The organism is Glycomyces arizonensis DSM 44726, from assembly GCF_000482705.1.
GTDB lineage: Bacteria > Actinomycetota > Actinomycetes > Mycobacteriales > Micromonosporaceae > Glycomyces > Glycomyces arizonensis.
The window spans coordinates 1-113,105 of sequence record NZ_AXWO01000002.1 but is presented as its reverse complement, the minus strand read 5'-3'; the positions used below and the strand labels follow the sequence as shown (position 1 = coordinate 113,105).

The 113,105-nt window shown below is 70.5% G+C and carries 106 protein-coding genes and 3 pseudogenes (1 of these 109 running past the window's edge); 55 read left to right on the top strand and 54 right to left on the bottom strand.

The window, feature by feature from the left end; genetic code table 11:
* Positions 1–145: the beginning of an N-acetyl-1-D-myo-inositol-2-amino-2-deoxy-alpha-D-glucopyranoside deacetylase gene (gene mshB, locus H613_RS0103245; RefSeq protein WP_026922675.1), read on the bottom strand. Its footprint begins 737 nt before the window's first position; 145 of the gene's 882 nt are visible here — the first part of the coding sequence; the start codon lies at positions 143–145; its stop codon lies off the left edge, out of view.
* A 205-nt stretch (positions 146–350) separates the two neighbouring features.
* Here mshB and sdhC point away from each other — a divergent pair, with 205 nt between their 5' ends.
* The 3 genes and pseudogenes from sdhC to H613_RS0103230 form a co-directional block, all read left to right on the top strand.
* Entirely contained in the window at positions 351–1,157 is an 807-nt protein-coding gene (sdhC, locus tag H613_RS0103240) for a succinate dehydrogenase subunit SdhC (protein ID WP_026922674.1), read from the top strand.
* Between the two features lie 15 nt (positions 1,158–1,172).
* Complete coding sequence (locus H613_RS0103235) at positions 1,173–3,095, top strand: fumarate reductase/succinate dehydrogenase flavoprotein subunit (RefSeq protein WP_026922673.1); 1,923 nt, start codon at positions 1,173–1,175, stop codon at positions 3,093–3,095.
* Positions 3,092–3,835 (top strand): annotated as a pseudogene (locus H613_RS0103230) (succinate dehydrogenase/fumarate reductase iron-sulfur subunit); the annotation flags it as partial. The gene H613_RS0103235 and the pseudogene H613_RS0103230, both read left to right, overlap by 4 nt.
* 35 nt (positions 3,836–3,870) lie before the next feature.
* Here the strand turns inward: H613_RS0103230 and H613_RS0103225 are convergent.
* Both H613_RS0103225 and H613_RS0103220 read right to left on the bottom strand, forming a co-directional pair.
* On the bottom strand, positions 3,871–4,299 hold the full coding sequence (locus tag H613_RS0103225) for an organic hydroperoxide resistance protein (protein WP_026922671.1): 429 nt from the start codon (positions 4,297–4,299) through the stop codon (positions 3,871–3,873).
* Between the two features lie 92 nt (positions 4,300–4,391).
* Positions 4,392–4,955 (bottom strand): TetR/AcrR family transcriptional regulator, encoded by a 564-nt coding sequence (locus H613_RS0103220; RefSeq protein WP_035735917.1) that lies wholly within the window; start codon positions 4,953–4,955, stop codon positions 4,392–4,394.
* Positions 4,956–5,040: 85 nt separating this feature from the next.
* On the opposite strand from H613_RS0103220, the gene H613_RS0103215 reads away from it, so the two are divergent.
* The gene (locus H613_RS0103215; RefSeq protein ID WP_026922669.1) at positions 5,041–5,451 is read left to right on the top strand and encodes a hypothetical protein; all 411 of its coding nucleotides are present in this window, start codon (positions 5,041–5,043) and stop codon (positions 5,449–5,451) included.
* 47 nt (positions 5,452–5,498) lie between these two features.
* Positions 5,499–6,572 carry a redox-regulated ATPase YchF gene (gene ychF / locus H613_RS0103210; RefSeq protein ID WP_026922668.1) on the top strand — a complete coding sequence of 358 codons (1,074 nt, stop codon included), beginning with the start codon at positions 5,499–5,501 and terminating at the stop codon, positions 6,570–6,572.
* An 82-nt stretch (positions 6,573–6,654) separates the two neighbouring features.
* Here the strand turns inward: ychF and H613_RS0103205 are convergent, their stop codons facing one another.
* Both H613_RS0103205 and H613_RS0103200 read right to left on the bottom strand, forming a co-directional pair.
* Entirely contained in the window at positions 6,655–7,050 is a 396-nt protein-coding gene (locus H613_RS0103205) for a hypothetical protein (protein WP_245598449.1), read from the bottom strand.
* Entirely contained in the window at positions 7,050–7,295 is a 246-nt protein-coding gene (locus H613_RS0103200; protein ID WP_156925799.1) for a hypothetical protein, read from the bottom strand. The genes H613_RS0103205 and H613_RS0103200 overlap by 1 nt, the downstream gene beginning before the upstream one ends.
* A 188-nt stretch (positions 7,296–7,483) precedes the next feature.
* Between H613_RS0103200 and H613_RS0103195 the strand changes: the two genes are divergently transcribed.
* Together H613_RS0103195 and H613_RS0103190 are read left to right on the top strand one after the other, a co-directional pair.
* Positions 7,484–8,470: an RNA polymerase subunit sigma-70 gene (locus tag H613_RS0103195; protein ID WP_026922665.1), complete on the top strand. Its 987-nt coding sequence runs from the start codon at positions 7,484–7,486 to the stop codon at positions 8,468–8,470.
* Positions 8,471–8,636: 166 nt separating this feature from the next.
* A complete protein-coding gene (locus tag H613_RS0103190; protein WP_026922664.1) occupies positions 8,637–9,239 on the top strand; it encodes a maleylpyruvate isomerase family mycothiol-dependent enzyme in 603 nt (200 codons plus the stop codon).
* A 270-nt stretch (positions 9,240–9,509) separates the two neighbouring features.
* Here H613_RS0103190 and H613_RS24085 read toward each other — a convergent pair whose 3' ends face one another.
* Positions 9,510–9,836 (bottom strand): hypothetical protein, encoded by a 327-nt coding sequence (locus H613_RS24085; protein ID WP_211234684.1) that lies wholly within the window; start codon positions 9,834–9,836, stop codon positions 9,510–9,512.
* Positions 9,837–10,615: 779 nt separating this feature from the next.
* Between H613_RS24085 and H613_RS0103180 the strand changes: the two genes are divergently transcribed.
* Positions 10,616–11,017 (top strand): (deoxy)nucleoside triphosphate pyrophosphohydrolase, encoded by a 402-nt coding sequence (locus H613_RS0103180; protein WP_035735914.1) that lies wholly within the window; start codon positions 10,616–10,618, stop codon positions 11,015–11,017.
* A gap of 181 nt (positions 11,018–11,198) precedes the next feature.
* Here the strand turns inward: H613_RS0103180 and H613_RS0103175 are convergent, their stop codons facing one another.
* On the bottom strand, positions 11,199–12,398 hold the full coding sequence (locus H613_RS0103175) for a type III PLP-dependent enzyme domain-containing protein (protein WP_051392883.1): 1,200 nt from the start codon (positions 12,396–12,398) through the stop codon (positions 11,199–11,201).
* 36 nt (positions 12,399–12,434) lie between these two features.
* Between H613_RS0103175 and H613_RS0103170 the strand changes: the two genes are divergently transcribed.
* Positions 12,435–12,842, top strand: a complete 408-nt coding sequence (locus H613_RS0103170) for a RidA family protein (RefSeq protein WP_026922661.1) — start codon at positions 12,435–12,437, stop codon at positions 12,840–12,842.
* A 91-nt stretch (positions 12,843–12,933) separates the two neighbouring features.
* Complete coding sequence (locus tag H613_RS0103165) at positions 12,934–14,532, top strand: amidohydrolase family protein (protein ID WP_026922660.1); 1,599 nt, start codon at positions 12,934–12,936, stop codon at positions 14,530–14,532.
* A gap of 382 nt (positions 14,533–14,914) precedes the next feature.
* Here the strand turns inward: H613_RS0103165 and H613_RS24080 are convergent, their stop codons facing one another.
* Together H613_RS24080 and H613_RS0103155 are read right to left on the bottom strand one after the other, a co-directional pair.
* On the bottom strand, positions 14,915–18,253 hold the full coding sequence (locus tag H613_RS24080; protein ID WP_156925798.1) for a S8 family serine peptidase: 3,339 nt from the start codon (positions 18,251–18,253) through the stop codon (positions 14,915–14,917).
* 650 nt (positions 18,254–18,903) lie between these two features.
* Positions 18,904–19,665, bottom strand: a complete 762-nt coding sequence (locus H613_RS0103155) for a hypothetical protein (protein ID WP_026922659.1) — start codon at positions 19,663–19,665, stop codon at positions 18,904–18,906.
* A 41-nt stretch (positions 19,666–19,706) separates the two neighbouring features.
* On the opposite strand from H613_RS0103155, the gene H613_RS24075 reads away from it, so the two are divergent.
* Positions 19,707–20,861 (top strand): DNA recombination protein RmuC, encoded by a 1,155-nt coding sequence (locus H613_RS24075; RefSeq protein WP_051392881.1) that lies wholly within the window; start codon positions 19,707–19,709, stop codon positions 20,859–20,861.
* Between the two features lie 35 nt (positions 20,862–20,896).
* On the opposite strand, the gene H613_RS0103145 is transcribed toward H613_RS24075, so the two are convergent.
* On the bottom strand, positions 20,897–21,862 hold the full coding sequence (locus tag H613_RS0103145) for a 4-hydroxy-3-methylbut-2-enyl diphosphate reductase (protein ID WP_026922658.1): 966 nt from the start codon (positions 21,860–21,862) through the stop codon (positions 20,897–20,899).
* A gap of 113 nt (positions 21,863–21,975) precedes the next feature.
* Between H613_RS0103145 and xseA the strand changes: the two genes are divergently transcribed.
* Positions 21,976–23,178 (top strand): exodeoxyribonuclease VII large subunit, encoded by a 1,203-nt coding sequence (gene xseA / locus H613_RS0103140; protein WP_026922657.1) that lies wholly within the window; start codon positions 21,976–21,978, stop codon positions 23,176–23,178.
* Complete coding sequence (locus tag H613_RS0103135) at positions 23,175–23,393, top strand: exodeoxyribonuclease VII small subunit (protein ID WP_026922656.1); 219 nt, start codon at positions 23,175–23,177, stop codon at positions 23,391–23,393. The genes xseA and H613_RS0103135 overlap by 4 nt, the downstream gene beginning before the upstream one ends.
* A gap of 284 nt (positions 23,394–23,677) precedes the next feature.
* Here the strand turns inward: H613_RS0103135 and H613_RS0103130 are convergent, their stop codons facing one another.
* On the bottom strand, positions 23,678–24,397 hold the full coding sequence (locus H613_RS0103130) for a DUF4245 family protein (RefSeq protein ID WP_026922655.1): 720 nt from the start codon (positions 24,395–24,397) through the stop codon (positions 23,678–23,680).
* 200 nt (positions 24,398–24,597) lie between these two features.
* Between H613_RS0103130 and H613_RS24070 the strand changes: the two genes are divergently transcribed.
* The 5 genes from H613_RS24070 to H613_RS24065 all read left to right on the top strand — a co-directional run bounded on the left by H613_RS24070 (position 24,598) and on the right by H613_RS24065 (position 28,349).
* Positions 24,598–25,485, top strand: coding sequence for a carbohydrate kinase family protein (locus tag H613_RS24070; RefSeq protein WP_245598461.1), 888 nt, complete (start codon positions 24,598–24,600; stop codon positions 25,483–25,485).
* Positions 25,486–25,538: 53 nt separating this feature from the next.
* Positions 25,539–26,555, top strand: coding sequence for an L-histidine N(alpha)-methyltransferase (gene egtD, locus H613_RS0103120; RefSeq protein ID WP_026922654.1), 1,017 nt, complete (start codon positions 25,539–25,541; stop codon positions 26,553–26,555).
* Positions 26,556–26,603: 48 nt separating this feature from the next.
* Positions 26,604–27,197 carry a histidine phosphatase family protein gene (locus H613_RS0103115; RefSeq protein WP_026922653.1) on the top strand — a complete coding sequence of 198 codons (594 nt, stop codon included), beginning with the start codon at positions 26,604–26,606 and terminating at the stop codon, positions 27,195–27,197.
* Positions 27,198–27,285: 88 nt separating this feature from the next.
* Complete coding sequence (locus H613_RS0103110) at positions 27,286–27,624, top strand: hypothetical protein (RefSeq protein ID WP_026922652.1); 339 nt, start codon at positions 27,286–27,288, stop codon at positions 27,622–27,624.
* A 38-nt stretch (positions 27,625–27,662) separates the two neighbouring features.
* Positions 27,663–28,349: a lysoplasmalogenase gene (locus tag H613_RS24065; protein ID WP_084546284.1), complete on the top strand. Its 687-nt coding sequence runs from the start codon at positions 27,663–27,665 to the stop codon at positions 28,347–28,349.
* Here H613_RS24065 and H613_RS0103100 read toward each other — a convergent pair.
* A complete protein-coding gene (locus H613_RS0103100) occupies positions 28,346–29,245 on the bottom strand; it encodes a hypothetical protein (RefSeq protein WP_026922651.1) in 900 nt (299 codons plus the stop codon). The two genes, H613_RS24065 and H613_RS0103100, sit on opposite strands and share 4 nt — an antisense overlap.
* A gap of 53 nt (positions 29,246–29,298) precedes the next feature.
* Here H613_RS0103100 and H613_RS0103095 point away from each other — a divergent pair, with 53 nt between their 5' ends.
* Positions 29,299–29,544, top strand: a complete 246-nt coding sequence (locus H613_RS0103095; protein ID WP_211234683.1) for a hypothetical protein — start codon at positions 29,299–29,301, stop codon at positions 29,542–29,544.
* Positions 29,545–29,563: 19 nt separating this feature from the next.
* The gene (locus H613_RS0103090; protein WP_156925797.1) at positions 29,564–30,190 is read left to right on the top strand and encodes a hypothetical protein; all 627 of its coding nucleotides are present in this window, start codon (positions 29,564–29,566) and stop codon (positions 30,188–30,190) included.
* On the opposite strand, the gene H613_RS0103085 is transcribed toward H613_RS0103090, so the two are convergent.
* From H613_RS0103085 to H613_RS24060, 3 genes are all read right to left on the bottom strand, one after another.
* Positions 30,183–32,222, bottom strand: a complete 2,040-nt coding sequence (locus H613_RS0103085; RefSeq protein ID WP_026922648.1) for a UvrD-helicase domain-containing protein — start codon at positions 32,220–32,222, stop codon at positions 30,183–30,185. The two genes, H613_RS0103090 and H613_RS0103085, sit on opposite strands and share 8 nt — an antisense overlap.
* 174 nt (positions 32,223–32,396) lie before the next feature.
* The gene (locus H613_RS0103080; protein ID WP_026922647.1) at positions 32,397–32,831 is read right to left on the bottom strand and encodes a GNAT family N-acetyltransferase; all 435 of its coding nucleotides are present in this window, start codon (positions 32,829–32,831) and stop codon (positions 32,397–32,399) included.
* Positions 32,832–32,866: 35 nt separating this feature from the next.
* Entirely contained in the window at positions 32,867–33,577 is a 711-nt protein-coding gene (locus H613_RS24060) for a DUF2306 domain-containing protein (protein ID WP_051392878.1), read from the bottom strand.
* 99 nt (positions 33,578–33,676) lie between these two features.
* On the opposite strand from H613_RS24060, the gene H613_RS0103070 reads away from it, so the two are divergent.
* On the top strand, positions 33,677–34,333 hold the full coding sequence (locus H613_RS0103070; protein WP_026922646.1) for a MerR family transcriptional regulator: 657 nt from the start codon (positions 33,677–33,679) through the stop codon (positions 34,331–34,333).
* Positions 34,334–34,843: 510 nt separating this feature from the next.
* Here the strand turns inward: H613_RS0103070 and H613_RS0103065 are convergent.
* On the bottom strand, positions 34,844–35,554 hold the full coding sequence (locus H613_RS0103065) for a hypothetical protein (protein ID WP_026922645.1): 711 nt from the start codon (positions 35,552–35,554) through the stop codon (positions 34,844–34,846).
* A 150-nt stretch (positions 35,555–35,704) separates the two neighbouring features.
* On the opposite strand from H613_RS0103065, the gene H613_RS0103060 reads away from it, so the two are divergent.
* Positions 35,705–36,247 (top strand): thioredoxin family protein, encoded by a 543-nt coding sequence (locus tag H613_RS0103060; protein WP_026922644.1) that lies wholly within the window; start codon positions 35,705–35,707, stop codon positions 36,245–36,247.
* Between the two features lie 91 nt (positions 36,248–36,338).
* Here the strand turns inward: H613_RS0103060 and H613_RS0103055 are convergent, their stop codons facing one another.
* The 4 genes from H613_RS0103055 to H613_RS0103040 form a co-directional block, all read right to left on the bottom strand.
* Positions 36,339–36,971, bottom strand: a complete 633-nt coding sequence (locus H613_RS0103055; protein ID WP_245598446.1) for a Maf family protein — start codon at positions 36,969–36,971, stop codon at positions 36,339–36,341.
* On the bottom strand, positions 36,968–37,180 hold the full coding sequence (locus H613_RS24055; protein ID WP_035735911.1) for an acyl-CoA carboxylase subunit epsilon: 213 nt from the start codon (positions 37,178–37,180) through the stop codon (positions 36,968–36,970). The genes H613_RS0103055 and H613_RS24055 overlap by 4 nt, the downstream gene beginning before the upstream one ends.
* A gap of 8 nt (positions 37,181–37,188) precedes the next feature.
* Positions 37,189–38,199 (bottom strand): NYN domain-containing protein, encoded by a 1,011-nt coding sequence (locus tag H613_RS0103045; protein ID WP_051392877.1) that lies wholly within the window; start codon positions 38,197–38,199, stop codon positions 37,189–37,191.
* 175 nt (positions 38,200–38,374) lie between these two features.
* Complete coding sequence (locus H613_RS0103040) at positions 38,375–39,949, bottom strand: acyl-CoA carboxylase subunit beta (RefSeq protein WP_026922641.1); 1,575 nt, start codon at positions 39,947–39,949, stop codon at positions 38,375–38,377.
* A 42-nt stretch (positions 39,950–39,991) separates the two neighbouring features.
* On the opposite strand from H613_RS0103040, the gene H613_RS29780 reads away from it, so the two are divergent.
* From H613_RS29780 to H613_RS24045, 3 genes are all read left to right on the top strand, one after another.
* Entirely contained in the window at positions 39,992–40,843 is an 852-nt protein-coding gene (locus H613_RS29780; protein WP_035736043.1) for a biotin--[acetyl-CoA-carboxylase] ligase, read from the top strand.
* Positions 40,840–41,826 carry a hypothetical protein gene (locus tag H613_RS0103030; protein WP_026922640.1) on the top strand — a complete coding sequence of 329 codons (987 nt, stop codon included), beginning with the start codon at positions 40,840–40,842 and terminating at the stop codon, positions 41,824–41,826. The genes H613_RS29780 and H613_RS0103030 overlap by 4 nt, the downstream gene beginning before the upstream one ends.
* Before the next feature lie 229 nt (positions 41,827–42,055).
* Positions 42,056–42,580 (top strand): PH domain-containing protein, encoded by a 525-nt coding sequence (locus H613_RS24045; RefSeq protein ID WP_051392875.1) that lies wholly within the window; start codon positions 42,056–42,058, stop codon positions 42,578–42,580.
* Positions 42,581–42,925: 345 nt separating this feature from the next.
* Here the strand turns inward: H613_RS24045 and H613_RS31280 are convergent, their stop codons facing one another.
* Together H613_RS31280 and H613_RS28845 are read right to left on the bottom strand one after the other, a co-directional pair.
* The gene (locus H613_RS31280; RefSeq protein ID WP_169731942.1) at positions 42,926–43,441 is read right to left on the bottom strand and encodes a GtrA family protein; all 516 of its coding nucleotides are present in this window, start codon (positions 43,439–43,441) and stop codon (positions 42,926–42,928) included.
* Positions 43,442–43,467: 26 nt separating this feature from the next.
* Positions 43,468–45,987: a sigma-70 family RNA polymerase sigma factor gene (locus tag H613_RS28845; protein WP_051392873.1), complete on the bottom strand. Its 2,520-nt coding sequence runs from the start codon at positions 45,985–45,987 to the stop codon at positions 43,468–43,470.
* Positions 45,988–46,353: 366 nt separating this feature from the next.
* Here H613_RS28845 and H613_RS24025 point away from each other — a divergent pair, with 366 nt between their 5' ends.
* The 5 genes from H613_RS24025 (at position 46,354) to H613_RS0102985 (ending at position 49,936) form a co-directional block, all read left to right on the top strand.
* A complete protein-coding gene (locus tag H613_RS24025) occupies positions 46,354–47,175 on the top strand; it encodes a SepX/GlpR family protein (RefSeq protein WP_051392872.1) in 822 nt (273 codons plus the stop codon).
* Positions 47,142–47,828, top strand: coding sequence for a tRNA (guanosine(46)-N7)-methyltransferase TrmB (trmB, locus tag H613_RS0103000; RefSeq protein ID WP_026922639.1), 687 nt, complete (start codon positions 47,142–47,144; stop codon positions 47,826–47,828). The genes H613_RS24025 and trmB overlap by 34 nt, the downstream gene beginning before the upstream one ends.
* A gap of 76 nt (positions 47,829–47,904) precedes the next feature.
* Complete coding sequence (locus H613_RS0102995; RefSeq protein WP_026922638.1) at positions 47,905–48,144, top strand: type II toxin-antitoxin system VapB family antitoxin; 240 nt, start codon at positions 47,905–47,907, stop codon at positions 48,142–48,144.
* Positions 48,137–48,550: a PIN domain-containing protein gene (locus tag H613_RS0102990; RefSeq protein ID WP_035736036.1), complete on the top strand. Its 414-nt coding sequence runs from the start codon at positions 48,137–48,139 to the stop codon at positions 48,548–48,550. Before H613_RS0102995 ends, H613_RS0102990 begins: the two co-directional genes overlap by 8 nt.
* Positions 48,551–48,682: 132 nt before the next feature.
* Complete coding sequence (locus H613_RS0102985; RefSeq protein ID WP_211234682.1) at positions 48,683–49,936, top strand: PP2C family protein-serine/threonine phosphatase; 1,254 nt, start codon at positions 48,683–48,685, stop codon at positions 49,934–49,936.
* A gap of 5 nt (positions 49,937–49,941) precedes the next feature.
* Here H613_RS0102985 and H613_RS0102980 read toward each other — a convergent pair whose 3' ends face one another.
* The 9 genes from H613_RS0102980 to H613_RS24015 all read right to left on the bottom strand — a co-directional run bounded on the left by H613_RS0102980 (position 49,942) and on the right by H613_RS24015 (position 58,419).
* Positions 49,942–51,147: a deoxyguanosinetriphosphate triphosphohydrolase gene (locus H613_RS0102980; RefSeq protein ID WP_026922635.1), complete on the bottom strand. Its 1,206-nt coding sequence runs from the start codon at positions 51,145–51,147 to the stop codon at positions 49,942–49,944.
* Between the two features lie 87 nt (positions 51,148–51,234).
* Positions 51,235–53,007: a hypothetical protein gene (locus H613_RS0102975; protein WP_026922634.1), complete on the bottom strand. Its 1,773-nt coding sequence runs from the start codon at positions 53,005–53,007 to the stop codon at positions 51,235–51,237.
* A gap of 58 nt (positions 53,008–53,065) precedes the next feature.
* Positions 53,066–53,824: an MBL fold metallo-hydrolase gene (locus H613_RS0102970; protein ID WP_026922633.1), complete on the bottom strand. Its 759-nt coding sequence runs from the start codon at positions 53,822–53,824 to the stop codon at positions 53,066–53,068.
* A 6-nt stretch (positions 53,825–53,830) separates the two neighbouring features.
* Positions 53,831–54,634 (bottom strand): glutamate racemase, encoded by an 804-nt coding sequence (gene murI, locus H613_RS0102965; RefSeq protein ID WP_026922632.1) that lies wholly within the window; start codon positions 54,632–54,634, stop codon positions 53,831–53,833.
* A gap of 139 nt (positions 54,635–54,773) precedes the next feature.
* Positions 54,774–55,169 (bottom strand): hypothetical protein, encoded by a 396-nt coding sequence (locus tag H613_RS0102960; protein WP_156925796.1) that lies wholly within the window; start codon positions 55,167–55,169, stop codon positions 54,774–54,776.
* A 25-nt stretch (positions 55,170–55,194) separates the two neighbouring features.
* Positions 55,195–56,145 carry a PLP-dependent cysteine synthase family protein gene (locus H613_RS0102955; RefSeq protein WP_026922630.1) on the bottom strand — a complete coding sequence of 317 codons (951 nt, stop codon included), beginning with the start codon at positions 56,143–56,145 and terminating at the stop codon, positions 55,195–55,197.
* 135 nt (positions 56,146–56,280) lie between these two features.
* Positions 56,281–56,559 (bottom strand): MoaD/ThiS family protein, encoded by a 279-nt coding sequence (locus H613_RS24020; RefSeq protein ID WP_035736029.1) that lies wholly within the window; start codon positions 56,557–56,559, stop codon positions 56,281–56,283.
* 67 nt (positions 56,560–56,626) lie between these two features.
* Positions 56,627–57,109 (bottom strand): M67 family metallopeptidase, encoded by a 483-nt coding sequence (locus H613_RS0102945; protein ID WP_026922629.1) that lies wholly within the window; start codon positions 57,107–57,109, stop codon positions 56,627–56,629.
* 44 nt (positions 57,110–57,153) lie between these two features.
* Entirely contained in the window at positions 57,154–58,419 is a 1,266-nt protein-coding gene (locus tag H613_RS24015; protein WP_051392871.1) for an MFS transporter, read from the bottom strand.
* 180 nt (positions 58,420–58,599) lie between these two features.
* Here H613_RS24015 and H613_RS0102935 point away from each other — a divergent pair, with 180 nt between their 5' ends.
* From H613_RS0102935 to H613_RS0102915, 5 genes are all read left to right on the top strand, one after another.
* Complete coding sequence (locus tag H613_RS0102935; protein ID WP_026922628.1) at positions 58,600–59,892, top strand: nicotinate phosphoribosyltransferase; 1,293 nt, start codon at positions 58,600–58,602, stop codon at positions 59,890–59,892.
* Between the two features lie 67 nt (positions 59,893–59,959).
* Positions 59,960–60,727 carry a sporulation protein gene (locus H613_RS0102930; RefSeq protein ID WP_026922627.1) on the top strand — a complete coding sequence of 256 codons (768 nt, stop codon included), beginning with the start codon at positions 59,960–59,962 and terminating at the stop codon, positions 60,725–60,727.
* A gap of 202 nt (positions 60,728–60,929) precedes the next feature.
* Positions 60,930–61,448: an EXLDI protein gene (locus H613_RS0102925; RefSeq protein ID WP_026922626.1), complete on the top strand. Its 519-nt coding sequence runs from the start codon at positions 60,930–60,932 to the stop codon at positions 61,446–61,448.
* A 227-nt stretch (positions 61,449–61,675) separates the two neighbouring features.
* A complete protein-coding gene (locus H613_RS0102920) occupies positions 61,676–62,632 on the top strand; it encodes a daunorubicin resistance protein DrrA family ABC transporter ATP-binding protein (RefSeq protein WP_026922625.1) in 957 nt (318 codons plus the stop codon).
* Positions 62,629–63,414 (top strand): ABC transporter permease, encoded by a 786-nt coding sequence (locus tag H613_RS0102915; RefSeq protein WP_026922624.1) that lies wholly within the window; start codon positions 62,629–62,631, stop codon positions 63,412–63,414. The genes H613_RS0102920 and H613_RS0102915 overlap by 4 nt, the downstream gene beginning before the upstream one ends.
* Positions 63,415–63,508: 94 nt before the next feature.
* On the opposite strand, the gene H613_RS0102910 is transcribed toward H613_RS0102915, so the two are convergent.
* Complete coding sequence (locus H613_RS0102910; protein ID WP_156925794.1) at positions 63,509–64,300, bottom strand: FHA domain-containing protein; 792 nt, start codon at positions 64,298–64,300, stop codon at positions 63,509–63,511.
* 117 nt (positions 64,301–64,417) lie between these two features.
* Between H613_RS0102910 and H613_RS24010 the strand changes: the two genes are divergently transcribed.
* Positions 64,418–64,921, top strand: coding sequence for a hypothetical protein (locus tag H613_RS24010; protein WP_035735900.1), 504 nt, complete (start codon positions 64,418–64,420; stop codon positions 64,919–64,921).
* Here H613_RS24010 and H613_RS0102900 read toward each other — a convergent pair.
* From H613_RS0102900 to H613_RS0102890, 3 genes are all read right to left on the bottom strand, one after another.
* Positions 64,918–66,750, bottom strand: a complete 1,833-nt coding sequence (locus H613_RS0102900) for a serine/threonine-protein kinase (protein WP_084546275.1) — start codon at positions 66,748–66,750, stop codon at positions 64,918–64,920. The two genes, H613_RS24010 and H613_RS0102900, sit on opposite strands and share 4 nt — an antisense overlap.
* A gap of 185 nt (positions 66,751–66,935) precedes the next feature.
* Positions 66,936–67,460: a YcxB family protein gene (locus H613_RS0102895; RefSeq protein ID WP_026922621.1), complete on the bottom strand. Its 525-nt coding sequence runs from the start codon at positions 67,458–67,460 to the stop codon at positions 66,936–66,938.
* Positions 67,461–67,526: 66 nt separating this feature from the next.
* Positions 67,527–68,384, bottom strand: coding sequence for an NAD-dependent epimerase/dehydratase family protein (locus tag H613_RS0102890; protein ID WP_026922620.1), 858 nt, complete (start codon positions 68,382–68,384; stop codon positions 67,527–67,529).
* Between the two features lie 197 nt (positions 68,385–68,581).
* Here H613_RS0102890 and H613_RS0102885 point away from each other — a divergent pair, with 197 nt between their 5' ends.
* From H613_RS0102885 to H613_RS24005, 3 genes are all read left to right on the top strand, one after another.
* Positions 68,582–69,394, top strand: coding sequence for an MBL fold metallo-hydrolase (locus H613_RS0102885; RefSeq protein WP_026922619.1), 813 nt, complete (start codon positions 68,582–68,584; stop codon positions 69,392–69,394).
* Positions 69,395–69,507: 113 nt separating this feature from the next.
* A complete protein-coding gene (locus H613_RS0102880) occupies positions 69,508–70,527 on the top strand; it encodes a LacI family DNA-binding transcriptional regulator (RefSeq protein ID WP_051392870.1) in 1,020 nt (339 codons plus the stop codon).
* 220 nt (positions 70,528–70,747) lie between these two features.
* On the top strand, positions 70,748–71,839 hold the full coding sequence (locus tag H613_RS24005; protein ID WP_035735896.1) for a polysaccharide deacetylase family protein: 1,092 nt from the start codon (positions 70,748–70,750) through the stop codon (positions 71,837–71,839).
* Between the two features lie 56 nt (positions 71,840–71,895).
* On the opposite strand, the gene H613_RS0102870 is transcribed toward H613_RS24005, so the two are convergent.
* Positions 71,896–73,092, bottom strand: coding sequence for a M20 metallopeptidase family protein (locus H613_RS0102870; protein ID WP_026922617.1), 1,197 nt, complete (start codon positions 73,090–73,092; stop codon positions 71,896–71,898).
* Positions 73,093–73,261: 169 nt separating this feature from the next.
* Between H613_RS0102870 and H613_RS0102865 the strand changes: the two genes are divergently transcribed.
* Positions 73,262–73,936 (top strand): dihydrofolate reductase family protein, encoded by a 675-nt coding sequence (locus H613_RS0102865; protein ID WP_026922616.1) that lies wholly within the window; start codon positions 73,262–73,264, stop codon positions 73,934–73,936.
* On the opposite strand, the gene H613_RS24000 is transcribed toward H613_RS0102865, so the two are convergent.
* Together H613_RS24000 and H613_RS0102855 are read right to left on the bottom strand one after the other, a co-directional pair.
* Complete coding sequence (locus H613_RS24000) at positions 73,923–75,236, bottom strand: MFS transporter (protein WP_084546274.1); 1,314 nt, start codon at positions 75,234–75,236, stop codon at positions 73,923–73,925. The two genes, H613_RS0102865 and H613_RS24000, sit on opposite strands and share 14 nt — an antisense overlap.
* Positions 75,237–75,271: 35 nt before the next feature.
* Positions 75,272–76,462, bottom strand: coding sequence for an MFS transporter (locus H613_RS0102855; protein ID WP_026922615.1), 1,191 nt, complete (start codon positions 76,460–76,462; stop codon positions 75,272–75,274).
* A gap of 137 nt (positions 76,463–76,599) precedes the next feature.
* Here H613_RS0102855 and H613_RS0102850 point away from each other — a divergent pair, with 137 nt between their 5' ends.
* The 4 genes from H613_RS0102850 to narI are packed head-to-tail and all read left to right on the top strand — an operon-like array spanning position 76,600 to position 83,358.
* Positions 76,600–80,268, top strand: coding sequence for a nitrate reductase subunit alpha (locus H613_RS0102850; RefSeq protein ID WP_026922614.1), 3,669 nt, complete (start codon positions 76,600–76,602; stop codon positions 80,266–80,268).
* Positions 80,268–81,956 (top strand): nitrate reductase subunit beta, encoded by a 1,689-nt coding sequence (narH, locus tag H613_RS0102845; protein WP_026922613.1) that lies wholly within the window; start codon positions 80,268–80,270, stop codon positions 81,954–81,956. Before H613_RS0102850 ends, narH begins: the two co-directional genes overlap by 1 nt.
* Complete coding sequence (gene narJ / locus H613_RS0102840) at positions 81,953–82,618, top strand: nitrate reductase molybdenum cofactor assembly chaperone (protein WP_026922612.1); 666 nt, start codon at positions 81,953–81,955, stop codon at positions 82,616–82,618. Before narH ends, narJ begins: the two co-directional genes overlap by 4 nt.
* A complete protein-coding gene (narI, locus tag H613_RS0102835; RefSeq protein ID WP_026922611.1) occupies positions 82,615–83,358 on the top strand; it encodes a respiratory nitrate reductase subunit gamma in 744 nt (247 codons plus the stop codon). Before narJ ends, narI begins: the two co-directional genes overlap by 4 nt.
* Here narI and H613_RS0102830 read toward each other — a convergent pair.
* A complete protein-coding gene (locus H613_RS0102830; protein WP_051392868.1) occupies positions 83,355–83,825 on the bottom strand; it encodes a MarR family winged helix-turn-helix transcriptional regulator in 471 nt (156 codons plus the stop codon). The genes narI and H613_RS0102830 overlap by 4 nt on opposite strands.
* Positions 83,826–83,979: 154 nt before the next feature.
* Between H613_RS0102830 and H613_RS0102825 the strand changes: the two genes are divergently transcribed.
* Both H613_RS0102825 and H613_RS0102820 read left to right on the top strand, forming a co-directional pair.
* The gene (locus H613_RS0102825) at positions 83,980–84,999 is read left to right on the top strand and encodes an NADH:flavin oxidoreductase/NADH oxidase (protein WP_342673004.1); all 1,020 of its coding nucleotides are present in this window, start codon (positions 83,980–83,982) and stop codon (positions 84,997–84,999) included.
* A gap of 51 nt (positions 85,000–85,050) precedes the next feature.
* Positions 85,051–85,860 (top strand): siderophore-interacting protein, encoded by an 810-nt coding sequence (locus H613_RS0102820; RefSeq protein WP_026922608.1) that lies wholly within the window; start codon positions 85,051–85,053, stop codon positions 85,858–85,860.
* A 12-nt stretch (positions 85,861–85,872) separates the two neighbouring features.
* Here the strand turns inward: H613_RS0102820 and H613_RS0102815 are convergent, their stop codons facing one another.
* Positions 85,873–86,505 (bottom strand): hypothetical protein, encoded by a 633-nt coding sequence (locus H613_RS0102815; RefSeq protein ID WP_211234681.1) that lies wholly within the window; start codon positions 86,503–86,505, stop codon positions 85,873–85,875.
* A gap of 1,238 nt (positions 86,506–87,743) precedes the next feature.
* On the opposite strand from H613_RS0102815, the gene H613_RS0102810 reads away from it, so the two are divergent.
* Both H613_RS0102810 and H613_RS0102805 read left to right on the top strand, forming a co-directional pair.
* Positions 87,744–89,432 carry an HNH endonuclease gene (locus tag H613_RS0102810; RefSeq protein WP_026922606.1) on the top strand — a complete coding sequence of 563 codons (1,689 nt, stop codon included), beginning with the start codon at positions 87,744–87,746 and terminating at the stop codon, positions 89,430–89,432.
* Between the two features lie 939 nt (positions 89,433–90,371).
* Positions 90,372–90,704: pseudogene (locus tag H613_RS0102805) on the top strand (Scr1 family TA system antitoxin-like transcriptional regulator); the annotation flags it as partial.
* A gap of 12 nt (positions 90,705–90,716) precedes the next feature.
* Here H613_RS0102805 and H613_RS0102800 read toward each other — a convergent pair.
* The 3 genes from H613_RS0102800 to H613_RS0102785 form a co-directional block, all read right to left on the bottom strand.
* Entirely contained in the window at positions 90,717–90,917 is a 201-nt protein-coding gene (locus H613_RS0102800) for a hypothetical protein (protein WP_026922604.1), read from the bottom strand.
* Between the two features lie 7 nt (positions 90,918–90,924).
* Positions 90,925–91,296, bottom strand: coding sequence for a hypothetical protein (locus H613_RS23995; RefSeq protein WP_051392867.1), 372 nt, complete (start codon positions 91,294–91,296; stop codon positions 90,925–90,927).
* A 253-nt stretch (positions 91,297–91,549) separates the two neighbouring features.
* Entirely contained in the window at positions 91,550–92,017 is a 468-nt protein-coding gene (locus H613_RS0102785; protein ID WP_026922603.1) for an NUDIX hydrolase, read from the bottom strand.
* Positions 92,018–92,588: 571 nt separating this feature from the next.
* Between H613_RS0102785 and H613_RS0102780 the strand changes: the two genes are divergently transcribed.
* Together H613_RS0102780 and H613_RS0102775 are read left to right on the top strand one after the other, a co-directional pair.
* Positions 92,589–92,870, top strand: coding sequence for a hypothetical protein (locus H613_RS0102780; RefSeq protein ID WP_026922602.1), 282 nt, complete (start codon positions 92,589–92,591; stop codon positions 92,868–92,870).
* Complete coding sequence (locus tag H613_RS0102775; RefSeq protein ID WP_026922601.1) at positions 92,867–93,163, top strand: hypothetical protein; 297 nt, start codon at positions 92,867–92,869, stop codon at positions 93,161–93,163. The genes H613_RS0102780 and H613_RS0102775 overlap by 4 nt, the downstream gene beginning before the upstream one ends.
* Positions 93,164–93,217: 54 nt before the next feature.
* On the opposite strand, the gene H613_RS0102770 is transcribed toward H613_RS0102775, so the two are convergent.
* Both H613_RS0102770 and H613_RS0102765 read right to left on the bottom strand, forming a co-directional pair.
* Positions 93,218–93,598 carry a VOC family protein gene (locus tag H613_RS0102770; RefSeq protein WP_026922600.1) on the bottom strand — a complete coding sequence of 127 codons (381 nt, stop codon included), beginning with the start codon at positions 93,596–93,598 and terminating at the stop codon, positions 93,218–93,220.
* 126 nt (positions 93,599–93,724) lie between these two features.
* On the bottom strand, positions 93,725–94,543 hold the full coding sequence (locus tag H613_RS0102765; protein ID WP_026922599.1) for a class I SAM-dependent methyltransferase: 819 nt from the start codon (positions 94,541–94,543) through the stop codon (positions 93,725–93,727).
* Between the two features lie 76 nt (positions 94,544–94,619).
* Between H613_RS0102765 and H613_RS0102760 the strand changes: the two genes are divergently transcribed.
* On the top strand, positions 94,620–95,210 hold the full coding sequence (locus H613_RS0102760; protein ID WP_026922598.1) for a TetR/AcrR family transcriptional regulator: 591 nt from the start codon (positions 94,620–94,622) through the stop codon (positions 95,208–95,210).
* Positions 95,211–95,239: 29 nt separating this feature from the next.
* Here the strand turns inward: H613_RS0102760 and H613_RS0102755 are convergent, their stop codons facing one another.
* From H613_RS0102755 to H613_RS0102745, 3 genes are read right to left on the bottom strand one after another with little or no spacing between them, the layout of a single operon-like run.
* A complete protein-coding gene (locus H613_RS0102755) occupies positions 95,240–96,181 on the bottom strand; it encodes a carbohydrate ABC transporter permease (RefSeq protein WP_156925793.1) in 942 nt (313 codons plus the stop codon).
* Positions 96,169–97,158, bottom strand: coding sequence for an ABC transporter permease (locus H613_RS0102750; RefSeq protein ID WP_026922596.1), 990 nt, complete (start codon positions 97,156–97,158; stop codon positions 96,169–96,171). The genes H613_RS0102755 and H613_RS0102750 overlap by 13 nt, the downstream gene beginning before the upstream one ends.
* On the bottom strand, positions 97,155–98,813 hold the full coding sequence (locus H613_RS0102745) for an extracellular solute-binding protein (RefSeq protein WP_026922595.1): 1,659 nt from the start codon (positions 98,811–98,813) through the stop codon (positions 97,155–97,157). The genes H613_RS0102750 and H613_RS0102745 overlap by 4 nt, the downstream gene beginning before the upstream one ends.
* Before the next feature lie 294 nt (positions 98,814–99,107).
* Between H613_RS0102745 and H613_RS0102740 the strand changes: the two genes are divergently transcribed.
* Complete coding sequence (locus H613_RS0102740) at positions 99,108–100,127, top strand: LacI family DNA-binding transcriptional regulator (RefSeq protein ID WP_156925792.1); 1,020 nt, start codon at positions 99,108–99,110, stop codon at positions 100,125–100,127.
* Positions 100,128–100,165: 38 nt separating this feature from the next.
* Here the strand turns inward: H613_RS0102740 and H613_RS23990 are convergent, their stop codons facing one another.
* The 5 genes from H613_RS23990 to H613_RS31605 form a co-directional block, all read right to left on the bottom strand.
* Positions 100,166–101,434 carry an alginate lyase family protein gene (locus H613_RS23990; RefSeq protein WP_051392866.1) on the bottom strand — a complete coding sequence of 423 codons (1,269 nt, stop codon included), beginning with the start codon at positions 101,432–101,434 and terminating at the stop codon, positions 100,166–100,168.
* A 146-nt stretch (positions 101,435–101,580) separates the two neighbouring features.
* Entirely contained in the window at positions 101,581–105,876 is a 4,296-nt protein-coding gene (locus H613_RS23985; protein WP_051392865.1) for a putative Ig domain-containing protein, read from the bottom strand.
* A 181-nt stretch (positions 105,877–106,057) separates the two neighbouring features.
* Entirely contained in the window at positions 106,058–108,208 is a 2,151-nt protein-coding gene (locus H613_RS23980; RefSeq protein ID WP_051392864.1) for a glycoside hydrolase family 36 protein, read from the bottom strand.
* A gap of 41 nt (positions 108,209–108,249) precedes the next feature.
* The gene (locus tag H613_RS0102720) at positions 108,250–108,900 is read right to left on the bottom strand and encodes a response regulator (protein ID WP_026922593.1); all 651 of its coding nucleotides are present in this window, start codon (positions 108,898–108,900) and stop codon (positions 108,250–108,252) included.
* Entirely contained in the window at positions 108,897–110,063 is a 1,167-nt protein-coding gene (locus H613_RS31605; RefSeq protein WP_211234679.1) for a sensor histidine kinase, read from the bottom strand. Before H613_RS31605 ends, H613_RS0102720 begins: the two co-directional genes overlap by 4 nt.
* Before the next feature lie 129 nt (positions 110,064–110,192).
* Between H613_RS31605 and H613_RS28840 the strand changes: the two genes are divergently transcribed.
* The 3 genes from H613_RS28840 to H613_RS0102700 are packed head-to-tail and all read left to right on the top strand — an operon-like array spanning position 110,193 to position 112,833.
* A complete protein-coding gene (locus H613_RS28840) occupies positions 110,193–111,257 on the top strand; it encodes a hypothetical protein (RefSeq protein WP_051392862.1) in 1,065 nt (354 codons plus the stop codon).
* Between the two features lie 45 nt (positions 111,258–111,302).
* On the top strand, positions 111,303–112,235 hold the full coding sequence (locus tag H613_RS0102705; RefSeq protein WP_026922592.1) for an aldo/keto reductase: 933 nt from the start codon (positions 111,303–111,305) through the stop codon (positions 112,233–112,235).
* A 49-nt stretch (positions 112,236–112,284) separates the two neighbouring features.
* A complete protein-coding gene (locus H613_RS0102700; RefSeq protein ID WP_026922591.1) occupies positions 112,285–112,833 on the top strand; it encodes a GNAT family N-acetyltransferase in 549 nt (182 codons plus the stop codon).
* 11 nt (positions 112,834–112,844) lie between these two features.
* On the opposite strand, the pseudogene H613_RS31275 reads toward H613_RS0102700, so the two are convergent.
* Positions 112,845–113,105, bottom strand: a pseudogene (locus H613_RS31275) (IS982 family transposase); the annotation flags it as partial.

Below are 113,105 nucleotides of genomic sequence, written 5' to 3'. Positions count from 1 at the left end.
GGACCTCGCCCTCCTCGCCGAGGGTGCAGGTGACGACGGTGACGCGGACGTCGGGCCGGGCCGCGTAGTGGGCGAGGGTGCCGCCGGTGCCGACGGTCTCGTCGTCGGGGTGGGCGTGGACGAACAGGATGCCGCGTTCGGTCATGCGCCAAGGGTAACCGCGGGCGGACACCACGAGAGGACAGACGCCTCATGAGCTGCTTTTAAACCCATGAACAATACCGATTCATTCTGAGACATGCTCGTCATTGTGATCAACCCCATGTCTTGTGCGCCTTGCGATGGCGCTATCCTGCGCTGAGCGAGCAGTCAGCCCGCATTGTCCGGCTTTCTCGCGCGAAGGGGCGCTGATGACCACCACCGACGACACGTCCGTCTCCGCACCGCCGCGCGCCGCGATCGCGGCGCGCACCTTCAGGACCGACAACTGGATGCGTCTGCCGGTGCTCACCGTCATCGGCCTCACCGCGTGGGTGGCGTACGCGACCTTCCGCGTGTTCTACCAGGGCGACTACTGGGTGGCCGACTACCACTACCTGACGCCGTTCTACTCCCCGTGCGTCTCGGAGGGCTGCGTCCCCGAATCCGCCCACTTCGGACGGTTCCTGCCGGACCACCCGCTCCTCCCCTACGCGGCGCTGAGCCTGCCGTTCCTGCTGGTGTTCCGGCTCACCTGCTACTACTACCGCAAGGCCTACTACCGCTCGTTCTGGCTCTCCCCGCCCGCCTGCGCCGTCCCCGACGGGCACGCGAAGTACACCGGCGAGACCCGCTTCCCCCTCATCGGCCAGAACCTGCACCGCTACTTCTTCTACGCCGCCTTCCTCATCTCGGTCATCAACACCTACGACGCGATCCTGGCCTTCCACTCCCCCGAGGGCTTCGGCTTCGGGCTGGGGAACCTGGTGCTGCTGGCCAACGTGGTCTTCCTGTGGTGCTACACGTTCGGGTGCCACTCGTGCCGCCACATCATGGGCGGGCGGCTGCGGCACTTCTCGAAGCACCCGGTGCGCTACCGGCTGTGGACGATCTCGAGCACGCTGAACAACCGCCACATGATGTGGGCCTGGATCACCCTCGCCTCGCTGGCGCTGACCGACTTCTACGTCATGGCGGTCGCGGCCGGCTGGTTCCCCGACCTCCGCTTCATCAACTAGAAGGACAGGCAAGCAATGAGCGAAACCGCCAACGAGGTCGAACGGCTGTCCTGCGACGTCCTCATCATCGGCGCGGGCGGCGCGGGCCTGCGGGCCGCCGTCGAGGCCCGGCTCGCCGGCAAGCGCGTCATCGTCATCTCCAAGTCGCTGTTCGGCAAGGCCCACACGGTGATGGCCGAGGGCGGCGCGGCGGCGGCGATGGGCAACGTCAACTCCCGCGACAACTGGCAGGTGCACTTCCGCGACACGCTGCGCGGCGGCAAGTTCCTCAACAACTACCGGATGGCCGAGCTGCACGCCAAGGAGGCGCCCGAGCGGGTCTGGGAGCTGGAGACCTACGGCGCGCTGTTCGACCGCACCCCCGAGGGGAAGATCAGCCAGCGCAACTTCGGCGGGCACGAGTACCCGCGCCTGGCGCACGTGGGCGACCGGACCGGCCTGGAGCTCATCCGCACCCTCCAGCAGAAGCTCGTCTCGCTCCAGCAGGACGACGCCGCCGAGACCGGCGAGTTCGAGGAGCGGCTGCGCGTCATCGACGAGACGACGATCACCGAACTGTTCACTTCGGATGGCGCGGTCCGCGGCGCCTTCGGCTACCGGCGGAACACCGGGCGGTTCCTCGCGATCGCCGCGCCAGCGATCGTCCTGGCCACCGGTGGCATCGGCCGCTCGTTCAAGGTCACCTCGAACTCCTGGGAGTACACGGGGGACGGTCACGCGCTCGCGCTCCGAGCCGGGGCGAGCCTGATCAACATGGAGTTCATCCAGTTCCACCCCACCGGGATGGTCTGGCCGCCTTCGGTGCGCGGCATCCTCGTCACCGAGTCGGTGCGCGGCGACGGCGGCATCCTCAAGAACTCCGAGGGCAAGCGGTTCATGTTCGACTACGTCCCCGAGGTGTTCAAGGGGCAGTACGCCGACAGCCCCGAGGAGGCCGACGGGTGGTACACCGACCCCGACCACAACCGCAGGCCGCCCGAGCTGCTGCCGCGCGACGAGGTGGCGCGGGCGATCAACTCGGAGGTCAAGTCCGGGCGCGGCTCAGAGCACGGCGGCGTCTACCTCGACATCGCCTCCCGGCGGGACGCCGAGTACATCATCAAGAAGCTGCCGTCGATGCACCACCAGTTCAAGGAACTGGCCGACGTCGACATCACCAGCGAGCCGATGGAAGTGGGCCCGACCTGCCACTACGTCATGGGCGGCGTCGAGGTCGACGCCGACACGGCCGCGTCCAGTGTGGCCGGACTGTTCGCCGCGGGCGAGGTCTCCGGCGGGATGCACGGCTCGAACCGCCTGGGCGGCAACTCGCTGTCGGACCTCCTCGTCTTCGGCAAGCGGGCCGGCGAGCACGCGGCCGCGCACGCCGAGCGGTCCGGCCCGGCCGAGCTCGGCGAGGACGAGATCGCGAGCGCCGCGGCGACCGCGCTGCGCCCCTTCGAGGGCGAGGGCGAGAACCCGTACGAGCTCCAGGCCGCGCTCCAGGCGGTGAACGGCCGCCTCGTCGGGATCATCAGGCGCGCGAGCGAACTGGAGGAGGCCCTGGTCGAACTCGAGGCGCTGCGCCCGCGGGTCGCGAACGTCGCGGCCACCGGCGGCCGCGCCTACAACCCCGGCTGGCACCTGGCGCTGGACCTGCGGAACATGATGCTGTGCTCGATGGCGACCGCGAAGGCCGCGCTGGAGCGCGACGAGTCCCGGGGCGGCCACACGCGTGAGGACGCGCCCGGCATGGACCCGCAGTGGCGCAAGACGATCCTGGTCTCCACGCTCGAGGACGGCGAGGTGCGGCTGCGGCGCCAGACGGCGGCGCCCATGCCCGACGAGATATTGGCGCTGTTCGAGACCAGCGAGCTGGCCAAGTACATGACCCCCGAGGAATACCAGAGTGCCGACAGGGCCGAAGCGCCCGAGGCAGGCCAGGAGGACGCCGAATGAGCACGCGAACCTTCCGAGTGTGGCGCGGCGACGACGAGGGCGGCGAACTCGCCGACTTCGACGTCGAGGTGAACGAGGGCGAGGTGGTCCTCGACGTCATCCACCGCATCCAGGCCGAGCAGGCCCCGGACCTGGCGGTGCGGTGGAACTGCAAGGCGGGCAAGTGCGGCTCGTGCTCGGCCGAGGTGAACGGGATGCCGCGGCTGATGTGCATGACGCGGATGAACCTGTTCGACGAGGGCGAGACGGTGACGGTGACGCCGCTGCGGACGTTCCCGGTCATACGGGACCTGGTGACGGACGTGTCGTTCAACTACGAGAAGGCCCGCCAGATGCCCGCGTTCGCGCCGCCGGAGGGCGTGGCGCCCGGCGAGTACCGGATGCAGCAGGTCGACGTGGAGCGCAGCCAGGAGTTCAGGAAGTGCATCGAGTGCTTCCTGTGCCAGAACACGTGCCACGTGGTGCGCGACCACGAGGAGAACAAGCCGCCGTTCTCGGGGCCGCGCCTGTTCATCAGGGCCGCCGAGCTGGCGATGCACCCGCTGGACGCGCGGACGGACCGCCGCGAGACGGCGCAGGACGAGCAGGGGCTCGGCTACTGCAACATCACCAAGTGCTGCACGGAGGTGTGCCCCGAGCACATCCACATCACCGACAACGGGATCATCCCGATGAAGGAGCGCGTGGCGGGCGACCGCTACGACCCGCTGGTGTGGCTGGGCCGCAAGATCTTCCGCAAGGACAAGAAGAGCGAGCAGGCCTGAGGCCCCCGCCGCTAGTCGTCGGCGGCGGTCACGACCTTGACCTCGACGTCGATGTTGCCGCGAGTGGCGTTGGAGTAGGGGCAGACCCGGTGTGCCTTGGCGACCAGTTCCTCGGCGGCGGCGCGCGGAGCGCCGGGGGCGGCGACTTCGAGGGCCGCCGAGAGCCCGAAGCCCTCACCGGCCTTGCCGATGCCGACGACCGCGGTGACCGCCGAGTCGCCGAGGTCCACCTTGGACGCGCGGGCGACCGCCTGCAGCGCACTGTGGAAGCAGGCGGCGTAGCCCGCGGCGAACAGCTGCTCGGGGTTGGCCTTGCCTCCAGGACCGCCGAGCTCCTTCTGGACGGCGAGGTGGAGGTCGACGAGCCCGTCGTCGGTGGCGACGTGGCCGTCGCGGCCGGCGCCCGAAGAGGTGGCGTGCGCGGTGTAGAGCGGCTCCATGGTTCTCCTTCTGCTGCGGTGCGGTGTCCCCTTGCATGATGCCAGCGAGGCGTGCCCCGCGGTTTCGGCTCGGTGCTCCGGCGTCGGACGGATCAGACCCGCAGCCACGAGCCGATGTCGCGCAGGGCGGCCTCGGGGTCGTCGCCGACCTCCGGGGCGAGGTTGCCGCCCATGAGGAGCTCGGTGAAGCCGTGCACCAGCGACCAGGCCGCGAGCGCGGCCGGGTTGTAGGTGCGCTCGGTGCCGTCGGCGTCGCGTTCACCGGTGCCGCGGTAGAGCGTCGCGCGGGACCGGGCGGCGGCCCGCACGAGCTCGGGGTCGTCCTCGTGGAGGAGCTCGGGGCGGAACATGGTCGCGAAGTAGGCCCGGTTGTCGACCGCGAAGCGCATGTACGCCACCCCCACCTCGGCGAAGTCGCCCGTGGACTCCCAGACGCGCTCCAGGGCGTCGGCGAAGCGCTCGTGGCCCTCGGCGGCCACGGCGGTCAGCAGGCCCGCCTTGTCGCCGAAGTGGTGGGCCGGGGCGGCGTGGGAGACCCCCGCCCGCTTGGCGACGGCGCGGAGGCTCAGCGAGCCGGGCCCGCCTTCGGCTATGGCTTCGACGGCGGCCTCGATCAGGGCACGGCGCAGATCGCCGTGGTGGTACGAGTCGTTCACGCCATGAACCTTAGCGCAGATCTTGACATCGTCAAGACACCGCGATATCTTGACAGTGTCAATTTTTTTCGAAAGGTGCGGTCCAATGCTGGAACTCAGCGACGACTCCCGCACGATCGCCGGGATCGTGCTCCTCACCGTCGTCACCGTCGAATTCGGCGGGACCTTCCTGCTCAAGATCGTGCGCGGCAAGGTGCCCATGACCGACTTCCAGAAGTCCTTCGCCCGCGCCGGGCACGCCCACGCGGGCATGCTCGTCACGCTCGGCCTGGTCTGCCTGATCCTGGCCGACGCCACCGGCCTGACCGGCTTCGCCGGGTGGCTCGCCCGCGCCGGGGTGCCGCTGGCGGCGATCTTCATGTCCGCCGGGTTCTTCCTGTCGTCCATCGGCAAGGACGTGACGCGGCCCAACGGGCTCATCGCGCTCCTGTGGCTCGGTGCGGCCCTCCTCGCCGCGGGCGTCGTGACCTTGGGGGTGGGCCTGCTGACCGCCTGAGCGCGCCCCTGGCCGGGCCCCGGGCGGCACCGCTAGGCTTGTATCCCGTGAAACTCAGCATCGGTATCGTCGGTCTGCCCAACGTCGGCAAGAGCACGCTGTTCAACGCGCTGACCCGCGCGGACATCCTGGCGGCGAACTATCCGTTCGCCACCATCGAGCCGAACGTCGGCGTGGTGGCCGTGCCCGACGACCGGCTGCCGAAGCTGGGCGCCATCTACGACTCCGAGAAGATCGTCCCCGCGACGGTCACCTTCGTCGACATCGCCGGGCTCGTCAAGGGCGCCTCCGAGGGCGCGGGCAAGGGCAACCAGTTCCTGTCCAACGTCCGCGAGTGCTCGGCGATCGCCCAGGTCGTGCGCGTCTTCGAGGACGGCAACGTCACCCACGTCGACGGCAAGGTCTCGCCCGTGGACGACATCGAGACGATCAACACCGAGCTGATCCTCGCCGACCTCCAGACCATCGACAACGTCCTGCCGCGCCTGGAGAAGGAATCGCGCATGGACAAGTCGAAGCAGCCGAAGGTCAAGGCCGTCAAGGAGGCCCGCGAGGTCCTCGACGCCGGGAGGACCGTCTTCGCCGCCGGACTCGACACCGAGCTGCTCTACGACCTGCACCTGCTCACCGCCAAGCCCTTCATCTACGTGTTCAACGTGGACGAGGACCAGGTGGGCGACGAGACGCTCGCGGCCAGACTGCGCGCGGTGGTCGCGCCCGCGCAGGCGGTCGTCCTCGACGCGAAGTTCGAGTCCGAGCTGGTGGACCTGGAGCCCGATGAGGCCCGGGAGCTCCTCGAGTCCACCGGCCAGACCGAGCCGGGCCTCGACCGGCTCGCCAGCGTCGGCTTCGCGACACTGGGCCTCCAGACCTACCTGACCGCCGGGCCGAAGGAGAGCCGCGCCTGGACGATCCCGCAGGGCGCCACGGCCCCCGAGGCGGCCGGGGAGATCCACACCGACTTCCAGCGCGGCTTCATCAAGGCCGAGATCGTCTCGTTCGACGACCTCATGGAGGCCGGGAGCGTGCAGGCCGCCCGCGCGGCGGGCAAGGCCCGCATGGAGGGCAAGGACTACGTCATGGCCGACGGCGACGTCGTCGAGTTCCGCTTCAACGTCTGATCGCTGATCTGGTCGCGCTGCGCCCCGGTTGTCAATGACGGCCGGGATGGGGCGAGCAGGCGGGGCCGAGTGTGACGCCGCCTCACGACTCGAGGATGCTTGACAGCCGGACAATCGGTTTCCCTTTGGATTCCGCGTAGGCGATCTCGCGGCGAGTGGACTCGCCGATATAGCTTCCGGGATCGACGACAAAGACCACATCCGCAACGTCGATCTTCTTCAGGTGGAGTTCGTCGAGCGTGCGCTTCTGATCGGTCGTGATGGCGTCTCCGCGGTGCTGAAAGACTGCTGGTGCCAGCACTATGGTCCCGGCGAGAGTGAATTTACGGTTTGCTTCTGCCATATCGTCACGAAACCTCGTGGAGCCGCAGATACAGACGATCTGCGGTGAGCCACCTGTCGCCGTGCTCAGTTCGCTGGGCACATCCCAGTCGGTCGCGTCCGGCGCGAGTTTTTCATCAGCCGTGAGTTCTGCCATCAACTGTTCCAGGGGACGAGCCGGGAGACCTTGGATCTGAGGTCGAGCACGTCGAGTTCGCAGTCCTGTCGCATATGTTCGATGTCGCGAACGAGCTCCGCATATGAATTGCCGAACGGGCGAATTGAGCTCTTGGTGTATCCAAGCTCACTGTTGTCGGTGGGGTAGAGCTCACGGGTCATCCAGCTCTGCTCGCCGGTCTCCTCAGGCACTTCAAGGCTGACTACGCACCTCCGCTTTTGCATGGCCTCAGCGTACCTGCGGGTCCGACAGTGTTGTGAGTGCGCCCTTACGCACAGCGCGGGACTCGGAACCGGTGCTGGATGACCGCTAACGCTGACGTAACGTGGTCGAGTTCCGCTTCAACGTCTGATCCGCCGGGGCGGCCCGCCCCGGTTGCGGACGGGCGCCGCGGAGGCGGAGCATTCCCGTCATGACACACGCGAACAGCGCAGGGGCCTCGACCGAGGCGCTCGAGACGCTCCGCACTCCGCTGACGCGGTACTGCTACCGGCTGCTCGGCTCGGCGGCCGACACCGACGACGCCGTGCAGGAGACGCTCATCCGGGCCTCGCGCAGGGCGGAGCAGTACGATCCGGCGCGGGCGCGGCTGACCACGTGGGTCCACCGCATCGCCACCAACGTCTGCATCGACATGCTCCGCGGCGCGAAGCGGCGCGCGCTGGCGATGGACCTGGGACCGGCCGCCGACGGCGGCGAGCTCGGCGCTCCGCTGCCGGCGGACCGCTGGGTCGAGCCCATGCCGGACCGGCGCCTGTTCGGCACGGGCGATCCGGGGGCGACCGTGCTGGAGAAGGAGACGGTGCGCCTGGCCTTCATCGCACTGCTCCAGCGGCTCGCGCCACGTCAGCGCGCAGTGCTGGTATTGCGGGACATCCTCGTCTTCTCCTCCAAGGAGACCGCCGCGATCCTCGGCACCACGGTCCCGGCGGTGAACAGCGCGCTCCAGCGGGCCCGCGCGGTGCTCGAGGCCGACCGGCCCGACGCGGCCGACGTGCTCGACCCGGGCGACGCCGAACAGCGGGAGCTGCTGCGCCGGTACGTCGCGGCCTTCGAGTCGCACGACATCGCGGCGATGACCGCGCTGCTGCGCGAGGACGCGACCGCGTCGATGCCGCCGTTCACGTGGTGGCTGCTGGGCGGCGAGCGGATCGCCGCCTTGATGACCTCCAGCGACGCGTGCGACGGAGACCGGCTCGTCCCGACCGCCGTCAACGGCGCGCCCGGTTTCGGGCAGTACCGCCCGGACGCCGAGGGGCGGCTGCGCCCGTTCGCGGTCATCCTGGTCGAGCCGCGCGGGGGCCGCATCGCCCGGATCGTGACGTTCCTGGGCACGGCGGGCCGCTTCGAGGAATTCGGGCTCTCCGAGCGCCTCGACCGGCCCACTCCCTCGGAGTGACCGGCGCGCATCGCCTCGCATTTCCGAGCGCCTCGATCGACGGTTCGAGGTCTGGGCGGGGAAGACCCCCGAAGCCCGGACTTCCCGAGCGTCTTGACCGATGAGTTTCCTCCGGCCCGGTCGTACAAGGAGTGACACACGACCGAACCAGGAAGGACCTCAGCACATGGACGGCAACGATCCCCGATTCGCCGAGCAGACCCACGCCGAGCGCGAGCGGCTCGCCGCGCTCTTCGCCGAATTCGGACCCGAGCAGTGGGCGGCGGCCTCGCTGTGCGAAGGCTGGAGCGCACGGGAGGCGCTGGCGCACATGACGATGCCGTTCCGGCTCTCGCCGCTCGGCTTCCTCGCCGGGATGGTGCGGTCGCGGTTCCGGTTCGACCGGTTCGCCGACCGGGACGCCCGCGCCGCGGCGAAGGCGATGAGCGGCCGGGAGCTGGCCGAGCTCTACGCGGCGAACATCCGCCACCCGTGGCGGCCGCCCGGGGGCGGGCAGGCGGGTGCGCTCTCGCACGACGTGATCCACGGGCTGGACATCACCGAGCCGCTGGGGCTGCCCGCGCCGCCGCCGGAGCGGATCGCCCTGGTGCTCGGCTCGGCCGGGCCGGGGAACTTCGACTACTTCGGCGTCGACCTGGCGGGCACGCGCCTGGTGGCGACCGATGCCGAGGCCACCGTGGGCGAGGGAGCACCGCGCCGCATGCCGGCCAAGGACCTCCTGCTGGTGGTCACCGGCCGCCGAGCGCTGGCCGACATCGACGACGCGTAGCGGCGGGGGAAGCCGTGGCGAAGCGATCGCGCGAGCTGGAGCAGGCGGCGGGCACGACCTGCCGGCATCGATCAGCGGCCCGGCGACGCGGGCGCTGTGCGGAGCGGGCCTGACGACGCTCGATCGGGTGGGGGCGTGGAGCGAGGTGGAACTGCTCGAGCTGCACGGCATGGGGCCGAAGGCGTTGGGAGCTATCGTCGAGGCGCTGGAGCGCCGAGGCCGCTCGCTGCGGCGGATCCGGGACGGACCGCCGGCCCGTCCCGGTGCGCTTTATTGGTTCCTTCTGCGCCAGCGGGCGAAACGGCCCTTGGAGAGGTGGGAGCCCTCCTCGGCCGCGAGCTCGCCCGCTATGGTGATGTAAGCGCTCTCGACGCGCCCGGCGAAGGTCACGTCGGTGAGGCTGACCCCGCCGTCTCTCATGAGGACGATGAGCGTGGCGTGGTCGGATCTGGTCACATCCGGACGGACGTTGAGCGTGTCGGCGAAGATCTTGATCTGCTCGGCGAGAGCGGCGTGCTGGGACTCGTCGAGCGGCAGCGTCCGCGCGAGACGGCCGTCATCCGCTTCCCAACCGTTGAGCTCTCTGAGTGCATCCAACAGCACGTTGTCGTCTTGCTCCGTTCTCCCCATATGGCACCGTCGCCATCTGTATAGGCTGTGCACATAAACGGCCCTGGCGTAACCGGGCGACAGCCGATCAGTAAAGTCGTTCTCTAACGGTTCCGACGACACGAGGGGCGTTCGTGTCTGAATTGTCGCCGTATCTTTATCGTTTCTGAACCGAGTGTTCCCCTTCGCTCAGCTTCTGTCCAGGGTGGCATAGGAGACATATCAGTAATAACGGATATTTCGGTCCAGTTCTTGCCTGTTTTAGTGCTGGCGGAGGCGATTCCTGGCTGTTCAGTCCAGCGAATATCCCCCGAAAGTATGACCTCAGCTGTGAATCTCAACAGGTCGCAGAGTGTTACATCCCGCGCCGAACAGGCTCAATTCGCAACCTCCGAGAACCCGCCATCGGCGAGACTCCACCTCTCCCGCAACCCGAAGACGGCGGCACGCTCTGGCCCGAGGGCAAGACGCCCCGCGCCACCCCTCCCGCAGCCCGAAGGCGGCCCATTGCCCCGTCCCCGCCCGACCCTGCTGACACGAACGCGACCGACCGCCAACCGCGACCCCGCCCGGGCCACCGCCACCCGGAACCCAGCGCCGGGCGCCCGACCCCAGCTGACAGGAGCGGGGGACCTCACGTGGAGTTATAGCCTGTAATCCACTGTTAGATTATAGGATATAAGATATAGGATACATATTATATCTTATAAGAAATATCGGTCCTTCACGCGCCCGCTGCGATCGGCGCGGTTAGACTGCGCGGCGTGATGGAACCCCGTGCCATAGAACCGCGTGTCGTCGTCGGCGCCGCGATCCTGGAGGGCGAGAAGGTCCTCGCCGCCGCCCGCTCCTACCCGCCCGAACTCGCCGGGCTCTGGGAGTTCCCCGGCGGCAAGGTCGAGCCCGGCGAGACCGAGACCGACGCCCTGCGGCGCGAGTGCCGCGAGGAGCTCGGGGTCGAGATCTCGGTCGGCGAACGCGTCGGCGACGATCTGATGGCCGGGGGCGGCCGCTTCCTGCTGCGGGTCTACCGCGCGAGCCTGCGCGGCGGCGAGCCCGAGGCCCTCGAACACGCGCGCCTGCGCTGGCTCGCCGCCGACGAGCTCGACGACGTCCCCTGGCTGCCGGGCAACCGCCCGGTCCTCCAGGCCCTCCGCGAACTGCTCTGAGGGCGACACCGCTCAGCCGACGGACCGATGAGGGCGATTTCAAGGGCGGCTTTACCGTCACGGCGCCTTCGGCGCGGCGTTCGGAGACCGCGAGTCCGTCCGAGAACGTAGCGCGCGGACGAAGCGACGCGGATACGGCCCGTTCCGATCGCATGGCGGCCGCGCGCCTCATCCCGGCGCCTCAGAAGAACGTCCGCACCGCGTCCACGACGCGGCCTCCGCCGTCGACGACCGGGATCAGGTTCCACTTGTCGAACGACGTGCACGGGTGCGACAGCCCGAGCTCCACCACGTCGCCCACGCCGAGGCCCGCGACGTCGCCGGTCACGAACAGGTGCTGGTCGCTGATCTGCGAGCACTGCGCGCCCTTGATCCCCAACGGCAACGGCAGACCCTGATCGAAGGGCACGTCGCGCCTTCCCGCGTCGAGGACGGCCAGCTCCGGCTCGGGCCGCGACAGGACCCGTGCCCGCGCCCGCAGCGCCGGACGCAGCTCCGGGCCCGAAGCCCCGCGTCCCGCGGGCGCGATACGGGCGTAGAAGCCGTGGTCGTGGACCAGGTACGAGCCCGCGCGCAGCACCACCTCGGCCTCGCCCGACAGTGGCGCCAGCACGGCGGCCACGCGGTCGTAATAGGCGCTGCCGCCCGCGGTCACCATCGGCCGGTCGGTCTCGAAGTCCAAGGCCGCGAACAGCCCCGCTAGGTCTTCCAGATAGGCGTCGACGGCCGCCAGCGCGGCCGGATCGGTCCCCGCGGTCACGGCGCCCTCATATCCGGCCACGCCGACCAGGCGCAGATTCGCCGCATCGCGGACCGCCGTCGCCACCGCATAGGCGTCCTCGACGCTGCGCGCCCCGCAGCGCCCGCCCACCGCGCCGAGCTCCACGGCCACCTCTATCGGCCCTCCCCCGGCGCGCGCGAGCACGTCGACGGCGGCGAGCGAATCGGCGAAGACGGTGACGCTCACGCCTTCCCGCGCCCACTCGCCGAGCCACGCCACCCCGGCCGGGCTGGTGATCTCGTTGGCGATCAGCACCCGTTCGACGCCGAAGGCGCGGGCGACGCGCGACTGCGGCAGGTTGGCCACGGTGATCCCGACGGCTCCGGCGTCAAGCTGGCGGCGCCACAGCTGCGGCGCCATCGTCGCCTTGCCGTGCGGGGCGAGGGCGAGGCCGCGATCGGCGCACCAGGCGGCCATCGCCGCGAGGTTGTGGTCGAGGGCCTCGGACGAGAGGGTCATGACGGGTGTGTCGAGTTCGTCGAGGCGAGGCCTGGAGGCCAGCCAGGAGGAGAGTGTTCGTCCGTGCGCCGAAGCGGGAACGGCCTTGTGCCGCCAGTCGAGGACCTCACCGCGCAGACTGCGGAGCTGGGAGTCGTCCATCGCACACCTCTTGAAATAGGAATGTATCTTTACTATATGACTGCGAAGTCCGCCATCCACACCACCGCCGCTCCGGCCCCCGCCCACGCCTTCCCGCAAGGCGTCCGCAAAGGACCGCTCCTCCAGGTCTCCGGGCAGGGCCCGGTCGACCCCGACAGCGGCGAATACGTCCACCGCGGGAACGTCAAAGGCCAGACCCTGCGCACCCTCGAGAACGTCCACGCCATCCTCACCGCCGGAGGCGCGAGCTTCGACGATGTCATCATGCTGCGCGTCTACCTCGCTCACCGCGAGGACTTCCACGCCATGAACGAGGCCTACGCCGAGTTCGTCGCCGCCCACACCGGCAAAGAGATACCGTTGCCGTGCCGCACCACCGTCATCTGCGCGCTCCCCAGGGAGGAAATGCTGGTGGAGATCGACGCGCTGGCGGCCGTGGACTGAAGAACCGAAGCGGACTGAAGTGGGCCGGACGAACCGCCCGAGCCCGAAGGGCTCCCGCACGGCCGAGTACGAAGGGCCCCGCATGGCTGAGCTGGACGTCGTCATCCGCGGCGCCGACATCGTCGACGGCACCGGCGCCGCCCGGTTCCGCGCCGACGTGGGCGTCAAGGACGGCCGCATCACCGCACTCGACGCTCACTCCGGCGCTCGGCTCGACGGCAAGCGCGTCATCGACGCCGGAGGGCTGGTGTGCGCGCCCGGCTTCATCGACATGCACGCCCACTCCGAGCTGGCCGTCCTCACCGACCACGACCACCTCGCCAAACTCGGCCAGGGCTGCACCCTGGAGGTGCTCGGGCAGGACGGGCTCAGCTACGCGCCGGTCGACGAGGTGACCGCGCCGCAGATGTGGGAGGCCATCGCCGCCTGGAACGGCCGCCCTGACGGCGTGGACTTCTCGTGGCGTTCGGTCGGCGGCTACCTCGACAGGGTCGACCGGGGTTCGCCGACGAACGCGGCCTATCTGGTCCCCCACGGCACCGTCCGCATGCTCGCCATGGGCTGGGACGACCGCCCGCCCACCGAGAGCGAACTGCGGACCATGCGAGCGCTCGTCGCGACCGGCATGGAGGAGGGCGCGGTGGGCCTGTCGGCCGGACTCGGCTACGCGCCGGGCATGTACGCCGACACCGCCGAGCTCATCGCGCTGTGCGAGGTCGTCGCCGGGTACGGCGGTTACTTCGGGCCGCACCAGCGCAGTTACGGCGCGGGCGCGCTCGAAGGCTACGCCGAGATGATCGCGATCGCCCGCGCCTCAAGGTGCGCGCTGCATCTGGCGCACGCCACCATGAACTACGAGGTCAACGCCGGGCGCGCCGGTGAGCTGCTGAAGCTCGTCGACGAAGGGCTGGACGAAGGTCTCGACATCGGCCTGGACACCTATCCGTATCTGCCGGGCATGACAATGCTGGCGGCGCTGCTGCCGAGCTGGTCGGTCGAGGGCGGCTACGGCGCGCTCGCCGATCGACTCGCGAACGCCACAACGCGCGCGCAGATCGTCCACGAACTCGACGAGGTCGGCACCGACGGCGCGAACGGCGTGCCGGTGGACTGGTCGCGGATCGAGATCTCCGGTGTCACCAAGCCGGAGCTGAGGAAGGTGGTCGGGTCCACGGTCGCCGACGCGGCGCGGGCATCGGGCGCCGAGGCCGCCGAGTTCTACTTGGACATCCTGGCCGAGGACGATTTCGGCACCGGGTGTCTGATGCACGTGGGCAATGAGGAGAACGTGCGGCTGATCATGCGACACGGGACGCATACCGGGTCGACCGACGGTGTGCTGCACGGCGATCGGATTCATCCGCGCGCGTGGGGCAGCTTCGCGAGGTATCTGGGGCACTACTGCCGCGAGCTTGGTCTGTTCTCGCTTGAGGAATGCGTGGCGCACCTGACGGGCCGCCCGGCGCGGCGGCTCGGCTTGGCCGACCGCGGGATCGTCGCAGAGGGGAATGCCGCCGACCTGGTGCTGTTCGACCCCGATACGGTCGCCGCGCGAGCCACGTTCGACGAACCGCGCCGCCAGGCCGCGGGGATCCCATACGTGCTCGTCAACGGCCAGATCGCGATCGACGATGGGAAGCGGACCGAAGCGCTCGCGGGGAGATCGGTGCGCCGCCGGGACCGCGCCTGAGGGATCTTCGAGGCCGGGCGCCAGAGCGCACCGGCCCTACTCGGATGGCAACGGCCCGTCCGAAGTCCGCACCGTCACCGAGCGCCCCGGCTCCGACCCAACTGGCACAGCGCCCAGATCGAACGCGAAACCCGCAAGGCCGTCACCAATCCGGCAGCCCGCCACCACCTCCCGGTCAGCACATCGCCCCGATTCTATAGGATATATCATATAGGATTTCTCTTGGGTGTTATAAGATATAAGCTTGCGAGTGACGCTCGGGTGCGACGGCGGGGCGAGCCGTTGTCACGAAGTCCCCAGGACGGCCCTCCACAGCGCCGCCGCACCCGGTCGATGCCGAGCCCCAGACGTTCCAGCCGGGGCCCAGCGGTTCAGGAGTTCCCTAGCAGTTGAGCTCCTCCAAGGTGAACGGCAGCTCGTTGGTGGTTCCGCCCTCCACCTCGACCATGTCGAAGTCGGCCGCGTACCCGTCCTTCGAGACGATCACCGTGTAAGTGCCGTCGTCCAACCAGTACGAGTACCCGCCTTCCTCATCGGTCAGCAGGTGCAGCGTCTCGCCGCCGTACTCGCGGATCTGGACCTGCACCGACTCCAGCAGCGTCTCCCCGCCGTCGCAGTCGGCGCTCTCCACCGTCCCGACGAGCTTGCCCTGCTCGTTCTTCGGAACGACCAGCATGGACACGTCGATGACCGGCTTCTCGTACGGGCTCACCACGTTCAACGACAGCGTGGCGGTGTACGTGCCCGGCTGGTCGACGCCGAACTCCTCGGTCGCGGTCGTCTTGACGTTCACCGTCACCGTCTCCCCTGCGGGCACGGTCACGGAGTCGGCCTCGACGGTCAGCCACGAGGTGTCCGACGGATTCCCGTAGCCCATGATGCTGAAGCCGCCATCGCCGACATCGAACGAGACGATCCCGTCAGCGGTGCCCGAGTTGGTGATCTTCAGCTTGTGTGTCCACGAACTGCCCTGCTGCACATAGGAGTTCAGAGCCGTGGAGCTGACGGAGATCTCGGGGGTGCCGACCTCGAAGTCCGCGGTGGTCACCCCGTCGGGAACGATCTCGACCGTCTCGACGGCGGAACCGAAGTCGTCCACGACCGCCTCGAACGCCGACTCGCCGCTACCGGCCGCGAACGTCCAATAAGCGCCGTCCGCGTCCGCGGTCCCGGAGTAGCCCGAGCCGAGGTGCGTGACGCGGGCGCCTTCGAGCGGGTCGCCGGTGGCCATGTCGGCCACCGTGCCGCGCACGAGTCCGCCCGCGACCGGCGCGCATTCGGCGGCGTCACCGACGAGGACGTTGTCGATCTGCCACCACCAGGCCCAGTCCTCGTTGTCGGTGTAGTGGAACTTGACCCGGGCCTCGGTGGCGTCGGCCCATTCGGACAGGTCGACCGAGATCGAGGTGTCGCGGGCGCTCCCGTCGGACGCCCACGCCTCGGCCCAGGTCCGGCCGCCGTCGGTCGAGACCGCGACGTCCGCTTCGGTGTCATAGGACCCCTGGTAGTAATCGGTGTCGAACGTCAGCGTCGGGTCGTCCACACTCGACAGGTCGAACACCGGCGAGATGAGGTCGGTGTCCATGAGCTTGCTGCCCGATCCCTGCGCGTCGGAGTTCGCCGTCGCGAACCCGCCCGAGCCGGGCGTGCGGTTCCCCTCGTCGCCGAAGTCGTCGAAGCGCCACGGCTCGACGCCGCGGTTGACGACGCTCCAGCCCGCCGGGGCCGCCTCGGTCTCGAAGCCGGTGCCGATGGGGCCCAAGGCGTAACCGGGGGCGATGCAGCCCTCGGCGATCGGGACCTCGATCAGCGTGTCGGCCGCCGAGACGACGCCGACCGTGACGTCCTGGTATCCGGGGTAGTCGGCCTCTACGGCCAGCTCCCACTCGCCTTCGGGGAGGGTGATCGAGAACTCGCCGGTGAGCGGGTCGGTCACCGTCGAGACCTCGCCGCCGGTGGTCGAGACGGTCGCCGCGAGCGGCCAGCCGTGCCCCGAGCCGTCGACGACGGTGCCGGTCACCGTGGTGGACGGCACGGCGGTGAGCGTGGCGTCGAACGCGGTGGTCGCGTCGACGGTCACGGTCACCGAGCCGGTGGCGTCCTCGTAGCCGAACTTCGAGACCGTCACCTCGTAGGTGCCCACCGGCAGGCGCGGCACGCTGTAGGCACCGTCGGCGCCGGTGGTGGCGGAGCGGGAGAACTCGCCGGTGAAGGCGACGGTCGCGTCCTCGATCGGCGTGCCCTCGGCGTCGGTGACGGTGCCCTCGACGGCGCCGGTGTCGCCGATCGGCGAGGCCAGCACCGCTTCGAGCGCGTCCAGTCGGCCGTGGCCGTAGACGTTGTTCAACTCCTCGGTGCCGCCGCACTGGTCGTCGGCGGTGGCGTGAGCGGTGGAGGTGAGCGCCTCGTAGACGGCGTCAAAGTCGCCTTCGAGCGCGGGAGCGGCCGACAGCATGAGCGCGATCGTCCCGGCCACGTGCGGCGCGGCCATCGAGGTGCCGTCGCCGTAGGCGTAACCGCCGCCCGGGTAGGCGGAGCGGACGTTGACGCCGGGCGCGGCCAGGTCGGGTTTGACCTGTCCGTCGCGGCCGGGGCCGCGGGCGGAGAAGTCGGCGATGACGTTGTCGACGTCGTAGGCGCCGACGCCGATCACGTTGGGGTACAGGCCCGGAGAGCCGGCGGATTCGCAGCCGAACTCCCCGTTGTTGCCCAACGAGAAGACCGGGATGATCCCGGCGGCGTGCCACAGGGCGATGACGTCCTCATAGAACGGGTCGTCGATCGAGTCGGTGGTGCCCCAGGAGTTGTTGACGATGTCGGGCGCCTTCGACGGGTCGGGGTCGTTCCCCTCGGAGTCGGTGGGCGCGGCGATCCACTCCCCGGCCGCCAGAAGCGTCTCGGCGTCGGGGCAGCAGGCGTTGACGGCGATCCACTCGGCGCCGGGGGCGACGCCGATCTGGTTGCCTTCGCCGTCGTCGCCGACCATGGTGCCCATGGTGTGGGTGCCGTGGCCGTCGTAGTCGCACGGGGCGTCGCTGTCACAGACGCCTTGGATGTCGTAGAAGTTGTAGTCGTGCGTGAAGGTGCCGTCGCCGTTGTTGCCGCGGTAGTGGTCGACGAGCGTCGGGTGGGTGTAGTCGACGCCGGTGTCGATGGAGGCGATGACGACTCCGGAGCCGTCGAAGCCCATGTCCCACACGTCGGGGACGTTGATGTTGTCCAGGCCCCATTCGGTGGTCTCGGGTTCGACCTCCATGGCCACGGGCTCGATGAGCTTGTAGTCGGGGGCCTCGACGACTTCGGCGACCTCGTCGAAGGCGACGATGTCGGCGAGGAGGTCGGCGTCACCGGTGACCTTGATGGTGGAGGAGGCCCAGAAGGACTCGTAGTCCGCTCCGGCGTCGTCGAGGGCGGCGGCCACGTCGGCCTGGGACTCCTCGGCGAATTCCCTGGCCGCCTCTACGGCGGCGGTTCCCTTGTCCGTCTTGGCGTCGGCGCTGAAGGCCGGGTGGTAGTCGGGGGCTCCTTCGAACCGTACCCAGAGTTCGGCCTCGCCTTCGGCATCGATGGCGGCGAGGAGGTCGGCGTCGACCTTCTGATCGATCAGTGCGTCGACGTCGCTCTCGGGGGCGGCCCAGGCGGCGCTACCGGCGAAGGCCGATACCAGCACACCTGTGGAGGCGATCGCGAGCGTTTGACGCCATCGTTGTGACTGTGTCACGACGGCTCCTGTTCTGTTGGGGGGCTTCGGCGCCGGGATTGCCGACGCCGCCGCTTCGGGTGTGGCGGGGAACACTTGTTTCCCCGCGAGCCACCGTGCCAGTCCACACGAGAATGCACAAGACCCCACTTTGCACACATGGGGGGAAGTTCGCGCTTCAGGGAAGTAACGGACAGGCGGCCGAAACGGAGCGCACCGCATCGAAAGATAAGAAGCTTGTCAATTTATCGACACCCCTAGCTCGCGCCATTACTGTCCGTAATGGACAAAAAGGACTCAGCGCGCGACGCGGCGAGCACGCCGCGAGACACCCTCAAGGACATTGAATAGTGATGAATATCACAATAAGGTTCAAGTATTGCGCGGGCGGCCAGACGGTCCACGATCCGCCCAGGGCGCGGAGCGCGGTATCCGAGTCCGCTTGTCCGCTCGCAGTGCCGGTGCGCGACTCACCGGCCCCCTTGGCGAGGCTTGCGAGCCCTGAATCGGCCTCGCCGCGAGGACGGAAGGGCGCCCGGATACCGGTGGCGCCTCGGGGTGCCCTGGCAACGCAGCAAGCAGGCGCGGCCTGCCGCCGCGCAGCGGCGCCCGGTTCGGGTGATGGCAGGCCGACGGGCCGGATGACCCCGTTCGGGGTTCGAGAACCGGCGTCAGAAGTCGAAACCGCCGAAGTCGCCCCCGAAGTCCCCTCCGAAATCGCCGCCGCCGTCGCCGCCGAAGTCACCACCGTCACCGGCGTCACCGGTGTCACCGCCCGCGTCGCCTCCATCGGCGCCCGCGTCGGCCGCGGCGCCCTCGACCATCCCGCCCGCATACGCCGGGGCGAGCATCGCGTCGAAGATCATCACGCCGACCAGGGCCCCGCCGACCCCCGCGAGCGCGGGCTTCCACCACGGCGTGTTGTACCAGCCGGCCGGGACGGGGCGCCCGTCCACCCTGCCACCCGGGTAGTAGTGGCGGTTCTCGTCGTCAGGGGTGGGCGAGCCGGTGTACGAGCGGCCCTCGACGTCGGCCGACACCCGCTCGGTGAGCGCGCCGGTGCCGCGCTGGCCGGGCAGCTCGGGCACCGCCGGCCCGGGGTCGATGCCCATGGCCTCGCGTCCGGCGCGGATGTAGTGGAGTCCCTCGATGGCCGTCTCGCAGGCCAGCCGGTACTGGCGGATGCTGGAGGCCGACTCGAGCTGCGACCCGGCGGCGGTGTAGCGCTCCCCCGCGTCGGCCAGCGCCTGGCTCGCGGCCGGGTTGTCCCCCGGCGCGCTCAGGTTCATGGTCTGGCCGCCGAGGCGCTCGTACAGGCGCCTGGCCTCGGCCTCGGCGTCGGCCAGCTCGCGCTCGGCGCGCCGCTTGTTGGTGTAGACCACGAAGGCGATGACCGCGATCGCGATGACGAGCAAGGTCAACCACAGTTCCATGAACCGAGCCTACCCGCGCCGGCGCCCCTAGACTGTCCCGTATGACTTGGGTCCTACTGGCAGTGGTGTGCCTGGCCGCGGGCGCGGCGGGCGGATGGTTCGCGGGGCGCTCGCGGCAGGCGGCCGAGCTGGCGGGCGCGACGGCCCGGCTCGAGGCGGCCGCCGACAACGAGGAACGGCTGGAGGCCAAGCTGAAGACCGTGGCCTACGAGGCCACCGACCACTCTAGGCACGCCGTCGGCGAAGTGCTCGCCCCGATCGCGGAGACGCTGGCGCGCTACGAGACGCGCCTGGGCGACGTGGAACGGGCGCGGCTGGACGCCTACGCGCAGTTGCGCATCCAGCTCTCGGGCGTCGCCGACATCTCCGAGGAGCTGCGTGACCAGACCGGGCGGCTGCTGGGCGCACTGCGCTCGCCGCAGGTGCGCGGCCAGTGGGGCGAGGTGCAGCTGCGGCGGCTGGTGGAGGCGGCCGGGATGGTCGAGCACTGCGACTTCTCCCAGCAGCTGTCCTCGGCCGTGGACGGGCGGGCGGTGCGCCCGGACCTGGTGGTGCGGCTGTCGGGCGGGCGGTGCGTCGTCGTGGACGCGAAGGCGCCGCTCCAGGCGTACCTGGAGGCGCTCGAGGCCGACGACGAGCACGCGCGCGAGGCGTCGCTGCGCACGCACGCCAAGCACCTGCGGCGGCACGTGGAGTCCTTGGCGGGCAAGGAGTATTGGCGGGCCTTCGACGACACGCCGGAGATGGTGGTGCTGTTCGTGCCCGCCGACGCGTTCCTCGACGGGGCGCTCAAGTCCGATCCGGCGCTGCTGGAGGACGCGTTCGCGCGCAACGTGGTGGTGGCGTCCCCGGCGACCTTGATGGTGCTGCTGCGCACCGTGGCGCACACGTGGCGGCAGGAGGCCCTCGCCGCGCACGCCAAGGAGGTCCACCAGCTCGGCCGGGAGCTCCACGAGCGACTGGCGACGGTCTCGGGCCACTTCGCGCGGCTCGGGTCGTCGCTGGAGGCCGCGGTGGGGTCGTACAACGCGGCGGTGGCCAGCGTCGAGTCGCGGCTGATGGTGACGGCGCGGCGCTTCAGCGAACTGGAGGTGGCCGCGGCGCCGCCCGAACCTATAGCGCCGGTCGTGACCCCGGCTCGCAAACCCGTCTGGGAGACTGCTCAGGAAGCCGTCGGCGACGCCTACAAGCCGTAAGTCGTCACTCTCGGCAACACCCGCGGGCCTATAACCTATAACTTCGCCCCAGCGGCCTTCAGGTCGCGGACGAGTTCGCGCGGCAGCTGGAAGGTGATCTTCTCCCTGACCGGCTCGACCTCATCGACCTCGCCGAAGCCGCGCTCGGCGAGGTGGTCCAGGACTTCCCGGACCAGGTTGTCCGGCACCGAGGCACCGGACGAGACGCCCACAGTGGCGGCGTCGTCCAACCAGGACTCCTCGATCTCGTGCGCGAAGTCGACCAGGTACCCGGCGCCGGCGCCGTGCTGGACGGCGACCTCCACGAGCCGCTTGGAGTTCGAGGAGTTCTGCGAGCCGACGACGATCACGACGTCGCAGTCGGCGGCGATGTCCTTGATGACCTGCTGGCGGTTCTGCGTGGCATAACATATGTCATCACTGGGCGGGTTCTGGAGCATCGGCAGGCGCTTCTTGAGCCGGTCGACGGTCTCCATCGTCTCGTCCACCGACAGCGTCGTCTGCGAGAGCCACACGACCTTCTCGGGGTCGCGGACCTTCACCGCGTCGACCGAGTCGGGGCCGTCGACGAGCTGGATGTGCTCGGGGGCCTCCCCGGAGGTGCCGACGACCTCCTCGTGGCCCTCGTGGCCGATGAGCAGGATGTCGTAGTCGTCGCGGGCGAAGCGGCGGGCCTCCTGGTGGACCTTCGTCACCAGCGGGCAGGTGGCGTCGATGGCCTTCAGGCTCCGCTCCTCGGCCTGCTCGTGGACCTCGGGGGCGACGCCGTGGGCCGAGAAGACGACGACCGAGCCGGGCGGCACCTCCTCGTTCTCCTCGACGAAGACCGCGCCCTTGGACTGGAGGGTCTCGACGACGTGGCGGTTGTGCACGATCTCCTTGCGGACGTACACGGGAGCGCCGTAGAGCTCCAGCGCCTTCTCGACGGTCTCCACGGCCCGGTCCACGCCCGCGCAGTAGCCGCGGGGCTTGGCCAACAACACTCGCTTGGGGTCTGCCACGCCTCGATGGTAACCGGCGACCCGGTTTTGTCCCAGGCGAACGTTAGGCTGGCGGCGTGACCGACGCAGCGCACAGGGCACCCCAACGAACCGGCACCGGACCGAACGCGCCCATGAGCGCGGAGAACCCGTGGCCGCTGCGGGTGGTCTCCAAGAAGATCGGGGACTGGGTCGCGCGATTGGGCGAGGTGTGGACCGAGGGGCAGATCACTGAGATCAGCCACCGCGGGCGCACCGTCTATCTGACGCTGCGGGACCCGTCGGCGGAGGTGTCGATGCGGGTCGTCGACTTCACCGGTGCCGCCGCGGCCGCCGATCCGCCGCTGCGGGACGGCGCCCAGGTCGTCGTGCGGGCCCAAGCGCAGTGGTGGGACAAGAACGGGTCGCTCTCGCTGCACCTGCGGGAGATCCGCCAGGTCGGGCTCGGGGAGCTGCTCGCGCGCCTGGAGCGGCTCAAGAAGCTCTTGGCCGCCGAGGGCCTGTTCTCGGCCGACCGCAAGAAGCCGCTGCCGTTCCTGCCCTATCGGATCGGGCTCATCACGGGGCGGGCCTCGGACGCGATGCGCGACGTGCTCAAGAACGCCCGCGCGCGCCTGCCCGCCGCCGACTTCGACGTCCGCGAGGTCGCCGTGCAGGGGCCAAGGGCGGTCACGGAGGTGTGCGCGGCGCTCGCCGAGCTCGACGCGGACCCGGACATCGAGGTCATCGTCATCGCCCGCGGCGGTGGCTCGATGGAGGACCTGCTGCCGTTCTCCGACGAGACGCTGTGCCGCGCCGTGGCCGACGCCGCCACGCCGGTGGTCTCGGCGATCGGGCACGAGCCGGACACGCCGATCCTCGACTACATCGCCGACTGGCGCGCCTCGACGCCCACCGAGGCGGGCAAGAAGGTCGTGCCGGACCTCGCCGAGGAGCAGCGCGGCCTCAACATCAGCCGCACAAGACTGCGCCAGAGCCTGAACGCGCTGCTCACGCGCGAGGAGGACGGGCTCGCCGCGATGCGGGCCCGGCCGGTCCTGGCCAGGCCCCGGACGATGCTCGAATCGCGAGCGGAGGCGGTCGAGAACCTCACCCACCGGATGCGCGCCCGCATCGACTCGCGCCTGGAGCGCTCGGTGGACGATCTGGGCCACCTGCGGGCGCGATTGCGGTCCCTCTCGCCGCAGTCCACACTCGACCGCGGCTATGCGATAGTCGCGGACTCGGGCACCGGCGCGATCCTGCGCGACGCCGCCGACGCGGGCGAGCGCATCCACGTCCGCCTCGCCGCGGGCAGTCTGCAAGCAGCCGTCACCGAGAAGGAAGAGGGTCCATGACCGACAGCGCGAACCGCACGGAGAACCTGACCTACGAGGAGGCCCGGGCCGAACTCATCGCCACCGTGGAGCAACTCGAAGCGGGCGGCGCCACCCTCGAAGAGTCCCTGCAGCTGTGGGAACGCGGCGAGGCCCTCGCCGACCGGTGCCAGGCCCATCTCGAAGGGGCCAGAGAACGCCTGGACGCCCGCACTGCGGCAGAGACCGACGATTGAGCTTATATTCTATAAGATATAACCTACAGGTCCCCATTGGGCGATCGCCCGATTCGCCGCCGGCGATCACGCCACCGCCTTCGACGGACAGCCCGCCGCCGCGACACCACCGGTGACGATGAGGGCGGCGGCGGCACGATCGAGGCTCGCCGCCGACGCCCAAAAACAGCGCCATGGTCAAGGTTATAGGATATTTCCTACATAGAGATTCTTATAGAGTATAAGTTATATCCTATAAAATACGTGTGGTTATAGATTATAACTTATATGGTCTAGTCGCCCGTTCACTCGGGCAGGGCCGTTGCGACGCCCTCGGCCAGTTCGGGGAGTTCACCTATGGCGTCCTGTTCGGCGGTGAGCACCACCGTCGAAGCGTCGAGCACGGTCACCCATGCCTCGCCCTCGGCGGTGTCGTAGGCGTCCCACTCCAGGCCGGCGGCCTCGATCGACTCGCTGGAACCGGTCAGCTCCTCGTCGACGTCGTCGACCGGCCCGGTGGTCTGCACCAGCTGCAGGCCGTACCCGTCCGGCGAGTACCAGCCGGTGCGCAGCGTGACCGCCTCGGCGTCCGCCGCCAGCACGCTCGAGATCGGCTTCCACTCCTCCGACAGCTCAGGGCGCACGACCTCGATGCCGAGCCCCTCGGCGGCCATGTAGTCCTCGCTCGGATCGACGACACTGACCTGCCGGTCCTCGGCCGCCCAGTCCCACGCCCAGAGGAAGATTCCCAGCGGCACGAGCAGCACCGCCAGCGACATCGCCATGTCGCGCATCCGCCGCGGCTTCACCCGCTTGCCCGGTGCACGGCCCGCGGGAGCCGCAGAGGCCGCAGGCCCCTCCGCGGCGTCGTCCGCCGCGGTCTCGGGAGCCTCCGGTGACTCGGAGGCCTCCAGATCCTCCGGAGCCTCCTGGGCGTCGGGGGCCTCCAGGGAGGTCGATGTACCGCTCGCGGGCGCCGCCGTGTCGGTCGGCTCGGCCGCGGCCTTGACGTCATCGCTGGACATGCCCCCATGGTGACCGACCGCCGGGCACCGGGCCGCACCGCCCCGCCCGCAGGGTGGCGCGCCTTTCTCCCCTCCGAGGAACGCCGCACACCGAGTTGTCCATAACCCGCCCCTACGGTCCCGAATTGCGTTGCAATAACCTCACCCTCACCGAAACTCCATATGCCCGCCCTTGACGGAAGGAGTCCCCGTTGATTCTCGTGGCAGGCGAGAACGTGATCGACCTCGTGCCCGCACCGGGGGGCCAGCTGCGCCCCACCTGCGGCGGCGGACCCGCGAACACGGCCGTGACACTGGCGAGGCGCGGAGTGCCCACGGCCCTGGTCGGGTCGGTCGGCGGCGACCACTTCGGGCGGCAGGTATGGCGCCGCCACATCGCCGCCGGGGTGCGGCGCGACTATCTGGAACGCACTGACCGGCCCTCGACGCTGGCGCTGGCGGTCGTCGACGGCGAAGGCCGGGCCGACTACGACTTCTGGACCACCGGGACGGCCGACTTCGCCTGGGAGCACCGCCGGCTGCCGTGGCCGGACCCGTCCCGCGTCGACCTGATCCACTTCGGGTCGCTCGCGGCCTACATCGAGCCGTCGGCGCAGGTGATCGAGCACTGGGTGAACCGGGCCAGGCAGGCCGTGCCGGTCACGTTCGACCCGAACCTGCACCTGTCGGCGATGGGAGAGGCCGACGAGGTGCGCAGGCGCACCGAGCGGCTCGTCGGCCTGTCGAACCTGGTGCGCGTCTCCGAAGGCGATCTGGGCCGGATCTACCCGGACACCGACGTCGACAAGATCGCCTACGAGTGGCTCGAACTGGGGCCCGAGCTGGTGGTGGTGACCCTCGGCGACGCCGGGTCGCTGGCGTTCCATCGCAAGCACGTGACGGAGGTGCCCGCGGTGCCCGTCGACGTGGTCGACACGATCGGCGCGGGCGACGCGTTCACCTCGGGACTCCTGGGCTGGCTGACCTCGGCCGGATGGATGCGCCTGGACCGGATGGCCGCGTGGGGCAACCGGACCGTGGTGGCCGCCGCGCTGCGGTACGCCGGACAGCTCGCCGCCCACGCGTGCACGGTCCCCGGCGCGCCCTGAAAGGCACGCCGCGCGCAACGTCAAAACCCCGCCGAGGGGCATAAACTCGAAGCGTGTCCGAACCAGAACTGCGCGTGTGCCTTCACGAGTCCGAATTGGATGCGGCACTGCGCTTCGACGCACGGTTGGGCCTGACGTCCGACCCGAAGCACCTGCCGATGCGGCTGCACTACGACGGCCGCGGGGCGGCCCTGTTCGGCGAGCTGACACGCCAGCCGGAGTACTACCTGACCCGGTGCGAGCGGCAGATCCTCGCCTCGCACGCCGACGAGATCGCCGAGGTGCTGGCCACCGAGTCCGGCACCGGCGGCTTCGAGAGCCCGATGGGCGCACCGGTCTCGGTGGTCGAGCTCGGCGCGGGAGCCGCCGAGAAGATCCGGGTGGTGCTGGACGCGCTGAACCGCGACGGCCTCCTGGAGTCGTTCTGGCCGTTCGATGTCGACGCCGGTTCGGTGCGCGAGGTGATCGCCGAGCTGGGGCGGGCCTACCCCGACATCCGGCTCGGCGGCATCATCGGCGACTTCACCGTGCACCTCCAGCACCTCCCCGACGACCACCACACCAGGCTGGTGGCGTTCCTGGGCGGCACGTTCGGGAACTTCAGGAGCATGGAGCGCGGCCAGTTCCTGCGGGATCTGCGGGACGCGCTGCGCCCGGGCGACTGGTTCATGGTGGGCGCCGACCTGGTGAAGGACCCCGAGGTCCTCCTGGCCGCGTACAACGACGCCGCGGGGGTCACCGCCGAGTTCGACCGCAACGTGCTGCACGTCCTCAACCACCGCCTCGGCGGCGACTTCGAGCCGGAGAACTTCGAGCACCTCGCGCTGTGGGACGAGGACGCCACGACGATCGAGATGCGGCTGCGGGCGCTGAAGCCGATGGAGGTGGACCTGCCCGCGCTCGGTCTGAGCATCGCCTTCGCCGCGGGCGAGGAGGTCCACACCGGCGTCTCGGTGAAGTTCCACGCCGAGGAGCTGGAGGACCAGTTGCGGGCGGCCGGTTTCCGGCCAGAGCACCGCTGGAGCGACCCGGGCGGCCGCTTCGGCGTCTTCCTGGCGCGGGTCGCCTGAGCGCGGAAGCCCGCGACGCGATGCAGAAGACCCCTTAGGGTGTTCGGCATGGGAGAAATCGTGCTGATCCGCCACGGCGAGACGACCTGGTCGGCCACCGGCCAACACACCTCGGTCACCGACCTCGACCTCACCGACACCGGTGTGGCCCAAGCCGAAGCACTCGCTCCGCTGCTGAAGGGCTGGAACTTCGCGGCCGTGTGGACGAGCCCCCGCAAACGGGCCGTGAGGACCGCCGAACTCGCCGGACTGCCCGTCACCGCCGTCAAGGACGAGCTGGCCGAGTGGGCGTACGGCGACTACGAGGGACTGACGATCGAACAGGTCCACGAGATCGACCCCGACTGGACGATCTGGACGAAGGGCGGCGTCGGCGAGGGCGGCGAATCGGCCGCGGCGGTCGAGGCCCGGCTCGACAGGGCCATCGATGAAGCCGCGGCGCTCCTCGACGAAGGCGACGTCGCGTTCATCGCCCACGGCCACAGCCTCCGCGTGGCCGCGGCGCGCTGGCTGGGCCGCCCGGCCCTGGACGGGCGCGACTTCACCATCGACACTGCCTCGATCGCGGCGCTCGGCTTCGAGCACGGCCGCCGCGCGATCGCCCGTTGGAACCTGACCGCCGCCTTCGCCCACCCGGAGTGAAGGCGGCTAGCGAAAGCGGCTCTCGTGAACCACGCTCATGATGTCGTACGACTACGCTGGAGAGCGGCGGGAGTTCGGAGGGGCACCAATGGAAGCGATCCTGATATCGGTCGCCGCGGCGGCGGCCGGCAAGGCGAGTGAGGCTGTGGTGAAAGGCGGCGCGGTGGCCGTCAGGAAGGCCGCGGAGCTGGTGCGCCGGCGGTTCGCGGGCACGGCCGAGCTGGAGCGGGCCGAGCGCGGCGAGATCGCGGTCGAGGACCTCGCCGAGGCGATCCAGCACGCCTGCGCGAGCGACGAGGACTTCCGCCGGAACCTCAGCGACGCGGTCGGCCAGCCGATCCGGGTCGCCAAGTTCCACAACGAGTTCCACGGCGACGTCAAGAACGTCGTCCAGGCCGACACCGTCAACGGCCTGCACCTGAGCTGAGGGAGCACGAACCCCGGCTCTGGTACGCTTCGGCGGCCATGAGCCCACTCCTCACCTCGCTCCGGTCTATGGCGTCGCGGTTCCCCGCCCGCGCCTGGACGGCCGGTTTCGCCCTCGCGCTCGTCGCCGATCTGGCGGCGGTCACGCTCGGCGCCGACGGCGCCCGCTGGGTCACCAAGCCCGCGCTCATGCTCCTGCTCATCGGCCTCCTGGCGGTGTCGGCGCCGCCGGGGCGATCGGCCCGCATGCTCGGCGCCGGTCTGGTGCTGGCGTGGGCGGCCGACATCGCCCTGCTCGTCGACGGCACTGCCGCGTTCCTGACCGGCATGGCGCTGTTCGGCCTGATGCAGCTCGACTACATGGCGGTCTTCGTCCGGGCCGGGGCGCTGGAACGCCTGCGGCGCCGGTGGCCGGTGCCCGCGGCCTACCTGGTCTTCTGGATCGGCGCGAACCTCATCCTGTGGCCGCGCCTCGACGCGCTGGCGGCGCCGATCGCGGTCTACAGCCTGCTGCTGGTGGCGATGGGCGCGGCGGCGTCGGGTCTGGGCCGCCGGGCGGCGGTGGGCGGCGCGCTGTTCGTCGTCTCGGACCTGATGCTCGGTGTCGGCGTGGCCGGGCTCGACTTCCCGCTGCGCGACCAGGCGGTCATGGCGACCTACGGGGCGGCGCAGCTGCTCATCGTCCTCGGTTGCCTGAGGAGCCCGGCGTTCGCGGCGCGGCGCTAGTCCTCCCGGGTCAGCAGGGCGATGTTGCGGCGCAGGAACGCATCCCCCATCACCGAGGCGAACCGCTCCTCGTCCGGAGGGGCGAGGTCGCGGATGCCGATGCCCTCGGCGAGCCGTCGGGGATCGCCGCCGCGCTGCAGGTAGTCGGCCGCCAGCGCGAGCCCGAACTCGGGATCGAGGGCCTCGGCGGCGCGGTCGATCGCGTCGCGGCGGGTACGCAGCAGCAGCAGGGTCATCTCGTTCAGCGCGAGCATGGCCATGACCATCCACCCGAGCATGATCTCCGGCAGATCGGCCAGGACCGCCACGGTGACCGGCAGGAACAGCACGAGCAGCAGGAACACCACCGCGACGCCGAAGTTGCTCGCCTGACTCGGCTCGTTGCCGTCCCGCCGCGCCCGGCGCCGGGCCCAGCCGACGCCCGCGATCGTCCTGACGACGCCGGCGGCGTCGATGGTGAACGAACCGGCGGTGAGCACTCCCAGGCGCTTCACCAGCGGCCTGACGGCCAGGTAGACGGCCACGGCGCCGACGTCGACCACCGCTCCGACCAGCGGCCCGGCCAGCACGAGCGACATCACCAGCGCGGCCGCGAGGCAGCCGACGCAGAACAGGAGCAGCAACGCCCGGCCCACGTCGAGTCCGGCGGGCGTCCGCGCGCGGGGCAGCGCCGCGGCCAGCAGCCGGGGATCGGACCGGACCTGGACCAGCCGCTGCAGGTCGTCGGGCCCCGGCGCCGACGAGGCGAGGCGCTGCGCCTCCATGACGAACCGCAGCTCCCGACTGCTCATCCCCTCGGCCATCTCGAGGGCCCGCTCATCGGTGACGCCCTCGGCCCGCGTCATCGCGAGGTATTCGGCCATCGTCGTCTCGTCCAGTGGATCGTTGCGCGCCATCGCCGGGCCTCCATCCTGGCCTTGCGGCCGCAAAGCCGATAAGCTCCCAGTGTATGAAACGCGTGCTGTGGATTCTCACCTTCGTGGTGGGCGGCTTCTTCGTCGTGCGGGCCTTGATGGAGCCGTTCATGATCGACTTCACGGACCCCTCGACGTACGAGACCGACTGGGGCGGCCCCAGCCTCATCGGCGTCCTGGCCGTCCACATGGGCCCCGGCATCGTCGCCGCGGTCCTGTTCATCCGCTGGCTCCGCAAGACCGACCGCCGCAAGCCCACCGAACCGACCCCCGCCGAGTGACCATTCGCAGGCGGACCCCTTGACAATACTGATCAACATCGCCGCAATAGCGGTGTTCACCCTGCTTGTCATCGGCGTGGTCTGGATAGTGCTGCGCGCCTTCCTGAACCGCGACCCCGACGCTCAGGAGACCCGCACGGCTCCGGACCCCCGACCGGTACGCACACGATGGCTGCTCGGCATCGGCGGTTTCCTTCTGTGCGGCATGTTCATCTCCTGCGCTTATACAGCGCAGATCGCATTCGGTGCGCCGATGGGCGAGCGGACCACCCCGGTCCTGGAAGTGGTCGAAGTCCGCCAATGCGGGCGCCCGATAGTCGGTTTGGGCCTGGTCCGCTTGTGCGAGCTGACGGTTTACGAATCGGAAGCACCGCTGTACAGCTTCGATTTCCCGGACGTCATCACCAGCGCAGGCGTCGTCGAGCCCGGGGACCGCGTGGCCCGTTACTCCCCCTCGGGTTGGGTGCGCGCACTGCAATTCATCGGCGGCGAGCCGCAGTGGCGGTCACTGGAGGACACCGGGAAGCCGAACCTCGTCTGGCTCCAGGCCGCCGCGCTGGTGCTCGGCCTGCTCGTATTGAAATGGCTGGACGAGCGGCTTCGGGCGCGGCATCGCACCACGCCCGAAGCGAACGAGGTCAGGTGACGTCGATCCTGGTGAGGCGCTGAGTGGCTCTCGTCAGGACCACGTAGGCGACGCCCGGACCGTGCTCGGCCGCTATGCCGTCGAGGTCGGCGGCGATGACCGCGTCCCATTCCAGGCCTTTTGATTCGAGCGGACCGACGAGCATCACGCGGTCGTCGTGGACGACCGCGGACAGCTCGCCGTGGCGGGCGTACGGCGCGATGATCCCCACCGTGCCCTCGACCGCTTCGAGCGCCTCGACGACCGCCCCGGCCACGCCGGGCAGGAGCGCGTCGGCGGCGACCGAGCGCTCCTCGACGTCCACGCCGGTCTCGCGGACCGCCTCGGGCAGGTCGATGTTCTTCAGCCGCGGCTTCGCCCACTCGGCCGCGTAGTCGAAGACCTCTTTGGAGTTGCGGTAGTTCTTCGTCAGATGGAACTCGTGGAGCCGCCCCCGCGGCACGGACCGGCGCCTGGCGTCGGCGCTCTCCTTCGGCCGCGGCCAGCTCGACTGGGCCTCGTCGCCGACGATCGTCCAACCGGCGGTGCGGCCCCTGCGGCCGAGCATCCGCCACTGCATCGGCGAGAGGTCCTGGGCCTCGTCGACGATGACGTGGGCGTAGTCCTCGTAGAAGGCGTCGCGGGCCTGGCGCTCGGCCCGGTCGTAATAGCGGTCCTGCGTCGTCGAGACCTCCTGCACGCCGCTCCAGGAGCGGATGCGGTCCCGATCGCGCGGCTCGGGCTTGACGCCGAGGAGGAGCCGCAGCTCGTCGAGCAGCGCCACGTCCTGGACCGAGAAGTCCGAGGCCCGGAACGAGGCGGCCACGGCGTCGATCGACGAGCGCTTCAAGTGGCCCTCGGCGGCCGAGGCGAGGCGGCGCTCGTCACCGGCCCACCCGAGGACCTGGGCGGGGTCGAGGTCGGGCCACCAGTGGTCGAGGAAGGTGAGGAACTCGCCGCGGGAGCCGAGGTCGCGGGAGAACTTCGCCGGTTCGGCGTCGGGCATCAGCGGTTTGACCTTGCGCCACAAGGCGACGAGCAGGGCACGGCCCGCCTCGGTCTTGGCGAGGTTCGGGCGCTGCTCCTTCTCGAAGACGCGGGCGCGGGCGGCCCCCAGCTCGGCCGCGTCGAGCCCGAACACCTCGCCGCGGTAGACGATGCGCAGCTCCGCGGGCGCGCCGGGCGGCGTCTGACGGACCAGGCGCCGGAGGATCGGCAGCATGACGGTGCCGCCCTTGACCGAGGCGACCTCGGACCGGTCCTGCCTGACGGCCTCGACGCCCGCGTACAGCTCGCCGAGGGAGTACAGGGCCGCGGTCTCCTCGCCGAGGCTCGGCAGCACCCGGCCGATGTACTTCATGAACACCGCCGACGGCCCGACGACGAGGATGCCCGCGGCCTCGTAGAGACCGCGGTCCTGGTAGAGCAGGAACGCGGCGCGGTGGAGGGCCACGACGGTCTTGCCGGTGCCGGGCCCGCCGGTGATGACGGTGGCGCCGCGCCCGGGCGCGCGGATCGCGGCGTCCTGCTCGGTCTGGATGGTGGCGACGATGTCCTTCATGCGCCCGGTCCGCTTGCGCCCCAAGGCGGCCATGAGCGCGCCGTCGCCGATGACGGGGAGGCGGTCGGCGGCGTCCTCGTTGAGCAGGTCGTCGCTGATCTCCTCCACGCTGCGTCCGAAGGAGCGGATGACGCGGCGGCGGGCCACCTCCTGGCGGTCGACGGCGGTGGCGCGGTAGAACGGCGCGGCGGCGGGGGCGCGCCAGTCCACCAGGAGGGTCCGGTACTCCTGGTCGCGGACGCCGAGACGGCCGACGTGGCGCACGCGCCCGTCGTCGAAGTCCAGGCGCCCGAACACGAGCCCCTCGTGCTGCGAGTCGAGGTCGGCGATGCGGCGGGCGGCGCGGTAGACGAACACGTCGCGCTCGTACTGGGCGCCGGGCACGGTCGTGTCGCGGTGGGCGTAGCCCGCTTCGCGGTGGCCTTCGGCGTCGGCGCGGAGCACGTCGACGCGGTCGTAGACGCGATCGGCGAACTCCTGCTCGATCGCGATCTCCTGCTCGGGGGTGTTGGACGGGTCGGGAGTGGGGACGGCGTGGGACGTGTCGACGTCCTGTGGGTGCTTGGCGTCGACCGAGTCGGGTTCCTGGGACACAGCGCTCCTCGCTCGAATTCGGGAACGCACCAGCTTAGCGTGCCGGAGTACCGGTCGTCCGCGAATCGCGGCCTATGTGCGGTCGGGCCAGCGCTTGGCCATCCACGTGGAGTCGTCGCCGTCGGTCTCGGCGAAGCCGAAGCGTCGGTAGAGTTCTTCGGCGCCTTGGGTGGCGAGGAGGACGCGCCGCAGCCCGATCCGGTCGAGGTCGTCGATGACGTGGCCGACCAGGCGTTTTCCGAGTCCTTCGCCGCGCGCGTCGCGGTCGATGTAGACGTCGCAGAGCCAGGCGAAGGAGACGGCGTCGGTGATCACTCGCGCGATTCCCGCCTGCCGACCGGAATGGTGGTAGACGCCATAGCAGAGGGAGTTCGCGACCGCCCGGTCGCTGCGTTCCCGCGAGCGCCCGGTGGCCCAGTAGGTGTCGGTCGAGAGGACGCGGTGCACCCATTCGAGGTCGAGGCGTTCGGGGTCGGTGGAGATGACGTACTGCTCGGGCTGGTCCATGCTCGTCCTTTCGCTCGCGCCGGACCGGTCCGACTCTACTGCGCGGCGCCCGCGGGCACGGTCTGGCGAACCTGCTTGCGGCGCAGGTAGATCTCGATGAACAGCCAGTTGAAGGCGAAGGAGCCGACCGCCGACGCGGTGTAGGCGACGGCGAAGAGGCGCTCGAACTCGCCGTCGTAGACCGTCTCCAGGAGCGGCATCTGGACGCCGATGAAGAGGCCGAGGTAGATGCGCAGGGTGACCGCGGCGAAGGTGAAGGCCATGTTGCGCAGCATCCAGCGCTCGTGCTCGGCGAAGTCGCGTGCGCGGACGGCCCTGTAGGCGCGGTAGGCGGAGTAGAACCAGACGATGTCGAGGGTGATGAAGGTGACCATCGCGATCGGCCCGGAGGTGGTGAGCGCCGCCACGACGATGCCGCTGAGGCTGCCGGGGAGGATGCCGCCGAGGAGGTAGGTGCGGCCGATGACCCGGTGGACCTTGGGGTGATTGCGGCGGATGCCCGCGAAGAACTGGAACGGCCCGAGCAGGAGCGCGAGGCCGGCGGTGGTGGCGTGGACGATCAGGAACGGCAGGTGGATCGCGACGTCGTCGCGGATGTCGACGCGCGGGTTGACGTCGCCGGGGACGAGGTAGGCGGGCAGCGAGTAGAGGACGATGCCGATGCTGAGGGCGGTGACGACGCCGAGGGCGACGCGGCCGCGGCGCCGGGTCGGCGTGCGGTCGGGCGGTGCGGAGAGCGAGACCATGGGGTTCCCTTAATGTGAGTGATACTATCGATAGTGAAACTATCATTAAGTCACGGCCGCGTCAAGACGGCCCCCACTGGAGTCGGGTAAGAAAGACCAATGCGAATCGGAGAGCTCAGCGCCAGAACGGGCGTTCCCACGGCCACGATCAAGTACTACGTGCGGGAAGGGCTCTTGTCCGGCGGGGAGCGAATCCGCCACAACCAGGTCAGCTACGGCGAGGGGCACGTCCGGCGACTGCGCCTGGTGCGCGCGCTCGTCGAGACCGGCTCGCTGCCGATCGCGAAGGTCCGCGAGATTCTGGCCGAAGTGGACGATCCCCGGCGCGACCTCGACAGCGCGCTCGGGGTGCTCTCGCGCGCCCTGGGCAGGACGCGCGAAGCCGCCGATCCCGAGCCTGCCGACTTGGAGGCGGCCATGGCGATCGCCGACCGGCACGGTTGGGCGGCGATGGGCGCCGAGCACCCGCAGATGAAGGCGCTCGCGGACGTCATCGGGACGCTGCGGCTGCTCGGCCTGGAGGCGCTGATCGACCGCGCCGACGACTACGCCGGGGCAGCGCGGATCGTCGCCGAGACCGACATCGAGATGCTGGCCGCCCAGACCGATCGGGACGCGGTGCTCGAGTCGATGATCATCGGCACGGTGATCGGCGACGCCTTCTTCGCGGCAATGCGGCGCCTCGCGCACATCGAACTGTCGGGAAGGCGATTCAAGGCGCACGAGAACTCACCCGATGACACGGCGGACGACTGATCCTCAAGGGACGCAATCAGAGCAGCGCATGCCGCCCCCCCTGCGCGATGGCCGCATGCGCGAATGGCAATGTCTGCACCTGTCGGGTTTTTGACTTCGCAAGCCGATTGTGCCGTTGTACGGTATTTCCATGCCGCTCGGTGATGGCTCGGCTACAACGAGGTCGCTGCTCGACAAGAGACACTGCCTCCATCACAGGAGGCCGCTCGGTGAAGTGGGGTAGACGAGCGGCCCGCGGCGGGGCTCCGATTACCTGGCCCGGAGCCCCGCCGCTCAAATCCGCCAGGATTTGCGGGGCGGGGCGGAGGGCCAGGTAATCATGGCGGCAGGGCCCTGGCCCGGAGCCTGCTGCGCAGCAGCAGCGCGAAGCGCCCGCCGCTCAAATCCGCCAGGATTTGCGGGGCGGGGCGGAGGGCCAGGTAATCAAGAAGGTGCGGCACCTGGCCTGGAGCCCCTTCGCGAAGCGAAGGCGCGAAGCGCCGCCGCTCAAATCCGCCAGGATTTGAGGACTCAGTAGGTCTTGGCGTTTCGTTCCGCCTTCGGGGCGATCACCTCGCGCGCACCGGCGCGCCGTTCGTCGACGACCTCGACGCCCGGCGCGAACCGGGCCGCCCCGGTCGCCACGTCCGCCGCGGCCCTTCCGGACAGCCGCACGCTCTGCGCCAGCATCATGTGCCCCAACCGCACCGGCACGCCGTTCTTCCGGTGGCCCTCGCTCCTGCGCTGGCGCTCGCTCGGCTCCCGCTGGCTCACCTCGTACCAGTTGCTCGACTTCTCGACGCCCAGCATCGTCGTCCGCACCGGGATGAGACCGAGCAGCTTCCCCGGGCGGCGCCACACGACGAGCCGTTCGACCTCGTCCCACGGCACGGCCACCACCGGCGCGTCCTTCCGCAGGTGCATCCCCCACCCGGCGTCGGCGAACAGTCTGATCCCCTTCCCGTCCATACCGACCGCCACCGGACCGCGCAGCAGGTTGAAGGCCTTCAAGCCCACCGACAGCACCACGGCGGCGACGAGGAGCAGCAGCCCCACCTCAGCCGGGCCCTCCTGCCACATCCCCCGCGAGTCCCGGTATTCGACCGTCTCCCCGCTCGCGTCCATCAGCATCCACGGCGTGGCCGCCACGAGCGCGGCGGTGATCGCGAACCAGACGAGGTCGGCGGTCCGCACGCGCTCGGTCACGGTGATCTCGGCGGGCGGGAATGAGGATCGCGTCATGGGGTCCTCCCGTGTGCTCGTGGGTCTGGACCACCGATTCTGTCAGCCCGATGCGCGTCCGGCCGCAGGCAGCTCAGCGAGTGGGATCTCCCGGCGTTCGGACTAGGATTGGCCGCGGACAACGGCCGCCTCGATCTAGGAGCGATTCTCTTGGCCCTCAACTCGAACATGGTCCCCCTCGGCACCCCCGCGCCGGACTTCGCCCTGCCGGACCTCGACGGCGTCGAGCGCTCGCTCGCCGATTTCGACGCCCCGGCCCTGCTGGTCGTCTTCGTCTGCAACCACTGCCCCTACGTCAAGCACATCGAGCAGGCCTTCGGCGCGTTCGCCTCCGAGCAGGCCGATCTCGACGTGGTCGCGATCTGCGCCAACGACGCCGAGAACTACCCCGACGACGCCCCCGCGGGCCTCGCCGAGCAGGCGGCGCGCGCCGCCTGGACGTTCCCGTACCTGGTCGACGAGTCGCAGGAGGTGGCCCGCGCCTACAAGGCCGCGTGCACGCCCGACTTCTTCCTCTACGGTCCCGACCGCAAGCTCGCCTACCGCGGCGCGTTCGACGGTTCCACGCCGGGCAACGGCGCCCCGGTGACCGGCGAGTACCTGGCCGCCGCCGTCGAGTCGGTCCGCAAGGGCGAGCCGGTCCCCGAGCCGCACTACCCGTCGACGGGCTGCGGCATCAAGTGGCGCGAGTAGAAATCTCGCCCGCGCAGGCTTATACCTATACTTTATATCCTATAATCTATAACATGCACCACGGCTGCGCGAGCCTGAGCTCGCGCGGCTCTCAGCGCCACAGGTCGGTCAGGGCGATCTCGAGCTCGCCGAGCATGGTGCGCAGCAACGGCATCGAGAGGCCGATGACGGTGCCCGGGTCGCCCTCGATGCGGTCGATGAACGCCGAGCCGTAGCCGTCGAGGGTGAACGATCCGGCGACGTGGAGCGGCTCGCCGGTGGCGACGTAGGCGGCGATCTCGGCGTCCGAGACCTCCGCGAAGTGCACGACGGTGCCCGAGGCGCGGATGATCTTGCGGTCGGCGGCCGTGTCGATCAGGCAATGTCCGGTATAGAGGATTCCGGAGCGGCCGCGCATCCGCTTCCACCGCGAGGCGGCCTCCTCGGGCCCGTCGGGCTTGCCGAGGATCTCGCCGTCGAAGTGCAGCACCGAGTCGCAGCCGAGGACGAGCGTTTGCGGGCTGACGAGACCGAGCACGGCTTCGGCCTTGAGTTCGGCGAGGGTGCTGGCGAGCTCGGCCGGGTCGTGGCCGATCACCCGGCTCTCGTCGACACCGGAGACGATCACCTCGGGGGTGAGGCCCGCCGCGTCGAGCAGCGCCCTGCGCGCGGGCGACTGCGAGGCCAGCACGAAGGGGCGGGTGCGGCCTTCGGTCGAGTCCGGGGTGGCGGGCAGGCGGCTCAACGGTCCAGCCCCCGGCGGGCCGGGACGGCGGTGTCGCGCCAGGAGCGGCGCACCCGCAGCCGCAGGCCGGGGTCGGCCCAGGAGACGCGGCGGCGCGCGGCGCCCTCAGTGGCCTCCTCCTCGCGCGGCAGCGCGGTGAGCACGCCGACCAGGGCGGCGAGCTCCTCGGCGGTGGGGTTGCCGTTCAGGACCTTGAGTTCAAGGCTCATCGCTGCGCTCACTCCTCGATGTCGAATTCGCGGTGGACCCTCTCCCAGAAGCCGTCGCGGACCCAGATCCGCGCTTCGGGGTGGTCGCGTAGAGAGTAGCCGAGTTCCTTCTCGGCCTCCACCAGCAGCTCCTTGTCGATGACGGTGGGCAGCTGCGGGCCCGGCAGGAGGTCGGCGATGTTGTCGGCGCCGCGGGTGAGGAGCCACTTGTGGCCGACGTACTCGCCGATGGACCTGACGGTCTCGGGGTCGAGCTTTTCACCCGTCTGGGTGGTGCGGACGAACTTGGGCCGGGCGGACTCGGCCTGAGCCAGAGCGTCGGCGGCGTTCATGGTGACGGCGACGGACTGGCGCTGCCCGAACACGGCGGCCGGACTGGGCACGACCGGCTCGGGCTCGGCCATGGGCGCGCCGACCATGCCGCGGGTCGCGGCGGCCGCGGTGCCGCTCTTGGCGAAGTAGGGCTTGAGCTCCTCGGCGTCGATGGTCTCGACGGTGTCGGACTCCCAGACGAGCCGCTCGGCCTGGTTGGTGCCGTACGGCGGCTCCACGCCCCACAGGTGGATCCGGACGCCGTAGGCCTGGGCGACCTCGACGGCGGGGACCATGTCCTCGTCGCCGGCGAGGAGGATCGCGTCGTGGATGGCGCGGTGGCGCGCGAGCAGTTCGAGGTCGGAGCGGATCTGTGCGTCGACGCCCTTCTGCTGGCCCCGCGAGTTGAGGTTGCCGAGCCGCACCTTGACGAATTCCATGTTGGCGATGACGCGCTGGTCGACGGTGGGGACGCGGTCGCGGGCGGCGTCGAACCAGTACAGGCGGAGCAGCTCGCCGTCGGGGAGGTGGCGTCCGGCGCGTTCCATGATGGTGCCGATGAGCTTCTCGGCGTCGACGCGGTAGTCGCGGCGCGATGTGGCGTCCAAGAGGAGCTCGGCGGCCGCCGCGTAGAGGTAGCCGACGTCGATCAACATGGCGTACCGCCTGGTCAGCAGCCCAGGCAGCATCCCTACAGTCTGTGTCATGGCCCACTCCCAATCTCGGGCGGGACGAAATGTCCCGCTTCCCCCGGCTCTCTAAGACGGTACCCGGATCGGGCTTCTGGGATGGGAGTGGTGGGGTCGGCCGCGCGTGCCGCGACGGACCGGCGAGACGCCGCGGCGGGCTCGGAGCGCAGGTCCCGGGCCCGCCGGGCGCGCCTCAGAGCGGGATGTTGCCGTGCTTCTTGGCGGGCAGCTCGTCGCGCTTGGAGGCGGTCATGCGCAGCCCGCGGACGAGCTGGGCGCGCGTGTCGCGCGGCTGGATGACCGCGTCGATGTAGCCGAGCTCGGCGGCGACGTACGGGTTGTTGAGCTTCTCCTCGTAGTCGGCCATGAGCTCGGCGCGCTTGGCCTGCTCGTCATCGGCCTTGGCGAGGTCGCGGCGGTAGAGGATGTTGACCGCGCCCTGGCTTCCCATGACGGCGATCTCGGCGGTGGGCCAGGCCAGGTTGAGGTCGGCGCCGACGCCCTTGGAGCCCATGACGCAGTAGGCGCCGCCGTAGTCCTTGCGGCAGACGACGGTGAGCTTGGGGACGGTGGCCTCGGCGTAGGCGAAGATGAGCTTGGCGCCGCGGCGGATGATGCCGTCGTGCTCCTGGGAGGTGCCCGGCAGGAAGCCGGGGACGTCGACGAAGGAGATGACGGGGATGTTGAACGCGTCGCAGAAGCGGATGAAGCGGGCGCCCTTCTCGGAGGCGTCGATGTCGAGGCAGCCGGCGAAGTGCATGGGCTGGTTGGCGACGATGCCGACAGGGCGGCCGTCGAGGCGCCCGAAGCCGGTGATGATGTTCTTGGCGAACAGCTCCTGCGTCTCGCAGAACTCGCCGTCGTCGAGGACGGCCTCGAGGACCTTGTGCATGTCGTAGGGCTGGTTCGCCGAGTCGGGGATGAGGCTGTCGAGCTCGACGTCGGTGCTCGTCAGGTCGAGCTCGAAGTCCTTGGACTCGTAGACCGGCGGCTCGTCGAGGTTGTTCGACGGGAAGTACGACAGCAGCTGCTTGACGTATTCGAGGGCGTCGTCCTCGTCGCTGGCGAGGTAGTGGGCGTTGCCGGCGACGGCGTTGTGGGTGCGCCCGCCGCCGAGCTCCTCCATGCCGACGTCCTCGCCGGTGACGGCGCGGACCACGTCGGGCCCGGTGATGAACATGTGGCTGGTCTGGTCGACCATGACGGTGAAGTCGGTGATGGCCGGGGAGTAGACCGCGCCGCCCGCGCAGGGCCCCATGATGAGCGAGATCTGCGGGATGACGCCGGAGGCGCGCACGTTGCGGAAGAAGATGTCGGAGTAGCCGCCGAGGCTGGCGACGCCTTCCTGGATGCGGGCGCCGCCGGAGTCGGAGATGCCGATGATGGGGCGGCCGGTGCGGAGCGCCAGGTCCTGGATCTTGGTGATCTTCTCACCGGAGACCTGGCCGAGGGAGCCGCCGAGCACGGTGAAGTCCTGCGCGAAGACGCACACTTCGCGGCCTTCGATGGTGCCGTAGCCGGTGACGACGCCGTCGCCGTAGGGCCGGTTGGCCTCCATGCCGAAGTTGGTGGAGCGGTGGCGCGCCAAGGCGTCGAGTTCGACGAACGACCCCTCGTCGAGCAGCGCCTCCAGGCGCTCGCGTGCGGTGCGCTTGCCCTTCTCATGCTGCTTCTCGATGGCGCGGGGGTTGCCGGTGGCCGCCTCGTCGAGGCGCTCGGCGTGATCGGCGAGCTTCCCGGCCGTCGTGTGGATGTCGATGTCGGTCACGACTCGGATCGTATCGGCCCCGTCTGTGGCTACGCTGGGTGCGTGAGCACACCGACGCGAACGCCACTGGACCGGGCAGCGCTGCGGGCCCTGTTGTCGGAGAAGTCCGACTTCTGGACCGAAGTAAATGTGGTAGACGTCACTGGTTCGACGAATGAGGACCTGGTGGACCTGGCGCGGCGCGGCGGCGAGCAGGGGCGGGTCCTCATCGCCGAGCAGCAGAGCGCCGGACGGGGGCGCCTGGGCCGCCAGTGGGAATGCCCGAGCGGGGCTGGGCTGATGATGTCGGTGCTGCTGCGCCCCGACCGTCCGCGGGACGAGTGGGGGACGCTGAGCCTGGCGGCCGCGGTGGCGCTGGAGGAGACCCTGCGGGCCGTCGCGGGCGTCTCGGCGAAGCTCAAGTGGCCCAACGACGTCCTCATCGGCGGGCGCAAGGTGTGCGGGATCCTCGCGGCGGTCGGCGGCGCCGGCGACGAGGGCGAGCCCATCGGGGGCGCGGTCGTGCTCGGGCTGGGCCTGAACGTGTCGCTCACCGAGGCCGAGCTGCCCGTGCCGGAGGCGACCTCGCTGCTGCTGGAGGGGGCCGCGACGCTCGAGCGGGAGGTGATCGCCGCGGCCTTCCTGGCGCATTTCGCGGCGGTGTACCGGACGTGGAACGCCTCGGGCCCGGCGCACGCCATCGAGCGGTGGCGCGAATATTCGGCCACCTTGGGGCGCCCGGTTGCGGTATCTTTCCCCAACGGCCGCAAGGTGGCGGGCGTGGCGACCGACATCGCCGCGGACGGACGCCTGGTCGTGGCGGGCCGCGACGGGGAGGGACGCGAGGAGGTGCTGACGGTCGCTGCGGGCGACATCGTCCACCTCCGGCGAGGCGACCGAGGAGTGGCGTATTGACCGACGACGTACGAGCGGAGCCCGACGACACCGCCACGGGGCTCGGCATGGACTCCGAGCGGCTCTACCGGTTCCTGCTGTCCAAGTCCGATGCCTCGGTCGCCCAGCTGGCCGCCGAGAGCGGCCTGGCCTCCGCGGACGTGCGGGAGCTGCTCGCCGAGCTCGTCGACGCCGGGTTCGCCACGATGAGCGCCGATTCGCGATACCGGGCCGTCGCCCCGGACATCGTCCTGGGCGGGCGGCTCGCCTTGCAGCTCAACACCGTCCGGTTCGGCTACGAGGCGCTGCGCGAGCTGCTGGAGATTCACCGCACCGGCCCCGGCCGGGGCGGGCGGGACGACCGCGGGCGCTGGGAGCAGGTCACCGGCGCCGTCGCCATCCAGTCGCGGCTGACGCAGCTGCGGGACGGTGCCGAGCGGTACGTCCGCACCTTCGTCAAGCCGCCGATGGTCCTGCCGACGCCCGACGGCGAGCAGCACCGGGAGCTCCAGGCGCGGGGAGTGCGGTACCGGCTGCTGTTCGACCGCTCCATCCTCGACTCCGATCCCGAAGGGGCGCATCTGCGTCAGCACCTGGACTGGAGCGACGAGATCCGCTTCGCCAAGCGGTTGCCGCTCAAGCTGCTCATCATCGACGACCGCACCGTCATCATCGAGGACCCGGGTTCGGACCGGCCGCGGGCGCTCATCACCGCGAACGAGTCGATCGTGCGGCTGGCACTGGAGCTGTTCGAACGGTTGTGGGACACGGCCATCTCGGCGCGCGCGGACGCCGAGGGCGCCGCGGGCGCCGGCATCGGCGATGACGATGCGCTGCTGCTGAGCTTGCTCATCGCCGGGCTCACCGACCAGGCGATCGCCTCGAAGCTCGGCATCGGGCTGCGCACGGTGCAGCGGCGCGTCCGCGAGCTGATGGACCTCGCCGACGTCGACACGCGGATCCAGTTGGGTTGGCACGCCGCCAAGCACGGCTGGGTGTCCTAAACGGATGGTTTGGTCCCGGCGCGCCGCGGCCGCGGCGCGGAATCTGGCGCACCCGCACGCTGACACGGTGTTGTACTGTGCAGGGGCAACGATTACCGCCCTTCACGGCGAAGCCTGCGAGCCGTACATCGGCACAGCGGCGACGCCCGCGAACCGTGAACGCACCCGGCGGCAAGCTTGCGAGCCGTGAATTTCGTACAGCCCGACGCTCACTCCTGGAGGTCACGCAGTGGGGTATCCCGATGATCAGCTTGCCCGCGGCGAGCAGGTCCAGCTTCATTCGCACCCGCACTGGAAGGAGGCCATCGGGCCCGTCCTCTGGTTCGTCGTCTTCCTCCTCATCGGTGCCATCGCCATCTACTACACGGCCGGGACCGACTGGTCGATCAAGACGTGGCTCATCCTCGCCGAGGTCGTCATCACGGTCGGCCTGCTCGTGTGGCTCTCGGTCGTCCCCTGGATCAAGTGGCAGACCACGCACTACGTCATCACCGACCAGCGCGTCATGTGGCGGACCGGCATGGTGACGCGCGAGAGCCGCCACATCCCCCTGGCCCGAGTCAACACCGTCTCCTACACGCAGTCGATCACCGAGCGCATCTTCGGCTACGGCGACTTGAAGATCGACTCGGCCACCGACGACGGGGAGATCGAACTCACCGACGTGCCCCAGGTGGACAAGGTCAAGGCCGTCATCTACCAGCTTGCCGAGGACGACCGCAACCGCCGCGCCCAGACCAGCGACGGCACCTGATCGGAAGCCCCGCGACCGCCACGGCGGATCTTATAGGGTATAACCTATAATCATCTTATAGGTTATAACTTATAGGGTCCGCCGTCTCGCTGCGCGACTCAGAGCCGTCCGGCGGGGCGGAACACCACCGGCTTCTCGGCGCAGCCTCGGATCGACCACAGGTCCGCCTCGCGCGGCGGAGCACCTGCGCGGCTTTCCGGCGACGCCCCCGAACCGACCACAGGGCCGCTCCGCGCGGGGAACGCCCCGCCCGGTTTCCCGGCGTAGTCCCCGAACCGACCGCAAGGCCCGTCCCGCGCGGCGGAGCACCCGCCTGAGCTTCTCGGTGCCGTTCCCGAACCGACCTCAGAGCCGCCCCGCGCTGCGGAACACCCAAGTGCGGTAGGCGTAGAAGCGGAACGTCGAGGCCAGGCCGACGCCGATGACGTTCGCGGCGAGGTTCTTCGCCAGCACCGTGTCGAAGTACTCGGGCCAGACCTGCGCGAGCCCGCTGTTGGCCCACAGGCAGGCGAGCGAGATGAGCAGCCCGATCCCGTTGAAGAAGAAGTACAGCAGGTACTGGCGATGGGCCGCGCTCGAACCGAGGCGGTCGCGCCATGTCCAGTACCGGTTGCCGAAGAACGCGAACGTCGTGGCGATCACGGTCGCGGTGGTCTTGGCGATCCAGTCGGGCCAGTCCAGGCCGAGCATGAGCAGGTTGAACAGCCCCACGTCGATGCAGTAGGCGGTGCCGCCGACGCCGACGAAGCGGAACAGCTCGCCGCCGTGCGACCGCAGCAGCCGCCAGCCGCGCGTGATCGGATTGCGCGGCCTTGAGCCCGAAGGCGTCTGGGGCACGGTTTCTGCGGAGGTGCTCGGCACCTCCACAGCGTAGCGTGTTCGGGGTCTCAGCCGCTCGGTGCCGCGACGGCCACGACCCCGACGATGAAGGGATCGCCGCCGCGGGCGAACCGGACCTCGCCGTCCTCGGCCAGGTCGGTGGAGCTGACGGCGACGTCGACGCCGAACGTGCGCCACTGCGGGCCGTTCGCCGCGCCGTTCGCGTGGCCGCGCCCCGGCTGCCCCATGTCCTGGCCGCCGACGGTGAGCTCGTCGCCGTCCTCGCATGCCGAGGAGCCCCACAGCGTGTAGGCGACGGTGACCTCGCCGCCGCCGCGGACGTCGATCACCGTGTCGGCCGCGGGCGCCCCGTCGTAGACGGCGACCTCCCGGGAGTCGGCGCCGGATTCGGCGTAGACGACCGTCAGGGACCACCCGGCCCATTTCGGGCCCGAGCAGTGCGGGCTGCCCCACGCGTTGCCGTGCTCGCACTGCGCGGCGGGCAGCGCGTGGTTGTCGGTGGCGAGCCAGTACTCCCCCGGCCCGGTGACCAGGCCGGTGACGTCGACGAACGCCTGCACGCCCGGATCGGTGTCGGTGACGGTGGCGGCGCTCAGCTCGCTCCAGGCGCCGCCGGGACCGGCCAGGGCGACCTCCAGCGGCAGGTCGTCGTCGACGCCCGCCCAGTACAGGCCCACCCAGCGGATCTCGGCGCCGCCCGGGACGTCGACGGCGGTGCCGCTGACGGCCTCGCCCTCCTTGCCGGTCGGGGGCTGCGGGTCACCTGGCTTCGGCTTGTACGGCTTCATCGGGCCGTTGCCATTGCCGTTGCCATTGCCATTGCCGTTCGCGTTTTCACAGGCGGGGACGTCGCAGGTGAGCCAGGTGTTGCCCGCGGCGGTGACGCCGGTGGCGTCGAGGCTGGCGTAGGCGACCTCGGTGCCCGCCGGGGCGACCGGGACGCGCAGGTCGGTGGCGCCGGAGATGTCGGGGCCGAAGATCGAGACGGCGAAGGTCTGGTAGCCGCTGACGTCCTCGGCGATGGCGATGCGGACCTCGGCGACGGCGGGGTCGGGCAGCTCGCCGATGGTGCACCGGACGAGCGGGCCGTCGCTCTCGCAGCGCCAGCCGGGTTCGGCCTCCTCGGCGGCGAGCGCGATGCCCTCGGGGAGGGTGACCTCGATGCCGACGCGATCGGTGGCGGCCTGCCCCCAAGCGGTCTGGCGCGGCAGGGCGCGCGCGGACTCGGGGGTCCGGTCGGCCTGGCGGGTGGTGGGCGCGTAGCCGCCGCCCGGCCTCCCCGGCTCCAGGCGGATCGGCAGGACGCCCTCGCCTCCGGCGATGAGGCCGGAGCTGCCGAGGCCGTGCTCGATGCCGTAGGCGGCGGGCTCGGCCGGTTCGACGGGCTCGTCCTCGGCCGGGACGAGGCCGGTGGAGTCGTCGGTGGCCGGTTCGGGGTCGTCCGGCTCGGGATCGGGCTCGGCGGGCTCCTCCTCATCGTCGGGCGACGGGGCCGCCTCCTGGGTCTCGGCGACCGGCGGCTCGGGTGCGGCCTGCGGTTCGCTCTCCTCCTCGCTGGGCAGAAGCGCGAAGACCACGACGGCGGCGACCACGGCCGCGGCGGTGCTGCCGCCGGTGGCGATGGAGCCCTTGGTGCCGAGCTGCTGGGCGACGCCCCTGATCCAGTTGCCGAAGGCGAGGAACGGCGAGAGGAGGGCGCCGAGGAGGCCGCCCGCGGCGATGCCGGCCGCGGAGGCGGCGCCGGCGGCGAGGTAGGGGGCCGCGGCGGCGCCGAGGATGACGGGGGCGAGGACGAGGCGCAGGCCCGAGTTGAGCTCGGTGAGCTCGGCGAACAGCAGATTGCAGGAGACGCAGCCTTCGAGATGGTCGTCGACGCGTTCGGCGTCGCGGACCCCGAGCTTGCCCCGGACGCGCGCGCCGAGCCGGTCGACGGTCCACCGGCACGCCTCGGGCGGGGCGTCGGCGGCGTGCTCGGTGAGGTAGTTCTGGCGCAGCTTCTCGCGGGCGCGGTAGGCGAGGGCGGCGACGCCGTTCGCGGTCATGCCGAGCATGGCGGCGATCTGGGCCGGGGTGTCCTCTTCGACCTCGGTGTGCCACAGGACCATGCGCCAGCGCTCGGGGAGTTTGCCGAAGGCGAGGGCGGCGTAGCGGCGCTCGGCGCCCGCGACGGTGCTGTCGACGGTGGGGTCGGCGACGAGCTCGCCGGCGTCGAGGGCGGCGAGGTCGTCGGTGAACTCGACGCGCTGGTCGCGCCGGACGCGGTCGTAGAAGGTGTTGCGGAGGGTGCGGAGCATGTAGGGGCGGAAGGCGAGGTCGGGGCCGCGGCCTTCGCGGAGGATGTGGAGGAGTTTCGCGAACGTCTCAGAGACGAGGTCGTCGGCTCCGGCGGCGTCCCTGGAGAGGACGCGGGCGAGGCGGCGGGCGGCGTGGACGTGGCGCTCGTACAGGACCGCGTAGGCGGCGGTGTCGCCTTCGCGGGTGGCGGCGAGGAGTTCGGGGTCGGACAGGGCGTCGGGGTCGCGGGTTTCGACGCGGCGGGGATTTCCGGCGGATACATCGTCGGGCATGGTTCGCCGGTGCTCCTTCCTTGTGGCGCCGAGCTCGTAGCATCAGGGGCTCGGGTTGTGGCTCGTCAGGGTGGCCGCTGTGCCGAACGGTCGGGGGCGGCGGGCGGCACCTTCACCGGGTTAACGAGTGACTACGGTTCGGGTTGTGCCTAGAGGGTAGGCGAAATCGAAACCATTACGAATAGGACCTTTTCCGAATTTCCAGGCGAATATCCAGCGTTATCGTGAATTGTGATTCGATTGTGACCACGAGTGACGGTATAGGTCGTGCTCAGCGGTGTTCCAGCTGACTGTCGGAAATCTGTCAGGTTATTGCGTACCGTTGAGAAACGCACGGATCTCGCGAACGACCCCGGGAGGTGAGCCATGCCCGCTTCGGTCCTGCTGGCCCTGCTGGTCGCCACCAGCCTGCTCGCACTGACCCCCGCGCTGGTGCGCCGCTACGACCCCGACGAGCGCATGATCGCCGACCGCGCCGCCTCCGACGGGCGCGTCCTCACCCGTGAGCCCCACCGCCCCGAACCGGACCGCGACGCCCCCGATGAGCCGGGCGAAACGCCCGCGCCCGGGCCGGTCGGGGTCCCCGAGGCATCGCCGGGCCGGGAGCGGCGCGGCAGCGGCCGCGGCGAGTCGGTACGGTTGGAAGTCGACCAGTCGGTGACCGGCGAGGACCCCGAGATGAGTGAGACGGCCAGGCTTCGGCAGATGCGGGCGGAATGGTGGCGGCGGCGGCACCGCCGCATCCTCTACGTACTCATCGCCCTGACGCTTCTTGAGCTGCTCGGCGTCGTCGTCGCCGGGCCCGGCTTCTGGCTCGGCGCGGGGATCGCCCTCGTCGTCCTCGGCGCCTACGTCTACTTCCTGCGCGCCCGCGCCAAGCAGCGGCGCGGCGGCCGGGCCGCCCGCCGCCCGCGCGCCATGCTCACCACCGAGCCCGACGACGAGCCCGAGGAGGGGCCGCCCACGTACGTGCCCGAGCAGCCCGGCGCCGACGACGGGTACGAGGACGAGGAGCACCGCGAGTCGTTCCTGTTCGAGAACGGCACGCTGCACGAGCCCGAGGACCCGCCGCAGCGTCCCGAGGCGCGGCGGCCGGACTCCACCGGCGGCATCAGGGGCCGCTCGTACGAGTCCCCCGCTAAGCTCGAAGGGTTATGCCTGAGCAGACCGAGCACCGCCACATCCTGACGTTCAACTTCCGCCAGGGCCGCAACAAGCCGCGCCACGACGAGGCCATGGCCCGCCTGTGGCCCCGCTACGGCGTGGAGTGGGAGCCCGAGGACGGTGAAATCGACCCCGCGGCGCTGTTCGGGCGCGAGGCCCCGCTCGTCCTCGAGATCGGCTCGGGCAACGGCGAGGCCGCCGCCGCGATGGCCGACGCCGACCGCGACCGGGACCTGCTGGCCGTCGAGGTCTACCCGCAGGGCATCGCCGACCTCATGGCCCGCGCCGAGGAGCGCGGCCTCGACAACGTGCGCGTCTACAAGGGCGATGCTCTGCCGCTGCTGTGGCACGGGATCGCGCCCGGCTCGCTCGACGAGATCCGCGTGTACTTCCCCGATCCCTGGCCAAAGAAGCGCCACCACAAGCGCCGGATCATCCAGCCCGCGCACGTCGCCACGATGCGCGGTCTGCTTCGCAGCGGCGGCGTCCTCCACTGCGCTACCGACATCGCCGACTACGCCGAGCAGATGCTCGAGGTCCTCACCACCGACGAGGGCCTGGAGAACACCGCAGGCGGCTACGCCCCGCGGCCGGAGCACCGCCCGGTGACGAAGTTCGAGCGCCGCGGCACCGCCGCGGGCCGGGAGATCTTCGACCTCGTCTTCCGCAGGCGCTGACCCCGCCGGGGAAGGCGATCCATGAGGAAGCCCGATGTATGCTTGATACAAATGTCACCAACATCGGGGGGAAGGCATGTCCGTCACGCAGATCGACCTCGACGACGAGGCACTCGCCAAGGCGATGCGCCTCATGGAGACCACGACCAAGAAGGACACCGTCAACACGGCGCTGCGTGAATACGTCGAACGCATGGAGCGACTGAAGGCCGCCGAGCGCCTGTACGAACGGGGGCGGCGCGGGGAGTTCGACGCGGCGGCCGAGGCCCACCGAGCGGCCAAGCAGGCTTGGAAAGACGCCGCCGGTGATCGGTGACCACCTGCTCGACACCTCGGCGCTCTGGTTCCTGTTCCGCGACGCCCGCGCCATGGAGGCCTGGCACGAGCACATCGCGTCGGGCGCCTTCGGGATCTGCGAGGCCACACGGGCCGAGTTCCTCTTCTCGGCGATGAGCGCCGCGCACCGCGACGAGCTCGCCGAGGACCTCGACCGCATGTGTCGGACCGTTCCGGTCCCCAAGCACGCCTGGCGCTGGGTCGAAACGGCCCAGCACCGGCTGACGCAGCGCGGGCAGCACCGGTCGGCGGGGGTGATCGATCTGCTGGTGTGCGCCACCGCGGTCCACCACGACCGCACGGTTCTGCATCTCGACAACGACTTCCGCAGCGTGGCGTCGGTCATGACCGAGCTGCGAGAGCGCGACGTGCGTCCGATGGCCTGACCGGCGGCTCGGTCACCGCCCGCCGAGGCCGAAGTGCCGGAATACGCGTTTCGTTCCCCGCCCAGGTGGTAAACCAGGTGCCAAGCCGACCGGCCACCGGGGCCACCGGCTCCTCGTGGAGGGACACGGCACATGGACGCTCGCTATGAGGGCGGAGTCCTCGCCATGCTCGTCAGCCTGCTGGACGCGAGCCACCTGGTGGCCTTCAAGGACATCCCGCAGGAGGTGAACCGGTGCGCCGCCATGGCCGACCTGGAGGACGTGGCGATCTACCTGGTCGACATGCAGCAGGAAGTGCTGCGGGAGATGACCGGCATCGGCGTCGACGCCAAGCAGGAGTCCGAGCGGGAGTACGCCGTCGAGGGCACGATGGCCGGCCGCGCCTTCCAGTACGGGCAGCCAGTGATGGGGTCCCGGGACGGCAGGGACCGGTTTCTGTGCTGGGTGCCGCTGATCAAGGGCACCGAGCGCCTCGGGGTCCTGCGCGCGGGCAGCCCCGGCGACGACCCCGACACCGTCCGGAAGATCGAGCGGCTCGCGTCGATGGTCGCACTGGTGCTGCTCGCCCGGCGCCGCACCAGCGACGCCTATCCGCGCCTGCTGCGCACCAAGCGCATGGAGGTCGCCGCCGAGCAGGAGTGGCAGCTGATGCCGCCGCGGACGTACGCGGACTCCGACGTGGTGATCAGCGGCGTCATGGAGCCCGCCTACGAGGTCGGCGGCGACGCCTTCGACTACGCGATGGCCGGCGACACGGCCCACCTGGCGGTGTTCGACTCCATGGGGCACGACACCACCGCGGGGATCGCGGTCAACCTGGCCATGTCGATCTACCGCAACCGGCGGCGCCGCGACGTCGACCTGGTCGAGACCAGCGTGGAGATCGAGCGCATCCTCATAGAGCAGTTCAACGGCGACCAGTACGTCACCGGCGTCCTCGCCACCTTGGACACCCGCGACGGCATGCTGCGGTGGATCAACCGCGGCCACCCGGCGCCGATCATCATCCGCGGCCAGCGCTGGTCGACCAGTCTGAAGTGCCCTCCCGCCCACCCGATGGGCACCGACCTGGGGCTGGATCCCACGGTATGCAGCGAGCAGTTGGAACCCGGCGACCGCGTGGTGTTCTACACCGACGGCATCACCGAGGCCCGCAACCACGACGGCCAGGAGTTCGGTCTCGACCAGTTCACCGACTTCCTCATCCGGCACCACTCCGACCAGCTCCCGACGCCCGAGACGCTGCGCCGTCTCATCCGCAGCATTCTGGACCACCACGGCGGGAAGCTGACCGACGACGCGACCGTCCTCCTGGCCGAGTGGATCAGCTCCGAGAAGACGAGCAGGCGCCGGCTCGAGCGGACCGTCGGTCTCCCGCGGTTCTGACGGCCTCACGCCGCGGGCCGAGCACCGCCGGCCGCGAGTCCGGCGTGCCAGGCGGTCGCCGAGGCGTCGGTCAGGGACGCCACCTGGTCGATCACGACGCGCAGGCGCGCGGCGTCGTCGCCCGCGCGGCGCCAGGCGGCGGCGAACATCGGCTCCAGCGCCTCGGGGCCGCGGTCGGACAGCAGCGTCACGAGGTCGGTCAGGGTCTCCCGCTGGCGCGCGTAGTACGGCTCGGCGGTCCGCGGGCGCATCACATAGCGCCAGGCGATGCCCTTGAGCAGCGCGCACTGGACCCGTTCGCGCTCGGGGACGACCAGGTCCGCGTCGTAGCGGCCGAGCGGGGCCCGGCCGTAGCGGTCCCGTGTGGCCCCGACCGCCGCGCTCACGAAGCGGCCCACCATCGTCGAGGTGAACGACTTCAAGGCCACCATCGCCGCGAAGGAGCCGTCGTAGTCGTGCAGGGCCCGCATCACCGGGTCGCGCAGGAGATCCTTCAGCGCCTCGGCCAGGGCCGCCTCGGATTCGTCCGAGTAGCGCCCGGCCACGTCGGCGCACACGCCCGCCTGCTCCTCGCGGTCGTCCATCAGCCTCGCCAGGTCGATGTAGCCGCCGTGCAGGCCGTCCTCGACGTCGTGGACCGAATAGGCCACGTCGTCCGACCAGTCCATCACCTGCGCCTCCAGGCACTGCTCCCCCGCGGGGGCGCCGGCGCGGAACCAGTCGAAGACGTCCCGGTCGTCGGCGTAGACGCCGAACTTGCGCGTGCCCTCGCGCGCCTCCCACGGGTACTTGCACGTCGCGTCCAGGGACGCGCGCGTCAGGTTCAGGCCCGCCGAGGCGCCGCCTGCGTCGAGGATCTTCGCCTCCAGGCGGGTGAGGACCCGCAGCGTCTGGGCGTTGCCTTCGAAGCCGCCGCACGGGAGCGCCGCCTCGTGCAGCGCGTCCTCGCCGTTGTGGCCGAACGGCGGGTGGCCGAGGTCGTGCGCCAGGCCCGCCACGTCCACCACGTCCGGGTCGCAGCCGAGCCTGTCGCCGGTCTCCCGGGCGATCTGGGCCACCTCCAGCGAGTGCGTCAGTCGCGTGCGGAGGAAGTCGTCCGTGCCCGCGGTGTGGACCTGCGTCTTGGACGCCAGGCGGCGGAACCCCGCCGAGTGCAGGACCCGCGCCCGGTCGCGCTGGAACGGCGAGCGGACCGACTCGGCCTCGCGCACGCGGCGCTCGGCACCGGGGGCATGCGGAACGGGATCGGTCACGCTGTCGAGCGTAGCGTGGCCGATCCCGTCGATCGCGTACTGCGGTTACTTCAGGTAGAGGCGGGCCAGTCCGGTGCCGTCGCCGTCGACCGTGCCGTGGGCCCAGGCGAACGCCGACAGCGGTTCGGCCTCCTCCGCGTAGGAGCCGACGTCGGCCAGGTCGACCCAGATGCCGAGCGCGGCGCTGTCGGGGGCGTCCGCGGCGAAGTCGCTGAAGCGGTCGTCGTCGGCGAGCGCGCCGCCCGCGACGGCGCCGCCCTCGTAGGACAGCTCCGAGCCGTCGACCTCGATGCCCTCGGGCAGTTCCTCGCCACTGGCCATCTCGGTGATGAGCGCGTCGAGGTCCTCGGCGCGGTCCTCGGCGAGCAGGACGGAGGCGAACACGCTCTCGGGGTCGAACTCCTCGCCTTCGGCGGGGAAGTCGGCGGCGAAGGACAGCTGGGCGCCGGACAGGAGGTCGATGACCTCTTCGGCCGATCCGAGGAATTCCTCGTAGCCCGCGCCGGAGTCGTCGTAGCCGCCGTCGAGGGGCTCGTCCTCGGTGCCGTAGGCCCAGTAGCGCTCCTCGAGTTCGTAGTAGCGGCCCTCGTCCTCGGGAGCCAGGGTGTCGTTCCACCACTGCTCGTCGAGCGTGAGGTACTCCTCGTACTCGGCGTCGGTGAGCGGGCCCTCGCCCTCGGCGGGCTCGGTCCCGGTCTCGGTCTCGCCGCCGAGCCCCTCGAGGTCGCTCATCCACTCTTCGGAGACCTCGGCGAGGTTGTCGGGGATGTCGGCGACGGCGACGATGTCGGAGGCGGGCATCTGGCCCATGTCGTCGAGCAGCTCCTCGGAGCCGGTCCACGGGTCGTCCTCTTCGCCGAAGAGGCGGTAGGACAGCTCGAAGCCGTCGTCGAAGGCGGACAGGCCCACGATGCCGTGACCGGAGTACATCGACTCGACACCGGTGAAGACGTCCTCGCCGCCCATGGCCGCGGCCATGTCGCCGACGGCGTCGACGTCGACCCAGTAGACGGCGAGCTGGTCGCCGTCGAGCCAGGAGCGGGCCTCCTCGTACTGGGAGGACGAGGACAGCGGTGACGAGCCGGCCTCGGATTCGGCGGCCTCCAGCGCGGCCGCGGCGCCCTCGTCGCCGGCGACCATGAGCACCGAGTCGTCGTTCACGGTGTAGGCCCACTGGTCTTCGGTGACGCCAGAGGCCTCGCGGATGTTCGCCAGGCCCGCCTCGGCGGCGCCGGAGTCGGTGCTGGCGAGGTTGACCACGGCGTACGGGGCGCCGTCGTGCTCCCACATGGCCATGCCGTGGCGCCGTCCGAGCCAGGAGGCGATGTCCTCGTCGGCGTCGACGCCTTCGAGGCCGGACTCCTCGAGGAGGTCGGCGATGATGTCGTTGGTGTCGTCGTAGTCGAGGCCCTCGAACTTGTTCAGGTGCTCGATGAGCTTCGGCGTCTGGTCGAAGGACGGGTCGAGGTTGAGCTCGAGGTACATGGACGCCGAGGCGGGGAAGCGCTCGGCCGGGTCGGGGCCCGACGTCCAGAAGAAGTTGAAGAACACGAACGCGCCGATGGCGGCCACGAGCACGACGGACAGCGTCGTGGCGACGATGACGGTGCTGCGGCGGCGGCGCGGCGGCGGGCCCGGCGGGGGCATCGGGGTGTAGCCGCCCGGGGGCTGGTAGGGCGGCTGCTGGCCGCCGTAGGCGCCGGGCGGGGGCTGCTCGACGTACGGCTGCGGGGGCTGCTGGGCAGGCGGCGGCTGCGCCCCGCCCTGGGGCGACCCGGGCTCGATGTTGTACTGCTGCGGACCGTTGAAGCTCGACATCCTTTGAAACTAGGTCGCCGGTGCAACACCGACATCCCGATTACGTGCCAAGCGGGTATCAGAACTCGTAGACCTGGCCGGGCCTGACCACTTCGACCGGTCCGGTGTAGGCGCCCTTGGCCTCGGCGAGCGTGACCTCGCGCGAGCCCCACGGCTCCACCAGGTGGGTGAGGAGGAGGCGCCCGGCACCGGCCTTGGTGGCGTAGTCGCCGGCCTCCTTGCCGGTGAGGTGGACGTCCTTCGGGTTCTCGCGGCCCTCCAGGTAGGAGGCCTCGGCCAGGAGCACGTCGCAATGGGCGGCGAGGGACTCGAAGGCCTCGCACGGCCCGGTGTCGGACGAGTACGCCAATGAGGACCCGGCGTGCTCGACGCGGACGCCGAACGTCTCGACCGGGTGCGCGACGCGGTCGACGGTGATCGTCATCGACCCCAGTTCGAACGTGCCGGGCTCGAGTTCGCGGAAGTCGTAGACGTCGCGCAGCGACGGGTGGCACAGCTCGCCCTGGCCGCCGTAGGCGGCGACGATGCGCTCGGCGACGCCGGTGGGCCCGTACAGCGGGATCGGGTGGCCGGGCGCGGCGGGCGCGTAGCGGCGCATGACGGTGTAGGCGCACGCGTCGAAGAAGTGGTCGGCGTGGAGGTGCGTGATGATGACCGCGTCGAGCAGGTGCGGGTCGAGGTACTTCTGGAGCTCGCCGAGCGAGCCGGTGCCGAAGTCGAGCAGCAGCCGCTGGCCGCCGGCCTCCACCAGGTAAGCCGAGCAGGGCGTATCGGGTGCCGGAAAGGAGCCGGCGCATCCGATCACAGTCAGTTTCATGGCAGGTCACACCTCGTCCAGTGCTGCCGTCGCGGCGTTCGGGAACAGGTTCCCCAGGAAGCGGCGTGCGGTGCGGGTGAAGGCATCCGGGTCCCCGGTGGCGTAGAAGGCGTGCTCGGCGGGCCCCTCGCGCTCGGCGAGGAGGTCGCGCTCGGTCAGCACGCGGTACAGTTCGCGGGCGCTCTCGCTCGCGGACGACACCAGCGTCACGTCCTCTCCCATCACCAGTCCTATGAGTCCCGACAGCAGCGGGTAGTGGGTGCAGCCCAACACGACCGTGTCGACGTCGGACTGCTGTAGCGGCTCAAGGTACCCCTGGGCCAGGCCCAGGAGCTGTCGGCCGGTTGTCACTCCCCGTTCCACGAAGTCGACGAACGCCGGGCAGGCCACCGCGGTCACCTTCACGTCCGGTACGGCGTTGAAGGCGTCGAGGTAGGCCCCCGAGGAGATCGTCGACACCGTCCCGATCACGCCGATCCGGCCGGTCCTGGTGGTCTTGAGCGCGCGGCGGACCGCGGGCCTGATGACCTCGACGACCGGGACGTCGTAGCGGTCCCGGATGTCGGCCAGGCTGGCCGCCGACGCCGAGTTGCAGGCGATCACCAGCGCTTTGACCTCCTGGCGGACCAGGTGGTCGCAGGCGTCGAGGGTGAGCTTCCTGACTTCGGCGATCGGTCTGGGGCCGTACGGGACGTGCTCGGTGTCGCCGACGTAGACCAGCCGTTCGGCGGGCAGCTGCTCGGCGACCGCTCGGGCGACGGTCAGGCCCCCGACACCGGAGTCGAAGATCCCGATGGGCGCGTCATTCATGGGCTCCGAGCGTACGTCCGGAAACGGGGGTCGCGCCGCTCCTCGCCACGTGAATGTCGCCAAAATGACATGGTGGCGCTCGCCACATAAAATATGCGGCGGTCTCGTGTCGGGGTCCCGCTCGGGGCGGCGGGGCCGGTCAGGCCATGGAGAGCATCGCGAACGCGGCCAGCAGCGTCACCGACGCGGCGGTCATGAACATCCACGGCACGCCCTTGAAGCGCAGGGTCGCGAACGCCATCATCGTCAGGAGCATCCCGACCACGCCGGTGGTGATGAACGCCGGGGTGAACCAAGACGGCGCGTCGCCGAAGACGTGGAACAGGCCCACGATCGCCGAGGCCGACCCGGCCAGGACCAGGGCGAGCGCCCAGACGGCGACCCCGGCCAGGCGCCGCAGCCGCACCTGGGGCCGCTCGTCCGCACGGGACGTGGGGTCCGGCGAGGCCGGTGCGCCGCCGAGCGGCGCACCCTGGCGCGGAATGTCCGCTTCCGTCCCTGACAGGAGGGTGCTGGTCTGCTCGGCGGAACTCATGCGGCCAGGCTAGCAAGATGGAGCGTCACGCCCACACCTGACCGTCCAGGACGCCCACGGCGTCGTCGAGGCCCGCGGAGTAGGCGCCGGTCGACAGGTACTTCCAGCCGCCGTCGGCCACCAGGAGCGCGATGTCGGCGCTGCGCCCGGCCCGCTCGGCCTCGCGAGCCAGCGAGAGGCCCGCGTGGAGGACCGCGCCGGTCGACAGGCCCACGAACAGGCCCTCGGCGGCGAGGACCTCCCTGGTGCGCTCCAGCGCGTCCTCGGTGCCGACGGACAGGCGCCTGGTGAGGACCTTCTCGTCGTACAGCTCGGGCACGAAGCCCTCCTCGAGGTTGCGCAGACCGTAGACGAGCTCGCCGTAGCGGGGCTCGGCGGCGACGATCTGGACGTCGGGCACGCGCTCGGTGAGGTAGCGGCCGACGCCCATGAGCGTCGCGGTGGTGCCGAGCCCGGCGACGAAGTGCGTGATGCCCGGCAGGTCGCGCAGGAGCTCGGGGCCGGTGCCCTCGTAGTGGGCGGCCTCGTTGGCGGGGTTGGCGTACTGGTTGAGCATGACCCAGTCGGGCCGCTCGGCCGCCATCTCGCGGGCCTTGGCGACGGCGGCGTTGGAGCCGCCGGCGGCCGGGGAGAACACGATCTCGGCGCCGAAGGCCGTCAGCAGCTGGCGGCGCTCGGCGGAGGTGTTCTCGGGCATGACGCACACCAGGCGGTAGCCCTTGCGGCGCGCGAGCATCGCGACGGCGATGCCGGTGTTGCCGGAGGTCGGCTCCAGGATGGTGCTGCCCTCGGTGAGGAGGCCCTCGGACTCGGCGGCCTCGATCATCTTGGCGGCCACGCGGTCCTTGACCGAGCCGGTCGGGTTGGCCCCTTCGAGCTTGGCCCACAGCCGGACGTGCGGTGAGGGCGAGAGCCTCGGCAGGCCGACCAGCGGCGTGTCGCCGAGGGTCTCGGTGATGTCGGTGTATCGAGACACAGCGTTCACTCCCGTTCGGGGGAAGGCGTCGCTTGCGGCGCCGGCTTCGCACTGCGAGCGCGAAGCGCTCTCAACATCGGGTGGCGGTGGGCGAGGGGTGGGAGCGGCTGGCGCGGGCCCACGGCGGCGCGATCGCTACATGCCGCCCGCGACGGCGGGCAGGATCGTGACCGAGTCGCCGTCGGACAGCTTCGCCTCGAGGCCGCCGATGAAGCGGACGTCCTCGTCGTTGACGTAGACGTTGACGAAGCGGTGCAGGTTGCCCTCGTCGGTGACGATGCGGGCCTTGAGGCCGCTGTGGGCGGCGTCGAGGTCGTCGAACAGCTCGGCGAGCGTCTCGCCGGAGCCGGAGACGAGCTTCTGGCCGCCGGTGTGGCTGCGCAGGATGGTGGGGACGCGGACTTCGACAGACATGGAGATTCCTTCTTCGATCATGGGAAAACGGCAGACTCGTCTCGCCGCAGGGGGCTGCGGCGGCGGTTCAGTGACAGTCGTAGACGGTCGAGTCGGGGCTGTGCGCGAACTTGTACGTCTGCACCGCGTCAGGGGCACCGAGCACCTCGATGGGCTCCTCGGCGACCTCGCCGTCGGCGATGCGGAACGACCGGACCTCGGCGACCTCGGGGTCGCGGGTGGTCACGAGCACGTAGTGCGCCTGCGGGAGGCCCATCTCGGAGGCGATCGCGGTGTCCGAGCGCGACGGGCGGGCCTCGGTGGCGGTGTGGGAGTGGTAGCTCACGACGACTTCCTCGTCGGCTTCCCACATCTCGTCGTAGACGCGCTTCCACTCTTCGGCGTCGAACTCGTAGAAGGTCGTGGAGCGGGCGGCGTTGGTCATCGGGACGTGCCTTCTCGGCTCTCCCGTGCCCTCGGGGCCGGCGATGAGTCCGCACGCCTCGTCCGGGTGGTCCGCCCGGGCGTGGGCGACCATCGCCTCGACCAGTTCATGCGCTATCCGCAACACGCCGACAAGCGTACACGCGGCACCGGCCCGTCGACCGCCCTCGCTCAGCTCGTGAGACGCGCCTCCGGTTCGCGTTCGGCGCCGTGGCGGAGGCGCGGCAGCGGGGCGATGAGCGCGGCGACCGCGACGGCGAGCGGCACCAGCGCCGACAGCCGCAGCACCAGGGAGAACGAGCCGGTCCAGGCGTAGGACAGCGAGTAGATAAGCGGCGCGAAGGCGCTGCAGGTGATGGTCACGCCGGAGACGACGCCGCGGAGGGCGCCGATGTGGGCGGTGCCGAACAGCTGCGGTGTGATCCCGTTCTCGATGGCGCGCAGGGCGTTGCCGCATCCGCCGAAGACGACGCCGAAGCACACGGCCGACCAGCCCGGCTCGGCGACGGTGCCCCAGACGAAGGCGGCGGCGAAGGCGAGCATCGCGACGGCGATGACCAGCCGCGGACTGGCCCGGTCGATGACGGAGCCGACCAGGAGGGTGGCGGCGGTCCCGGCGATCGCCTGCGGCAGGAAGTTCGCGGCGGCCTCGGTGGCCGACAGGCCGCGCTCGCCGAGGAGGGCGATGAGATGGAAGCCGATGGCGGCGTTGAAGAACCCGGCGGTGGCGAAGACGCCCACCAGGACCCAGAAGAACGGCTGGCGCACCGCCTCGGCGCGGTCGGCGCCGTGCTCGGCGCGGGACCTGCCGCCGTTGGCGGGGTCGCCGTCGACGAACTGGCCGAGGTCGGCGGGGCGGCTGCGGGCCCATATGAGGGCCGCGGGGAGCAGGACGACGATGACGACGGCGGCCTCGACGAGCATCGCGGTGCGCCAGTCGAACGCGGCGATGAGCCGTTCGAGCGGCACCGGGGAGAGCGCGATGATGCCGCCGCCGACCGCGATCTGGATGCTCACCACCTGGCCGCGGCGCTTGGCGTACCAGCGGGAGACGAGCGTGGCCGCGCACAGGCCGAGCGCGCCCTGGCCGAGCATGCGGATGCCGATGAAGCCGAGCGCGAGTTCGGCGAGGTTCTGGGCGAAGGACAGCCCGACGCAGGCCGAGCCGAAGGCGGCGACGACGACGGACATGACGCGCCGCACCCCGTACAAGTCGACTGCTCTGCCGACCCACGGCAGCGCGAACGCACCGGCGAGCGTCCCGACCATGTAGGCGGCGGAGACGGCGGTGCGGCCGATGCCGAGGTCGGCGATCATCGGGTCGATGAAGACCGAGATGGAGGCGGTCTGGCCGGGCGCGGTCAGGCCCATGGCGAGGGTCGCGATGACGACCATGCGCGGACCGGAGAACTTCGGCTCGGCGGTGCGGGCGATCACGGGGCGCTCCTTGGGGGGAGTCGGGTCGACTGGCCGGCCGGTTAGGGAAAGCCTTTTCCAGCGTAGGCCCGGCCCCGGAGCGCTCCGCCCTGGGCATGCCATGACGGGCACTCGGGCACCCTTCGGACAGGCGCGGCGATGGAAAGGCATGAGCCGCACTCGTGCATTAGGCTCGTTCGCATGTCCGTCACGCTCCCCCGCACACCCCTGTACACCGACCACTACGAGTACACGATGCTCGAGGCCTCCCTGCGCGACGGCACCGCCGACCGCCCCTGCGTGTTCGAGGTGTTCGGCCGCCGCCTGCCCACCGGCCGCCGCTACGGCGTGGTCGCCGGGATCGGGCGCCTCGGCGAGGCGATCGGCCGGTTCCGCTTCGACGAGGCGACGCTCGCCGACCTCACCTCGCATCAGGTCATCAGCGAGTCCACGGCCGCCTGGCTGGCCGACTACCGCTTCGGCGGCGACATCGACGTCTACGCCGAAGGCGAGCTGTACTTCCCCGGCTCGCCGATCGTGACCGTCACGGGCACCTTCGCCGAGTGCGTGCTCCTGGAGACGCTGACGCTGTCGATCCTCAACCACGACTCGGCCGTGGCCTCGGCCGCGGCCCGCATGGTCACCGCCGCGCGCGGACGTCCCATCCTGGAGATGGGCTCGCGGCGCACGCACGAGGCCGCCGCCATCGCCGCCTCCCGCGCGGCCTACCTCGCGGGCTTCGCCTCGACGTCCAATCTGGAGGCCGGGCGTCGCTACGGGGTGCCCACGGCGGGCACCAGCGCGCACGCCTTCACACTCCTGCACTCCTCCGAAGTGGATGCGTTCGAGGCGCAGATCGCGACGTTCGGCACCGACACGACCCTGCTGGTCGACACGTATGACATCACACAGGGCATCCGCAACGCCATCGCCGTCGCCGGTCCCCGGCTCCGGTCGATCCGGATCGACTCGGGCGATCTGGACGTCATGGCGACCAGCGCCCGCGAGCTGCTCGACGAGCTGGGCGCGGTGGACACCAAGATCGTCGTCTCCGGCGACCTCGACGAGTACTCGATCGCGGCGCTGGCCGCCGCGCCGGTGGACATCTACGGGGCCGGGACGGCGGTGGTGGTCGGCTCGGGCGCGCCGACGGCGCAGCTGGTGTACAAACTGGTCGAAGTGGAGGGTCGCCCGGTGGCGAAGCGCTCGGAGCACAAGGGCACCACGGGCGGGCGCAAGACCGCCGTCAGGCGGCACAAGCCGACCGGGACGGCCGTCGAGGAGGTCGTCGTCTCGCAGGGCGAGCCGGAGTCGATGCCCGGCGACAAGCGCCTCCAGACGCCGCTGTTCCGCGGCGGCGAGCCGGTGGAGCAGCCGAGCCTCGACGAGTCGCGGGAGCTGCTCCGCCAGCGTTTGATCTCGATCCCTTGGGAGGGACTGAAACTGTCTCCCGGCGACCCGGCGGTGCCGGTAGTGATGCGCGCTGCCAGCTAGCGCGATACGATTCAGCTACCCGATTGAGCAACTCCCCCTAATATCCTCCCGGAAAGGACTCGCCCCAGTGGTGTTCAATATTGTCAAGTCCGTCTTCGGAGTTGGAGTCTCCGTCGACACCGCTTTGACCAACCTCCACGTCACTCCCGGTGGGACGCTCCAGGGCTCGGTGTCGTTCACCGGCGGTGAGGTGGCCGGGAAGGTCGAGGGCATCGAGATCGAGTACACCGCCGTCGTCGAGGACGACTCGAAGGGCGAGGAGAAGACGTTCACCACGGACTTCTTCTCCGCGCAGGTCTCCGGCCCGTTCAATCTCGCGCCCGGGACCGGCCACTCCATCGACTTCGAGGCCGCCGTGCCGTGGGAGACGCCGCTGAGCACCGTGGCCGGGCGCCCGCTGCCGGGGATGAAACTGGGCGTGTCCACCAAGCTCGCGCTCGACAACGCCTTCGACAAGGGCGACATGGACGAGCTGACGATCGAGCCGCTGCCGGTGCAGACCGCGGTGATGGACGCGCTGGAGGGCCTGGGCTTCGTGTTCCAGTCCGCCGACTTGGAGAAGGGCACGATCGCGGGATCGCACATGCCGTTCTACCAGGAGGTCGAGTACTGGGCCACCGGCGAGTTCGCCGACAAGCTCAAGGAGGTCGAGGTGACGTTCGTGGCGAGCCAGTCGAACACCGATGTGATCCTCCAGACCGACAACCCGGGCGGCCTGCTCACCCCCGACCACAACCGCTTCGTGCGCTTCGGCATCGCCACCGACGACGGCAGCGACGCCACCGAAGCGGTCCGCGCCCAACTGGAGCAGCTCATCCAGCGCAAGGGCATCTGACCGCGAAGCCCGTGTTATAACCTATAACCTAAAAGGCAGTCATATAGGCTATAACCTATAATTGACATTGGCCGGGCGGCCACCGCGTGACGCGGTGGCCGCCCGGCCGTTTTCACGCCCCGGGACTTGCACCCGCTCAACGTATACGTATATGATATACGTATACTTATAGTGAGACGGCAGAGGAGGTTAAGATGCCGTCATGCCGAACAAGACGATCTACGTTTCCGACAAGGACCTGCCGCTCTACACCCGCGCGCAGGAGCTCGCCGGCGGCAACCTGTCCAAGGCCATCTCGACGGCCCTGCGCAAGTACGTCGACGCCGAAGAGGGGCGCCTCGCGGGCTATGACGAGATCACCCTGAAGGTCGGCTACGGCCCGGCGCGCAAACGCCGCCGCCAGCGGTTCGTCGGCGTCAAGCTCGCCGAAGGCGGCTGGAGCGACGGCAACCGCGCCGAGATCTACCGGGTCTACCGCTCGCGCACCGGCAAGTTCGTGATCCACATCGAGCGCACGCCGGACGTCAAGCACGAGGGCAGCGAGGTCGGCTGGAAGCGCAAGCTCGGCCTCGGCGAGCAGACGTGGGCCATCGGACCCGAAGAGGGCTCCCTTGAGGTCGTCGACACCCTTGAGGAGCTCAAGGAGAAGATCCCCGCCGAGCTCTACGAGATGGTCGCCGCCAGCGGCGACGCTCCTCCGGTGGAGGACCTCGACATCTAGCGCTCGCGCGGCCCCGGGGCCGCGCTCCCCGCGATACCACCGGCCACGCCGGTCGTCCGGCCTGCGCACCGCACGCGCGGGCCGCTCCGAAACGCCCTCCGCGGGCCCGCCGGGGCGGAGCCCGCGCCCAAAATCAGTCCACAAAGGCCATTCCAGCTTCGAGGAGCGATCGCGTGTTCGCACTCGGCCTGATGCTCACCCTTATCCCACCCACGAGACGAGGAACCATGTCCACCGCGAAACCACTGGCCATCGAGGCCCGCGGCCTGCGCAAGTCCTACGGCGACAACACCGTCCTCGACGGCATCGACCTCGCCGTGCCCGAAGGGACGATCTTCTCCCTGCTGGGCCCCAACGGCGCGGGCAAGACCACCACCGTCAACATCCTGTCCACGCTCATCGGCGCCGACGCAGGCAAGGCGTTCATCGCCGGTCACGACACGGCCCGCGACGCCGACCGCGTCCGCGGGGCCATCGGCGTCACCGGCCAGTTCGCCGCCGTCGACAACCTGCTCACCGGCACCGAGAACCTGCACCTCATGGGCCGACTGCACCACCTGGGGCGCAAGGAGACCCGCCGCCGGGCCGCCGAGCTCATCGAGCAGTTCGACCTCGTCGACGCCGCGAGGCGCGTGCCGTCCACCTACTCCGGCGGCATGAGGCGCCGCCTCGACATCGCGATGAGCCTCATGGGCGACCCGCGCGTCATCTTCCTCGACGAGCCGACCACCGGCCTCGACCCGAGGAGCCGACGCACCATGTGGACGATCATCCGCGAGCTCGTGGCCGGAGGCGTCACGATCCTCCTGACCACCCAGTACCTGGACGAGGCCGACCAGCTGGCCGACCGGATCGCCGTCCTCGACGGCGGCCGGATCGTCGCCGAAGGCAGCGCCGACGAGCTCAAGCGGCTCATCCCCGGCGGCCACGTCAGCCTGCGCCTGAACCGCGCCGACCAGATCGAGAAGGCCGCGAACGCCTTGGGCGCCAACGCCACCGACCCCGAGCAGCTCACGATCCAGGTGCCCGGCGACAGCTCCGTCGCCTCGCTGCGGTCCCTGATCGACGCCCTCGATCGCGAATCGATCGAGGTCGCCGACCTCACCGTCCACACCCCCGACCTCGACGACGTCTTCCTCGCCCTCACCGGGCGGCCCGAGCACACCCAGGAGTCCACGCGATGAGCACCATGACCTACGCCCTGACCGACTCGGCCACGATGCTGCGCCGCCAGCTCAAGCACATGGCCCGCTACCCCTCCCTGACCTTCATGCTCATCGCCATGCCGGTGGTCTTCCTGCTGCTGTTCGTCTACGTCTTCGGCGGGACGCTCGGCGACGGCCTCGGCGGCCCGAGCGGCGGCCGGGAGGCCTATATCGGATACGTGGTCCCCGGCATCCTGATGATGACCATCGCCGGTGCCGTGCAGGGGACCTCCATCTCGGTGGCGATGGACATGACCGAGGGCATCGTGGACCGGTTCCGCACCATGGCGATCGCGAGGGTCTCCGTTCTCACGGGGCACGTCCTCGGCAGCATGATCCAGATCCTGCTCGGCCTGGTCGTCGTCCTCGGCATCGCCCTCGCGATCGGCTACCGGCCGAACGCGGGCCCGGCCGACTGGCTCGCGCTGCTCGGCGTCTTCGCGCTGATCGCCTTCGCCCTGACCTGGCTCACCGTCGCGGCGGGCATCAGCGCCAAGAGCGCCGAGACCGCGAGCAACACGCCGATGCCACTCATGTTCATGCCGTTCATCGGCTCGGGGTTCGTGCCGACGGACTCGATGCCGGGCGCGATGCAGTGGTTCGCCGACTACCAGCCGTTCACGCCGTGGATCGAGGCCACGCGCGGCCTGCTCGACGACACCGGCACCGATGGAACCGACCTGGCGCTGACCGTCGCGTGGGCGGCCGCGATCGCCCTGCTCGGCTACCTGATCGCCCGTGCCAAGTTCAACAAGCGCTGAGCCGCAGAGAAAAACAGAGGAAACCGGAAGAGGGGCGGGTCCAGCGGGCCCGCCCCGCGTCAATGCACGGCCCGGACGCCGGGAGCGGGCCGCCTCAGTCCCCGAACATGTTCAGGTCCGGCGGGATCAGGGTGCGGGAGTGGATCAGCTCGATGATCAGGTTGTGGTTCAGCATGTTGCCGAGCGGCTCGCCGACCTCTTCCCTCGTCAGGCCCGGCACGCCGTCCTTGGACATGCGGCCGCGGACCGCGGTGACCACGCGCTCGACCTTCTTGTGCGTCCAATCGGCATCGGGCTGCAGCTCTTGCAGCTGGTCCGCGGCCTGCCGCCACGCCAGCGGCTGCGCGTACGCCTCATGGAGGAGGTAGCGCTGCGCCAGGACCACCAGCGCCAGCCGCTCGGCGTCGCTGAGCTTCCACGGCTTGTCCTTCAAGGTGTCGTCGTCGGGCGCGGGCCGCGGCAGGCGCCCGTCGTCGCCGGTCACGTACAGCTCTATCAGGTGGGGCCTCCGGGAGGTGCCCCTGATGAAGACGGGCGTGTAGCCGGTGGCGAGCGGCACCGGATCGTCCTCAGGGGACAGTATCCGCGATTCGGGCAGCTGCATCGGCCGGTACCCGATGTTGTCCAGCCACCAGTGGTCGCCGTGGCGGGTGACCCGGCCGTGGCTGCGGCTGACGCGCCGGTCGTCCTCCCCCACGCACACGTGCACCTCGGGGCGGTTCCGCCCGAAGAGGACGAACCGATCCTCCTTGGGGCGGAAGCGGATCCCTCCGGACACCGAGAGCGCGTAGATCGTGCCCGGCGTGGTCTCGGCGACGCCGAACGCCAGGCTGGCGTGCTGCGGCGGCAGCGGCTCCAAGCCCTCCAGTTGCAGGATGTCACTCATGGTCGACCTCCGAGTCGTCTCGTGCCGGCCAGCGTGACACGGTCGGCCGGGAGCCCTCCCGGACAGTCTCGGCTATAAACGGAGCTGCGGCAACCCTGCGCGATCCGAGGAGGCACCATGGCCCGCGCCGTCTCCTTCCTCGCCCTGCCCGCGGCGGCCATGCTTGCTCTGGCCGGATGCGGTGCGGGCGAGGAAGGCTCCCTCACCGATGCGCCTTCCACCGAAGCGGCGGCGACCGGCACGGCGACCCCGTCGCAGAGCGCTCCGGAGGAGACCACCGCCGCGCCGAGCCCCGACGAGACGACACCCGCGGGCGCGGTGCCGACCGACGGCACGCCCGAGGACGCGGCCGACGGCACCGACTACGGCGCCTGCTACGACGGGTCGTGCGAAGTCGTCGTCACCGAAGGCGTCGCGATCGCCTTCGACCCGGAGTTCCGCGTCGACGTGCTCACGGTGACGGGCATCGACGGGGACCTCGTCTCGCTCGCATCGGATTTCGTGGCGACCAGCACGAGCCCGGGAGGCTGCGGTTCCATCAACGGCCTCGGGCTCACCATAGGGTCGGTCAGCGGCGGCGAGGCGATCGTCACCTTCTACCCCGCCGTCGACTGCTTCTAGGCGTCCGAGAGCGCGGCGGCCAGCGGCTCGGCGAGCACCAATGCCTGGGCGCACAAGGCGTCCAAAGGCTCGTCGTCGCCCTCGATCAGGAGGCGCACCACCTCGGTCGTCGTGGTGCGGTCGGGGTCCGGACTGGGTCGCTCGTGGTCGACGATGCTCACCAGGCATGAGTCTTCGCCCCAGTGGTCGCCCTGGAGGAACGCCTGATGGCCTCCGATCGTCATCTCCTCGCCGTCGTCGGCGGTGAGCGGCTTGGTCCGCTCGAAGAGCACCCGCAGGTCCTGGCCGCTGGTCGTGGAGTGCCACTTGCAGTCCCACCCGCCGAAGGTCTCGACGGGATGGGTGGCGTCGACGCCGGGGAACAGCGCCAGGGCCTCGTTGTCGAGCAGCACACAGGCGTCGAGGTAGATCAGCGAGTCCTCGCCGGGTGCGCTCTCGCGCCTGGGGACCTGGCCCTCGTTCATCACCGACGTCGCGGTGTCCACGGCGATCTCCAGGATGCCGCACAGGTCGGCGTCGCCGCCGCGGTTCTGCTCGGCGTCCAGCGAGACGTAGTGCTCGCCGTCCGGCAGCGCCAGCGTCCGCTCGCACTCCTCGGGCTCGGGCTCGTGGCGGATGACGGCGATCCGCCCCACCTGCTCGATCTCGCCCAGTTCCGGCTCGGCGCCGGTTTGGAGGACGAGCAGCTCGATCTCGATCTCGCTGCCGCTCTGATCGGTCACGATCGCGCCGCAGCGGCTGAAGGAGCCGCGGTCGGTGGCGAGCCAGGCGTCCCCGACGTCGCCGAAGGCCTCGGGGTCGAGCAGCGCGCACGGGTCGAGCGTCAGGGGATCGCCGAGAATGTCCGTGCCGCTCGCGTGCGCGCCCGAACCGGAGGCCTCGGGCGGCCCGAAGACGGCGTCGGTCGGGCCCGCGTACCTCCAGACGGCGAGCATGGCGACGGCGAGCACGGTGACGGCCGCGACGGCGGAGACGGCCCAGGCCGCGGTGCGCATCCTGTCCGTGCCGGGATCGGCGCCGATGGGCGTCTCGCCGCTCATCGCCCCCAGTTCGAGTCGCAGCTGCCGCGGAGCGGGGCGCCGCCGCGGGTCGGCGCTGAGCATCCGGTCGAGGACGGGAGCGAGCGCGCCGGCGTCCCCCGGCGGGATCCTGTCGTCCCGCGCGGTCCGCAGGATCAGCGCGTGGTGGTTGTCGCTCCCGAACGGGGAGGTGCCCTCGACGGCGTAGTAGAGGGTGGCGCCCAGTGAGAAGACGTCGGACTCGGGCGTGGACTTGCCGCCGCGGACGACCTCGGGGGCGACGTAGCCGGGCGTGCCGGTGATCGAGCCCGTGCCGGTCAGGGTCTCGTCGGCGTGCACGTTGCGGGAGATCCCGAAGTCGGCGAGCTTGGCGAGGCCCTGGTCGGTGATCATGACGTTGGCGGGCTTGATGTCCCGGTGAAGGACGCCACTCGCGTGCACCGCCTCGAGTCCGGCGGCGAGCTGGGCGCCGATTCTGGCGGCCTCGTCGGCGGAGACGGGACGCCGGTCGGCGAGGGAGTCTCCGACCACGTACTCCATGACGATCCACGAGTCGCCGTCCTCCTGGACCGAGTCGTGCACCGTGACCACGTTGGGGTGGTTGATGTTCGCGAGGATGCCGGCCTCGCGTCTGAGCTTCGCCTCGGCGGCCGGATCGCCGCCGTGCAGGGCCCGCTTCAACGCCACGGGCCGGTTGTCCAACTCCAGGTCGGAAGCCCGCCACACCTCTCCATGGCTTCCCGACCCCAATCGCTCCTCCAGCCGATACCGTCCACCAACGATCTGCCCGGCGCGCAACTGTCTCTCCACTCGCTAGAAGTCTGAAACCGTTCCCCGTGTGATCGGGGTCAACTTTAGTGCAACCGGTCGAAGCGGCCTCAAGTGGCGAAACGGATACAGCCGGATGATCTCCGCGGGGCATCGGCCCGACCGCGGCCGGGCAGCGAGGCGCAGCCTCCAGACAAGTCCACAGTGGCGTTATAGGTCGCGCCGGCTCACTCGGGGGCGACCGTCGCCGGGGCTCCCTCCTGGGTCCGGTGCAGCACATAGCCCGACCAGGACTCGAAGAGCGCGGCCTGCCGGTCGTCGAAGGCCTTGCGGGGGACGAGCACTTGGAAGCCTTTGCGGCCGAACCACAGCCGCCAGCCGAACTCATGCTTTTTCACTCGCCGCAGTTCGTCCCACTTGAAGCTGTACGTCACCGCACCACCGGACATCGCGACGCCCTCGGCATTGACGACGTACTCCCACTGGCGCCCTCCCGCACTGACCGCCACGACCGCGTAGAGCAACACGAACAGCGGATAGATCACCAGGGTGAACAGGCCGGTGAGGCACAGGACGAGGACGATGAGGGCCGCCGTCGGCAGCGGCCCCTCGCCTTCGATCGCACCGCGGGCTCCGAACAGCGAGGCCGCCGCGGCAAGCAGCCAGATGCTCCAGAATGCAGACCGATTCCGGGCCCTCAGATACCGGAAGATCAGCCAGATTCCGCATTCCGCTCGAGCACGGATCTCCATTTCCCGCTCCTTATTCCATTGTCCAAGGGATGCGGAAGAGACTACCTCACCTGTGATTTCACCGACTCAGACGTGATTGCGCCAGGAATGGGACGGATTGTAGCCAAGTATCCTGCGGGCCTTTTCGATCGATAGGAGCGTTTCATGCCCTTCGATGGGTCGACGCAGTTCCAATTCGGGATAGTACCGCTCGACCAATTCCATTGTGGGCGTCGTCATGACCGTGTCCGGAGAGGCGATCACGAAGACCTCCCTGCCGGTGCCCTCGCGCTCCAGGCCGAAGCGGACGGCCTGGGCGCCGTCGCGGGCGTCGATGTACGACCACAGGTTCCACCGGCGCAGCTCCGGGTCGTCGTCGAAGGCCGGGAAGGCCGCGTAGTCCTCGGGGTACATGACGTTGGAGAACCGCAGGCCCGTGGCCTTCAGCTCCGGGATCCACCGGCACAGCTCCGCGACCATCGTCTCCTCGAGGTGCTTGACCAGCGAATAGGTGCTCTCGGGGCGCGCGGCGTACTCCTCGTCGACCGGCAGGTACGGCGGCGGCGTCTCGAACGGCAGCCCGAGCACGGTCTCGCTGGAGGCCCACACGACGTTCGTGATCCCGGCCAGGCGCGCGGCCTGGAAGACGTTGAACGTGGTCAGCATGTTGTTGCGGAACGTCGCCGCGTTCGCCTGCAATCCGGGCGCCGGGATCGCCGCCAGGTGGACGAGGGCGTCGACGCCGTCGTAGCGGTCGTCGATGCGCGTCAGCGCCTCCACGGCCTGCCCGTAGTCGGTGAGGTCGACCTTCGTGAACGGCGCGAGGGCGTCCGGTGAGGGGACCCGGTCGAGGTTGACCACGTCCCAGCCGTGCTCGACCAGGTCGCGCACCACCGCCCGCCCGAGCTTGCCGCTGCCGCCGGTCACCGCCACACGATTCGCCATGGGCCCTTCCCTCCGTGTCGTTCCAGGCCCGAAGCCTAAGACCTGGAGCGCGCTCCAGGTCAACCGGCCAAGTCGAGCGAGGCGCTCACCTCGCCGTGAGGAGGCGACCATGAGGCATCGGTGAGGCATTCACGAGGCATTGCCGAGCGGCGGGCCCGGCCTTGTCCGGGTCGGCCCGCCGTGGCACGATCGCGGGCATGACTCCGAGCCTCCAAATCGGATCGGCCACGATCGTCGCGCTCACCGACGGCGAAGGGCCGTTCTTCGCCGACCGCACGAAGGCGTTCCGGCACGCCACGGCCGAGCAGTGGGCCGCGGCCGACCGCTTCGACCCCGGCGCGGTGACCGGCGACGGCCGCTGGTGGCTCCAGTTCCGTGCCTTCGCCATCCGCGACGACACCGGGATCACCGTGGTGGACGCCGGGATCGGCCCGGCGGACGCCCCGGCCGCGTCGTGGGCGCCGGTGCCCGGGCGCCTGCCGGACGAGCTGGCCGCCGCGGGCATCGATCCGGCCGAAGTGGACACCGTGGTGCTCACGCACCTGCACACCGACCACGTCGGCTGGGCCGTGGTCGCCGACGGGCCGGGTCGCCGCCCGTTCTTCGACAATGCCCGGTACATCTTGCAGCGCACCGAGATCGACGCCGTCGAGGAGCTGAACCCGGGCCTGCGCGAGACGCTGCTCGACCCGCTGTGCGAGGCCGGACGGCTGGCGGCGGTCGACGGCGAGCGGGCGCTGACCCCGCGCTCGCGCGTGGTCCCGACGCCGGGGCACACGCCCGGCCACCAGAGCGTCCTGGTCGAGTCCGGCGGCGAGCTCGTCGCCGTCACCGGCGACGTCCTCGTCCACGCCCTCCAGCTCCTGCACCCCGAGACGGCATACGAGCACGAGAGCGATCCGCATCGGGCGCGGGAGAGCCGCGAGGCGCTGCTGCGCCGCGTCGCCGAGGCGAACGGCTCGCTCGCCACGCCGCACCTGACCGAGCCGTTCGCACCGGCGCGGGCCTGAACGGTGCTTCCCCGACGCGACCGGCGCGGGCGGTACCGTATCGAAGTGCACTCCCCGACGCTCCCCGCCGCAGCGCCCCGCGCGCTGAGCACCGCCGCGCGGAGGCGACGCGCATGACGAACGGACAGGGCACGGTGACCATGGGCGACGTCGCGCGTCTGGCCGGGGTGTCGAAGATGACCGTCTCGAACGTCGTCAACAACCGGCCGGGCGTCTCGGAGCCGGTGCGCCGCCGCGTCATGGAGGTCGTGCGCGAGTCCGGCTACCGCATCAACGTCTCGGCCCGGACGCTGCGCTCGGGGCGCACCGGCGTGCTCGGCCTGGCCGTGCCGCACGTCAACAGCTCCTACTTCGGGCTCCTCGCCGAGCACGTCATCGACGAGGCCGCCCGGCGCGGCTTCCACATCGCGATGGAGCAGACCGGGGCCGCCGCCGAAGGCGAGTTCGAGGTCATCGCCCGCTCCCACAAGCTCCAGTTCGACGGGCTCATCCTCTCCGCCTCCGGGCTCGACCCGGCCGACCGGCGCCTGGTCGGCGGCGGCATCCCGATGGTCATGCTCGGCGAGCGGGACTTCGCGGCGAGCTTCGACCACGTCGCGATGCCCAACGAGGAGGGCACGAAGGCCGCCACCGAGCATCTCGCCGACCGCGGGTGCCGCCGGATCGCGATCGCCACCGGGCCCGTGCGCGAGGACGGCGTCAACGTCGTGACCCGCCGCCGCCGCGGCTACCTGGCGGCGCTGGCCGAGCGCGGGATGGCGGCCGAGGAGTCGCTGCTGGTGGCGCTCGACGACATGAACGCCGAGGGCGGGCGCCGGGCGGCCCACCGGATGGTGGACGCGGGGCTCGACGTCGACGGCGTGGTGGCGGTGACCGACGGCGTCGCCCAGGGCCTGCTGCGCGGCTTCGCCGACCGCGGCGTCAGCGTCCCTGGCGACGTGCGGCTGATCGGCTTCGACGACATCCCCGAGGCCAGGATCATGGTGCCGTCGCTGTCGACCGTCTCCCCCGACCACCGCTGGATGGCCGCCAAGGCGGTCGAGCTGGTCACCGCCCGCATCGACGACCCGGACCGGCCGGCCACCGAGCACACCGCGCCGTTCACGATCGCCGAGCGCGAGTCCACCCGCTGAGCCTCGCCCACTGCGTCGGGGCGGCCCTTGCGGCCACGGCCGCCTTGCGTCATACTCATTGAAGTTCTTGCATATATTGCAGGACTGCGCAGTCGCCCCCCTCATAGCGCGACCAGGGCATTCGCCTTTCGAGCTCGTCGACACGGACAGAACACACCGTCGGCAGACGACGCTCGGTACCCTCATCGGGCACGTCGGCCCCACTCCCGAGGAGGGCACGATGTCCGGCATCCGCCGCAGACGTCCACTCATCACCGTACTGGCAGCAGTCATCGCGACGCTCGGAGCCGCCATGGCGTTCACGCTCCCCCAGACCGCCGCGAACGCGGCCGCCTGCAACGGCTACGTCGCGCTGACCTACGACGACGGACCCAACCCGAACACCACGCAGCGGCTCATCGGCGCGCTCCAGGCCGCCGGGGCCCGGGCGACGTTCTTCAACATCGGCCAGAACGCCCAGAACTACCCGTCGCTGGTGCGGGCCCAGCAGAACGCCGGCATGTGGACCGGCAACCACTCCTGGACCCACCCGCACATGACGCAGATGAGCTCCGCGCAGATGGCCTCCGAGATCTCGCGGACCCAGCAGGCCGTCCAGCAGGCCATCGGGACCGCCCCGAACCTGTTCCGCCCGCCGTACGGCGAGACCAACGCGACGCTCCGCTCCGTCGAGGCCCAGTACGGCCTCACCGAGGTCATCTGGGACGTCGACTCGCGCGACTGGGCCGGGGCCTCGACCGCGCAGATCGTCCAGGCCGCGCGCGGCCTCCAGAACGGCGGCGTCATCCTCATGCACGACAACTACCAGACCACGATCGACGCCGTCCCCCAGATCGTCGCCGACCTGGCGAGCCGGGGCCTGTGCCCGGGCATGATCTCCCCGGCGACCGGCAGGGCCGTGGCGCCCGACGGCGGCGGCAACAACCAGACCGACCCGCCGACGACCGACGAGCCGGACGACCCGACCACGCCGCCGGACGATGACGACGACACCACCCCGCCGCCCACCGGCGACGGCGACTGCACGGCCGTGGTCGACGTGGTCAACGACTGGGGCTCGGGCTGGCAGGGCAACGTCATGATCACCGGCGGCGGCAACGGCGTCAACGGCTGGACGCTGACATGGACATGGCCCTCGGGCCAGTCGATCAACAGCTCCTGGAACGCCGACGTCAGTTCCAGTGGCTCGTCGGTCACGGCCAGCGACGTGGGCTGGAACGCCGGCATCGCGGCCGGGCAGACGGTCAACGCCTGGGGCTTCGTCGCCTCGGGCTCCAGCACCTCGCCGCAGGTGACCTGCACCGCCACATGATCACCGGTCCCGAATGAGCAGCGTCGGCGCCGCCGCCCTGTTCGGCGGCGCCGGCGTTACACGCGCCCGCGCCCCATCCGGCGGACCGCGAGCTCGGCGAGCAGCGCGGCGCCGTCGGCGAGCACGCTGTCGTCGAAGGCCGCGCGCGGCGAGTGGTTCGCCGCCGCGAGCTCGTGGTCGCCTGAGGCGCAGGCGCCGAAGAACATGTAGCTGCCCGGCACCGACTGCAGCACAAGCGAGAAGTCCTCAGCGCCCATCGTCGGCTCGGGCATCTCCACATAGCGCTCGTCGCCGAACACCTCCCGAACGGTCTCGGCGACGAAGCGCGCCTCGTCGGCCCGGTTGACCGTGGCCGGGTACTCGCGGTCGTAGCGGACCTCGGCGCTCAGGCCGTGGGCGGCGGCGATGTCCTCGCACAGCTTCACGGACTGCTCGGCGACCTGGTCGGCGGCCTCGGCGGAGAAGGTCCGCACGGTGGCCTCGAAGACCGCCTCGTCGGGGATGATGTTGCGCTTGGTGCCCGCGTGGAAGCTGCCGACGGTGACCACCACCGGCTCGAAGGTGCTGAAGCGGCGCGTGACCAGCGTCTGGAGCGCGGTGACCATCTCGCAGGCGACCGGGACGGGGTCGAGCGCCCGGTGCGGGCGCGAGCCGTGCCCGCCGGAGCCGACGACGCGCACGAACAGGCCGCCGGAGGCGGCCATCATCGGGCCCGGCCGGGTGGTGAAGACGCCGCGGGGCACCATGTCGGAGGTGACGTGCAGGCCGTACGCGGCGTCGGCGGGCCGCCCGGCGGCCTCCAGGACGCCCTCGTCGATCATGTGCTCGGCGCCGTCGAAGCCCTCCTCGCCGGGCTGGAACATGAACACGACGTCGCCGTTCAGCGCCTCGCGGTGGGCGCTCAGGAGGCGGGCGGCGCCGACGAGCCCGGCGGTGTGCAGGTCGTGGCCGCAGGCGTGCATGACGCCGTCGTGGCCCGAGACGTAGTCCGCCTCGGACTCCTCGGTGACCGGCAGGGCGTCCATGTCGCCGCGCAGCAGCACCACCGGCCCCGGTCGGCCGCCGCGCAGGACGGCCGTGACCGAGGACAGGCCCTCGCCGGTGCTGATCTCCAGCGGCAGGCCGTCGAGGGCGGCCAGGACGGCGGCCTGGGTCTTCGGCAGGTCGAGTCCGATCTCGGGGATGCGGTGCAGCTCGCGCCGCAGTGCGATCAGGTCGTCTCGGATGGCCGCGGCCTCTTCGCGAAGGTTCATGCGCTCTCCTGGCGTCGATCGGTCGGCGGCCGGGGGCGCCGGGAGGCCGCACGCGGCAATACTGCCACGCTGCCGGACGCGAAGTTTTCTCCGGCGAGTTGTCGATTCGGGCGCGGCGCGTTCGACGAGGGAGTAACCAGATCGATGACGGACCGAAAGGATGCGACCGATGCCCGAGCTTCGCGTGCACAATCTGACGATCTCCCTGGACGGCTACGCCGCCGGCCCCGGCCAGAGCACCCACGATCCCATGGGCGCTGGAGGCGAGCGCCTCCACGAGTGGGCCCTGCGCACCCGCGCCGGACAGGAGCAGTTCTTCGGCCGCTGCGGCGGCGAGGACGGGATCGACGACGCGCTCTGGCGCCGCGGCGACGAGGGCATCGGGGCCACGATCATGGGCCGCAACATGTTCGGCCCCGTGCGCGGCCCCTGGCCCGACGAGTCGTGGACCGGCTGGTGGGGCGACGAGCCGCCCTACCACCACCCGGTGTTCGTCCTCACCCACCACGCGCGGCCGCCGCTCGCCATGGAGGGCGGCACCGTCTTCCACTTCGTGACCGACGGCATCGAGGCGGCGCTGGAGCGCGCGTTCGACGCCGCCGGGGGCGACGACGTGCGGCTCGGCGGCGGCCCGGCCACCGTCCAGGCCTACCTGCGGGCCGGACTCGTCGACGAGCTGCACGTGGCGATCACGCCGATCCTCCTCGGCGGCGGGGAGCGGCTCTTCGACGGGATCGGCCCGGGCCTGGGCTACGAGTGCGTCGAGCTGGTCACCTCGCCGTCGGTGGTCCACGCCCGGTTCCGCAAGGTGGCCCCGTCGGGGCCGCCGATCACGATTCCCTAGGCGCGGCCTCCCCGGCCGGGTGGCCGGGCTTGCGGGCCGCCGGGGAGGCCAGCAGCGCCACGGCGACCAGGACGAGGACGACGATGAACGCGCTGCGCAGGCCCATCTGGTCGCCGAGGAGGCCCAGCAGCGGCGGGCCGATGAGGAACGCCACGTAGCCGATGGTGGCCACGGCCGCGACGTTCGCCGTGGCCCGCTCGGGGTCGTCGGCGGCGGCCGACATGCCGACCGGGAACCCGAGCGACGCGCCGAGGCCCCACAGGACGATCCCGATGATCGCCATGACCGCGTTCGGGCCGATGATGACCAGCAGCAGGCCGACGATCGCCATGCCCGCCGAACCGGCCAGGACCGGCACCCGGCCGAAGCGGTCGAGGACCATGCCGCCGCACAGGCGCCCGGCGGTCATCGCGGTGACGAACACCGCGAAGGCGGCCGCGCCTCCGGCGTTCGAGAAGTCGTAGCCGTCGACCATCGCCAGGCCGAGCCAGTCGTTGGCGGTGCCCTCGGTGAAGGCCATGCCGAGGATGATCAGGCCGATGAGCAGGATCCGCGGGTCCCTCCACGGCTCCAGGCGCGAGCGCCAGCCGTGGGGCTCGTCGCCTTCGGCCCGCGTGCTCGGCTCCTCGGCGGGCTGGAGGAACCGGACGGTGTAGAGCCCGGCCGCGATCGCGAACGCGCCGGTGGTGATCAGGTGGGCGCCGACGGGGACGTCGAGCTTCTCGGTGAGCGCGCCGAGCCCGGCGCCGAGGATCGTGCCGATGCTGAACGCGGCGTGGAACAGCGGCATGAGGGTGCGCCCGACCTTGCGCTCGTTGGCGGCGCCGGAGAGGTTCATGGACACGTCCAGGACCGCGTTGCCCGCGCCGCACACCATGAGCGCGGCGAACAGGGCCCAGTAGTTCGGCGCGAACTCGGCGACGGCGCCCGCGGCGACGAGGCCGACGGCCGCCAACGTGAGGAACCAGCGGATCGTGCCGGTGGCGCCGAGCCGGGCGATGATGTGGCTGGAGGCGATGAGACCGAGGATCGAGCCGATCGCGCCGCCGACGATGAGCAGGCCCATCTGCTGGGTGGAGGCGCCGAGGATGTCGCGGACGTTGGGGATGCGCGCGGCCCAGTTCGCGAAGACGAAGCCCGAGAGGGCGAAGATCACGAGCACGGCGTTGCGCCAGGCGGCGAGCTCCGGGGCGAGGCGGGCGGGGCGGGGCGCCTGCACGGCGGCGTCGGTCACGGCGGTCCAATCGAACGGTGGGTGCGGGTGCTCGGCGGTTTGTTCGAGCCACGAACAAGGATGCATCCGCGGACGATCATCTGCCAAGCGGTTTCCACGCCCTAGACCCGGAAGGCCCGGAGGGTGAACAGGCCGACGCCCAGGGCCGCGGCGGCCAGCAGGAGCAGGCCGATCGTATAGGCGCCACTCGCCTGGAACACCACGCCCATCACCAGCGGCGGGAAGTAACCGCCCAGGCCCCCGGCCGCGCCGACCACGCCGGTGACGGTGCCGACGCGCGAGGGTTCGATGAGCTTCGCGACGAGCGCGAAGACGCCGCCGGAGCCGAGTCCGAGCGCGACGGCCATGAGCACGAAGCACACGCCCGCCCGGATCTCGGCGGGCGGGTCGAAGGACAGCCCGACGGCCATCGCGGCGGCGGTGAAGAACGATGCCAGGCACACCTTGACCGGCCCGATCCGGTCGGACAGGGCGCCGCCGAGCGGCCGGGCGACCACGGCGGCGAGGGAGAACCCGGCGGTGCGCACCCCGGCCTCGGTCTGGGCGAAGCCGTAGGCGGTGGTGAGCATCGTCGGCAGGTACGTGGAGAACGCGACGAAGCCGCCGAACGCCAGGGCGTACAGCATGGACAGCTGCCAGGTGTCCCCGCGCTTGAGGACCGCGGCGAAGCGCGGCAGCGCGGGCTCGCGGTTCGGCCGCCAATCCGGCGCGTCGCGCATGGCCGCCCACGCGACGGCGGCCGCGGCGATGAGCGCGGCGCACATGGCCAGGTGGGTCCAGAGCAGCCCGAGCCGATCGACCAGCGGCGGCGTCAGCAGCGCCGACAGGGCCGTGCCGCCCATGCCCGCGCCGAAGACGCCGGTGGCGAAGCCGCGCCGCTCGGGCCGGTACCAGGCGTTCGCGAACGGGACGCCGACCGCGAAGGAGGTCCCGGCGATGCCGAGGAGGAACCCGGAGACGAGCAGGGCCGCATAGGAATCGGCCGAGAAGCCGACCAAAGCGGTCGGGACGGTGCTGACCAGGCAGATCGCGGTGAACATGCGGCGGCCGCCGTAGCGGTCGGTCAGGATGCCCGCCGGGATGCGGCCCACCGCGCCGACCAGGACCGGGAAGGCCACGAGGATCGCCGTCTGCGTCGGGCCGAGGCCGAGGCGCTCGGAGTAGGTGCGCGAGAGGGGCCCGACGAGGTTCCACGCCCAGAACGTCAGCACGAACACGGCCGTCGCCAGCGCCAGGTTGACGCCCGCCGCGCCGCGCGGCGCGGCCTGCGTCTCGCCGGTGCCAGTGCTCATCGGCCGTCCTCCTCGCGGGCCCGCACCCGCGTGAGGGCCGGTCCGGGCACAGTATGACCAATGCACCGGTCTCAAGGGACAAAAGTATCTAAAGTGAGCGTGTGTTCCCCGGTCACCGGATCTGAGAGGGGGCCGACGTGGCCCAGTCCGACAGCGCCGGCGGCGCGGCCGACCTGCTGCTGCGCACCGGCGTGTTCCTCACCCGCGCGGGCGGCACCCCCGACATGCGCGCGGTGTTCAAGGAGGGCGGCCGCGCCGGTGACGTGTTCTACCGGGACCGGTGGAGCCACGACAAGGTGGTGCGCTCGACGCACGGGGTCAACTGCACCGGCTCGTGCTCGTGGAACGTCTACGTCAAGGACGGGATCATCACCTGGGAGACGCAGGCGACCGACTACCCGTCGGTGGGCCCCGACCGGCCCGAGTACGAACCGCGCGGCTGCCCGAGGGGCGCGGCGTTCTCCTGGTACACCTACTCCCCCACCAGGGTCCGCTACCCGTACGGGCGCGGCGTCCTCATCGCGATGTACCGGGAGGCCAAGGCCCGGCTCGGCGACCCGGTCCTGGCGTGGTCGGAGATCACCGAGGACCCGGTCAAGCGCCTGCGCTACCAGTCGGCTCGCGGCAAGGGCGGCCTGGTGCGCATCTCGTGGGACGAGGCGATCGAGATCGCCGCGGCGGCGCACGTCTACACGATCGCGCAGTACGGTCCCGACCGGATCGCCGGGTTCAGCCCGATCCCGGCGATGTCGCAGGTCTCGCACGGGGTCGGGGCGAGGTTCGTGAACCTGATCGGCGGCTCGATGCTGTCGTTCTACGACTGGTACGCCGACCTGCCGGTGGCCAGCCCGCAGGTGTTCGGCGACCAGACCGACGTGCCCGAGTCCGGGGACTGGTGGGACGCGGCCTATCTGGTGCTGTGGGGCTCGAACGTCCCGGTCACGCGCACCCCGGACGCGCACTGGATGGCCGAGGCCCGCTACCGGGGCCAGAAGGTCGTGGTCGTCTCCCCCGACTACTCGGACGCGGTGAAGTTCGCCGACGAGTGGGTGGCGCCGCACCCGGGCACCGACGGCGCGCTCGCGATGGCGATGGGGCACGTGATCCTCACCGAGTGCTTCGCGAACGGCAGCCGCGAGCGCTTCGAGCGCTACGTCCGCAAGTTCACCGACCTGCCGTTCCTCGTGGAGCTGTCCGAACGGGACGGGCTACTGGCGCCCGGGAAGTTCCTCATGCGCTCATCGCTGCCGGGCGAGGAGCCCTACGGGGAGTGGAAGCCGGTGTTCGTCGACGAGGCCACCGACGAGGTCGTGGCGCCCGGCGGGACGCTCGGGCACCGCTGGGACCCCGACCGGCCCGGCCGGTGGAACCTCGACCTCGAAGGGCGGGTGCCGCGCCTGAGCATGGACGGCCCCGGCGCCGAGACCGTCAAGGTCCACCTGCCGCGCTTCGATGGCGAAGCCGAGCAGGTGGTGCGGGGCGTGCCGGTCCGCCGCGTCGCGGGCCGCTGGGTCACCACCGTGTTCGACCTGCTCATGGCCCAGTACGGGGTGCACCGCCCGGGCCTGCCCGGCGAGTGGCCGAGCGGCTACGACGACGCCTCGCAGCCGTGCACGCCCGCCTGGCAGGAGGCGATCACCTCGGTCCCGGCCGCGCAGGCCGCCCGGCTGGCCCGCGAGTTCGCCGACACCGCCGACGCCAGCGGCGGGCGGGCCATGATCGTCCTCGGCGGCGGCACCAACCAGTGGTTCCACGGCGACACCATGTACCGCGCGTTCCTGACCCTGCTGCTGCTGACCGGCTGCCAGGGCGTCAACGGCGGCGGCTGGGCGCACTACGTCGGGCAGGAGAAGTGCCGGACCCTCGCCGGGTGGACCGCGTACGCCTCGGCGATGGACTGGACGCGGCCGCCCCGCTTCATGGCCGCCACCCCGTACTTCTACCTCCACACCGACCAGTGGCGCTACGACACCTACGGCGCCGACGCGCTGCTGTCGGCCACCGGGCCGCGCACGCTGGCCGGGCGGCACACCGCCGACCTGGTGGCCGCCTCGGCGCGCATGGGCTGGATGCCGTCCTACCCGACCTTCGACCGCAACCCGCTCAAGCTCGGCCGCGAGGCCGCCGTGTCGGGCAAGAGCCCCGGCGAGTACATCGCCGAGCTCCTGGCCACGCGGCAGCTGCGGTTCGCCTGCGAGGACCCCGACGCGCCCGGGAACTGGCCGAGGATCCTCACGGTGTGGCGGTCCAATCTGCTCGGATCGTCGGCGAAGGGCGACGAGTACTTCATGCGGCACCTGCTGGGCACCACCGGCTCGGTCCAGGGCGCCGAGGCCGGGATGCAGCACCGTCCGTCCGAGGTGGAATGGCACGAGCAGGCCCCCGAGGGCAAGCTCGACCTGCTCCTGTCGCTCGACTTCCGCATGACGAGCACCACGATCATGTCGGACATCGTGCTCCCGGCGGCCACCTGGTACGAGAAGCACGACCTGTCCACCACGGACATGCACCCGTTCGTGCACGCCTTCTCCCCCGCGATCGACCCGCCCTGGCAGGCCCGCACCGACTTCGACGCGTTCCATGCGCTCGCGCGGCGGTTCTCCGAGCTCGCCGAGCGCCGCCTGGGCACCGTCACCGACCTCGTCGCCGTGCCGCACCAGCACGACACGCCCGGCGAGATGGCCCAGAGCGGCGGCACCGCCCCCGACTGGCGGCGCGACGGGACCGCGCCGGTCCCCGGCCGGACGATGCCGGACATCGTCGCCGTCGAACGCGACTACACCGCCGTGGCCGCGAAGCTGGCCGCCGTCGGCCCGCTCGTGGAGACCGCCGGGGTGCCGGTCAAGGGCGTCACGTTCACCCCGGACGCGGAGATCCGCTGGCTCGGCGAGCGCAACGGCCGCGTCGCGGAAGGGCCCGCCGCGGGCAGGCCGAGCATCGACACCGACATCAAGGCGTGCGAGATGATCCTGGCGCTGTCGGGCACCAGCAACGGGCGGCTCGCCGCCCAGGGCTTCGAGCGGCTCGCCGAACGGTGCGGCACCGACATGGCCGAGCTCGTCCACGGCTCGGCCGAGCGGCGCGTGGTCTTCACCGACACGCAGCGCGGGCCGACCACGGTCGGGTCGAGCCCGGAGTGGTCGGGCAAGGAGTCGCACGACCGGCGGTACTCGCCGTTCACGATCAACACCGAGCACGACAAGCCGTGGCACACCCTCACCGGCAGACAGCAGTTCTATGTGGACCACGACTGGATGCACGAGTTCGGGGAGGCCCTGCCGGTCTACCGGCCGCCGCTGAACATGGCCGCGCTGTTCGCCGAGCCGGAGCTCGGCCGGAAGGGGAACCGCGAGGTCGTCGTCAGGTACCTCACGCCGCACTCCAAGTGGTCCATCCACTCCGAATACCAGGACAACCTGCTCATGCTCACCCTCTCGCGGGGCGGGCCGACGATCTGGATGAGCCCGGCCGACGCCCGCGTCATCGGGGCGGCGGACAACGACTGGGTGGAGGCGGTCAACCGCAACGGCGTCGTCGCCGCCAGGCTCATCGTCTCCCACCGGATGCCAGAAGGGACCGTCTACATGTACCACGCGCAGGAGCGCCTGATCGCCGTGCCGAAGACCGAGACCACCGGCAGGCGCGGCGGCATCCACAACTCGCTGACGCGCCTGATGGTCAAGCCGACCCACCTCATCGGCGGCTACGCCCAGCTCAGCTTCGGCTTCAACTACCTCGGGCCCACCGGCAACCAGCGGGACGAGGTCACGGTCGTGCGCAAGCGGACGCGGGAGGTGCGCTACTGATGGGCGGCGAGCGGATCGGGAGGGTCATGGCCCAGGTGGCCATGGTGATGAACCTCGACAAGTGCATCGGATGCCACACCTGCTCGGTCACGTGCAAGCAGGCGTGGACGAACCGCTCGGGCGTGGAGTACGTGTGGTTCAACAACGTCGAGACCCGGCCCGGGCAGGGCTACCCGCGGCGGTACGAGGACCAGGAGCGCTGGCAGGGCGGTTGGAGGCGCACCGCGGGAGGGAGACTGAAGCTGCGCGCCGGGGGCCGGGTCAAGAAGCTGTTCACGATCTTCGCCAACCCGAAGCTGCCGTCCCTTCAGGACTACTACGAGCCGTGGACGTACGACTACGAGCACCTGGTCACCGCGCCGCTGGGCGACGACATCCCCGTGGCCGAGCCGCGCTCGCTCATCTCCGGCGAGCCGATGGACATCTCCTGGAGCGCGAACTGGGACGACGACCTCGGCGGCGGCGAGGCGCTCGGCTCGGCCGACCCGATGGTGCAGCGCCTCGGCGACCAGGTGAAGTTCTCCTTCGAAGAGACGTTCATGTTCTACCTGCCGCGGATCTGCGAGCACTGCCTCAACCCCTCGTGCGTCGCCTCCTGCCCCTCGGGCGCGATGTACAAGCGCAGCGAGGACGGCATCGTCCTGGTCGACCAGGACAAGTGCCGCGGCTGGCGGATGTGCGTCACCGGCTGCCCCTACAAGAAGGTCTACTTCAACCACAAGACCGGCAAGGCCGAGAAGTGCACCCTGTGCTACCCGCGCGTCGAGGTCGGGCTGCCGACGGTGTGCTCGGAGACGTGCGTGGGGCGCCTGCGCTACCTCGGCGTCGTCCTCTACGACGTCGACCGCGTCGGCGAGGCCGCCGCCGTCGAGGACGAGCAGGACCTCTACGAGGCCCAGCTCGACGTCTTCCTCGACCCCGACGACCCCGACGTCCAGGCCGCGGCCCGCCGCGACGGCATCCCCGAGCGCTGGCTCGAATCGGCCAGGCGCAGCCCGGTCTACCTGCTGGCCAAGCGGTTCGGCGTGGCGCTGCCGCTGCATCCGGAGTACCGGACGCTGCCGATGGTGTGGTACATCCCGCCGCTCTCGCCGGTGGTGGACGCGCTGTCCTCGACCGGGCACGACGGCGAGGACGCCGGCAACCTGTTCGGCGCCATCGAGACGCTGCGCATCCCCGTCGACTACCTCGCCGAGCTGTTCACCGCGGGGGACCCTGAGCCGGTGGAGCGGACGCTGCGGCGGCTGGCGGCGATGCGCTCGTACATGCGCCGCGTCAACCTCGGCGAGGAGGCCGACGAGTCGATCGCCGAGGCCGTCGGCATGACCGGCGGCGACATCGAGCGGATGTACCGGCTGCTCGCCCTCGCCAAGTACGACGAGCGGTACGTCATCCCCACGGCGTACGGCGTGGACGAGGCCGACCGGGGCGTCATCGACGAGGTCGGGTGCTCGCTCGACTTCTCGGGCGGGCCGGGCATGGGCGGCATGGGCGGCCCGGTGCCGTTCGGCGAGGCCTCGGGGCAGCCGAGGCCCGCGTCGGTGGAGAACTTCCACGCGCTGCGCAACCGGCAGACCAGCGACGGCCGGGCCGGGCCGCCGAAGCGGTTCAACCTGCTCAACTGGGACGGCAACGGCCGCCCGCCGGGGCTGTTCCCGCACCGGCACGAAGACGAGGAGGCATCGTGACCACTGCGGACCAGCGCGCCGTCGCCAGGCAGGCCGCGGCGGTGCTCCTGTGCTACCCGGACGCCGAATGCCGCGCCAGGTTCGACCTGGTGCGCCGGGCGGCGGCGGGACTCCCGGCCTCCTGCGGCGCGCCGCTGACGAGGTTCTGCGAGCACGCATCGTCCACGCCGGAACTCGAACTCGGCGAGCACTACGTGCGGACCTTCGACCTGAAGCGGCGCCGGGCGCTGCACATGACGTACTACACCGACGGCGACACGAGGCGCCGCGGCCACGCGCTCGCGCGGATCAAAGAGGTCTACCGCGGCTGCGGCTGGCTGGTCGACGGGGCCGAGCTGCCCGATCACCTGGCCGTGCTGCTCGAGTTCGCCGCGCGCGGCGACCGCGAGTGGGGCGAGCGGCTCCTGGCGACGTTCCGGCCGGGCATCGAGCTGCTGCGCACCGCGCTCCGCGAATCCAGGACGCCGTACGCCGACGTTCTCGACGCCGTGGCCGCGACACTGCCACCGCCGGGCGACGAAGCGCTCAAGCGGGCAATACGCCTGGCCGAGACGGGCCCGCCGTCCGAGGACGTCGGATTGGAGCCCTACGGCGCGGTCCCGCCGAGCCGTGACAGCGCTGTCGCGCTGGGCATGCCGTCGAGGACCGGAGGGCCGCGATGAGCGCGAGCTCGGTCGAGTACCTGCTGTGGGGCGCGCTGCCGTACGTCGTGATCGCGGTGTTCGTCGGCGGCACGATCTGGCGCTACCGCTACGACCGGTTCGGCTGGACCACGCGCTCCTCGCAGCTGTACGAGTCGCGGCTGCTGCGCGTCGCCAGCCCGGTGTTCCACTTCGGACTCCTAGTGGTCATCGTCGGGCACGTCATCGGGCTGCTCATCCCCGAGTCGTGGACGAGCGCGACGGGCCTGAGCGAGGCGGCGTACCACGTCATGGCCCTGTCACTCGGCATCATCGCCGGGGTGGCGACGCTCGGCGGGATCGCGCTGCTGATCTACCGCCGCCGCACCACCGGCCCGGTGTTCAGCGCCACCACCGTCAACGACAAGACCATGTACCTGGTGCTGACCGCCGCCATCGTCTCGGGTCTGGCCGTGACCCTGCTGTCCGCCTATACCGGAATCACCGGCGGGCACGAGCGGGACTACCGGGAGACGGTCTCGGTGTGGTTCAGGAGCATCTGGATCCTCCAGCCCGATGTGGACGCCATGTCGGCGGCCGGGCTCGGGTTCAAGATCCACGCGCTGATCGGCCTGGCGCTGTTCGCGCTGTTCCCGTTCAGCCGCCTCGTCCACGCCTTCAGCGCTCCAGTGTGGTACCTGTTCCGGCCCTATGTGGTCTACCGCTCGCGCGACCGCGTCCCGGCGGAGGCGACGCGCCCGATCCGCCGCGGCTGGGGCTAGACGCTCACCCGCTCGAGCGCCTCGACCAGCGGCTTGAGCTCGGGGTCGGCGCTCGCCTCGTCGAGGGCCTCGCGGAGCGCGGCGTCGTTCGTGGGACGGGCGGAGGCCAGCAGGGAAGCGCCGGACGCGGTGACGTCGGTGTAGATGCCGCGGCGGTCGTCGGCGCAGATGGTGCGCTCCAGGAGGCCGCGGTCCTCCAGTCGCGTGACGAGGCGGGTGGTGGCGCTCTGGCTGAGCACGACCGCCTCGGCGACCTCGCGCATCTGGAGATGTCCGTCCTTCTGGCGGCTGAGGACGTTCAGCAGGGAGAACTCGCGGACGCTCAGCCCATGCTCGGCCTGGAGGCGGCGCTCGATGCGGGCCTCGATGCGCTCGTGCAGGGCCGAGAGAGCGCACCAGTTCTGCGCCAACGCGGTGCGCGCCTGGGGTGCGGTGGACACGGTTCCTCCTCCGGTGACGGATGACATCCCAATGGTACCGCACATCAATTACGACCGCTTGCAATATAAGGCGCTTGCAAGTATTATACGTCCCGTACACCTCATGAAGGGAACCGCCTTGTCCACCTCACTCTTCGAGCCCATTCGCCTGCGCGAACTCGACATCCCCAACCGGGTGTGGATGGCGCCGATGTGCCAGTACAGCGCCGACAGCGACGGCGAGAACATCGGCGCCCCGAACGACTGGCACCTCCAGCACTACGTCTCCCGAGCCGTCGGCGGGGCCGGGCTGGTCATGGCCGAGGCCACCGGCGTCTCCTTCGAGGGGCGCATCAGCCCGAACGACCTGGGCCTGTGGAACGACGTGCAGACGCGGGCCTTCACGCGCCTGGTCGACCAGATCCGCTCGCACGGCGCCGTCGCCGCCATCCAGCTCGCCCACGCCGGGCGCAAGGCGTCCACCGCGCCGCCGTGGGAAGGCGAGGGGCCCGTGGGCGCTTGGACGCCGCTGGGCGCCAGCCCCGTCCCATTCGACGAGGACCACGCCGTGCCGCACGAGCTGACCCGCGAAGAACTGCGCGGCATCGCCGCCCAGTTCGCCGAGTCCGCGAAGCGTTCACTCGAAGCGGGCTTCGAGGTCGTCGAGGTCCACGGCGCGCACGGCTACCTGCTGTCGAGCTTCCTCTCCCCGTTCGCCAACCGGCGCGAGGACGAGTACGGCGGCTCGTTCGAGAACCGCGTCCGGTTCCCCCTCGAAGTCGTGGACGCGGTGCGCGAGGTGTGGCCCGAGCGTCTGCCGGTGCTGTTCCGCGTCTCCGCCACCGACTGGGCGGGCGACGACGGGTGGACGCCCGACGACACGGTGCGCCTCGCGCCGCTGCTCGCCGCCCACGGCGTGGACCTGCTCGACGTCTCCAGTGGCGGGAACGTGCCGCACGCTCGCGTTGCGAGCGGACCGGGCTACCAGGTGCCCTTCGCCTCGCGCGTCAAGCACGAGACCGGCATGGCGGTCGGCGCCGTCGGCCTGATCACCGAACCGGCCCAGGCGGCGAAGATCCTCGCCGACGACGAGGCCGACGTCGTCCTGCTCGGCCGCGAGCTCCTGCGCGACCCGTACTGGCCGCGCCGGGCCGCCCGCGAACTCGGCGTCGCCGCCACCGAACGCCCGGTGGCCGCTCCGCCGCAGTACGCCCGGAGCTGACGGCATCGAGCTAAGGTCTGCCTAAGTGACCAGTTTTCTCGAAGGAGCACGATGGCAGATCCCCGCGCGCGACGGACGCCGCGCCTGACCACCGCCGAGGTGCGGCGCACCGAGCGGCTCACGCCGCACATGGTCCGCGTGGTGCTCGCCGGCCCGGAGGAGTTCGGTGCCGGCGAGTTCACCGACCACTACGTCAAACTCCAGTTCCCCAGGCCGGGCGTGGAGTACCCCGAGCCGTTCGACCTCCAGCGCATCCGCGAGGAGCTGCCGCGCGAGCAGTGGCCGGTCACGCGCACGTACACGGTGCGGCGGTGGGACGCGGACGCGCGAGAGCTGTGGCTGGACTTCGTCGTCCACGGCGACGAGGGCATAGCGGGGCCTTGGGCGGCGAACGTGAAGCCGGGCGAAGTGCTGCGCTTCGCGGGGCCGGGCGGCGGGTACGCCCCGGCGCCGGACGCCGAGTGGCACCTGCTGGCGGGAGACGAGAGCGCACTGCCCGCGATAGCGGCGGCGCTGGAGCGCCTCCCGGCAGGAGCCAAGGCCCGCGCCTTCATCGAGGTGTCGGGGCCGGAAGAAGAGCAGAAGCTGGAATCAGCGGCAGACGTGGAACTGACCTGGCTCCACCGCAGCGGCGCACGAGTAGGTGAGCGCTTGGTCGAGGCCGTGCGGAAACTCGACCTGAGCGGAGACGTCCAGGCGTTCGTGCACGGCGAAGCGGGCTTCGTGAAGGAACTGCGGCCGCTGCTGCGCAAGGAGCGCGGCCTGGCCAAGGAGCGGGTGTCGATCTCCGGCTACTGGAGACTGGGCCACAACGAGGACGCCTGGCAGGCCACGAAGCGCGAATTCGACCCGCAGGTATGAGACCGGCGGTCTTCAAGGGTTGCCGACGTCTTGGCGGTGCCCGCTCCAGCCGGTGAGCGCGACGATCGCCGTCGCGATCGCCGCGACCGATCGGCCATCGGTCGGCAAGCGGTGCACCCAAGCCGGGGCGTGGGCATCAAGGTAGGTCGCCGCATCGGCGCCGCGCTCCAGATGCGCTTCGAGTTCGCCGCCGATCTCACGACCGCGCAAGCGCTCGGCCGCGACCGCGGCCTCGGCGGTCAGCAGGACCCCGATCGGCTTGACCGCCCCGCCCATCGCGCCGGTGATCATCGCCGATTCCAGGACCGCCACGGTGTTGCAGTAGATCAGGCGCGCACACCCCAACTCGCGGTAGTTGGCCCAGATCGCGGCCAGGTTCCGGCTCGTGATCCTCGTGCGGTGCGGGTCATCTGCGGGCACGGGGTGGACCTGGTCGAGAAAATCGCCCTCGATAAAGGCATGCGCCACCGCGAGGTGCTGCAGCTGGTTGGAGACCTCCCAAGCGACCGTGCTCTTGCCGACCCCTGAACGCCCACCGATGAGCAACACCTCGCATTCGCTGTCGCCCTCGGTCGGGGTAGTGGAATCGATCACCGGTGTCCTTCGCGTGTCGATGGATGATCCGATCAGGAGCGTATCGTCCAAGGTCGCTTCGGCTGCTCACCGAGCCACCCCGATCTTTGAACACTGATATCCGTCGAACGCAGCCGCTTGTCGATTGGAGCCCTTCCCGTCTCGCCCTCATCAAGATCGCGCCTGGGGAACCCGGCAATGGTCGTTGGGACGCTGGCGGGATCAGTGTCGTGGAAGGTTACGGTGCGCTGAGGCGGCGACAAAGACGGGACATCTCGCCTCGGTCGCTCTTCGGCGGTGGGGTGGCCGTGGGTGCGGCTTCAAGCAAGCGGCGACAAAGACGAGAGTGCTCATCTCGGTCCCCCTTAGGCAGTGAGGTAATCGTGAGCCAACTTCAAGCGGACAGCGACAACGACGGGACATCTCGCCTCGGTCGCTCTTCGGCGGTGAGGTCCCTTTTGGTACGGCTTCAAGCCGGCGGGACAAAGGCGGGAGTGGAGAGGCGGGGTGGGTCGTCGAAGGCGGCACGCCGTTCCCCAAGTATCCGCAGGTGGACCACGCCATCTCGGTGAGTTGTCCACAGGCCCCGCACGCGGCCACGGGGAGTTGTCCACAGGCCCAGCGCGCCGCCGTCGGGAGTTATCCACAGGCCGAAAAACTTTTCCTTGACCGGTTTTCGGCCCTCTGTCAGGCTGGCGAGGACTTTCGTGGTGTGCAGGACGGCGGCGGGCGGGTACAGAGGGGCGGAGTAGCGCCCCCGGCGCCCCACGGGCGCCCAGCGTGGGGTTACGAGTCGAACATCGACGCTTACCAACCATCACTGCCTGGCGATCGCGGTTGCTGGCCGAACGGCGCCGTTGGCCGAACGGCCTCGTTGGTCGATCGGTGGGGGTGGCCGTTCCCGTCCCGCATGATCGGGGACGGCGCCTGGGGAGCCCGGCAATGGCCCTTCGTTCATTGGCGGGATCGGTGCCGTGGAGGGTTGCGGTGCGCTGCGGCAGCGACAAAGACGGGCGTGCTCGTTTCCGTCCCTCTTCGGCGGTGGGGTCCCTTTTGGTACGGCTTCAAGCGGGCGGCGACAAAGACGAGACCTCCACCCCTGCCCCTTCTTCGACACTGAGGCCCGCCTGTCCCCTTGCGGAGTACTTATGCGGGTCGATCTGTTGCCTTGGCGGGCATGGGGGTTGGGGCCGAAACATGAAACCTTTCGCCTCCTTCGGGTGATGACGAACCGGCCCTGACCTGGGATCATTGGTGTATAGCACGAACCAGCCGAAACGGAAGGCCTGAACGAACCGAGGAGGTGTGACATGGCCACCAGCGCAGCGAGGAAGCCCAGCCGCCAGGAGCGGACCGAGCGCTCGGCAGCCATCCATGCACACCTTGATGAGGCCGCCGCCCTGATCAACGGCGTGCATGCGAAGGTCCTGGCCGATGTCATCGAAGCCAGGGCGTGGAACATCCACCGGGATGTGGACGGGTTCTCGGCTTTGCGGGCGTGGCTGGTCGAGACCTTCGACTTCCACACCCGGGTGGCGGCCGATCTGGCGGCCATCGCCCGCCTCGCCCGCAAGTTCACCATCCTGGCCGAGGCCGCCACCTCCGGTGCCGCCCGCATCGATGCGGTCGCTGCCGCGGTCAGGCGCCTGGACGCCACCCAAGCCCTCCGCGTGTACGCCAAGACCCCCTACCGCGAGCCGGTCCCCTCCCCCTTCAACCCCTCGGTGCTGTGCGCGACCCCCGAGCACCTGATCGCCCAGTACTGCCAACACACCACCGTGCGAGACGTCCACGCCCACCTCAACGAACTCGAAGCGGCCTTGGATTCGGGTGAGGAACTGCTCGACGGGCTCGGACAAGCATCCCTCCAACGCGTGGATCTGACCGAGACCGACAACGGCATGTGGATCCTCTCGGGCCTCCTCACCGCCGACACCGGCGCCATGTTCGCCAAACTCCTGACCACCGCCACCCCACCCCCCAGGCAAGACGAGGTCGACGACGACGGCGTCCTGCCTCCGGCGGCGAACCGGCGGGCCGAAGCGCTGCACCAGATGCTGACGGTCTACGCCAACGACCCCAAGGCCCCCACCCGACACGGCGAAACCTGCCACCTCAACCTCACCGTCGACACCGACACCCTCGCCGGGCACGACACCGGCAGGGTCCCCATGCTCGAAGGCAAGCCGATCAGTGTCGCCAAGGCCCGCCTGCTCGCATGCGAGGCGAAGATCATCCCCTCGGTGTTCAACTACACCACCGGCGAAGCGATCGAACTCGGGCGGGCCGAACGCCTCCCCACCACCGCCCTCCGCCGCAAGCTCGAACTCGAACAGCCCTTCGGCTGTGCCTGGTCGGGCTGTCACCTCCCGGTCCAATGGACCGAAGCCCACCACCTCACCCACTGGGCCGACGGCGGATCCACGACAGCCGAGAACCTGATCCTCCTATGCCGATTCCACCACGGCCGCATCCACACCAATGGGTGGTCGATTGAGAAGACCGGCCCCGGGCAGGCGTTGATCGTCCACCACGACGGCCACGAGGACACCGAGACCGACCCGGATCTGCGGTGCGGGTGCAGTGATTACCGCACCGACGCCGACCTCGACCTCGACTTCCAGACCGACGCCGCGAACATCTTCCCCACCGGGCTCTACCCCGAAGAATGGGGACCAGGCATCACAGCCGACCTGGGCGAGACCGCCGAACAGATCGAACAAGCACACCTCGAAACCGACATCAAAGCCGCCCGAGCACGGGTACGCGCCCGCTTCGCCACACCAGCCGCCAGGCAGGAGGCGACCGGCACACCCGGACAGGACACAGTAGACGGAACTGAGCCGGGCACGGCAGGCGAAGACGAGCAGACCTCACCCCCAGCTGACCGGGAGACCCTGACACCAGTAGGAGTGACCGGCACCACTGGGACGGATGACCCCGTTCCCTTCTTACCCTGCCCGCCGCAGGCCACTGCGGCGGGGACAGAGCACCCATAGGCGCTCAGCTCGAATCCCCAGCGGGTTCGAGCCCTTCCCCCTGCCCAGGCCCCAAACCCCCCCCCCCAGACCCCCCCCCCCGCCGCCACACCCCAAGAAGGAAGCGAACCAGGCGGAGCCCACCGACCCACCCCCACCCCGACCGACCACCCCGGCACCCACTCACCTCTTCATCGATGACACGCCTGAAGCCCAACCGGCAACGACCCCAAGGACACTGACCGACCCAAGCCCCACTCACCTCGCGGTCGCCGATCGATTGAACCCCCACCCGAGCGCACCTCCACGCCGACAGGCCACCCCAACCCCTCCTCCACCTTCCATCGCTGATCCGCCTGAAGCCCAACCGAACACCACCCCCGAGACACCGACCGACCCCGGCTCTCTCCTACCTCGCGGTCGCTGCTGGTCTGAAGCCGGACTGAAGGCGACTCCGGAGACACCGCGACAGCCCCAGCTCTCTTCCACCCCGTGGTCGCTGACCGATTGAAGCCCGACCGAAGATGCCCCGAAGACACCGTGCCGCTCCGATCTCCTCCTCCCTCACGGTCACTGACTCGCCTGAAACCCAACCGAAGAGACAACCCCAAGACCACCGACCGACCCCTGCACCGAGACACCCGCGCGGCTCCAGGGCGCCCGGCGGGCGCCCCTGGGGGCGCTACCCCGCCCCTCTGTACCCACCCGCCGCCGTCCTGCACACCACGAAAGTCCTCGCCAGCCTGACAGACGCCCCAAAACCGGTCAAGGAAAAGTTTCTGAGCCTGTGGATAACTTCGGAAACGGCATGCCGTCTTCGAGAACCCACCCCGCCCCTCCACTCCCGTCTTTGTCGCTGCCCGCTTGAAGCGCAACCGGCAACGACCCCGAGGACACAGGGACAGCCCCAGCCCCTTCCTGCCTCGCGGTCGCTGACCGACTGAAGCCCTACCCGAGCGCGACCATGTGGACCTGCGCGTCATCCCCAACAGCTCCGGGGTCACTCCGGCGATGACCTGCTCGTTCAAGCTGCTGCGGTTCGATGTGGCCCCTGGATTCGGGGTCGTCTACCTGGAACTGATGGGCGAGGGACTATACCGCAATGACCCGGCGTTTGTCACGAAGTATGACGACGCCTATCGTCTGCTGGCGGACTCGGCATTGTCCGAGGACCGCGCCATCGAGTTCATCCGGCAGGTACAGAAGGACCACTACATTCGCGTGCGGATCTGCCGACGGCGGCACCGATTTCGGTGCCGCCGTCGGCGTTGGCGGTTGCGATTGGTGCAGTGAGGATGGAGTCGCTCAGTCGCGATCGTCCTCGCTGCCGGTCTCGGCGATGACCAGGTACCGGTCGAAGAAGGCGCGGCCACTGCGGTCGGACCGCTCCAGGTCGCCGCTGGGGGAGACGGTCGTGAACCGCTCGGCCAGGTGATCATGGACGGCCTGGGTCAGCTCGGGTGTGCCGCGGATTCTGATGCGGCTGGTCGACGTCCGGCCAGGCATGGCATTCCTATTCAGCGAGCGCTGGATCGACTTCGGGGTGCGTGAAGCGCACCGGCTTGCCGAGGGAGCGGGCGTACACGATCTCGGCGCGGGTGGAGTCGCCGATGTAGGGGCCGACCACGAGGACGTCGTCGGCGAGGCGGATCTTGGCCCGGTGCAGCGCGTCCAGCCGGGCCTTCCCCGCGTCCGCTTCGGCAGGGTCGGCCCATAGCGGGTGCGGTGCCTTCATGTCGCAGCCGGGTTTCACCACGATGCGGCCCCGCCAGGTCAGGGCCCGGTCGGCATCGGCCATGGCCTCCATGAAGCGGGTGCTGCCGCAGATGACGGTAATCGGCGGCCGGTCTTGTTCGGTCGGTGCGGTGCCTGCGGTGCTGCTCATTCGTGCTCCTGCTCCTGACCGACCGGTTCGAGGCCGGGGCAGCACAAGAGCCGCAAGATCGACTCGAAGTCGTCGGGTCCGGCCTCACGGAACAGCGTCATGACCCAAGGTTATCGATGAGGGCAAGCCCCGCCGCGAGGTGCTTCGCTGCCGCAAATGACACTCATCAAGATTACCTGGCGCACCCTCAGCGCCGATTACCAACACCGAGCATCACTCGTTCTGGTAGCGGACGGTCGATGCCAGTGGCATCTCAGTGCTGGATCAAGCCACCCACCGGGACGGGAGCGACGTGCCCGGTTACCGGGAGCGCCTGCGCCAAGGCTAGGCCGATGTCGACCAGTCCCGAACGAGGCAGACGGGCAACCTCGGGGAGGGGGGTCCAGACCGACTCGGCGATATCGCCGTCCACCTCGGGTCGGAGCTGACCACCAGTGATGGTGACCTGGTAGAAGATGCCGACATTCTGGTGCTCGATTCCGGCACGCGCGTCCGCTGCGGGGATCACCCTCGAGTCCACCCCCAGCAGCCGCTCGACCACAGCATCGCAGCCGGTCTCCTCCGCTACCTCCCGGATCACCGCATCGAACGGATCCTCCGCGTGCTCGACCTTGCCTCCTGGAAGGGTCCAGTGGTCCTCGCCGGTCGTTGGAACATATCTGGCGAGCAACACCCGCCCGTCCTCAACGCACACGGCATACGCCGCCAGCCGGAAACTCATCCCCGCACACCTCCACACCGGACCCTATCGCCCAATCTGAGCTCCACCGCTGCGGAGAGCGGATCCAACAAGAAGAGTCGTTCAAGGCGACGGACATCCTTGTTCCGTTCCGCACCAACGTGATTAGGCTGGTGTGACGGCGGTCTCTAGACGCTTTTGGACCGTTAGCGTGTCGTAAGTTGCGAGGCGCCAAATGATGTGCAAGAGTTTCAGCACGCGTGTATCCAGCACGCGCCAAACGAATACCGAAACGCGGCGGGCTGCCGTCCCTAGTCGGCAAACAAGTGTCGGCAGCCCGCCCCTCACCAGAGAGGAAACCTCCCATGGTTGGCTTCAGCCTACCCCAAGACCCGGTTCCCGCCTCGGTCAAAATCGACCTGGAACTCCACCAGCCGTACCGGACCTGGTTCGGTCTCGGCCGCTTGCGGTGCGAGTGGTGCCACCACAAGTGGGGCGCTCACGGCTGCCCGCAGCGGCGTTCGGCGGTGAAGCTGCTCGCTTCGTGCCTCAGCTCTCCTTCGCTTCGCGGCGTCCTCGCCAACCTCATCGGTTTCTCGTGGGGTGGTGCCGCATGACCAACCCTGAACGCATCGTTCTCGGGCGGTTCAACCTGGAGCATCGGCGGATCGAGGTCTACCAGGTTGTCGGGAGGTCTACCACTTCGGTGCGGCTGCGTCGCATCTCTCCTGAGCCTGTGGTGGATCTGGGGTATATCAACCGGATCGGGTCGCCGTTCTCGCGCCTGCACCTGTACCGGGCCGAGTGGTCCCCCGCGTTGCGGCGCGTGGCCAAGGAGCACGCCGCCGGGATCTGGTTGCACGCCGCGCAGCACGAGGCGGAGGTGGACGGATGAGCCTGCACTTCGTCGACAAGCTCCCGGTATTCGGCTACCGCGAGATCGACGGCTGCGACCTGGCCTTCGCCTGGATCTGGCGGCAGTCCTCCCTGCGCGTGACCTTCGTCGAGACCGAACCTGCCCTCATCGGCCGGGTCACCCACCTCGACGGCCTCCCACGCCTGGTCGCCGCACCCGACAACCTCGCCTGGCTCCACCAGGACGATCCCGCCCGCACCCTCGCCGTCCTCGACTTCGCCACCGACCTCTGGCGCCGCAAGGACTCCATCATCCGCACCTGCGACGGATGAATGGGCCGCGGGTGATCACCGAGGCAGGTAACCGCCCACGGCCGTCGTGAACTCCTAGGGCCACACCGCGCCGGGGTTGCGGCACAGGCAGAAGGGGTGGCCGATCGGGTCGGTGTAGACCTGCCAGCCGTATCCCTTGTCGTTGATGAAGTTCTGCCGCAGCGTCGCGCCCAGTTCGGTGACGCGGCGCTGCTCGGGCCCGAATTCGTCCACCTCGAAGTCGAGGTGGTACTGCTTGGGGTGCTCGCTGCTCGGCCAGGTCGGGGCGTGGTAGTCGTCTACCCGCTGGAAGGCCAGCTCGACCTCTCCGTAGGTGATGCCGGCCCAGTCGTCGTCGCTGTCCTCCTTGACCGGGCGGCCCACTACTTCGGAGTAGAACCTCGCCAGCTCCATCGGGTCCGGGCAGTCGATGATGAAATCGGTGAGTTTCAGCATCCGTCGATCCTGCCACGGGCAGGCCGAAGCCGAAAGTGTTTTCTGAACGCGGCGTCCGGCCGTTTGCACCCTCATGCGGACGGTTTCGCGCGATCACCGATCGGCGTTGGGTAAGAGCGGGGCGTTCTAGGAGCGGACGGCCGTCACCGCCACCGTCGTGTACTGGACGGTGAAGGCGCCTCCCGCCTCGTCGATCACCCTTCCAGTGGCCTCCAGCAACTGGTCGAGCTTCGGCTTCGGGAGCCTGGTGTAGATGCCGCCGGTCGGCAGCTGATCGAGCCACTCGTCCCGGGTGTACTCGTGCTCCCAGGCGGTCCGCCACTCGACCGGCTCCGTGTAGCCGCCCGCCTCCCGGATGCCGCGCACCGCGTTGTCGAACATGACCTGGTAGCCCTCCAGCGCGGACTTCTCGACGCCCGACTTCTTGAACATCTCGGCCATCTGCGGCGGCAAGACCTGGATGCTCGCCTCCGCGAAGGCCTTGCTCATGTCCAGCGGCGGCTGCGCGACGTTCCACACCGTGGCCAGGAGGCCGCCGGGGCGCAGCACCTCCGCCGCCTTCGCCGCTCCCGCCACCGGGTCGACCCAGTGCCAGGTCTGGGCGGCGACCACGGCATCGAAGGTGCGGCCCTTCGCCTCCCATTCCTCGAACTTCGCCACTTCGACCTCAAGGCCCTTGCCCCTGGCGAACTCGGCCATGCGCTCATCGACGTCGAGGCCGAGCACGCGGCAGCCCGCTTCCTGGAGCAGGCGCGAGGATATGCCGGTGCCGCAGCCGACGTCGAGCACGTCGCGCCCGGGGGCCGCGGCGGCGAGGCGGTCGATCATCTCGGCCGGGTAGGTGGGGCGCGTGCGGTCGTAGCGCGCGGCGTCGACGCCGAAGGATTCGGCGGCATCGCGGGCGCGGTGTACTTCAGGGAGCTGGTTCGATGGCCTAGTGGTCATGTGCCCACTCTAAATGGGCATCTGCCCACTTGTCAATCTGGCAGGATTGAAGAGACACGAGCAGAGGTGGTGCACGGTGCCGACAGGAGTGGCCCTCCGCGATCCGCGGACGCAGCTGTTCAACGCTGCCGAACGCCTGCTGCTCCGGGACGGCCCGAGCGCGCTGACCAGCCGTGCAGTCACCGACGAGGCGCAGGTCGCCAAGGGCGTCCTCCACCGCCACTTCACCGACTTCGACGACTTCCTCGCCGAGTTCGTCATGGACCGCGTCGAGCGGCTCGACGCGCAGGCCGCGCTGCTGCGGGAGTCGGCCGGCACGGGAACCGTGGTCGAGAACCTGACGGACGCGCTGACCGCGCTGTTCGGCTCGGTCGCGGTCGCCATCGTCCCGCTCATGACCTTCCGCCTGGGGCTGCGCGTCCGCCTGCGCAAGGTGTGGCCCGCCGGGGTCCCGGCCCTGACCGAAGGAGTCCACATGATCGCGGCCTACCTCGCGGAGGAGCGGGACCTCGGCCGCATCGCCGCCGACGCCGAGATCGACGGGCTCGCCCCGACGCTCGTCGGCGGCGCGCACCTGCTGTTCGCCGACCGCGACGCGCGGCCCGACGCCGAGGCCGTCCGCAAGGTCGTGACCACTGTGGTCGGTTCCGTGTTGCGTACGCGGTAGGAGCGGGATTGACCGCGCGGCCTCCTTCCTCAGCCCTTGATCGCGCCCGTCAGCACGCCCTTCGTGAAGTACCGCTGCAAGAACGGGTACACGAGCAGGATCGGCACGGTCGCCAGCACGATCACGGCCATCTGCAACGTGACGCCGGGCGGCGGTGGCGGCTGGTCGGCCACCGGGAGCGATCCGGGGATCGTCACGCCCGCGAGCACGTACTGCTGGAGCACCACCTGGATCGGCCACTTCTCCGCGTCGTTGATGTACAGCAGCGCATTGAAGTACGTGTTCCAGTAGCCGACGGCGTAGAACAGCGCCATCACCGCGAGCACCGGCTTGGACAGCGGCAGGACGATCCGCAGGAAGATCCTCCACTCCCCCGCCCCGTCGATCCGCGCCGCCTCGATGAGCTCCTGCGGCAGATTCATGAAGAAGTTGCGGATGACGATCATGTTGAACGCCGAGATCAGACCCGGGATGATGAGCGACCACAGCGAGTCGAGCAGGCCGAGCGCCTTGACCAGCAGGAAGTTCGGGATGATGCCCGCGCTGAAGAACATCGTGGCCAGCACCATGATCAGCACGGCCTTGGCGCCCGGCACCTGCCGCGTCCGCGCCAGGCCCCACGCGAGCATCGAGGTGAACACCAGCGACAGGGTCGTCCCGACCACGGTCAGCCACAGCGAGTTGCGCAGCCCGACGGTGACCGTCCCGCCCTCGAAGATGGTGCGGTAGGCGTCGAGCGAGTACTCCGTGGGGAAGACGACGCCCGCCCTGGCCTGCTCGGGGGCGGCGAAGCTCATCGCGATCACGTAGATCAGCGGGTAGGCCGACATCAGCACGATCAGGACGATCGCGAGCGTCTTCAGCGACCGCACCCACCAGGGCGGCGCGTTCATCCACGGCGGGAGGCCCGCGGCGCGGCGGCGCCGCACCGGCTCGGGGAGGGGCTTGCCTCCGACGGTCAATGCCGACATAAGAAGATCCCTTCCCCGCCGAGTCGCTTGGCGAACCTGTTGGCGGCCAGCACGAGCACCGTGCCGATGACGCCCTTGAGCAGTCCGGCGGCCGTCGCGATGCCCCATTCGCCGCCGAGCACGCCCCGGAAGTACACGAACGTGTCGAGCACTTCGGCGGCGTCCATGCCGACCATGGGCTGCTGGAGCAGCAGCTGCTCGAAGCCGACGGTGAGGATGGAGCCGATGTTGAGGATGAGCAGGAGCGTCGCCACCGGCACCAGGCCCGGCAGCGTCACGTGCCGCATCCGCTGCCAGGCTCCCGCCCCGTCGATCGCGGCCGCCTCGTAGCGGTCCTGGGGGATGCCCGCGATCGCGGCGAAGAAGATGATCGTGCCCCAGCCGCAGTCCTTCCAGATGGTCTGGGCGACGACCAGCAGCTTGAACGTGTCGGCGTTGGTCATCGCGTCGAAGCCGGAGACGCCGAGGCCGTCGAGGACGCCCGCGATGAGGCCGCCGCCGCCGAAGACCTGCTGCCACACCGAGATGACGATGACCCACGACAGGAAGTGCGGCAGGTAGACGACGGTCTGGACCATGCGCTTGACCCGCGCCGACATGAGCGAGTCCAGAAGCAGCGCGAGCGCGATCGGCGCGGGGAAGGCCAGGACCAGCTGGAGCACCGCGATGATGAGCGTGTTGCGCAGCGCCATGAGCACTTCGGGGTCTGAGAGCATCGCCTCGAAGTTGGCCAGGCCGACCCACGTGGAGCCGCCGAAGCCGCGGAACGGCGTGTAGTCCTGGAACGCCACGACGTTGCCGAGCATCGGCACGTAGGCGAAGACGAGGAAGAACAGCGCGCCGGGGACGATGAACGTGTACGCCCAGCGCTCGCGCCACATCCGCTGCCGCAGCGTCAGTTTGCGCCGCGCGGGCGCCGGCTTCGGCGGGGCCTCATCGGCGCGCGGTCCCGCGTCGGTCTCAGCCTGCGCGCTCACTCGCCGCGTTCCTCAAGGGCCCGCTCGTATTCGGAGCGGATCTGCTCGCCGCCCCGGCCCATGTAGTCGTCGACGAAGGACTCCAGGTCGTCCGCGCTCTCGCGGCCGGTGACGACGCCGCGCTCGAAGTCGTCCCACAGCTGCCCCAGCTGGGCGCCCTTGGTGACGAAGGTGTTCGATTCGGTCTCGAGCCCTTCGAGGGGGCGGGCGACGGAGTTCTGGGCCATGTTCTCGAGCACGGTCGAGAAGCGCTCGGCCCACGCCGCGTTCATCGGGTGCCCGTAGTAGTCGTTCGGGCCGCTGACGACGCCGACGTACTGGACGCCGAGTTCCCCGGTGTGCTCGTTGGTGCTGACCGGGATGCCGTTCTCGTCGAAGGTATAGTGACGCCCTTCGATGCCGGAGCCGACGAACAGGGCCTCTTCGGAGCCGTAGGGGGCCGAGAGGTAGTCGAGCACGTTGAGGATCTCGACCAAGCGGTCCTCGTCCTCGGCGGCGGCGGCGGAGACGCAGGTGGAGCGACCGTAGGGGATGTTCCGGACGATGACGGGGGCCGTGCCGTCGTAGCCGGGGACGTCGAAGAAGTCGACCTTGGCGCCGGGCAGGTCGGCCTCGTCCTGGGCCAGGCCCGCCGCGCCGGTGAAGGTGTTGGACACGGCGCGGTACTCGATCGCGGCCCCGGAGACGATGTCGGCCGGGTTGGTCGTCATGGCGACGGGGTCGAAGACGCCTTCGCTCCAGGCGCCCGCGAGCCAGGTGAGCATGTCCTTGTACTCGTCGGTCTGGGTGACGTGGACGAGCTTGCCGTCGTCGCCGAGCCGCCAGTCGGGGCCGGTCTTGAAGATCCAGCGCCACATGGCCGGCTCGTACTTGTTGACGCCGTAGACCTGCTGGCCGCCGGGGCCCGAGCCGAGGGCGGTGACCGCTTTGAGGGCGGCCAGGAGCTGGTCGGCGTCGGCCGGGGCGGTGCCGGTGCTCGTCTGGCCGAGCAGGTCGGTGCGCATGACGATGACGTTGGTGATGGCCCAGACGGTGGAGGGGATCTGGTAGACGCGGCCGTCCTTGAGGCTGGCGCGCCAGATGTCCTCTTTGCGGGCGGCGAGGTTGGGCCAGTCGAGGATGTTGTCGCCCGCGAGGACGTCGGAGAGGTCGGCGAAGGCGCCGTCGCGGATGCCCTGGAGGTTGACGGCGGACTGGTCGTTGACGAAGACGAGGTCGGGGACCTCGCCGGAGGCGAGCATGGTGGAGAACTTCTGGTCGAAGGTCGGCTGCGGCACGAAGGTCGGCTCGAAGCCGACGCCGAGGCGCTCGTTGAGCTCCTGCCAGTAGGGGTTCTCGTCGAGCGGGGTGGACGGCTCGCCCCAGGTGAGCTGGAAGCTGGTGACGGTGCCGCCGGAGCCGGGCCCGCGGTCGACGGACTTGAAGAAGTCCGTCACCGGCTCGGTGTAGACGTTCTGCATGCCGGGGGTCTCGCTGGCGTGGAACGGCTCGATGCCGAGGTCCGGCGCGGGTTGGTAGGTCGGCATCGCGAAGTCGGTGCCCGACTCGGCGGAGCCCGCCGGACCGCTGCACGCGGTGAGCGCTCCGCCCGTGGCGAGGCCACCTGCGCCGATGCCGATGGCGCCGAGGAGATTGCGGCGCGTCATTTCGACCATGAAGGGGTCCTCCTAGGAACGTATGGGGGGTTGAAGGCCGATGCGGAAGGATGGGGCGGCGGCCGGGGCCGGGGGTCCGGCGCGGAGGCTGCCGCGTTGGGAGAACGTTATCACCACGCTCGGAGATGGTCAACGCCTTCGGCAGATGATCGCTAACATTTCGATATCATTGAGCTTTTATCCTGCTCACGAGAGTTATGGATTGAGGCGAGTGGATCCGCAAAATAGGAAAACGACTATCCTTCGCCGGGTCTGCTGCCCGGCGGTCTCCGGGCGCCTCGTATCCTCATGACCATGACCGCCTCGAAGCCGTACCGCGCCCCAGTCCTCGCCGACGTCGCCAAGGCGGCGAAGGTGTCGGTCCCGACCGTCTCGCGCGTCCTCAACGGCTCCAAGTACGTCGCCCCCGAGCTCTCGCAGCGGGTGCACGAGGCCGTGCGGGTCCTCGGGTACCGGCCCAACAGCGCCGCCCGCTCGCTGCGCTCCAGCAAGCGCACCCTCGTGTCGGTGCTCGCGGGCGCCACCGCGAACTACGGCTACGCGCGCACGATCCAGGGCATCGAGACCGCCGCGCGCCACGCCGGGATGTCGGTCTCGATCACCGTCGTGGAGTCATCCGACGACGCGCAGCGGCAGCGGGCCATCGACCTGGCCCTGTCGCAGCCGACCGCGGGCGCGATCGTCCTCGAATTCGACCGGGCCGGGATCCAGGCGTCCAAGTCCCTGCCGGACGGGCTGCCGGTCGTCGCCGTGGGCGGCGGGTCCCGCCGCGCCGGAGGCGCCCCGGCGGCCCTCATCGACGAGCGGGCCGCGGGCCGCCAGGTCACCGAGTACCTGCTGCGCCTGGGGCACCGGACCGTGCACCACGTCGCGGGCCCCACCGAGGGCAAGCACTCCGGGCGCACCGAGGGCTGGCGGGCGGCCCTCCAGGCCGCGGAGGCCGAGGTGCCGCAGGTGATGAGCGCCGAATGGGACGCGCAGTCGGGCTACCGGTGGGGCGAGCGGATCGCCGGGAGGGACGACGTCACCGCGCTGTTCTGCGGCAACGACGAGATCGCGCTCGGCGCCATGCGGGCGCTGACCGACCGCGGCATCGACGTGCCGCGGGACATCTCGGTGGTCGGGTTCGACGACCAGCCGCTGGTCGCGCTGTGGCGGCCGTCGTTGACGACGGTCGACCAGGACTTCGAGGACCTCGGCGAGCGGGCCTTCGGGCTGCTGTCGCAATTGATCGACGGCGAGACGGACGTGCGGACGTCGGTGGCCGTGCCGCAGCTGGTCGTCCGCGAGTCGACCGCGCCGCCGCGGAGCTGACGGCATCGCGGCCGGGCCCGGCCGCGATGCCGTCCACATCAGAGCGGCCGCAGGTCGTCGGGGATGTCGTTCCAGTGCAGTCGCACGTAGGCGAGGGTGCCGAAGCCGAGCGAGTCGAAGCCGCCGGAGTTGAGGCCGTAGTCGCCGCCGCCGCCCTCGGGGCTGTGCTGACCGGCCATCGCGGCGACGTTCGGCATGGCGTAGCCCTGGCGCTGGGTGTAGTGGCCGTAGACCATCTCCCACACCGGCCGGGCCTGGCCGCGCCCGCCCTCGCCGATGACGGTCTGCTCGCGGTAGGCGCAGTTCTGACCCGTGCCCCACGAGTAGGTCGTGAACGGCACGTCGTCGTGGCCGAGGTTGTAGCGGGCGACGTACTCGGCGGCCTTGCCGAAGGCGTTGTCCCTGGCCGAGTAGAGGTCGAGGCCCTGGTTCCAGGCCATCTCCATGATCGTGGCCATCAGGCCGATGCCCATCATGGAGTGCGCCTGGTCGCGGCCGGACTCCTGCCACTGCGCGAGGCCGTCGTAGACGAACGGGATCGCGTTGCCGATCGAGCCGTTGCCCTCGCCGTTCCAGAAGTAGTCCACGGCGTAGTCGACCATGCCCTGGTCGTCGGTGAGGATCCCGATGGCCATGATGGAGGCCATGTTGCACAGGTCCCAGTTGGCCCAGTAGTTCGTGATGCACGCGTCGTTGTGGTTCACCAGGAACCAGTCGTTGAGCGGATAGAAGACGTCGACCATCATCTGCTGGAACCGGCCGAGGTCGAAGCCGGGCGCGTCGCGGACGATCTCGGCGGCGTTGGCGAACTGGTAGCCGTAAATGCCCGCCGCCAGGTACCGGTCGGCGTTGCCGGTGACGGTCTGGAGGGTGCCGGACCAGGCGTTGCAGATCTCGACGGCCTTGTCGCGGTGGGCGGTGTCGCCGCTGACCTTCCAGCGCAGGGCGTTCTGGTAGGCGGCGTGGACGTCGCGGTACAGCTGCGGGTAGTTCTGCCCGTCGCCGCCGCGGATGATCGTCTCGGTCGGGCGCGGCGACCAGCTGGTCTGCGAGTGGCCGTTGGCCACCAGCTTGTCCCAGCCCCAGGTCCACGGCTCGGTGCCCGCGGCGACCTTGGCGGCCATGCGGTCGAAGTCGGCCCGCGTGTGGAGCATGCCGGGGTGGGCGAAGGCCTGGGCCCGCGCTTGATTCGGTGCCGCCTCCTCAGCGGTGGCGGCGCGGATGCCGGCGATGCCGGTGGCCGCGAGGGCTCCCGCCGCGGCGGTCGTTCCGATGAGTTTCCTTCTGGTCATGGTTTTCGGTGACATGGTTCGAGCTCCGTTGCTCTCGAGGTGGTGCGGCGCCGCACGGCGCATGCCGGGGATCGGGTCTTGCGTAAGACGTCGTGCGGCGCCGGTGTTCTCCGGTGCCCGGCGGCCGTCCTGGTGGGGCGGCCGCCGGGCGGTTCATCAGGTCATTGAGTGGGGACCAGGGCGGCAGGACTAAGGGCAGCAATGGCTCCGGCGAGCGTGTCGGCCGCGGCGTCGACCTCTTCCTGCGTCGGTTCGGCGCCCTCGGCGCGCAGGGCGAGCCCGGCGTCTCGGGCCTCGGCGAGGGCGGCCCAGGTCTCGGCCGTCCAGTCGCCTTCGGTCAGCGCCTCGGTCTCGGTCAGGTACAGGTCGAGCCCGGTCGTGTCCACGATGCGGCTCGTGAAGCGGACCTCGGCGAGGTTGGCGTTGCCGCTGGGCGCGTAGACGCGCACGGCTCCGTACTCGACGGCCTCGGCCAGGGCGATCGTGTTCCAGCCTTCGGCGGGAGCTGCGGCGGTCGCGAACGTCTCCCACGTCTGGCCGCCGTCGTCCGAGCCTTGGAACTGGACGCCGTCGGCTCGCGAGGCGTAGCCGGAGCGGGGCATGAACTCGACGGTCTCGACGCGGAGGGCGGCCTCCTCGGTCGGGACGACCCGCACCCAGCCGGTGGACTGCTCGGTGTCGGTGAAGGTGGCGCTGTCGCCGTCGAACATCGCCCAGCCGTTGGCCGCGGCGTCGCGTTCGCCGTCCCAGGACGGCGAGCTGGCCGTCACCCACCACCGATCGATCGCGGCGGCGGCGACCGGCGGGTCTTCGAGCAGGGACCAGGCGTCGAGCAGGCGCAGCGCGAGCGCGTTCCGGTCGGCGTCCGGCTCCTCGCCCGCCGCGCGGACGGCCTCGACCTCGCGTCCGAAGAGGATGGCCGAGGCGCGGGAGTGGGCCGACAGGTCTTCGGCGTCGGCGCGGGCGAGGACGGCGTCGAGGTCGATGCCGACGGTGCCGAACAGGCGCAGCTCGGCGATGCCGATGATGTTCCCGTTGGCCACCCGCAGGTACCGGTAGCCGGTGCCGTCGTCGAGCGAGTCGAGGTTCTGCCAGTCGAGTTCGGCGGCGGTCGGGCCGGTCAGCGCCGTCCATTCGCTCAGGTCGTTGGAACCCTCGATCACCTGGTCCTTCATGCGGGTGAGGCCGTTGTCGTCCTGGCGGGCCAGGAAGTCGGCGCGGTCGAGCGCGACGGTGCCGCCCTCGCCGAAGTCCCAGATGACGTCGTACTCGCCGTCTACGGCGCCGATGTCGCTGTGCGTGCCGGTGTCGCCGTCGAGCATCGCCGCGGCCTGGGCGGCCTTCGCCGGGTCGGGGTCGCCGTTCGCGTCCACCACCTGCGCGGCGGCGGCGAGGTCGACGAGGTTCCGCTCGTCGGAGGCGTACAGCTGCGAGCCGTCGGTGGTGCCCAGGACCGTCGCGGCCCGGACGCCGTCGTCGGTGGTGTGGTCGATCGTGATCGGCACGAGGCCGCCGCCGGTCACCTCGCCCAGCTCGGTCGCGGCCGTCCACGACAGGCCGTCCTCGCTGGTGGCCTCGACGGCCTCGCCGCCGATGGTGACGGCGACGTCGTCGATCGGCGTGGCGCTGGAGAAGGCCAGGGCGACACTGTCACCGGCGGTCACGCGTTCGCGCAGCGCGTCGTCGGAGGAGAGCGACACGTCGGTGACGGTGCCGGCCACTTCGCTGCGCTCGCCGGAGATCCGGAACTCGCCGACCGACCAGATGCCCGGATAGGCCGGGTCGATCGGGATGCCCGGGTCGTCGACCTGGAGCTTGAAGTAGCGGAACGCCTCGCCGCGGTGCTCGGCGACGACTCCGATCGTCTCCATGTCGTTGGTCTCGCTGGACTCGCGCTCGGTCAGGAGCGTCCACGAGATGCCGTCGTTCGAGCCGTACACGTTCGTGCCCTGGGAGCGCATCGGGAACGAGAAGCGGGCCTGGAGGCCGAACTCGTCGGCCGCGACGCGGTACTGCGTCCCGAAGTCGAGCGTGAAGGAGGCGGCGCGCAGGTCACCGGCGTGGGAACCGGTGTCGCCGTCGGCGAGGGCGGCTACGGCGCCGTCGCCGATCACCGTCGAGGTGACCATGCCGGTGTAGTCGAGCGTCCCGTCCTCCAGCGTCGGGTTGAGCAGTTCGAGGCCGTCCATCGCGTCGAGGAGCGCGGCGAAGGCGGCCCGGAAGTCCTCGTCGGAGCCGTGCCTGGCGGCGTCCTCGGCCTCGTCGAGCGCGGCTTCGAAGCGCTCGCGGCTCACGGTCGTGTAGACCGCGTCGTCGTCGTAGCCGTCGGCGAGCGCGGCGCGGATCAGCTTCTTCTGGTCCTTGGCGACGGCCAGTTCGAAGGTCCGCACGGCGACGGTCTCGCCGTCGTCGGCGACGACCTGGACGTCGTGGCGGCCCCGGTCGCGCTTCGAGGGCTCCCACGTGAGGATCCCGGTCTCGGCGTCGAGCGAGGCGCCCTCGGGCAGGTCCGCCGCATAGGCGACCGAGCCGCCGTCGTCGGTGGCGGACAGGTCGATCGTCGCCTCGTCGCGCGCCCACAGGTAGTAGCGGTCCTCGTCCTGCTCGAAGCGCGGCGCGGTGAGTTCGGCGTCCGCCTCCAGCGTGACGGTGTCGAGGTCGACCGTGGTGCCGCCTGCGCCGGTCAGGCGGTAGAAGTGGGTGTTGAAACCGCCGGAGGGATAGGTGACGTAGCGCCACTGGCCTTCGGTGTCGGGCAGCTCCACGGAGGCGAGCGTCTCGGGTTCGGTCTCGTCAGGGTTCAGCTCGGAGGGCGCCTCCTTGTCGAGCACTTCGAGCAGCGCCGGGCCGTCGGTGCGCACGAGCAGCCCGATGGCGCTGTCGGAGAACATCATCCGGCTGATCACACTGGTGGTGCCCTCCTCGTCGACGTGCGCCCTGGCGAAGGTGCGGCCGTCCTCGGTGACCAGTTCGGTGCGGTCGTCGAGCTGAAGGCTGTAGCGGCCCATGCTCAGCTCGGTGTCCTCGATGGAGGTGGGCTCGGTGCCCGCGAGCTCCTCGGGGAAGGCCACCCAGTACTCGGGGCTCTTGTCGCCGGGGGCCCAGAAGTTCGCCGTGCCGGAGCCGTAGTGGTAGTACGGGCCGTCCATGCGCGAGTGGAGCTCGGCGAGCCAGGGGGCCTCGGCCTCGACGTCGACGCCGCTCTCGTAGGTGTACTGGTAGTACAGCTCGGAGAGCGGGTTGAACAGGCGGCCGCGGTAGGCCTGGGAGACGGTCCCGTCCCAGCCTTCGCCGCGCTTTTCGACCCACGGCGTCCAGGCGCCCATCATGAAGCCGTAGAAGGCGTTCGCGCCGTCGAGGAGCCGGTGGTCGAGGAAGTCGTAGGCGCTCACGGCGTCGTCGGCGGTCGAGACGGTCCCGGCGACCGGGTCGACCTTCGTGCCCTGGACGTCGAGCATGCGGGCCAGGGCGGTGAAGTTGTCGATGTTGGTCTCGGCGTGGGCCTGGTCGCGCGCCATCTCGCGGACCTGCACGAAGCCGTACCCGTACGGGTTGTCGGGGTCGTCGGCCTCGATGTAGGGCATCTGCGGGGCCATCGCGCCGTTGTCGTAGCCGTCGTAGGAGGCGTTGACGGTGAGCCACTCGACGCCGGTGGCGTACGCGTCGGGGTCGTCGTCGTAGATCGCGGTGGCGATGCGGCCGTAGAGGCCGAAGTTGTGCTGGTTCATCCACTTCTCGTTGGAGTACAGGAAGGTCTCCACGATCGGGTGGGCGAGGTTGTCCAGCAGGCGCTCGTCGTCTTCGGCGCTCCAGGCGACGTCGTAGCCGCCGTATTCGCCGGGGGTGTCGTCGTCGATCGGGTCGGTGGCGCGGATGATCTCGGCGGCCATGAGGAACTGGGAGAGGGGCTTGCCGGTGTGGATGTGCGCGTCGGGGAAGTAGGCGTACGCGTCGGGGTCCATGCCGGACCAGGCGCGCAGTGCCTGGATGGCGTTGCGGCGGTACACCTCGTCGCCGGTCATGACCCACATGAGGGACTGCGTCAGGGCGCCGAAGGAGTCGTTGGTCTCGCGGCTGCGCAGGCCGCCGTGGTCGAAGCTGTCGTCCAGCGGCCGGTCGGGCTCCTCGGCGGAGAGGGCGTTGGAGGCGCGGTAGGTCGTGGACGCGAAGTCCGTCGCCGTCATCGCCGCGAAGTAGGAGGCCCACGGTTCGACGCCCGCGCGTGCCTGCGCCTGGGCATTGCGGAGGTCGTCGGCGCTCAGTCCGATGCCGGGGTGGGCGAAACCGGCGTCGGAGACGGTCTCGTGGATCGCCACGACGTGGTCGGTGAGCAGGTCGGCGGCGGTCTCCTCCGCTTGGGCGGGGGCCGCGGCCGCCGCCAATGACCCCGTCGTCACCGCCAGCGCGGCGATCAGCGAGGTGAGGCGCAGTGGCCTGCGTTCCTCGGCTTGCTTCATTGGACAGTCCCTTCCAAGGGGTCTGGTCGCGACCGGGGCGAGGGCCCCGGCCGTCGATCGAGCTTCGGGATGACGAACCGGGATATCGTTATCCATCTATCGGCACCATATCTGGTAAGCGTGTGCTTAGCAAGGGGCGGAGCACGGCGAACTCTCGGGGATATGGTTTTCTACGCGGGAGTCAGCCGATCACCACCTCGAAGACCCGCGCCGAGTGCCCGGCGACGGTCCGCAACTCCAGACCGCCCGCACCGGCCTCGACGGCCCAGGGCTCGAGCCGCTTCGGGAACACCTGCGCCGCAGTGCCATGCAGACCGGGAACGGCAATGTGCGACGGCTCGGAGGCGCGGTCCCAGACGACGAGCAGTGCCCGGCCGTCGCCGGTGTCGAGGCCCAGGCAGACGACCGGCGCGTCCCACTCGGGCAGGCCGAGCGGCCAGAACGGCACCGCTCGCGGCAGCCGCTCGCGAAGGCCCTTGTGGACCTCGACCGCCTCGTGGACGAGCGCGGTCTGCCCCGGGCGCAGCTCGTGGAGGAAACCGGACAGGTACAGGCGCCCGGACAGGCCCGTGGCCAGGGTGAACGCGCTCTCCTCGTCGGTCATGTCGGCGTGCGGGTAGGCCCAGTTGCCGCACCGCTCGGGCGGGATCGTCGCCGGGGCGGCGGCCGCGACCGGCGGGTAGCGGCGGAAGTCCTGCTGGTCGCTCGTCGACTGGAGGTGCGTCACCGCCACCAGCGAGTGGTCCGCGCGCATCGCGCCCGAGGCGCAGTTCTCGACGAGCAGTTGCGGGTGGCGCCCTTGCACTTCGACGAGCCAGTCGCGGAAGGCGCGGGCGTGGGCGAGCAGGCCGTCCCCGGCCGCCGCCGCGCGCCACTCGGTCCCGGGGCCGGGGTTGATGTTGTAGTCGAGCTTGAGGTAGCCGATGCCGTAGTCGGCCACGAGGCAGTCGACCGCAGCGTCGAGGTGGGCGCGGGCCGCGGGGTGGCGGAAGTCCAGGTGGTAGCGCTCGTGCTCTTGGACGCGGCGGCCGAAGCGGTGGAAGAACGCCTCCTCGGGGAGCGCCTCGGCCATGGGGCTGCGCGCGCCGACGACCTCGGGTTCGAGCCACAGGCCGCTGCGCATGCCGCGCGCGTGGATGTGGTCGACGATCGCCTTCAGCCCGCCCGAGAAGCGGCCGGGGGCCTCGCGCCACTCGCCGACGGTCGCCCACCAGTCGCCGATCGCGGGGTCGGCGAACCAGCCCGCGTCGATGCAGAAGCACTCCGCGCCCGCCTCGGCGGCGGCGTCGACCAGCGGCTTGAGGGCCTCGGTGGACGGCTGGCCCATGAGCGTGTTCATGAAGTCGTTGTAGACGATCGGGAGCGCCTCGTCGGCCTCCCTGACCGGGCGCGAGCGACGGCGGTAGCGGGTGAGCTCGGCGATCGCGGCGTCCGGGCCGCCGTCCGCGACGGCGATGGCCGCCGGGACGGTCGTGAAGCGGCCGCCCGGTTCGAGTTCGTGGGCGAAGTGGTGTTCGAGGTCGGCCGGGCCGAGGAGGCTGACGATGCCGCCGCTCCCGGCCTGCGCGAGGTCGCAGTGCCAGGCGGTGCCGGTCTCCAGCTGCCAGGCGAGGGCCTCGCCGGTGGCGGCGTCGGCGAGGACCCCGGCGGCGAGGTGCTCGCCGGTGGACCAGGCGCCGTGGCTGCCGAAGCCGAAGTGGCCGCGGCCGTCCTGCCCGTGGAAGGCGAGGTCGACGCCGGGGAGCAGGTCGCGCACCGGTTCGGTGCGCCAGCGGTTCTCGGCGAGCCACTCGCTGCGGGCATAGGCGAGCGTGAAGCCGTCGAGGTCCGCTTCGGACCGTCCGAAGCCGAATGTGGCGGTGGAGACGGCCGTGAGCAGCACCGGCGATGAGCCGGTGTTCTCGATCTCGCTCTGGAGGCGCACGGCCCGCGTGCCGTGCGGCCTGGTGAGAGTGGTGCGCACGGCGAGGCCGGTGCGGTCGTCGCGCTGGGCGACGGTGACGCGGTCGCCTTCGGGGCCGCCCGACACCTGGTGGCCGGTGTAGCGCAATCGGGCGCCGACGGCGGAGCGGAAGTACGCCTGGCTGGTGCGTTCGCGCTGCTCTTCGGCGGTGAAGAGCTCGACGAGCGGGACGTCGGCGCGCCCGAACGAGGCCGAGGGGCCGATGCCGACGAGCGAGACGGGCCGGTCGGCGTCCCCGCCGAGGTCGACGAATGAGAGCGGTGGCGCGGGCGGGCGCCCGGCTTCGAGTCCGATGGCGATGGCTGGCTCCTTGGTCGGGTGTTCGCGCCGGAACGGGGGCGCTCGATGTGGGATATCGTTATCCCACACGATACACATCTACCCCACCCGACACGAGCGCCCATCGGCGCTCAGCCGGGGGCGACCTGGCCGGTCGACCACGCCCAGGCGGCGACGCCGACGCGGTTGGCGACGCCGAGCTTGCGCTGGACGCTCGCCAGGTGGTTCTTCACCGTCCCGGCGCTGATGAACAGCTCCGCGCCGATCTCGGCGTTGGTGAGCCCCCGCGCCGCCAGCCGCGCCACCTCCAGCTCCCGGTCGCTGAGCGTCCCGCCGACGGCGGTCGGCGGCTTCGGCGGCACCATCCTCCGCAGCAGCCTGACCGTGATCTGCGGGCTGATCAGCGTGTCGCCGGACATCGCGGCCCGGATCGCCTCGATCAGGAGCGTCGGGCCCGAACGCTTCAGCAGGTAGCCGCAGGCGCCGTCCCGCAGTGCCGTGTAGACGTACTCGTCGAGGTCGAAGGTGGTCACCACGATCACCCTCATCGGATCGGCGGCCTCGGGGCCGGCCAGCGACCGCGTCAGCTCCAGCCCGTCGAGGCCGGGCATGCGGATGTCGGCCAGCACCACGTCGGGCCGCAGGTGCCGCGCCTGCTCCAGGGCACCGCGCCCGTCGGCCGCCTCGGCCACCACCCGCATGTCCGGCTGGGCGTCCAGCACCATGCGGAACGCGTCGCGGATGCCCTCCTGGTCGTCGGCGATCAGGATCCGGATCGTCACGTCGTCACTCCATGCATGTCGTCGTCGGGCAAGGGAAGCCTGACCGTCACCAGCCAGCCGTGCGGGCGGCGCGGACCGGCCTCCGCGGTGCCGCCGAGGCTCGCCGCGCGCTCGGCCATGCCCGGCAGGCCCAGGCCAGCCGAGGACCGCGGTCCCGACCGGGGCTCGCCCGGCCCGTCGTCGGCGACCGAGACCCGCAGCCATCCGTCGGCGTCGGTCAGCTCGATCGCGACCGACCGGGCCGCGGGGGCGTGGCGGCGGACGTTGGTCAGCGCCTCCACCACCGCGCGGTAGGCGACGGCGCCGTTCTCGCGTCCGACGTCGGCCGACAGCCGCCGGTCGACGACGACCTCGGTCCTCCCCGACTCGGCGAACCGCCGGGCGAGCTCGTCGATGTCGTCGAGGCCGCCGACCGGCGAGCGCGCGCCCGCCTCGTCGCGCAGCATGTGCACGGTGCGGTCCATCGACCCGAGGGCCCGGACCCCGGCGGTCTCGATCTGCTCGAGCAGCTTGGCCATCTTCGGGTCGCCCACGGCCAGGACCATTCTCCCGGCCTGGGCTCGGGCCACGATCTCGCTCACGTCGTGCGCGACGAAATCGTGCAGTTCACCGGCCAGCCGCAGCCGCTGCTCGCGCCGCGCCTCGAGCGCGGCGCGCTCGCGTTCGGCCGCCGTCCACCGCAGGTACCAGGCCAGGGCGGCGGCTCCCAGCGAGGGGACCAGCCACAGCGCGCTCGCCGCCAGGTCGGCCCAGAACGGGTCACCGGGCAGGAAGCGCTGCACGACCAGCGCCGAGGCCGCACCGGCCGCCGACGCCGCCGCGGCGGCGACCCCGGGCGGGGACCACCGCACCGGCACGTAGACCAGCGCCAGGAACAACGCCGGTTCCAGCAGGATCCACAGGCCGGTCACGGCCCCCGGCTCCGCACCGGTGCCGACGGCCGTCCGCATCAGCACGGTCACCGCGATCGAGGCCGCACCGGCCGCGATCACCACCGCGGGGACGAGCCGCGGGCTCGCGCTTCGGACCGCGAGGAGCACCGCGACGGCGAGGCCCGCGGCGATCGGCCCGGCCATGAGCACGGCGGGGTCGGCGGGCAGCCGCACCGCCCCGATCACCAAGGCGAGCGTCCCCGCCGCCGCCGCTGTTCGTCGTCCGATCACACCGCCGAGCTTAAGCGCACAAGCGTACGGATGCGATATGCCGTTCGGGCCATCGGACGCCGCCCTCGGCCGCAGGAAGCGCCGATCGGCACATGGCCTCCCTGCTCGTGCGCTCAGAGACTGGAAGGCATGAGAAGCACATGGCATCGATGGATCGGGTACGCCACGGCCGCTTGGACGCTGGCGTACGGACTGCTCGGCCTCTATTGGACTCTCGGCGGCGCCGGGTTCCCCTTCGGCACCGGCGACGCCGAACTCATGGCCGAGCCGGACATGGCCTTCAAGGTCTCGCTCCTGGGGCGGGCCACGCCCGAGGCGGCCGGGCCCGTCATCGCCGTCCTCGGCCTGGTGGGCGCTGTCGCGGCCGTGCTCATGGCGCGCGGCTACGCCAGAGGGGCGTTCCGGTGGCTGCTCCCCGGTTTCGGCTGGGTCGTCGCGGTCGGGCTCACGGTCGCCGTCCAGGACTACCGCACGCTGATCGTGGTCGCCTACACGCCGGTCATGCTCGTCGCCAAGCCGCTCACCGACTGGGCCGACGCGTTCGCCTGGGGCGATCTGTACCTCATGCCGCGGCTGAACCTGCTCATGTGCCTGCTGGCGGGGATCGCGTGGGCGCTCACGGCCGTCGCCTACCGGCGCAAGGTCACCGGCGGTTGCGCCTCGTGCGGGCGGAGCGAGGGCGAGGGCCCGTCGGCGCTGGACCGGTGGGGAAAGCCCGCAACGTGGATCGCCTTCGCGACCCCGCTGCTGTACTGCGCCACCCGGTGGGCCTGGGCACTGGGCTTCAGCCTCGGCATCGACCCCGATTTCTACCGCGAAGGCCGAGAAGAGGGCCTGTGGCTCGCCGGGGCGTCGCTCGCCACCCTCGGCGCGGTGGGGGCCGTGCTCACGCTCGGGCTGATCCAGCGCTGGGGCGAGGTGTTCCCGCGCTGGATGATCGGCCTGCGGGGGCGGCGGGTCCCGCCGATGCTGGCCGTGGCCCCGGCGGTGCTGGTGTCGGCGCTGGTCACCTCGGCGGCCGGCATGTACCTGCGGCTGGTGGCGATCGACGGCGTCACGGCGAGCACCTGGCCGCTGACGCTGCCCGAGGTGTTCTGGGTGGTGTGGGGCGGCGCGCTGTTCACGGCGGCCATGGCCTACCACCGGCGGCGCCGCGGCGCCTGCGCCGTGTGCGACCGGGCCCGGCTAGGCTGAACGCCGCGCGCAGGGCGCGCGCGAACCGAACACGGATTGGGCGTCATGGAACACAGGACAGTGCTCGGCCGCACCGGGCTCGAGGTCAGCCGCCTCTGCGTCGGGACGAGCCCGATCGCGAACATGGCGCCGCTCTATGGCTACGACGTCGCCGAAGCGCAGGCTCTCGCCACCGTCGAGGCGGTGTTCGACAGCCCGGTCAACTTCCTCGACACCTCCAACGGCTACGGCGCCGACGGGCTCGCCGAGCGCCGCGTCGGCCAGGCGATCCGGCGGCGCGGCGGCCTGCCGGAGGGCTTCGTCCTCCAGACGAAGGTCGACCCCGACCCGGTCACCGGGGACTACTCGGGGGCGCGGGTGCGGGCCTCGGTCGAGGAGAGCCTTGCGCGGCTCGGCGTGGACCGCCTGCCGATCCTGGCGCTGCACGACCCCGAGTTCATGTCGCAGGACGGCTTCGCTCCCGGCGGGGCGCTCGAAGCGCTCGTCGCCCTGCGCGACAGCGGCGTCGCGGGCCACTTGGCGGTGGCGTCCGGTTCGATCGAGGTCTCCGAGCGGTACCTGGAGACGGGCGAGTTCGACGCGGTGCTCATCCACAACCGGTACACCCTGCTCAACCGGTCCGCCGAGGCGCTGTTCGCCAAGGCGCGCGCCGACGGCGTCGGCGTGCTGAACGCCGCCCCCTACGGCGGCGGCATGCTCGCGAAGGGGCCGCGGGCGCAGCCGAGGTACATGTACCGCGAACGCGGCGACGCCTTCGGCGCGAGCGCCGCGACGATGGCGCAGGCGTGCGAGCGGGCCGGGGTGCCCTTGGCCGCGGCGGCGCTCCAGTTCTCGGTGCGGTCCCCGCTCGTCGACTCGACCGTCGTGGGCGTCTCGCGACCCGAGCGCGTCCAGCAGACCCTCGACCTGCTGGCCGTCGACATCCCCGAGGCGCTGTGGGAGGAACTCGACGCCCTCGTCCCGGCGGCCGACCTCTGAGCCGGGAAAACCACTTCACCCGGCGATCGGCCCCCGCTACAGTCCGGGCATGGAGATCCGCGAGGAACGGGCCGCCGACGCAGCGGCCGTGCGAGGCGTGCACGAGACGGCCTTCGGCGGCGACGGCGCGAAAGTGGCCGACCTGAACGACGCGCTGCGGGCGACGCTCGCCGAATCGGCGGGGCTCTCGCTGGTGGCCATCGAGGGCGGCGAGGTCGTCGGCCACGTCCTGTTCACCACGTCATTGCTCGACGCGCCGCGGCGGCTCGCCGAGGTGCAGGTGCTCAGCCCGGTCGGCGTGCGGCCCGAGAAGCAGCGGCGCGGGGTCGGCTCGGCGCTGATCCGGCGCGGGCTGGAGATCCTCGACGAGCGCTCGGTGCCGCTGGTGTTCCTCGAAGGCGACCCCGCGTATTACCGGCGGCTCGGATTCCGGCCGGGCGGCGGCCTCGGCTTCCGCAAGCCGTCGCTGCGCATCCCCGACGCCGCGTTCCAGGTCTACCCGCTCGCCGCGCACGAGCCGTGGATGACCGGCACACTGGTGTACTCGCCGGTCTTCTGGCAGCACGACTGCGTCGGCCTGCGCGACCCCGAACCCTAGATGATTGATTCCTAATGGTCGTAGGCCGTGAGGGAGCGGAGGACCGGTTGTCCGGTCCTCCAGTTGTTCCAGATGGCGGCGGTCAGGGCGAGGATGCGGGCGGCAACGCGAGCGAAGACGCCTTCGGTGGTGCGCCCGCCGTGGTCTTCGAGGGTGAGCTGGTCTTTCAATGTGTCGATGATCGCCTCGATGCGTTGTCGGACACCGCCGAGGCTGCCGTGTTTGAACGGTTCGTTCTTCTTGTCGGGGCGGGCGAAGACGATCTTCAGCTC

Excerpts from the sequence above, each read along its gene's own strand:
- H613_RS0102935 (WP_026922628.1), top strand. The coding sequence starts at position 58,600 with ATGTCCGTCACGCTCCCCCGCACACCCCTGTACACCGACCACTACGAG.
- H613_RS28840 (WP_051392862.1), top strand. The coding sequence starts at position 110,193 with ATGAGAAGCACATGGCATCGATGGATCGGGTACGCCACGGCCGCTTGG.
- murI (WP_026922632.1), bottom strand. The coding sequence starts at position 54,634 with ATGAATGACGCGCCCATCGGGATCTTCGACTCCGGTGTCGGGGGCCTG.
- H613_RS0102970 (WP_026922633.1), bottom strand. The coding sequence starts at position 53,824 with ATGAAACTGACTGTGATCGGATGCGCCGGCTCCTTTCCGGCACCCGAT.
- H613_RS0103215 (WP_026922669.1), top strand. The coding sequence starts at position 5,041 with ATGCTGGAACTCAGCGACGACTCCCGCACGATCGCCGGGATCGTGCTC.
- H613_RS0102745 (WP_026922595.1), bottom strand. The coding sequence starts at position 98,813 with ATGGTCGAAATGACGCGCCGCAATCTCCTCGGCGCCATCGGCATCGGC.
- H613_RS0103070 (WP_026922646.1), top strand. The coding sequence starts at position 33,677 with ATGCGAATCGGAGAGCTCAGCGCCAGAACGGGCGTTCCCACGGCCACG.
- H613_RS0102920 (WP_026922625.1), top strand. The coding sequence starts at position 61,676 with ATGTCCACCGCGAAACCACTGGCCATCGAGGCCCGCGGCCTGCGCAAG.
- H613_RS0102910 (WP_156925794.1), bottom strand. The coding sequence starts at position 64,300 with ATGAGTGACATCCTGCAACTGGAGGGCTTGGAGCCGCTGCCGCCGCAG.
- H613_RS0102820 (WP_026922608.1), top strand. The coding sequence starts at position 85,051 with ATGGCAGATCCCCGCGCGCGACGGACGCCGCGCCTGACCACCGCCGAG.
- H613_RS0102770 (WP_026922600.1), bottom strand. The coding sequence starts at position 93,598 with ATGCTGAAACTCACCGATTTCATCATCGACTGCCCGGACCCGATGGAG.
- H613_RS0102830 (WP_051392868.1), bottom strand. The coding sequence starts at position 83,825 with ATGTCATCCGTCACCGGAGGAGGAACCGTGTCCACCGCACCCCAGGCG.
- H613_RS0103135 (WP_026922656.1), top strand. The coding sequence starts at position 23,175 with ATGACCGACAGCGCGAACCGCACGGAGAACCTGACCTACGAGGAGGCC.
- H613_RS0102925 (WP_026922626.1), top strand. The coding sequence starts at position 60,930 with ATGCCGAACAAGACGATCTACGTTTCCGACAAGGACCTGCCGCTCTAC.
- H613_RS0102755 (WP_156925793.1), bottom strand. The coding sequence starts at position 96,181 with ATGTCGGCATTGACCGTCGGAGGCAAGCCCCTCCCCGAGCCGGTGCGG.
- H613_RS0102975 (WP_026922634.1), bottom strand. The coding sequence starts at position 53,007 with ATGTCGAGCTTCAACGGTCCGCAGCAGTACAACATCGAGCCCGGGTCG.
- H613_RS0102775 (WP_026922601.1), top strand. The coding sequence starts at position 92,867 with ATGAGCCTGCACTTCGTCGACAAGCTCCCGGTATTCGGCTACCGCGAG.
- H613_RS0103205 (WP_245598449.1), bottom strand. The coding sequence starts at position 7,050 with ATGGCAGAACTCACGGCTGATGAAAAACTCGCGCCGGACGCGACCGAC.
- H613_RS0102870 (WP_026922617.1), bottom strand. The coding sequence starts at position 73,092 with ATGAACCTTCGCGAAGAGGCCGCGGCCATCCGAGACGACCTGATCGCA.
- H613_RS0102890 (WP_026922620.1), bottom strand. The coding sequence starts at position 68,384 with ATGGCGAATCGTGTGGCGGTGACCGGCGGCAGCGGCAAGCTCGGGCGG.
- H613_RS0102895 (WP_026922621.1), bottom strand. The coding sequence starts at position 67,460 with ATGGAGATCCGTGCTCGAGCGGAATGCGGAATCTGGCTGATCTTCCGG.
- H613_RS23995 (WP_051392867.1), bottom strand. The coding sequence starts at position 91,296 with ATGAGCAGCACCGCAGGCACCGCACCGACCGAACAAGACCGGCCGCCG.
- H613_RS24025 (WP_051392872.1), top strand. The coding sequence starts at position 46,354 with ATGCCCGCTTCGGTCCTGCTGGCCCTGCTGGTCGCCACCAGCCTGCTC.
- sdhC (WP_026922674.1), top strand. The coding sequence starts at position 351 with ATGACCACCACCGACGACACGTCCGTCTCCGCACCGCCGCGCGCCGCG.
- H613_RS0103180 (WP_035735914.1), top strand. The coding sequence starts at position 10,616 with ATGGAACCCCGTGCCATAGAACCGCGTGTCGTCGTCGGCGCCGCGATC.
- H613_RS0102995 (WP_026922638.1), top strand. The coding sequence starts at position 47,905 with ATGTCCGTCACGCAGATCGACCTCGACGACGAGGCACTCGCCAAGGCG.
- H613_RS0103175 (WP_051392883.1), bottom strand. The coding sequence starts at position 12,398 with ATGGACGACTCCCAGCTCCGCAGTCTGCGCGGTGAGGTCCTCGACTGG.
- H613_RS0103225 (WP_026922671.1), bottom strand. The coding sequence starts at position 4,299 with ATGGAGCCGCTCTACACCGCGCACGCCACCTCTTCGGGCGCCGGCCGC.
- H613_RS0102825 (WP_342673004.1), top strand. The coding sequence starts at position 83,980 with ATGGCGCCGATGTGCCAGTACAGCGCCGACAGCGACGGCGAGAACATC.
- H613_RS0103195 (WP_026922665.1), top strand. The coding sequence starts at position 7,484 with ATGACACACGCGAACAGCGCAGGGGCCTCGACCGAGGCGCTCGAGACG.
- H613_RS0102915 (WP_026922624.1), top strand. The coding sequence starts at position 62,629 with ATGAGCACCATGACCTACGCCCTGACCGACTCGGCCACGATGCTGCGC.
- trmB (WP_026922639.1), top strand. The coding sequence starts at position 47,142 with ATGCCTGAGCAGACCGAGCACCGCCACATCCTGACGTTCAACTTCCGC.
- H613_RS0102740 (WP_156925792.1), top strand. The coding sequence starts at position 99,108 with ATGACCGCCTCGAAGCCGTACCGCGCCCCAGTCCTCGCCGACGTCGCC.
- H613_RS0102700 (WP_026922591.1), top strand. The coding sequence starts at position 112,285 with ATGGAGATCCGCGAGGAACGGGCCGCCGACGCAGCGGCCGTGCGAGGC.
- H613_RS0103170 (WP_026922661.1), top strand. The coding sequence starts at position 12,435 with ATGACTGCGAAGTCCGCCATCCACACCACCGCCGCTCCGGCCCCCGCC.
- H613_RS28845 (WP_051392873.1), bottom strand. The coding sequence starts at position 45,987 with ATGCCCGACGATGTATCCGCCGGAAATCCCCGCCGCGTCGAAACCCGC.
- H613_RS24055 (WP_035735911.1), bottom strand. The coding sequence starts at position 37,180 with ATGAGCCTTGAACTCAAGGTCCTGAACGGCAACCCCACCGCCGAGGAG.
- H613_RS0103045 (WP_051392877.1), bottom strand. The coding sequence starts at position 38,199 with ATGACACAGACTGTAGGGATGCTGCCTGGGCTGCTGACCAGGCGGTAC.
- H613_RS0102985 (WP_211234682.1), top strand. The coding sequence starts at position 48,683 with ATGGACGCTCGCTATGAGGGCGGAGTCCTCGCCATGCTCGTCAGCCTG.
- H613_RS24000 (WP_084546274.1), bottom strand. The coding sequence starts at position 75,236 with ATGCATCCTTGTTCGTGGCTCGAACAAACCGCCGAGCACCCGCACCCA.
- H613_RS23990 (WP_051392866.1), bottom strand. The coding sequence starts at position 101,434 with ATGTCACCGAAAACCATGACCAGAAGGAAACTCATCGGAACGACCGCC.
- H613_RS0102855 (WP_026922615.1), bottom strand. The coding sequence starts at position 76,462 with ATGAGCACTGGCACCGGCGAGACGCAGGCCGCGCCGCGCGGCGCGGCG.
- H613_RS0102765 (WP_026922599.1), bottom strand. The coding sequence starts at position 94,543 with ATGACCACTAGGCCATCGAACCAGCTCCCTGAAGTACACCGCGCCCGC.
- xseA (WP_026922657.1), top strand. The coding sequence starts at position 21,976 with ATGAGCGCGGAGAACCCGTGGCCGCTGCGGGTGGTCTCCAAGAAGATC.
- narI (WP_026922611.1), top strand. The coding sequence starts at position 82,615 with ATGAGCGCGAGCTCGGTCGAGTACCTGCTGTGGGGCGCGCTGCCGTAC.
- H613_RS0102800 (WP_026922604.1), bottom strand. The coding sequence starts at position 90,917 with ATGCCTGGCCGGACGTCGACCAGCCGCATCAGAATCCGCGGCACACCC.
- H613_RS24065 (WP_084546284.1), top strand. The coding sequence starts at position 27,663 with ATGAGCCCACTCCTCACCTCGCTCCGGTCTATGGCGTCGCGGTTCCCC.
- H613_RS24005 (WP_035735896.1), top strand. The coding sequence starts at position 70,748 with ATGTCCGGCATCCGCCGCAGACGTCCACTCATCACCGTACTGGCAGCA.
- H613_RS0102865 (WP_026922616.1), top strand. The coding sequence starts at position 73,262 with ATGCCCGAGCTTCGCGTGCACAATCTGACGATCTCCCTGGACGGCTAC.
- H613_RS0102810 (WP_026922606.1), top strand. The coding sequence starts at position 87,744 with ATGGCCACCAGCGCAGCGAGGAAGCCCAGCCGCCAGGAGCGGACCGAG.
- H613_RS0103110 (WP_026922652.1), top strand. The coding sequence starts at position 27,286 with ATGGAAGCGATCCTGATATCGGTCGCCGCGGCGGCGGCCGGCAAGGCG.
- H613_RS0102885 (WP_026922619.1), top strand. The coding sequence starts at position 68,582 with ATGACTCCGAGCCTCCAAATCGGATCGGCCACGATCGTCGCGCTCACC.
- H613_RS0102960 (WP_156925796.1), bottom strand. The coding sequence starts at position 55,169 with ATGAGTTCCGCCGAGCAGACCAGCACCCTCCTGTCAGGGACGGAAGCG.
- H613_RS0103065 (WP_026922645.1), bottom strand. The coding sequence starts at position 35,554 with ATGACGCGATCCTCATTCCCGCCCGCCGAGATCACCGTGACCGAGCGC.
- H613_RS0103130 (WP_026922655.1), bottom strand. The coding sequence starts at position 24,397 with ATGTCCAGCGATGACGTCAAGGCCGCGGCCGAGCCGACCGACACGGCG.
- H613_RS0103200 (WP_156925799.1), bottom strand. The coding sequence starts at position 7,295 with ATGCAAAAGCGGAGGTGCGTAGTCAGCCTTGAAGTGCCTGAGGAGACC.
- H613_RS24075 (WP_051392881.1), top strand. The coding sequence starts at position 19,707 with ATGACTTGGGTCCTACTGGCAGTGGTGTGCCTGGCCGCGGGCGCGGCG.
- H613_RS0103080 (WP_026922647.1), bottom strand. The coding sequence starts at position 32,831 with ATGGACCAGCCCGAGCAGTACGTCATCTCCACCGACCCCGAACGCCTC.
- H613_RS0103095 (WP_211234683.1), top strand. The coding sequence starts at position 29,299 with ATGAAACGCGTGCTGTGGATTCTCACCTTCGTGGTGGGCGGCTTCTTC.
- H613_RS0102785 (WP_026922603.1), bottom strand. The coding sequence starts at position 92,017 with ATGAGTTTCCGGCTGGCGGCGTATGCCGTGTGCGTTGAGGACGGGCGG.
- H613_RS0103100 (WP_026922651.1), bottom strand. The coding sequence starts at position 29,245 with ATGGCGCGCAACGATCCACTGGACGAGACGACGATGGCCGAATACCTC.
- H613_RS23985 (WP_051392865.1), bottom strand. The coding sequence starts at position 105,876 with ATGAAGCAAGCCGAGGAACGCAGGCCACTGCGCCTCACCTCGCTGATC.
- H613_RS0102780 (WP_026922602.1), top strand. The coding sequence starts at position 92,589 with ATGACCAACCCTGAACGCATCGTTCTCGGGCGGTTCAACCTGGAGCAT.
- H613_RS24010 (WP_035735900.1), top strand. The coding sequence starts at position 64,418 with ATGGCCCGCGCCGTCTCCTTCCTCGCCCTGCCCGCGGCGGCCATGCTT.
- H613_RS0102880 (WP_051392870.1), top strand. The coding sequence starts at position 69,508 with ATGACGAACGGACAGGGCACGGTGACCATGGGCGACGTCGCGCGTCTG.
- H613_RS0103115 (WP_026922653.1), top strand. The coding sequence starts at position 26,604 with ATGGGAGAAATCGTGCTGATCCGCCACGGCGAGACGACCTGGTCGGCC.
- H613_RS0103235 (WP_026922673.1), top strand. The coding sequence starts at position 1,173 with ATGAGCGAAACCGCCAACGAGGTCGAACGGCTGTCCTGCGACGTCCTC.
- H613_RS0102705 (WP_026922592.1), top strand. The coding sequence starts at position 111,303 with ATGGAACACAGGACAGTGCTCGGCCGCACCGGGCTCGAGGTCAGCCGC.
- H613_RS0103155 (WP_026922659.1), bottom strand. The coding sequence starts at position 19,665 with ATGGAACTGTGGTTGACCTTGCTCGTCATCGCGATCGCGGTCATCGCC.
- H613_RS0103190 (WP_026922664.1), top strand. The coding sequence starts at position 8,637 with ATGGACGGCAACGATCCCCGATTCGCCGAGCAGACCCACGCCGAGCGC.
- narH (WP_026922613.1), top strand. The coding sequence starts at position 80,268 with ATGGGCGGCGAGCGGATCGGGAGGGTCATGGCCCAGGTGGCCATGGTG.
- H613_RS24020 (WP_035736029.1), bottom strand. The coding sequence starts at position 56,559 with ATGTCTGTCGAAGTCCGCGTCCCCACCATCCTGCGCAGCCACACCGGC.
- H613_RS24060 (WP_051392878.1), bottom strand. The coding sequence starts at position 33,577 with ATGGTCTCGCTCTCCGCACCGCCCGACCGCACGCCGACCCGGCGCCGC.